Annotated in this window: 57 protein-coding genes and 2 pseudogenes (2 of these 59 running past the window's edge); 34 read left to right on the forward strand and 25 right to left on the reverse strand. The window is 73.9% G+C overall.

What is annotated here, in order from left to right:
* From fabG to metK, 7 genes are all read left to right on the forward strand, one after another.
* Positions 1 to 420: the 3' portion of a 3-oxoacyl-ACP reductase FabG gene (fabG, locus tag QC283_RS12765; protein WP_279561584.1), read on the forward strand. 363 nt of this gene lie to the left of the window's left edge; 420 of the gene's 783 nt are visible here — the last part of the coding sequence; the start codon falls outside the window, past its left edge; its stop codon occupies positions 418 to 420.
* A 25-nt stretch (positions 421 to 445) separates the two neighbouring features.
* Positions 446 to 1,402: an aromatase/cyclase gene (locus QC283_RS12770; RefSeq protein ID WP_279561585.1), complete on the forward strand. Its 957-nt coding sequence runs from the start codon at positions 446 to 448 to the stop codon at positions 1,400 to 1,402.
* Between the two features lie 123 nt (positions 1,403 to 1,525).
* The gene (locus tag QC283_RS12775) at positions 1,526 to 1,780 is read left to right on the forward strand and encodes an acyl carrier protein (protein ID WP_279561586.1); all 255 of its coding nucleotides are present in this window, start codon (positions 1,526 to 1,528) and stop codon (positions 1,778 to 1,780) included.
* Between the two features lie 151 nt (positions 1,781 to 1,931).
* Positions 1,932 to 3,704, forward strand: coding sequence for an acyl-CoA dehydrogenase (locus QC283_RS12780; protein WP_279561587.1), 1,773 nt, complete (start codon positions 1,932 to 1,934; stop codon positions 3,702 to 3,704).
* A 177-nt stretch (positions 3,705 to 3,881) separates the two neighbouring features.
* Positions 3,882 to 4,781, forward strand: a complete 900-nt coding sequence (locus QC283_RS12785) for a 4'-phosphopantetheinyl transferase superfamily protein (RefSeq protein ID WP_279561588.1) — start codon at positions 3,882 to 3,884, stop codon at positions 4,779 to 4,781.
* A gap of 230 nt (positions 4,782 to 5,011) precedes the next feature.
* Entirely contained in the window at positions 5,012 to 7,201 is a 2,190-nt protein-coding gene (locus tag QC283_RS12790) for a condensation domain-containing protein (protein WP_279561589.1), read from the forward strand.
* Positions 7,202 to 7,271: 70 nt separating this feature from the next.
* A complete protein-coding gene (gene metK, locus QC283_RS12795) occupies positions 7,272 to 8,480 on the forward strand; it encodes a methionine adenosyltransferase (protein ID WP_279561590.1) in 1,209 nt (402 codons plus the stop codon).
* 114 nt (positions 8,481 to 8,594) lie between these two features.
* On the opposite strand, the gene QC283_RS12800 is transcribed toward metK, so the two are convergent.
* On the reverse strand, positions 8,595 to 9,992 hold the full coding sequence (locus QC283_RS12800; protein ID WP_279561591.1) for an MFS transporter: 1,398 nt from the start codon (positions 9,990 to 9,992) through the stop codon (positions 8,595 to 8,597).
* 237 nt (positions 9,993 to 10,229) lie between these two features.
* Between QC283_RS12800 and abc-f the strand changes: the two genes are divergently transcribed.
* Entirely contained in the window at positions 10,230 to 11,900 is a 1,671-nt protein-coding gene (gene abc-f, locus QC283_RS12805; RefSeq protein WP_279561592.1) for a ribosomal protection-like ABC-F family protein, read from the forward strand.
* 22 nt (positions 11,901 to 11,922) lie between these two features.
* Here abc-f and QC283_RS12810 read toward each other — a convergent pair whose 3' ends face one another.
* The 10 genes from QC283_RS12810 to QC283_RS12855 form a co-directional block, all read right to left on the reverse strand.
* Positions 11,923 to 12,915: a Gfo/Idh/MocA family protein gene (locus QC283_RS12810; RefSeq protein ID WP_279561593.1), complete on the reverse strand. Its 993-nt coding sequence runs from the start codon at positions 12,913 to 12,915 to the stop codon at positions 11,923 to 11,925.
* 30 nt (positions 12,916 to 12,945) lie between these two features.
* Entirely contained in the window at positions 12,946 to 14,412 is a 1,467-nt protein-coding gene (locus QC283_RS12815) for an NDP-hexose 2,3-dehydratase family protein (protein WP_279561594.1), read from the reverse strand.
* Complete coding sequence (locus QC283_RS12820; protein WP_279561595.1) at positions 14,402 to 15,178, reverse strand: thioesterase II family protein; 777 nt, start codon at positions 15,176 to 15,178, stop codon at positions 14,402 to 14,404. Before QC283_RS12820 ends, QC283_RS12815 begins: the two co-directional genes overlap by 11 nt.
* 7 nt (positions 15,179 to 15,185) lie before the next feature.
* Positions 15,186 to 15,791 (reverse strand): dTDP-4-dehydrorhamnose 3,5-epimerase family protein, encoded by a 606-nt coding sequence (locus QC283_RS12825; protein ID WP_279561596.1) that lies wholly within the window; start codon positions 15,789 to 15,791, stop codon positions 15,186 to 15,188.
* Positions 15,778 to 16,782 carry a dTDP-glucose 4,6-dehydratase gene (gene rfbB, locus QC283_RS12830; RefSeq protein WP_279561597.1) on the reverse strand — a complete coding sequence of 335 codons (1,005 nt, stop codon included), beginning with the start codon at positions 16,780 to 16,782 and terminating at the stop codon, positions 15,778 to 15,780. The genes QC283_RS12825 and rfbB overlap by 14 nt, the downstream gene beginning before the upstream one ends.
* A gap of 46 nt (positions 16,783 to 16,828) precedes the next feature.
* Complete coding sequence (gene rfbA, locus QC283_RS12835) at positions 16,829 to 17,740, reverse strand: glucose-1-phosphate thymidylyltransferase RfbA (RefSeq protein WP_279561718.1); 912 nt, start codon at positions 17,738 to 17,740, stop codon at positions 16,829 to 16,831.
* Between the two features lie 79 nt (positions 17,741 to 17,819).
* Positions 17,820 to 18,959 carry a DegT/DnrJ/EryC1/StrS family aminotransferase gene (locus QC283_RS12840; RefSeq protein WP_279561598.1) on the reverse strand — a complete coding sequence of 380 codons (1,140 nt, stop codon included), beginning with the start codon at positions 18,957 to 18,959 and terminating at the stop codon, positions 17,820 to 17,822.
* Positions 18,956 to 19,390, reverse strand: coding sequence for a sugar 3,4-ketoisomerase (locus tag QC283_RS12845; RefSeq protein WP_279561599.1), 435 nt, complete (start codon positions 19,388 to 19,390; stop codon positions 18,956 to 18,958). The genes QC283_RS12840 and QC283_RS12845 overlap by 4 nt, the downstream gene beginning before the upstream one ends.
* Before the next feature lie 39 nt (positions 19,391 to 19,429).
* On the reverse strand, positions 19,430 to 20,692 hold the full coding sequence (locus QC283_RS12850; protein WP_279561600.1) for a cytochrome P450: 1,263 nt from the start codon (positions 20,690 to 20,692) through the stop codon (positions 19,430 to 19,432).
* 51 nt (positions 20,693 to 20,743) lie between these two features.
* Positions 20,744 to 22,318 carry a macrolide family glycosyltransferase gene (locus tag QC283_RS12855; protein WP_336620641.1) on the reverse strand — a complete coding sequence of 525 codons (1,575 nt, stop codon included), beginning with the start codon at positions 22,316 to 22,318 and terminating at the stop codon, positions 20,744 to 20,746.
* Between QC283_RS12855 and QC283_RS12860 the strand changes: the two genes are divergently transcribed.
* From QC283_RS12860 to hflX, 11 genes and pseudogenes are all read left to right on the forward strand, one after another.
* The gene (locus QC283_RS12860) at positions 22,304 to 23,524 is read left to right on the forward strand and encodes a cytochrome P450 (RefSeq protein ID WP_279561602.1); all 1,221 of its coding nucleotides are present in this window, start codon (positions 22,304 to 22,306) and stop codon (positions 23,522 to 23,524) included. The two genes, QC283_RS12855 and QC283_RS12860, sit on opposite strands and share 15 nt — an antisense overlap.
* Before the next feature lie 76 nt (positions 23,525 to 23,600).
* The gene (locus QC283_RS12865; protein ID WP_279561603.1) at positions 23,601 to 36,491 is read left to right on the forward strand and encodes a type I polyketide synthase; all 12,891 of its coding nucleotides are present in this window, start codon (positions 23,601 to 23,603) and stop codon (positions 36,489 to 36,491) included.
* Between the two features lie 53 nt (positions 36,492 to 36,544).
* A pseudogene (locus tag QC283_RS12870) lies at positions 36,545 to 42,301 on the forward strand (type I polyketide synthase); the annotation flags it as partial.
* 32 nt (positions 42,302 to 42,333) lie between these two features.
* Positions 42,334 to 53,352 (forward strand): type I polyketide synthase, encoded by an 11,019-nt coding sequence (locus tag QC283_RS12875; RefSeq protein ID WP_279561605.1) that lies wholly within the window; start codon positions 42,334 to 42,336, stop codon positions 53,350 to 53,352.
* A gap of 33 nt (positions 53,353 to 53,385) precedes the next feature.
* Positions 53,386 to 58,053, forward strand: coding sequence for a type I polyketide synthase (locus tag QC283_RS12880; protein ID WP_279561606.1), 4,668 nt, complete (start codon positions 53,386 to 53,388; stop codon positions 58,051 to 58,053).
* A 37-nt stretch (positions 58,054 to 58,090) separates the two neighbouring features.
* Positions 58,091 to 63,592 (forward strand): annotated as a pseudogene (locus QC283_RS12885) (type I polyketide synthase); the annotation flags it as partial.
* Positions 63,593 to 63,602: 10 nt separating this feature from the next.
* The gene (locus tag QC283_RS12890; RefSeq protein WP_279561608.1) at positions 63,603 to 64,985 is read left to right on the forward strand and encodes a cytochrome P450 family protein; all 1,383 of its coding nucleotides are present in this window, start codon (positions 63,603 to 63,605) and stop codon (positions 64,983 to 64,985) included.
* Positions 64,973 to 66,283 (forward strand): activator-dependent family glycosyltransferase, encoded by a 1,311-nt coding sequence (locus QC283_RS12895; RefSeq protein WP_279561609.1) that lies wholly within the window; start codon positions 64,973 to 64,975, stop codon positions 66,281 to 66,283. Before QC283_RS12890 ends, QC283_RS12895 begins: the two co-directional genes overlap by 13 nt.
* Complete coding sequence (locus QC283_RS12900) at positions 66,280 to 67,023, forward strand: class I SAM-dependent methyltransferase (protein WP_279561610.1); 744 nt, start codon at positions 66,280 to 66,282, stop codon at positions 67,021 to 67,023. The genes QC283_RS12895 and QC283_RS12900 overlap by 4 nt, the downstream gene beginning before the upstream one ends.
* Positions 67,024 to 67,472: 449 nt before the next feature.
* Positions 67,473 to 70,013, forward strand: coding sequence for a glycoside hydrolase family 3 protein (locus tag QC283_RS12905; RefSeq protein WP_279561611.1), 2,541 nt, complete (start codon positions 67,473 to 67,475; stop codon positions 70,011 to 70,013).
* Between the two features lie 122 nt (positions 70,014 to 70,135).
* Positions 70,136 to 71,497, forward strand: coding sequence for a GTPase HflX (hflX, locus tag QC283_RS12910; RefSeq protein WP_279561719.1), 1,362 nt, complete (start codon positions 70,136 to 70,138; stop codon positions 71,495 to 71,497).
* An 85-nt stretch (positions 71,498 to 71,582) separates the two neighbouring features.
* On the opposite strand, the gene rfbH is transcribed toward hflX, so the two are convergent.
* On the reverse strand, positions 71,583 to 72,881 hold the full coding sequence (rfbH, locus tag QC283_RS12915; protein WP_279561612.1) for a lipopolysaccharide biosynthesis protein RfbH: 1,299 nt from the start codon (positions 72,879 to 72,881) through the stop codon (positions 71,583 to 71,585).
* A 213-nt stretch (positions 72,882 to 73,094) separates the two neighbouring features.
* Here rfbH and QC283_RS12920 point away from each other — a divergent pair, with 213 nt between their 5' ends.
* Together QC283_RS12920 and QC283_RS12925 are read left to right on the forward strand one after the other, a co-directional pair.
* The gene (locus tag QC283_RS12920; RefSeq protein ID WP_279561613.1) at positions 73,095 to 73,277 is read left to right on the forward strand and encodes a DUF5302 domain-containing protein; all 183 of its coding nucleotides are present in this window, start codon (positions 73,095 to 73,097) and stop codon (positions 73,275 to 73,277) included.
* Between the two features lie 347 nt (positions 73,278 to 73,624).
* Positions 73,625 to 74,086, forward strand: a complete 462-nt coding sequence (locus QC283_RS12925) for a nuclear transport factor 2 family protein (RefSeq protein ID WP_279561614.1) — start codon at positions 73,625 to 73,627, stop codon at positions 74,084 to 74,086.
* Positions 74,087 to 74,239: 153 nt separating this feature from the next.
* Here QC283_RS12925 and QC283_RS12930 read toward each other — a convergent pair whose 3' ends face one another.
* The 3 genes from QC283_RS12930 to QC283_RS12940 form a co-directional block, all read right to left on the reverse strand.
* Positions 74,240 to 74,581, reverse strand: coding sequence for a hypothetical protein (locus QC283_RS12930; protein WP_279561615.1), 342 nt, complete (start codon positions 74,579 to 74,581; stop codon positions 74,240 to 74,242).
* An 18-nt stretch (positions 74,582 to 74,599) separates the two neighbouring features.
* Entirely contained in the window at positions 74,600 to 75,139 is a 540-nt protein-coding gene (locus tag QC283_RS12935; RefSeq protein WP_279561616.1) for a hypothetical protein, read from the reverse strand.
* Positions 75,140 to 75,325: 186 nt separating this feature from the next.
* Positions 75,326 to 76,678 carry a lysine N(6)-hydroxylase/L-ornithine N(5)-oxygenase family protein gene (locus tag QC283_RS12940; RefSeq protein WP_279561617.1) on the reverse strand — a complete coding sequence of 451 codons (1,353 nt, stop codon included), beginning with the start codon at positions 76,676 to 76,678 and terminating at the stop codon, positions 75,326 to 75,328.
* 298 nt (positions 76,679 to 76,976) lie between these two features.
* Here QC283_RS12940 and QC283_RS12945 point away from each other — a divergent pair, with 298 nt between their 5' ends.
* The gene (locus QC283_RS12945; protein WP_279561618.1) at positions 76,977 to 77,621 is read left to right on the forward strand and encodes an FMN-binding negative transcriptional regulator; all 645 of its coding nucleotides are present in this window, start codon (positions 76,977 to 76,979) and stop codon (positions 77,619 to 77,621) included.
* Positions 77,622 to 77,648: 27 nt separating this feature from the next.
* On the opposite strand, the gene QC283_RS12950 is transcribed toward QC283_RS12945, so the two are convergent.
* The 6 genes from QC283_RS12950 to QC283_RS12975 all read right to left on the reverse strand — a co-directional run bounded on the left by QC283_RS12950 (position 77,649) and on the right by QC283_RS12975 (position 84,075).
* Positions 77,649 to 78,359, reverse strand: coding sequence for an LmbU family transcriptional regulator (locus tag QC283_RS12950; RefSeq protein ID WP_279561619.1), 711 nt, complete (start codon positions 78,357 to 78,359; stop codon positions 77,649 to 77,651).
* A 319-nt stretch (positions 78,360 to 78,678) separates the two neighbouring features.
* On the reverse strand, positions 78,679 to 79,656 hold the full coding sequence (argB, locus tag QC283_RS12955; RefSeq protein WP_279561620.1) for an acetylglutamate kinase: 978 nt from the start codon (positions 79,654 to 79,656) through the stop codon (positions 78,679 to 78,681).
* Positions 79,653 to 80,828, reverse strand: coding sequence for a bifunctional glutamate N-acetyltransferase/amino-acid acetyltransferase ArgJ (gene argJ, locus QC283_RS12960; protein WP_279561621.1), 1,176 nt, complete (start codon positions 80,826 to 80,828; stop codon positions 79,653 to 79,655). Before argJ ends, argB begins: the two co-directional genes overlap by 4 nt.
* Positions 80,825 to 81,853, reverse strand: coding sequence for an N-acetyl-gamma-glutamyl-phosphate reductase (argC, locus tag QC283_RS12965; protein ID WP_279561622.1), 1,029 nt, complete (start codon positions 81,851 to 81,853; stop codon positions 80,825 to 80,827). The genes argJ and argC overlap by 4 nt, the downstream gene beginning before the upstream one ends.
* Positions 81,854 to 81,912: 59 nt before the next feature.
* Positions 81,913 to 83,088 (reverse strand): serine hydrolase domain-containing protein, encoded by a 1,176-nt coding sequence (locus tag QC283_RS12970; RefSeq protein ID WP_279561623.1) that lies wholly within the window; start codon positions 83,086 to 83,088, stop codon positions 81,913 to 81,915.
* A 240-nt stretch (positions 83,089 to 83,328) separates the two neighbouring features.
* Positions 83,329 to 84,075 (reverse strand): thioesterase II family protein, encoded by a 747-nt coding sequence (locus QC283_RS12975; RefSeq protein WP_279561624.1) that lies wholly within the window; start codon positions 84,073 to 84,075, stop codon positions 83,329 to 83,331.
* Positions 84,076 to 84,713: 638 nt separating this feature from the next.
* On the opposite strand from QC283_RS12975, the gene QC283_RS12980 reads away from it, so the two are divergent.
* The 11 genes from QC283_RS12980 to QC283_RS13030 all read left to right on the forward strand — a co-directional run bounded on the left by QC283_RS12980 (position 84,714) and on the right by QC283_RS13030 (position 110,921).
* Complete coding sequence (locus QC283_RS12980) at positions 84,714 to 84,953, forward strand: MbtH family protein (protein ID WP_279561625.1); 240 nt, start codon at positions 84,714 to 84,716, stop codon at positions 84,951 to 84,953.
* Positions 84,954 to 85,129: 176 nt separating this feature from the next.
* Complete coding sequence (locus QC283_RS12985; protein ID WP_279561626.1) at positions 85,130 to 85,738, forward strand: LmbU family transcriptional regulator; 609 nt, start codon at positions 85,130 to 85,132, stop codon at positions 85,736 to 85,738.
* 62 nt (positions 85,739 to 85,800) lie between these two features.
* Positions 85,801 to 87,384 carry an amino acid adenylation domain-containing protein gene (locus QC283_RS12990; RefSeq protein WP_279561627.1) on the forward strand — a complete coding sequence of 528 codons (1,584 nt, stop codon included), beginning with the start codon at positions 85,801 to 85,803 and terminating at the stop codon, positions 87,382 to 87,384.
* 7 nt (positions 87,385 to 87,391) lie between these two features.
* Positions 87,392 to 87,646, forward strand: coding sequence for an acyl carrier protein (locus QC283_RS12995; protein ID WP_279561628.1), 255 nt, complete (start codon positions 87,392 to 87,394; stop codon positions 87,644 to 87,646).
* A 40-nt stretch (positions 87,647 to 87,686) separates the two neighbouring features.
* Complete coding sequence (locus QC283_RS13000) at positions 87,687 to 88,874, forward strand: NAD(P)/FAD-dependent oxidoreductase (protein ID WP_279561629.1); 1,188 nt, start codon at positions 87,687 to 87,689, stop codon at positions 88,872 to 88,874.
* Between the two features lie 41 nt (positions 88,875 to 88,915).
* Positions 88,916 to 96,697 carry a non-ribosomal peptide synthetase gene (locus QC283_RS13005; RefSeq protein ID WP_279561630.1) on the forward strand — a complete coding sequence of 2,594 codons (7,782 nt, stop codon included), beginning with the start codon at positions 88,916 to 88,918 and terminating at the stop codon, positions 96,695 to 96,697.
* Positions 96,698 to 96,709: 12 nt separating this feature from the next.
* Positions 96,710 to 104,452 carry a non-ribosomal peptide synthetase gene (locus QC283_RS13010; protein ID WP_279561631.1) on the forward strand — a complete coding sequence of 2,581 codons (7,743 nt, stop codon included), beginning with the start codon at positions 96,710 to 96,712 and terminating at the stop codon, positions 104,450 to 104,452.
* 4 nt (positions 104,453 to 104,456) lie between these two features.
* Positions 104,457 to 108,353, forward strand: coding sequence for a non-ribosomal peptide synthetase (locus QC283_RS13015; protein WP_279561632.1), 3,897 nt, complete (start codon positions 104,457 to 104,459; stop codon positions 108,351 to 108,353).
* Positions 108,354 to 108,428: 75 nt separating this feature from the next.
* Positions 108,429 to 109,172 carry a thioesterase II family protein gene (locus QC283_RS13020; RefSeq protein ID WP_279561633.1) on the forward strand — a complete coding sequence of 248 codons (744 nt, stop codon included), beginning with the start codon at positions 108,429 to 108,431 and terminating at the stop codon, positions 109,170 to 109,172.
* 25 nt (positions 109,173 to 109,197) lie between these two features.
* Positions 109,198 to 110,163 (forward strand): ATP-binding cassette domain-containing protein, encoded by a 966-nt coding sequence (locus QC283_RS13025; protein ID WP_279561635.1) that lies wholly within the window; start codon positions 109,198 to 109,200, stop codon positions 110,161 to 110,163.
* The gene (locus QC283_RS13030; RefSeq protein ID WP_279561636.1) at positions 110,160 to 110,921 is read left to right on the forward strand and encodes an ABC transporter permease; all 762 of its coding nucleotides are present in this window, start codon (positions 110,160 to 110,162) and stop codon (positions 110,919 to 110,921) included. The genes QC283_RS13025 and QC283_RS13030 overlap by 4 nt, the downstream gene beginning before the upstream one ends.
* On the opposite strand, the gene QC283_RS13035 is transcribed toward QC283_RS13030, so the two are convergent.
* Entirely contained in the window at positions 110,905 to 111,423 is a 519-nt protein-coding gene (locus QC283_RS13035; RefSeq protein WP_279561637.1) for a hypothetical protein, read from the reverse strand. The genes QC283_RS13030 and QC283_RS13035 overlap by 17 nt on opposite strands.
* Before the next feature lie 301 nt (positions 111,424 to 111,724).
* Between QC283_RS13035 and QC283_RS13040 the strand changes: the two genes are divergently transcribed.
* A complete protein-coding gene (locus tag QC283_RS13040; RefSeq protein WP_279561639.1) occupies positions 111,725 to 112,951 on the forward strand; it encodes a cytochrome P450 in 1,227 nt (408 codons plus the stop codon).
* 18 nt (positions 112,952 to 112,969) lie between these two features.
* Here QC283_RS13040 and QC283_RS13045 read toward each other — a convergent pair whose 3' ends face one another.
* From QC283_RS13045 to QC283_RS13055, 3 genes are all read right to left on the reverse strand, one after another.
* Entirely contained in the window at positions 112,970 to 113,812 is an 843-nt protein-coding gene (locus QC283_RS13045; RefSeq protein ID WP_279561640.1) for a DUF4097 family beta strand repeat-containing protein, read from the reverse strand.
* 50 nt (positions 113,813 to 113,862) lie between these two features.
* Complete coding sequence (locus QC283_RS13050) at positions 113,863 to 114,381, reverse strand: hypothetical protein (protein WP_279561641.1); 519 nt, start codon at positions 114,379 to 114,381, stop codon at positions 113,863 to 113,865.
* Positions 114,382 to 114,521: 140 nt separating this feature from the next.
* Positions 114,522 to 115,343, reverse strand: the 3' portion of a protein-coding gene (locus QC283_RS13055) for an FAD-dependent monooxygenase (RefSeq protein ID WP_279561642.1). Its footprint extends 681 nt past the window's final position; only the last 822 of its 1,503 coding nucleotides appear in the window; the start codon falls outside the window, past its right edge — the gene reads right to left on this strand; the stop codon is at positions 114,522 to 114,524.

A 115,343-nucleotide genomic window follows, 5' to 3' on the forward strand; every position in this document is an offset into this window, starting at 1 on the left:
CGCGAGGTACTGAAGAACGGCGGCCTGGCCGACGCCGCACACGGACGGATCGTCAACATCGCGTCCACCGCCGGCAAGCAGGGTGTCCTGCTCGGCGCCCCCTACAGCGCCTCCAAGCACGGTGTGGTCGGCTTCACCAAGGCGCTGGGCCGCGAACTCGCCCCCACGGGCGTCACCGTCAACGCGGTCTGTCCGGGCTACGTCGAGACGCCGATGGCGTCCCGCGTACGGCAGGGGTACGCCGCCGCCTGGGACACCACCGAGGACGCGGTCCAGGAGCGGTTCGAGGCGAAGATCCCCCTCGGCCGCTACTCCACGCCGCAGGAGGTCGCCGCACTCGTGGCCTACCTGGCCTCCGGGCCGGCCGCGTCCATCACCGCGCAGGCGCTCAACGTCTGCGGCGGACTGGGCAATTTCTGAAACAACGTCAGGGAAGAGGTGTGTGGTGACGAGTGAGCGCGTGCACAGGACGTCGCACTCGACCGAGGTGGACGCACCGGCCGGGATCGTCTACGGACTGATCGCGGACGCCGTGCGGTGGCCGCTGTTCTTTCCACCGAACGTCCACGTGGAGCGGCTGGAGACGGACGGCACCAACGAGCGGCTGCGGATGTGGGCGACGGCCAACGGCCAGGTGCGGTCCTGGATCTCACAGCGGGTGCAGGACCCGGCGACCCGGCGGGTGGAGTTCCGCCAGTCGCACCCGCAGGCGCCGGTGGAGACGATGCACGGAACCTGGGCGATCGAGGAGCTGCCGGGCGGCACCACGCTGCTGACCCTGCTGCACGACTTCACCGTGTACGGCGACCGGGCGCGGGACGTGGACTGGGTGGAGCGGGCCGTCGAGACCAACTCCCGCGCCGAGCTGGCCAGCCTGAGGCAACTCGCCGAACGCTGGCGGCGCTTCGACACCCTGGTCCTGTCCTTCGAGGACTCGGTCCGCGTGGACGCTCCCGCCGAACCGGTCTACGACTTCCTCTACCGGGTCGGCGACTGGCCCCGGCTGATCCCCCACGTGTCCCGGCTGGAGCTCACGGAGGACGCCCCCGGCGTCCAGGTCATGGCGATGGACACGCTCACCGCGGACGGCGCCGCGCACACCACGGAGTCCGTGCGGATCTGCTTCCCGCACGCCGGCCGCATCGTCTACAAGCAGACGGCCACACCCGCGCTGATGGAGGCGCACACCGGTGAGTGGTCCGTGGTGTCCGACGGCAGCGGGACGACCGCCGTGGCGCAGCACAGCGTGGTGCTGCGCGAGGACGCCGTCGAACGCGTCCTGGGCCCGGGCGCGGACCTCGCGCAGGCCCGCCGGTACGTGCGCGAGGCACTCGGCCGCAACTCCACGAACACCCTCGAACTGGCCCGGGAACACGCCGAGTCCGCGGTGCGGTCCGGGTGAACGGCCGGTGCGCCCGGGGTCCATCGCGGCTCCGGGCGCACTCCAGCGCCGGCCTGGACAGTCGGCATCGGGAGCTCTCGACGGACCCCCGGCGGGGCCACCCCGACGACAGGACGGTGAGCGATGAGCACGGACGCCAGGGCCAGGACGGCGGCCTACCTCTCCAGGTTCTTCCCGGTCCACGACCTCGGGGACGACGACGACATCTTCGAGCTGGGCTACGTCAGTTCCCTGTTCGCGATGCAGCTGGTCGCCTTCGTGGAGCGCGAGTTCGGCGTCACGGTCGAGGACGAGGACATGGATCTGGAGCACTTCCGCACCCTCCGCGCGCTCGACGCCTTCGTCGCACGGAAGCAGTCCGCGCGCGCGGGAGTCTGACGACCCGCCCCGGGGCCGGGCCCCGTGGTGGTCCGGCCGGGCTCCGGCACCGCTCCACCGCCGCTGTGGCCGCTCACGAGGCGGCGCCGTCAACGTGGCGTCCGGGCGTGCGAGAGGGCCGTCAGGGGACAAAGGAGCTGATCACCGCGCCATGACCGGCATAGCGGAGACCGCACCCGCACCCGCACCCGGACCCGGCGGCCCGCCGGGCCGCTGGGAGGCGGACGCACGCGCGCGTGCGGCACGGCTGGAAGCCCTGCTCGGCGACCCGTACGACCCGGCCAACCCGCACGGACTGCGTGCCCTGTTCGCGGCCGACGACCGGCGCACCCCGCCACCCGAGACCGAGGCCCTGCTCGACGAGGAGGGCTGGGCCGCCGAGTTCGTGCCCGTCGCGTACGGCGGCCGGCTCACCCGGGCCGACCTGCTCGCCCGGGCCCTGCGCCCGGTCTTCCGGCGGGACGTCGCCCTGGGCTTCGGCCACGGCATCACCTCGATGTTCGCGACCGGCGCCGTCTGGGCGGCCGGCGGCGAACGCCAGCGGCACGAGCTGGCCGAACTGCTGCTGGCCGGCGGACGCGCCACGATCCTGCACCACGAGCTCGCCCACGCCAACGCCATCCTGCGGGACGAGTTCACCGCCCGCCCGGCGCCCGGCGGCGGTCACCTCCTGCACGGCCGCAAGGACGTCGTCATCAACGCCGCGCGCGCGAACGCCCACGTCGTCTACGCCCGCACCGACGCCGCACGGGGACCGCGCAGCCACTCCGTGTTCCTCCTCGACCCCGCGCAGGCCGGCCCCGGCACGACACGTCACCTGCCGCGGGTGGAGACCTCGGGCATGCGCGGAGCCCTCTTCAGCGGCCTGGAGTTCGACGGCCGTGCGGTGCCCGGCGACGCGCTCGTCGGCGGCCCGGGGGACGGCGTCGCCCTGGCCCTGCGCACCTTCCAGGTCAACCGCAGCGTGATCTGCGGCGTCGTCACCGCCGCCGCCGACACCGTCCTGCACTCCGCGGTCCGGGCCGCCACCACCGGGCGCAGCGGTCCCGTCGCCCGCCGCTGGCACAAAGCCCTCACCGGCGTCTTCGCCGACCTGCTGGCCTGCGACGCCATGGCCACCGTCGCGCTGCGCGCGCTCGGCCTGCTGCCCGGCCGGGCCCACGTCTTCGCCGCGGCCGTCAAGTACGTCGTCCCCGACCTGCTGCGGGAGAACCTGGAGGAGCTGGCCGCGGTGCTGGGCGGCCGGGGCTACGACCTCGACAGCCCGGAGTACGGAGCCCTCGGCAAGCTGGTCCGGGACCTGCCGGTCGCCGGACTCGGCCACGCCGGCACCGCCTCCTGCCAGGCCGTGATCGTCCCGCAGCTCAGGACGCTGGCGGAGTCCGCCTGGTTCGCCGAGGAGGAGCCGCCGCCCGAACTGTTCCGCTCGGGCGCCGACCTGCCCGCCCTGGACTACCGGGCGCTGGGCATCGCGGGCGGCGGCGACTTCATGGCCGCGTCCCTGGCCGGCTCGGCCGCCCGCCTCGCCGCGAGCCGCCGGGTCGGCGGCCAGATCGGCGCGCTCGCCGAACTCGCCGAGGCGTTCGTCGCCGAACTGCGCGCACTGCGGGAAACCTGCCGGACGCTGCCGCCCTACGGCAGCCGGGCGCTCGCCGACCCCGCCGTGTGCGTGCTGAGCGACCGCTACAGCCTGCTCGTCAGCGCCGCCGCGGTCCTCGGCGTCTGGGAGGGCCAGGACGGCACGGACCCGTTCCTCGCCGACGCGGCCTGGGCCGTGCTGGCGCTGTCCCGGATCGGCGCCCGGCTCGGCGTCCCGGTGCCCGACCTGCCCGACGGCTGCACGCGGCAGGTGCTCGACGAACTGATACGCCGCTACCGGTCCGGCCTCGCCTGTGACCTGGACGCCACCGTCCTGGCCCAGTGACCCCCTCCGGCACCGCCGCCGGCCCGGCGGCGGTGCCCGCGGAGACGGCACGCACCGCACTCCCGAGCGCCCGACCCATGGAAAGGGTGGACCGACGTGAACCCCCTGGCAGACGAAGTGAGCCCCCCGACACACGAAGTGGACCGCCCGACAGACACCCCCATGACAGACACCCCCATGACAGACACCCCCCTGGCACACACCCCCCTGGCACACACCGGCCCCGCCGGCACCGACCGCATCAGCGAGCCGATCCACGTCGGCGGCCCCGACGGCCCGTGGCAGGCCGTGCGCGAGGGCATGCGGCTGCGGGGCAACGCCGTGGTGTTCACCACCTGGGGCGAGTGGCTCGGCACCGCCGTCACCGATCCGGGCCTGCGTCCGCTCCTGGGCCGGGACTGGCAGCGCTACCGGCGCACCGAGGACCCGCTCATCCGCTACCGGTTCGTCACCTCGCGCCTGGTCACCAAGTTCACAGCCGCCGCCGCCCTGGGCGTACGGGCCACCGACCTCAACCTGGCGTACAAGATCGGCGGCCGGCCCTATCTGCGCGGGCTCGACCAGGTCGACATCAGTCTCACCCACACCGACGACCTGATCGCGGTGGGCGTGAGCCGCAACGGCAGGATCGGCGTGGACGCCGAACCCGCCGACCGCGCCATGTCGTTCGACCTGCTGCACAGCCATGTCTGCAGCCCCGCCGAACGCGCCGAACTGGAACTGCTGCCGCAGGCGCGGCGGTCGGCCGCCCTGCTGCGGCTGTGGACCCTGAAGGAGGCGTACACCAAGGCCATCGGGCAGGGACTGCGGCTCGGCTTCACCGAGTTCGGGTTCGGCGCCGACGGAGCGGGGCTGCTGACCCCCGGGGGCCGGCCCGCCTCCCGCGGCGAATGGGCCTTCAGCACGCACCGGGTGCTCGACCGCTACCTCCTGAGCGCCGCCTGCCACGACGCCGGCCTCGACGCCTCCCGCGACACCGCCGCCCGCACCATGCTCGACGAGGGGTTCATGGGAGCCGTCGCCGACCTGCTCGCCCCCGAACCGCCGGTCGGGGCGGCAGCCGGGACGGAGACCTGACCCGTGAGAGGGCACACGTCGGGGCGCCGGCCCCGTCCAGCGCCGTGTCAGCGCCGTGTCGGGGCCGTGTCGGAGCCCGCGCGCATACTCGTCGGGCGTTCGCACAGAGGGGAGGGAGGGGCCTTCGAGCCGCACGCCGAGGTCGTGCACACAACCGCCGTGCACACAGCCGTACGCGTGGACCCTACGCCGTACGCGCGACCCCGGAAGGTGCCCGCCCCGGACCGTCGATGACCGCCCACCACACCTCACCACCGCCGCCCGGCCGGGACACGACCATCGTGCTCGACCTCGGGCCGGCCCCCCACGACGACCCGGCACTGGAGGTGCACGGCCCGCTGGACGGGGACCGGCTGGAAGCCGCCCTCGACCAGGTCGCCGTCCACCACCCCGACGCGCCGGCCCCGCCGCACCGGATCGACCGCCACGGACCCGTGCGCCACACGCTGCGCCTCTTTGCCGGGGCACCCGGCGCCGCCTTCCCCTGGGGCCTGCTCGCCGACCTGCTCACCCATCCCGCGCCCGGCACCCGCGCCGTCCGGTCCGTGCCGCCCACCACGCTCCAGCGCGAACTGCTCGCCGACGCCGACGCCCACCCCGGCCGTCACGTGGAACGGCTGACCTGGGCCTGGCACGGCCGGCTCGACCTCGACCGGTTCCGTGCCTCCTGGCAGTCCGTCGTCGACCGGGAAAGCGTCCTGCGCGCCGCCTTCGGCGACGGGTCCGAGCCGCTGCTCCTGCTCCACGACGACGTGGACGCCGACGTCCTGTGGCTGCCGCAGGGCACGGTGGGCTGGCCCGACCTGGTCGAGCACGACCTACGGCGCGGACTCGACCCGCGCCTGCCGCCCGGCCTGCGGGTCACCGTCCTGGGCGGTGGCTCGGCCGGGCGCGGCGGCGACACGCCGTCCAGGGTGCTGCTCACCTACCACCACGCGCTGCTCGACGACTTCAGCGCCCGCCTGCTCGTGCGCGAGTTCTACCGCGCCTACCTGGCCGGCGGCCGGCTGCCCGGCGGGGAACGACGCCCCGACATCCGGGACTACGTCCGCTGGCTGCACCGCCAGGACACCGCGCCGGCCCGGGACTACTGGTCGCACGCCGCACCCCGCGCCGACGCCGTCTCCCCCGTCCCGCTCACCGCGGCCCCCGGCCCGACCACCGGGCGTACCGAGGTGCGCCTGGACGCGGCCCTCACCGAACGGCTCACCGCCTGGGCCGCGCACTGGGGCAGCACCGAGAGCGGTGTCCTGCAGACCCTGTGGGCCGTGCTGCTGTACCGGGCCAGCGGCGCCGAGGGCCCGGCACGGGTCCGCTTCGGCGTCGCCGTCTCCGGCCGCGGCATCACCCTGGAGGGCGCCGAACGCCTGCCCGCCCCGCTGCGCGCCCCGCTGCCGCTGAGCGTCGAGGTCGACCCCCGGTCCACAGTGGCGACCCTGCTCGCCGAGGTGCGCGACCGGATCCTGGACATGGCGGCCTACGAATGGGTCTCGCCCGGCCAGATCCGCGACTGGTCCGCGTCTTCGGCGTCCGTGTCTTCGGCGGCTGAGCCTTCGCCGTCCGTGTCTTCGCCGTCCGTGTCTTCGGCGGCCGGGCCTTCGGCGGCCGATTCCTCGCCGTCCGTACCTCCCGTGCCCGTACCCTCCGCGTCCGCGCCTTCCGCGTCCGCGCTGCCGGACGGCAGCCTCCTGGTCTTCGAAGGCGGTCCCCGTACCGTCGACGACCTGACGGCCGAACTCGCCGCGCAGGGCGTCCGGGTGGGGCGGCCCGAACCGCTGGGCGCCCGGACCGCCTTCCCCGTCACGCTCGTCACCCGGCGGGACGACGACGGCGGACTCGTCCTGACCGCGTCCCACGACCGCTCCCCGTACGCCGACGCCACCAAGGCGCTCACCGACAGCGCGTCGCTGCTGACCGAGGTGCCCTACCTGGCCGCCGACTCCACCACCGTCGCCGATCTGCTGCGCCTGCTGTCCACCGCCCCCGACGTTCCCGTCCCCGCCGCGGCCGGCCCGTCCCACGCACCCGTGCCCGAGGCGCCGGCGGAACTCCCGCTCGTCCCGCTGCGAGAGGCCACCGGCCCCGGCGCGGGCACCGTGTGCCTCGTCCAGACGCACGGCCTGCCCCGGGCGCGCTACGAGCGGCTGGCCGAGACCTACCGGGGCCCCGAGTCGGTCGTCCTGCTGCGCACGACCGCGAGCGGCGGGCACGCCGTACCGGGCGTGCCGCACGACACCGGCCCCCCGCTCGTCCTCGCGGCCTTCTCCGGCGGCGGCACCGCCGCCTGCGAGATCGCCCGGCGCATCGCGACGGACGGAGGACGGCCCCCGCTCGTGGTGCTCACCGGCGCCACGACCGACGACGCCGCCTTCGCCCGGACGCTCGAATCCGTCGCCGCACGGGCCGGACACCCCAGGTGACCGGCCCGTCGGCGGCGCGGCGGCGGCCGGGTCCGCCGGCCGCCCTCAGAGGCCACACCACTGGAGAGTCATGTCCCGTCGCCTGTTCACCTCGGAGTCCGTGACCGAGGGCCATCCCGACAAGATCGCCGACCAGATCAGCGATGCCGTCCTCGACGCCCTGATCCGTGAGGACCCCGGCGCCCGTGTCGCCGTGGAGACGCTCATCACCACCGGTCAGGTGCACGTCGCCGGCGAGGTCACCACCACGGCGTACGCGCCGATCGCCCAGATCGTCCGGGACACCGTCCTGGCCATCGGCTACGACTCCTCCCGCAAGGGATTCGACGGCGCCTCCTGCGGTGTGTCGGTGTCGATCGGCGCGCAGTCCCCGGACATCGCGCAGGGAGTCGACACGGCCTACGAGGCCCGGGTCGAGGGCGAGGACGACGAACTGGACCGGCAGGGCGCCGGCGACCAGGGCCTGATGTTCGGCTACGCCACCACCGAGACGCCCTCCCTGATGCCGCTGCCCATCGAGCTGGCCCACCGGCTCTCCCGCCGCCTGACCGAGGTCCGCAAGGACGGGACCGTGCCCTACCTGCGCCCGGACGGCAAGACCCAGGTCACCGTCGAGTACGAGGGCAGCCGCCCGGTACGCCTGGACACGGTCGTGGTCTCCTCACAGCACGCCTCCGACATCGACCTCGACGCGCTGCTCACCCCGGACATCCGCCGGTACGTCGTCGAGCACGTCCTCGCCGAGCTGGCCGGGGACGGCATCAAACTGGAGACCGACGACTACCGACTGCTGGTCAACCCGACCGGCCGGTTCGAGATCGGCGGCCCGATGGGTGACGCGGGCCTGACCGGCCGCAAGATCATCATCGACACCTACGGCGGCATGGCCCGCCACGGCGGTGGCGCCTTCTCCGGCAAGGACCCCTCCAAGGTGGACCGTTCGGCGGCGTACGCGATGCGCTGGGTCGCCAAGAACGTCGTCGCCGCGGGGCTGGCCGAGCGCTGTGAGGTCCAGGTGGCGTACGCCATCGGCAAGGCCGAGCCGGTCGGCCTCTTCGTCGAGACCTTCGGCACCGGGCGGGTCGGCCAGCGGCGCATCGAGGACGCCGTCACCAAGGTCTTCGACCTGCGGCCGGGCGCCATCGTCCGCGACCTCGACCTGCTGCGCCCCATCTACGCCCAGACCGCGGCGTACGGACACTTCGGCCGTGAGCTGCCCGACTTCACCTGGGAACGCACCGACCGGGTCCAGCGGCTGAGGGACGCGGCCGGCCTGTGAGGACCGGCGCCGGGAACCGCCGGACCGGACCCCTCGACCGGTCCGGCCCGGCGGTTCCCGGCCCGCTCACCGGCCCCGTACCCGGCCCGCTCACCGGCCCCGTACCCGGCCCGCTCACCGGCCCCGGCCCACCAGGCTCGCGGCCAGCAGCACCAGGCACGCGAAGGCCGCCGACGTGGCGAAGCCGCCCGGCATGCCACCGGTGTGCGAGGACACCGTGACGAGGGCCGCGAGGCCGACCGAACCACCCACGGACTGCAGCGCGTTGAGCACTCCGGCGGCGCCGCCCGCCTCGTCGCCGCGCAGCCCCGAGGTGGCCAGCACGGTCGCCGGCAGCACACTGCACGCCATTCCGGCGCCGAGCAGCAGCAGCGCCGGCAGCACGGACGTGACGTAGGCGTCGTCCGTCGACAGCGTGGCCAGCCACAGGTTCCCGGCCGCCAGCATCGAGGCACCGGCCACCCACATCCGCCGGGCACCCGTGTACCGCTCCAGACGGGCCGCCGCGACCGCCGTGACCGCCATCGTGACCGGCAGCGGCAGCAGCGCGCAGGCGGTGGCGAGCGCCGACCACCCGTGCTCCCGCTGGAAGAACTGGTTGAGGAAGAAGTACGTCCCGATCAGCGCGCCCGGCACCGCGAGCGTACCCAGGTAGGCGAGGAGCCGGTCACGGTCGGCGAACAGCCGGGGCGCCACGATCGGCTGCCGGGCCCGCCGCTCGACCACCGCGAACACGGCCAGCAGCGCGGCCCCGGCGCCCACCCACCCGGCGACCCCCGGGTCGCTCCACGGCAGTTCGGCGGCCCGGGTCAGCCCGTACACCAGCGCCGCCGCGCCCGCCGCCGACAGCAGCGCCCCGGGCAGGTCGAACCGGCCGCGGTGGCGGGGCGTCTCGCGCAGCACCAGCGGCGTCAGCAGCAGGATCGCCAGGCCCACCGGCACGTCCAGCAGGAGCACCCAGCGCCACGAACCGAGCGAGGTCAGCGCCCCGGCGAGCAGCAGCCCGCCGGCCGTGCTGACGGCGCCCACGGTGGTGCACAGGGCGATGGCCCGCTTGCGGCAGCCGCCCTCCGCGAAGGTGCTCAGCAGCAACGCGAGCCCGCTCGGCGCCGCCAGGGCCGCCCCGGCGCCCTGCACGGCCCGCACGGCCACCAGGAACTCGCCCGACGGGGCCAGTGGCCGCAGCGCCGCGGCGACGGTGAACAGGGCGACGCCCGCCATGAACACCCGGCGGCGGCCCAGCAGATCACCGGCCCGTCCGCCGAGCAGCAGCAGCCCGCCGAAGGCCAGCAGATAGGCGTTGATCACCCACGAGGCGTCGACGGCGGACAGCCCGAGTCCCTCGCGCATGCCGGGCAGCGCGATGTTCACGATCGGGTCGTCGAGCTGGATCATCGCGTTGCACGCGGCGATCACCCCGAGCGCGGCGGCCGACCGGCCCCTGATGCGCGGACGGGGCGCGGGCACCTGCCGCGCCCGCGTGACGGGCTGCTCCGAAACCTGCGCGGTCATGGCGGCCTCCTGGCGTTGTGACGACGACCGACGAACGCCGGTCACCCTGTCAACGACCCCCGGAGAACCACTCAGGAACCGCTTGAGGACGGCCGCACCCGCACCGCCCCGGCACCGCTTTCGAGCGGCTCTCCAGCGAGTCTCGAGCGATTGCGGCCACGGTCGGTACCACGCGCGCGGTCAGGCCTGGATGATGGACGACGGCACCGCCCGCCGACCGCCCCCCACCACCTGGAGATGCCTGTGCGACTGTCCTCACCCACCGCGTCCCGGGCGCATTCCCAGCTCACCCTCGAGGAGGTCACCAAGCGCTACGACGACCACGTCGTGCTGGACCGTGTCTCCCTCACCGTCAAACCCGGTGAGAAGGCCGGTGTCATCGGTGACAACGGATCGGGCAAGTCGACCCTGCTGCGGCTGCTCGCCGGAGTGGAGAGCGCCGACAACGGCGAGGTGACCGTCGCCGCTCCCGGTGGCGTGGGCCACCTGCCGCAGCGCCTCGACCTTCCCGCCGGGGCCACGGTGCGGGACGTCCTGGACCGGGCGTTCGCGGACCTCAGGGACCTGGAGCGGCGGCTGCACGCGGCTGAGACGGCACTCGCGGGTGACGACGGCCCGCGCCGGATGTCCGAACTCGGCGATCTCCAGGCCGAGTTCGAGGACCGCGGTGGATATGAGGCCGACGCCCGCGCCGACGCCGCGCTGCACGGCCTGGGCCTGCCCGGCCTGGACCGGGACCGGGCCGTGGACACCCTTTCCGGCGGTGAGCGCTCCCGGCTGGCCCTGGCCGCCACCCTCGCCGCGGCCCCCGAACTGCTGCTGCTCGACGAACCCACCAACGACCTGGACGACCAGGCCGTGGACTGGCTGGAGAAGCGGCTGCGCGAGCACCGCGGCACGGTCGTCGTCATCACCCACGACCGCGCCTTCCTGGAGGCGGTCACCACCTCGATCCTGGAGGTCGACCCCGACCGGCGCACCGTCAACCGCTACGGCGACGGCTACCAGGGCTACCTGACCGCCAAGGCCGCCGCCCGGGCACGCTGGGAGCGCGAGTACCAGGACCACCTGGCCGAGATCGAGCGGCAGGAGACCCTGGCCGCCAACGCCGGACGGATGCTCGCCACCATCGCCAAGAGGGGACCCTGGGCGTTCAGCGGTTCCGAGCACCACCGCGCCCGGTCCTCGAGCACCGCCACCTCCGGCAAGGCCCGCAACGCCAACGAGCGGCTCAAGCGGCTCCAGGACAACCCGGTGCCGCGCCCGCCGGACCCGCTGCGGTTCACCGTGTCCCTCACACCGGCCGGCGAACCCGCGGCCGACCCCACCGCACCGCTGGCGGAGGTGACCGGCCTGGAGGTCGACGGGCGGCTGCGGCTGGACCACATGGCGGTCACCCCCGGCGAACGGCTGCTCATCACCGGGCCGAACGGCGCCGGGAAGTCCACCCTGCTGCGGGTCCTCGCCGGCGATCTGGACCCCGACCGCGGCACGGTCGCCCGCGCCGGGCACACCGGCTGGCTGCGCCAGGACGAGCTGCCCAAGCAGCCCCGCCGTTCGGTCCTCGCCGAGTTCGCCGACGGCCGCCCGGGCCACCCCGACGAGTACACGGACGAACTGCTGGCCCTCGGCCTGTTCCGGCGCTCCGAACTCGAGCTGCCGGTGGGCTCCCTGTCGGTCGGCCAGCGACGCCGCATCGACCTGGCCCGGCTGGTCACCCGCCCGGTGGACCTGCTGCTCCTGGACGAGCCCACCAACCACCTCTCGCCGCTGCTGGTGGAGGAACTGGAGGCCGCGCTGGCCGACTACACCGGCACGGTCGTCGTCGTCACCCACGACCGCCGGATGCGCCGCGCCTTCACCGGCACCCACCTGGAACTGGCGGGCGGCCGGCGGGTCACCGGCTGACGGCCGCCGCGGGCGGTCCGTGTCACACCTCGACGCGGACCGCCCGCGCCCGTGTCCCGTCCAGCAGCTCGGCCTGCCGCCGGGACTCCTCGCCCAGCAGACGCAACCGGGACGACACCGCGGCACGGTCCCGCACGGCGGCCGCGAAGAACCGCAGCACCGCCTCGAAGTGGTCCTCGGCCGGCACCGTGATCTCCTCCACGTCACGGCCGGACGCGAGACGGATCACCGGCGCGTGGCCGGCGGCCGTGGTGTAGACGTGCTCCACCGAGAGCGTGCCCTCGGCGCCCTGGACCTCGTACCAGGAGCGGTAGTGATGCTCCATGCCGAAGCGCAGGTGCGCCGTCGCGCCGTCGGGGGCGGTCAGCAGGACGGCCCCCGACAGGTCGACCCCGAGGCGCCGGCTGTGCCGCAGGCTCGCCCCGGCCACCGTGAGGCCGCAGCCGAGGAGACGCAGGGCCGCGCGCAGCGGGTAGACGCCGCTGTCCAGCAGGGCACCTCCCCCCAGCAGCGGGTCGTGACGCAGGTCGCCCTCGGGGCGGGGCGGGATGGTGAAGGCCGCCGACACCGCGCGCACGGGGCCCAGGACACCGGAGGCGAGGAGTCCGGTCACCTTCCGGTGGGCGCCGTGGTGCAGGAACATGAAGTTCTCCAGCAGCACCAGTCCCCGGTCGTCGGCCAGCGCGAACAGCGCTCGCGCGTCCGCGCCCGTGGCCGCCAGCGGCTTCTCCACCAGTACGTGCTTGCCGGCCGCCAGTGCCCGCTCGGCCCATCGCGCGTGCAGCAGGGTCGGCAGCGACAGGTAGACGGCGTCGACGTCGGGCCGGGTGAGCAGATCCTCGTACGAGGCGGCGGGCGTGCCGCCGAAGCGGTCCGCGTAGCCGGCCGCGCGCCCGGTGTCCCGGGCGGCCACGGCCGTCAGCCGCAGCTCCGGGGTGCGCAGCAGCGCGGGCAGGGTCCGGCGGGCGGCGATGTCCGAGCAGCCGAGCAGGCCGAGGCGCAGGGGAGGGGGCATGACCGTCCGTGGGTGAGGGGCCGTCGGCCGTCAGTAGAGGGTGTGGGCGCAGACCACCAGGGTCCGCAGCTCGACGTTGAGGTAGTTGCCGTGCGCCAGCAACTCGGTGAGCTGGGCGAACGTCAACCAGGCGTAGTCCTCGGGAGCTTCCTCGGGAAAGCCGTCGGGGGCCTCCACCACGGCGTAGCGGTTCTCCGCGTGGTAGAAACGGCCGCCTTCCTCGGACTGCACGGTGTCGTAACGGAACCGCTCCGGGGGCGCGGTGAGCACGTCCACGAGGAACGGCGGGAAGGGCTCGGAGCCCGGCCCGGTGTGGTCGGCGGGCCGGCAGTGCACGGTCGGCGCCAGCTCCGCCACGTTCAGGTGCCCCACGTCCACCCGGGCCTGCACCAGGGCGTGCAGGGTGCCGCGGATGCGCTTGACGACGAGGGCCATCAGCCCGGGAACCTGCGGCTGGATCATCGGCTGCGTCCAGGAGCCCACCTCCCGGTTGCTGGCCGCGACGTCCGCGCCGATCACCCTGAAGCGCCGGCCGCTCTCGTGTCCGATCTCGGTGCCGGAGAACAGCCAGCCGTCCTCCGCGACCTCCCGCAGCGGCACCCGCCGCTGGTCGAGTTCGCGCAGCGCCCGCACACCGGTGAGCCAGCTGTGGATCTCCGTCATGCCGTGCACCGACGGGGCGGCGGGATCGTGGAAGGAGCGCAGCACCGCGGCGGCGGCCGGATCGCCGTCCGGGTCGCCGGCCGGGTCCGGGTGGGCGCCGGCCGTCGGCAGACACGCCAGCACGGAGCGGCTGTCCATGTTGACCACGTTGTCCAGGCGCAGCAGCCGCAGCAGCTGGCCGAGGGTCAGCCAGCGGAACCCCTCGCCGGTCTCCACGTCCTCGTCGATCTCGACGATCATGTTGCGGTTGCGTTTGGCGAGGAACCAGTCGGCCTGCTCGGACTGGAGCACGTCCACCAGCACCCGGGAGCGGCCCCGCTCCAGGAACAGGTCCAGGAAGGGGATGCGCCGGCCCTGGTGCACTCCGGTGAAGTTGCTCCGGGTGGCCTGCACCGTGGGGGAGAGCTGGAAGGAGTTGACGTTGCCGGGTTCCATCTTGGCCTGCATCAGGAAGTGCAGCACCCCGTCGATCTCCCGGGCCACGATGCCCAGCAGACCCACCTCCGGCTGCACGATGATCGGCTGGCGCCGGCCCCGCGGGGGCAGGCCGTCGGCCGTCACGTGCAGGCCCTCCACGCTGAAGAACCGGCCCGACTCGTGCCGCAGGTTGCCGTCCGGCTCCTCGAAGTGCCAGCCGCGCAGCCGGGAGAACGGCACCGGGGTCACCCGGTACTCGCCCCGGCGGGCCTGCTCGGCCAGCCACGGCCGCACCCGGTCGGCCGGCATCGGCGCGCTCTCGGGTGTCCGGGCCGACAGCAGCACCCGGCGGGCCGTCAGGGCCCGGTCCGCGGCGAGGGACACCGGCCCGGCCGGTGCCGGCAGGTCAGTGAGCATCGCCCAGTTCCTCCTCGATCAGCGAGCAGATCCCCGCCGTGTGGTCGTTGAGGAAGAAGTGGCCGCCGGGCAGGACGCGCAGGTCGAACGGCCCCCCGACCACCTCCGACCAGCGCCGGGCGTCGTCGGGTGTCACGTTCGGGTCGGCGTCGCCGGTCAGTACGGTGGTCGGCACGGACAGCGGCGGGCCCGGCCGGTAGCGGTAGGCCCCGGCCATCGCGTAGTCGTTGCGGATCGCCGGCAGCACCATGCTCAGCAGTTCCTCGTCCTGGAGCAGCACCGGGTCGGTGCCCTGCAGACGGGTCACCCGCTCGACGAGCGAACGGTCGTCCAGCAGATAGGCCGTGTCGGTGCGCGGCACCACCGGCGCCCGGCGCCCGGACAGGAACAGGTGCGCCGGCGTCCGGCCGGACTCCGCGAGCCGCCGGGCCGTCTCGAAGGCCAGGGTCGCGCCCAGGCTGTGCCCGAACAGCGCGAACGGGCCTTGCGTCCACTGCCGCACTTCCGGCAGTACCGCCTCGACCAGCTCCTCGACGGTGGCGACGAACGGCTCGCCGCGCCGGTCCTGGCGGCCCGGGTACTGCACGGCCAGCACCTCCACGCCCGCCGGGGCCAGAGCGGCCGCGAAACGCAGGTAGGCGGAGGCCGAGCCGCCCGCGTGCGGGAAGCACACCAGGCGGACGGTCGCGTCGTCGCAGGGGCGGTAGCGGCGCAGCCATCCCGTGGGGACGGCGGCCGGCCCGCGCGCGGTGGTGGGGGCAGTCACGGTGGTGTCAGCTCCTCGGACGAGGGGGAGAGGGAGGGGGAGCGGGCGGCGAGTAGTGCGGCAGCCTGCCGGAGGCGAGGACCTCGGCGAGCGAGGGGGCGGCCGCGTCCTTGGCCGAGCGCACGGGCGGCCCGGCCAGGTCCCAGGGCAGTCCCAGCTCCGCGTCCAGGGCGTCCAGGTCGACCATCGCGCCGGGCACGTACTCGGTGGACAGCAGGTAGTTGACACAGGTGCCGTCCTCCAGGGCGAGGAAGGCGTGGCCGACGCTGCCCGGCAGGTACAGGGCGACCCCGTCGTCGGCCGACATCCGGGTCACCTCGTACCGGCCGAAGGTGGGCGAGCCCACCCGCAGGTCGACCATGACATCCAGCATCGACCCGCGCACGCAGGTCACCAGCTTGCTCGCGCCGTCGGGCACGTCGTTGCAGTGCACGCCGCGCAGCACGCCCTCGCGGGACACGGAGTTGTTGACCTGGCGGACCGAGAACGGCAGTCCGGTCCGCTCGGTGAGCACGCTGTACCTGGCGGCCTCGTAGAAGTGGCCGCGCTCGTCGGACAGCCGCTCGGGCAGCACCCGGTAGGTGCCGGGGATGCCGGTCTCATCGACGCGCACGGCCACCCGCCTCCCGCGCGTCCGCCTTCAGCGGCTCCCACCAGGCGCGGTTGTCCCGGTACCACGCCACCGTGTCCGCCAGCCCCCGGTCGAGGCCCGTCCGCGGGGCGTAGCCCAGCTCGGTGGAGATCTTCGTGATGTCCACGGAGTAACGGCGGTCGTGTCCGGCGCGGTCCGTGACCGGGCGTACCGCGGAGGCGTCCCGCCCGCACAGGTCCAGCAGCCGGCCGGTCAGTTCCCGGTTGGTCAGTTCCGTGCCGCCGCCGATGTTGTAGACCTCGCCAGGCCGGCCCTTCGCGGCGACCAGCGCGATGCCGCGGCAGTGGTCGTCCACGTGCAGCCAGTCCCGGCTGTTGCCGCCGTCCCCGTACAGGGGCACGGTCAGCCCGTCGACGAGGTTGGTGGTGAACAGCGGGACGAGCTTCTCCGGGAACTGGTACGGCCCGTAGTTGTTGGAGCAGCGGGTGACGCACAGCTCCAGTCCGTGCGTGCGGTGGAAGGCCAGCGCCATCAGGTCCGAGGACGCCTTGGACGCCGCGTACGGCGAGTTGGGCGCCAGCGGGTGCTCCTCCGGCCAGGAGCCGGTCTCGATCGACCCGTACACCTCGTCCGTGGAGACGTGCACGAACCGCCCCGCGCCGGCGCGGACCGCGGCGTCCAGCAGCGTCTGCGTGCCCTGCACGTTGGTGCGCACGAAAGCGGACGCGTCCTGGATGGAGCGGTCCACGTGCGACTCGGCCGCGAAGTGCACCACCAGGTCGACGCCGCGCATCAGCCGGCCGACCAGCGGCGCGTCGCAGATGTCGCCGTGCACGAACTCCAGCCGGTCGTCGGCGCGCACCGGGTCGAGGTTGGCCCGGTTGCCGGCGTAGGTCAGCGCGTCCAGGACCACCACCCGGGTCGCCGCCAGGCCCGGATAGGCGTCGGACAGCAGTTCTCTGACGAAGTGCGAGCCGATGAAGCCCGCTCCTCCGGTCACCAGGACACGCATCGGCAAGGGCCTTTCACGAAGGGGTGGTTGGGTGGGGGCGTGCCGCTCAGGCGGCGGAGAAGCCGACGGCGTGCTCCGAGGCCCGGGCCGCGGCCCGGCGGGCGGTCTCCTGTACGTAGCGGCCGTAACCGGACTCGCCCAGCTCCCGGCCGAGCGCGTGGCACTGCTCCGGACCGATGAAACCCATCCGCAGGGCGATCTCCTCGACGCACGCGATCCGCTCGCCCTGGCGCTGCTCCAGCAGCTGCACGTACTGGCCGGCCTGGAGCAGGGAGTCGTGGGTGCCCATGTCCAGCCAGGCGAAGCCGCGCCCCAGAGCGGTCAGCCGGGCCCGGCCGGCGGCCAGGTACGCGCGGTTGACGTCCGTGATCTCCAGTTCGCCGCGCGCGGAGGGGACGAGCGACCGGGCGATGTCCACCACGTCGTTGTCGTACAGGTACAGGCCGGTGACCGCCAGGTTGGAGCGCGGCTTGACCGGCTTCTCCACCAGCGACAGCAGACGTCCCTCGGCGTCGACCTCTCCGACTCCGTAGCGCTGCGGGTCATTGACCGGGTAACCGAACAGCTCGCAGCCGTCCAGCCGGGCCGCGGCCTGGTGGATCACGGACGAGAAGCCGGGGCCGTGGAAGACGTTGTCCCCCAGGATGAGCGCGACCGGGCTGTCCCCGATGTGCTCCTGCCCGATCAGGAAGGCCTCCGCGATGCCCCGCGGCTCGTCCTGGGCGGCGTAGCTCAGCTCCAGGCCGAGCCGCGAGCCGTCGCCGAGCATCGAGCGGAACATACCGAGGTGGTCCCGGGCCGAGATGATCAGGATGTCCCGGACACCAGCCAGCATCAGCACCGACAGCGGGTAGTAGATCATCGGCTTGTCGTACACCGGGAGCAGTTGCTTGGAGATCGTGCCCGTCAGCGGGCGCAGCCGGGTGCCGCTGCCGCCGGCCAGGACGATCCCCTTCATCGGCCGCCTGCCCGGCCCGGTACCGGCCGCCTGCCACGGCGCCGGCCCGGCCGGGGTGACCGAGGTGTTCCGTACAACGTCAATCATGACTGGTCTCCGTCGCCTCGCGGACCGCCGCGATGACGGCCGTGACGTCCTGCGCGGTCAGTTGCGGCCCCATGGGCAGGCTCAGCACCTCGTCGGCCAGGCGCTCACAGCGGGGCAGCGGCCCGGTGGCCGCTCCCGCGTACGCCTCGGACCGGTGCACGGCCACCGGGTAGTGGACCAACGTCTCCACCCCGGCCGCCTCCAGAGCGGACACCAGCGAGGCCCGGCGCGCGGCACGCACCACGTACTGGTGCCACACCGGCTCGGCCCACGACCGCACCGCGGGCACGGCCAGCCCCGGCAGCCCGGCCAGACCCTCGGTGTAGCGGGCCGCGACCTCGGCCCGGCGGGCGTTCCACCGGTCCAGGTACGGCAGCTTCACCCGCAGCGCGGCGGCCTGGATCTCGTCGAGCCGCGAGTTCCTGCCGGGCACCTCGTGCCGGTACTTGACCCGCGAACCGTAGTTGCGCAGCAGCCGGACCCGCTCCGCGAGCCGCGCGTCGGACGTCACCACCGCGCCCGCGTCGCCCAGCGCCCCCAGGTTCTTGCCCGGGTAGAAACTGAACGCGGCCGCGTACCGGGCCCCGGCCCGCCGGCCCCGGTACCGCGCTCCGTGCGCCTGCGCCGCGTCCTCGAGAACCGGGATGCCCCGGGCGGCGGCCACGGCGTCGATCGCGTCGAGGTCCGCCGGATGCCCGTAGGGATGCACCGGCATGACGGCCCGCGTCCGCGGGGTGATCGCGTCCGCCAGCCGCTGCGGATCCATCAGGTACGAGTCGGCCTCCGGTTCCACCGGGACCGGCCGCGCCCCGACCGCCGACACCGCCAGCCAGGTGGCGATGTAGGTGTGCCCCGGCACGATCACCTCGTCCCCGGGACCCACCTCCAGGGCCCGCAGGGTCAGCTCCAGCGCGTCCAGGCCGCTGCCCACGCCGACACAGTGGTCGTTCTCGCAGTAGCGGGCGAACTCCTCCTCGAACGCCGACAGCTCCGGACCCAGCAGATAACGGCCCGAGCGGGCCACCCGCAGCACGGCGGCGTCGACGCGCTCCTGCACACCGTCCAGCGCGTGCAGGTCCCGCAGGTCGTGGAAGGCCACCCGCCTCGCGCGCGCCGGCGCCGCGGCGGTCACCGCGGCCTCCCCGCGGCGGCCCGGAACTCGGCGTAGTCGCGGTAGTAGTCCGCCTCGTCGTAGTGCAGCGAGGCCAGCACGAGAGCCACCGCGCCCGGCGAGAAGTCCTTCAGGTTCCGCCACACCATCGGGCCGACGTACAGGCCCCGCCCCGGGTCGTCCAGCCGGTAGTCGGCCTGGTTCGTCCCGTCGTCCACGGTGATCGTGAAACCACCGTGGACGGCGATGACCAGCTGCTCCAGCGCCCGGTGCGCGTGACCGCCGCGGGAGGAGCCCACGTCGGGGTCGTGCAGGTAGTACACCCGCCGGATCGGGAAGCCGGCCGTCCATTCGGACTCCACGACCGAAAGGCTGCCCCGTTCGTCGACGTGCTGCTCCAAGTCGATGACGGTGCAGGGCCGCAGCCCGCCCACCGTCACTTCCGTAGTCATCCCCACCGCCACGATCGAGCTCCCTGTCTGAGGGCCCGCTCAGCCGCGGGCGACGGAGACCGGCAGATGACGGGCGGTCAGCTGATCCGCCTCGTAGAACTCCGCCCGGTCGTGGTGGACGGTGAACGAGGAGAACGCGTCGAAGACCAGATTGAGGAAGACCTTCGCCTCCATACGGGCCAGGAACGCGCCCAGGCAGTGGTGGATGCCGTGACCGAACGCCATGTGCTTGTTGGCCGAGCGGTGCACGTCGAAGGTGTCCGGGTCCGGGAACTGACGCGGGTCACGGTTGGCGGACTGGCTCCACGCCACCACCATCTGGCCCGCCTTCATCGGCACACCGAGGATGTCGGTGTCCTCCTTCAGCAGCCGGAAGATGTTGTTGAACGGGCTGCGGAAACGCAGCGTCTCCTCCACGGCCGCCGGGATCAGCGACCGGTCCGCGCGCAGCTCCGCCTGCGCCCCGGGGTGCTGGTCCAGCACGATGAACAGGTTGCTCAGCAGCGTGGCACTGGAGATGTGACCGGCCGTCAGCAGCAGGGCGACGATGTTGACGATCTCCTCGTCGGTGAGCCGGCGCCCGTCGACCTCGGACTCGATCAGACCGCTCATCAGGTCGTCGGCCGGCCGCTCCCGCTTCTCGGCGATCTTCGCGTAGAGATAGGCCGCCCACTCCTTGATGGCCGGGCCCATCGTCTCGGCGAAGTCGTCCGGCAGGTTCGGGTACTCCATCCCCTCGTTGTTGAGGATGACGTCGACCCACTCCCGGAACAGGTCCTGGTCCTCGGCCGGCACCCCCAGCAGCTCCGCGATCACCGTCACCGGCAGCGGATACGCCAGGTCCGTCACCACGTCGACCTCGGTGCGCCCCTCCAGGTCGGCCAGCAGCCGACGGGTGATCTCCTCGATCCGCGGCTCCAGCGCGGCCATCCGGCGCGGGGTGAACGCCTGGCTGACCAGCTTGCGCAGCGGGCCGTGCCGGGGCGGGTCGATGCCGCCGAAGGTACCCGGGCCCATCAGCAGGGCCAGCTCCTCGGGCACCGGGAACACCGGCGAGAAGTCCGAGGAGAAGAGTTGCGGGTTGGTCGAGACGGTGTTGTAGTCCTCGTAGGAGAACACCTGCCACGCGAACCGCGTCGCGTCCCAGAACACCGGCGCCTCGCGGCGGGCGCGCGCGAACCAGTCGAGCAGCCGGGCGGCGTCGGCGTCGGCCGGCTGCGCCAGCGGGTGGGGTGTCTCGGCGTCGTCCGGGCCGGTCTCGGCGGTGACCTCGGCGGTGACCTCGGCGGTCTGTGTCGTCATGTCGCTTCCTGAGGGTCGTGAGAAGTCGGAGAGTGGCTTGTGCCGCGGCACTCAGGCCGCGGCGGCCGCAGCCGGAACGAGCAGTGCCTCGACCGCGTCGGCGGCTGCCGCGGGACCGCCGGCGGCCTCGATCTCGCCGCGCAGCCGCGCCACCGCCGCCCGCACCTCGGCACTGCCGGTCAGGGCCAGCGCCGTCTCGCGCAGCCGCTCGGGCGTGACGTCCTTGCGCAGGACCTTGGCACCCACACCCAGCTGCTCGGCGCGGGTCGCGGTCGCGTGCAGCTCCGCCATCTGCGGTACGGCGATCACCGGCACGCCCTCGGAGACGGCCTGCAGCACGGTGCTCGTACCGCCGTGGTTGATCATCAGGGAGGCGTGCGCGAGCACCGCGCCCTGCGGCGCGAAGTCGTACACCCGGATGTGCGGCGGAACGTCGCCGAGTTCACCCTCGGCCACCCCGCCCGCGTGCGTGACGACGACGTCCCAGTCGGTGTCGCGGAAGGCTTCCACGCAGGCCCGGAAGAAGGCCGGCTGCTTGTTGTACAGCGTGCCGAGGCTGATCAGCACCAGCGGCCGGCCGGTGCCGGGCGGCTCCCACTCGCCGTGGAAGGAGTTGGCGCTCGTGCACGGGCCGACGAACCTGACCTCCTCGTCGAAGGTGTCGCCCGCGTACTGGAACGCCCGCGGCAGGTACACCAGCGCCGGACCCGAGTGCACCTCGGCCGCGAAGTCCCCGATGGACTTCTCCACCCGGTGCTCGGCGAGCAGCTCGGCCACCGCCTCGAACAGGGCGCCCGTGCGCGGGTCCTCGGCCTGCTCCTCGGCCGTGTCCACCGGCGGATGCAGCGACCAGTGCTCGTTGGCCACATAGGTCGGGGTGCTGCGGATCACCGGCACACCCCACTTGGCCGCCAGGATGTGCCCGCTCCAGAACGACGACGGATCGCACACGAACACGTCGGGCCGGCCGTCCCCGTCCCCGCCCCCGAAGTGCCGTTCGAAGTCCCCCAGTGTCTGCCGGGTCAGATCCAGCATCCACGTCATCATGTTCACGAACTCCTGCTGGTCCGTGTACTCGGCCGCGTCCTGCTTCGGCACCATCGTGTCCCAGAAACGGTCCTGGTCCAGGGCGTACGGAAGGAACTCGGCACCCGTGGCGAGAACCCGCTCTCGGTAGTTCTCCGACAGGGCGTAGGTGACCCGGTGTCCGCGCGCGACGAGTTCCCTCGCCACGGACAGCGTCGGATTCACATGACCTGCCGCGGGGAGAATGAAAAAGGCGATGTGCGCCATCGGGCCAGCCCTTCGAGGCGAATCGGATACGACGTGCCGGCACACCCCCGACCAGGGGGCGAGACACCACGGCCGCCGGTACTGACCCGGCGCGGTCACCAGCCGGCCGGTGGTGCCTGACCACCGTGTACCAGCGCCCTCTAATGCTCGTCGCTGGTCGCTCGCATTCCGCTCCAGCGCCGCTCGAATTCCCGTTTTCCATGGTCGTCGGTTGGCACAATCCCTTTCCTGCCCGCGATATCCGTGCCGCGGCGCCGTCGGGTGCTGTTCCGGTGAAAGGTCCCCCCCCCCGGGTCCGTACACAGAGGAGATTCCGCCATGACCTGCCCTCATGCCGCCGCGGCTGTCGGAACCGTCCGCGCCTACCCCTTCGGCGACCACGCCGACCTGCGACTCGACCCCGCCTACGCCGAACTGCGCGCCACCTCGCCCGTGGCCCGCGTCCGCATGCCCCACGGCGGCGAGGCATGGCTGCTGACCCGGCACTCCGACGTCAAGAAGGCCTCCGCCGACCCCCGGCTGAGCATGCACGCCGCCGCCGACTGGGACGTGCCGCGCGCCGCGCCCCGCGCCCTGGACTCCGTCGGCCTCATGGGCATGCCCTCCGAGTCGCACGCCCGGCTGCGCCGCCTGGTCTCCCGCGCCTTCACCGCCCGCCGCGTCGCCGCCCTGCGCCCCCGCATCGCCGAGATCACGCACCACCTCATCGACGACCTGATCGCCGACGGCGGCCCCGCCGACCTCGTGGCCCGGCTCGCCCTGCCCCTGCCCACCGCCGTCATCTGCGAGATGCTCGGCATCCCCCGCACCGACCAGCACATATTCCGGTCCTTCACCGAAGCTCTCATGTCCGCCAGCCGCTTCACCGAGGAACAGGTCGCCCAGGCCGCCGAGGAGTACGCCGACTACCTGCGCGGCTACGTGGCCCAGCGCCGCGCCCACCCCGAGGACGACCTCCTGAGCGCCCTCGTAGAAGCCCGCGACGAGGACGGACGGCTCAGCGAGAACGAACTCCTCATGCTCACCGGCGGCATGCTCGTCGGCGGGCACGAAACCACCGCCAACCAGCTCGCCGGCCAGGTCCTGGTACTCCTCGACGACGACCGCCGCGGCTACGAGCGACTGATCGCCCGCCCCGACCTGGTCCCCGCGGCCGTCGAGGAACTCCTGCGCTACGTCCCCCTGTGGGCCAGCGTGGGCCCGAGCCGCGTCGCCACCGAGGACGTCGAGATCGGCGGCGTCACCATCCGCGCCGGCGAGGCCGTCGTCTACTCCCTCGCCTCCGCCAACCGCGACGAGACCGTCTTCGAGACCCCCGACGACGTGGCCCTCGACCGCGCCGCCAACCCCCACATCGCCTTCGGCCAGGGCCCCCACTTCTGCCTCGGCGCACCACTGGCCCGCGCCGAACTCCAGTGCGCGCTCGAGGCCCTCACCGGCCGGCTCCCCGCACTGCGCCTGGCCCGGCCCGCCGCCGAACTCGACTGGCACCGCGGAATGCTCGTCCGCGGCCTTGTCGAACTCCCCGTCACCTGGTGATTCCAGCGGCGCTCTTGCCGCATTCCCCATTCTTGCCCGTGGGCCCTCGCACCTCATCCCTGGCTATGGAGAATTCATGACCCCGAAGACCCGTGAGCAGCACACGGAGGACAACGACATAGCCGTCGTGGGCATGGCGTGCAGGCTTCCCGGAGCCGCCACCGTCGGGGAGTTCTGGCACCTGCTGCGCGACGGCCGCGACGCCGTCACCCCGCAGGCCGACGGCACCCGGCGCGGCGCCCTGCCGGCACACGGCGAGTTCGACGCCGGATTCTTCGGGATGAACCCCGCCGACGCCGCCGCCACCGACCCCCAGCACCGCCTGGTCCTCGAACTCGGCTGGGAGGCGCTGGAGCACGCCGGGATGGTCCCGGCCCGCCTCCGCGGCACCCGCGGCGGCGTGTACGTCGGCATCGCCTCCGACGACTACGCCACTCTCACCCGCGCCGCCGGCCGCACCGACGGCTACACCGCCACCGGCCGCCACCGCGCCATGGCCGCCAACCGACTTTCCCACCTGCTCGGCCTGCGCGGGCCCAGCATGGCCGTGGACACCGCCCAGTCCTCCGCACTCGTCGCCGTCCACCTCGCCTGCGAGAGCCTGCGCCGCGGCGAGAGCGACCTCTGTCTGGCCGGCGGCGTCAACCTCATCCTCGCCGAGGACAGCACCGCCGCCATGGAGATGATGGGCGCCCTCTCCCCCGACGGCCGCTGCCACACCTTCGACGCCCGCGCCAACGGCTACGTGCGTGGCGAGGGCGGTGGCGTCCTCGTCCTGAAGCCACTGCACCGCGCCCTCGCCGACGGCGACCGCGTGCACTGCGTCATCAAGGGCGGTGCCGTCAACAACGACGGCGGCGGCCCCAGCCTGACCACACCGGACCAGGCCGCCCAGGAGGCCGTACTCCGCGAGGCCTACGAGCGCGCCGGCGTCCCCGCCGGACACGTGGGCTACGTCGAACTGCACGGCACCGGCACCCGCGCCGGCGACCCCGTCGAGGCAGCCGCCCTGGGCGCCGTCCTCGGTACCGCCGCCGGCCGCCGCACCCCGCTGGCCGTCGGCTCCGCCAAGACCAACGTCGGTCACCTCGAAGGCGCCGCGGGCGTCGTCGGCCTCCTCAAGGCCGCCCTCGCCGTACGCGAGGGCGAACTGCCGCCGAGCCTCCACCACACCACGCCGAACCCGGACATCGACCTGGAAGGGCTCAACCTCACCGTCCAGACCGAACTGGAGTCCTGGACCGCCGACCCCGAAACCCCACGGCTCGCCGGCGTCTCCGCCTTCGGTATGGGCGGCACCAACGCGCACGTCGTCCTGTCCCAGGCCCCGGCGCCCGCCCCGGCCGAAGACGGAGACGCCGAGCCCGGCCACCACCTGCCGGTGGTACCGGTCGTCGTCTCCGGCCGCACCGCGGAAGCCCTGCGCGACCAGGCCGCCCAACTGAGCGCCCATGTGGAGCACACACCGGAACTCGCCCTGCGCGACGTCGCCCGGACCCTCGCCGACACACGCACTGTCTTCGCCCACCGCGCCGTGGTCCTGGCGGGCGACCGCCAGGAACTCCTGACCCGCCTGGAGCGCTCCGCCGTGCACGGCGTGGTCACGGAGCCGACTGCCTGCGGCCGGACGGTGCTGGTGTTTCCGGGTCAGGGGACGCAGTGGGCGGGGATGGGGCGTGAGCTGCTGGATGCCTCGCCGGTGTTCGGCGCTCGTCTGCGGGAGTGTGCGGCGGCGTTGGCGCCGTTCGTGGACTTCGACCCGGTTGAGGTGTTGCGTTCGGGTGCGGCGTTGGAGCGGGTGGAGGTGATCCAGCCGGTCACGTGGGCGGTGATGGTGTCCCTTGCCGAGCTGTGGCGTTCCGTGGGTGTTGTGCCGGACGCGGTGGTGGGGCATTCGCAGGGTGAGATCGCGGCGGCTGCGGTCAGTGGTGCGTTGTCGCTGGAGGACGCGGCGCGTGTGGTGGCGTTGCGTGCGCAGGTGATCGGCCGGGAGCTGGCCGGTCTGGGTGGTATGGCGTCGGTGTCGTTGCCGCGTGCGGAGGTGGAGGCTCGTCTGTCCGGCTGGGAGGGCCGGTTGGATGTGGCCGCGGTCAACGGCGTGTCCAGCACGGTCGTCGCGGGTGACGCCGACGCGGTCGTGGAGTTCGTCGCCGCCTGCCGGGCGGAGGAGGTCCGGGCCCGTCAGGTGCCGGTGGACTACGCCTCGCACTCGGCGCACGTGGAGCGCATCGAGGCCGAGCTCCTGGAGGTCCTCGGGCCGATCACTCCGCGTGCCGCTCGTGTCCCGTTCTACTCGACGGTCGACGCTGCTGTGGCGGACACCACGACCCTGGACGCGGGCTACTGGTACCGCAATCTGCGGCACACCGTCCGCTTCGAGGAGACGGTGCGGCTGCTGACCTCCAAGGGGTTCGGGACGTTCGTCGAGTCCAGCGCCCACCCGGTGCTGACGATGGGCGTGCAGGAGACCGCCGACGTCATCGCCGTGGGCTCGCTGCGGCGGGACGAAGGCGGGCTGGAGCGCTTCCTCGCCGCTGCCGCCGAACTGTTCGTCCAGGGCGTGCCGGTCGACTGGTCGGCGCTCTTCGAGGGGACCGGCGCGCGGCGCGTCGACCTGCCCACCTACCCCTTTCAGCGCACACGGCACTGGTTCGACTCCGTCCCCGAGGCCGAGCCGGCCCACGGAGTTCCGGACACCGAGGAGACGCTGCTCAGCCGCGAGCTGCGCGGTCGTTCCGAGGCCGAGCGACTGGACTACGTCGTCGAACTGGTCCGGGTGCACGCGGCGACCGTGCTCGGCCGCCCCTCCGCCGACACCGTCAGCCCTGAACTGACCTTCAAGGAGCAGGGCTTCGAATCGATCCAGGGCATCGAGCTGCGCAACCGGCTGCGAGCCGCGACCGGCCTGAGACTGCCCACGACCCTGGTCTACGACCACCCGACGCCCATGGAGGTCGCCCGCCTGATCCGGGACGTCGCCGCAGCGGGCGAGGAGACCCCGGGCGCCCTGTCGGTACCCGCATCCGCACCCGCACCCGCCCTTGCTCCCGTGCTCCGTGACGAGCGGACCGGCGCCGAACCCGATGACACCCTCGCGATCGTGGGGATGGCGTGCCGGTTCCCGGGTGGGGTTGGTTCGCCGGAGGGTCTGTGGGATTTGGTGGTGTCGGGGACGGACGCGGTGTCGGGTTTCCCGGTGGACCGTGGCTGGGATGTGGAGGGGTTGTTCGATCCGGAGCCGGGTCGGCCTGGGCGTACGTATGTGCGTGAGGGTGGGTTCCTGCATGGTGCGGGGGAGTTCGACGCGGGGTTCTTCGGTATTTCGCCGCGTGAGGCGGTGGCGATGGATCCGCAGCAGCGGTTGCTGTTGGAGACGTCGTGGGAGGCGTTGGAGCGGGCGGGTATCCCGGCGGCGGGTCTGCGCGGCTCGCGGACCGGTGTCTTCGTCGGCGCCATGACACAGGAGTACGGTCCCCGCCTCCACGAACCCGCTCAGGGCTACGACGGCTACCTCCTCACCGGAAACACCGCCAGTGTGCTGTCGGGCCGGATCTCGTACGCGCTGGGTCTGGAGGGGCCGGCGGTGACGGTGGACACGGCGTGTTCCTCGTCGCTGGTCTCCCTGCACCTGGCCGGGCAGGCCCTGCGCAACGGCGAGTGCGACCTCGCCCTCGCCGGTGGTGCCGCGGTGATGGCCGGCCCCGGGATGTTTGTGGAGTTCTCGCAGCAGCGGGGGTTGTCGGTGGACGGGCGGTGCCGTGCGTTCGCGGATGCGGCGGATGGTACGGGCTGGGGTGAGGGTGTCGGCATGCTGCTGGTGGAGCGGTTGTCGGACGCTCGTCGTCTGGGGCATCGGGTGTTGGCGGTGGTGCGGGGTTCTGCGGTCAATCAGGACGGTGCGTCCAATGGGCTGACGGCTCCGAACGGTCCGTCGCAGCAGCGGGTGATCCGGGCGGCGTTGGAGTCGGCGGGGTTGTCGGGTGCGGATGTGGATGTGGTGGAGGCGCACGGTACGGGTACGCGGCTGGGTGATCCGATCGAGGCGCAGGCTCTGCTGGCGACGTACGGGCAGGGGCGAGAGGCTGAACGCCCGTTGTGGCTGGGGTCGTTGAAGTCGAATATCGGGCATGCGCAGGCGGCTGCGGGTGTGGGTGGGGTCATCAAGATGGTGATGGCCTTGGAGCGGGGTGTGTTGCCGGGGACGTTGCATGTGGATCGTCCGTCGTCGCGGGTGGACTGGTCGGCGGGTGCGGTGGAGTTGCTGACCGAGCGGCGTGAGTGGCCGGAGGTGGGGCGTCCGCGTCGGGCGGCGGTGTCGTCGTTCGGGGTGAGTGGGACGAACGCGCACGTGATTTTGGAGCAGGCTCCCGCTGTCGAGCCGGTCGAGGAGCCGGTGGTGCGGGATCTGCCCGTGGTTCCGCTGGTGGTGACCGCCAAGACCCAGGCCGCCCTGCGTGAACAGCAGGCACGTGTCCGAGCCCGCCTGGACCAGGAGCCTTCGCCACGTCCACTGGACGTGGCCTTCAGCCTGGCCACGGAACGCTCGGTGCTGGAGCACCGCTCGGTGACCCTGGGACAGACCACCGTGCAGGGCGTGGCCCCTGAGTCACCCGGCCGCACGGTGCTGGTGTTTCCGGGGCAGGGGACGCAGTGGGCGGGGATGGGCCGTGAGCTGCTGGATGCCTCGCCGGTGTTCGCCGCTCGTATACGGGAGTGTGCGGCGGCGTTGGCGCCGTTCGTGGACTTCGACCCGGTTGAGGTGTTGCGTTCGGGTGCGGCGTTGGAGCGGGTGGAGGTGATCCAGCCGGTCACGTGGGCGGTGATGGTGTCCCTTGCCGAGCTGTGGCGTTCCGTGGGTGTTGTGCCGGACGCGGTGGTGGGGCATTCGCAGGGTGAGATCGCGGCGGCTGCGGTCAGTGGTGCGCTGTCCCTGGAGGACGCGGCGCGTGTGGTGGCGCTGCGGGCCCAGGTGATCGGCCGCGAGCTGGCCGGTCTGGGCGGTATGGCGTCGGTGTCGCTGCCGCGCACAGAGGTGGAAGCGCGCCTGGTCGGCTGGGAAGGCCGCCTCGATGTCGCTGCGGTCAATGGTGTGTCCAGCACGGTCGTCGCGGGTGACGCCGACGCGGTCGTGGAGTTCGTCGCCGCCTGCCGGGCGGAGGAGGTCCGGGCCCGTCAGGTCCCGGTGGACTACGCCTCGCACTCCGCGCATGTGGAGCGCATCGAGGCCGAACTCCTCGACGTACTCTCCCCGATCACCCCGCGTGCGTCCAAGGTCCCCTTCTACTCGACGGTCGACGCCGCTGTGGCGGACACCACGACCCTGGACGCGGGCTACTGGTACCGCAATCTGCGGCACACCGTCCGCTTCGAGGAGACCGTGCGGCTCCTGACCTCCAAGGGGTTCGGGACGTTCGTCGAATCCAGCGCCCACCCGGTGCTGACCATGGGCGTGCAGGAGACCGCCGACGTGACCGCCGTCGGTTCGCTGCGGCGGGACGAGGGCACGCTGGCCCGTTTCCTGACCTCGGCCGCCGAGCTGTTCGTGCACGGGACGTCCGTCGACTGGGCCGCTCTCTTCGAGGGGACCGGCGCCCGGCGCGTCGACCTGCCCACCTACCCCTTCCAGCACCAGCACTACTGGCTCGAGCCCGTCGCCCCCGCTGCTGCCCCCGACACTGCCACGGACACCGATGCCTGGCGTTACCGGGTGACGTGGCAGGGGCTGGGTGGTGAAGCGGCCGGTTCGCTCACCGGGCGTTGGCTGGTGGTGGTGCCCGAGGGTGTGCAGGGCGCTGTGGCCGGCGAGGCCGAGGCGGTGCTGGCCGGTGCCGGTGCGGAGGTCGAGCGGTTGGTGGTGGATCCGTCGGCCGTCGGGCGGGAGGAGCTGTCCGCGCGGTTGGCGGCCCACGGAGACCTCACCGGCATCCTGTCCCTGCTCTCCCTCGCCCGCACTCCCGCCGCCGTCTCCGGCACCGTGGCCCTCGTCCAGGCTGCCGCCGACGCGGAGACCGAGGCGCGGCTGTGGGCGTTGACCAACGCGGCCGTGGCCGTCGCGCCCGGCGAGGTCCCGGAGGACAGCGGGGCGCAGATCTGGGCGCTCGCCCGAGTCGCCGCCCTCGAACTCCCCGCTCTGTGGGGCGGGGTGATCGACCTGCCCGCAGAGCCGGACGTACGCGCCTGGCAGCGGGTCGTCGCCGCGCTGACCGGCCGGAACGGCGAGGACCAGGTCGCCGTACGGGCCTCCGGAACGTACGGCCGCCGGATCACCCGCGCCGGCACCACACCCGCCCGCCGGGCCTACACCCCGCGCGGCACCGTTCTGGTCACCGGCGGCACCGGGGCCCTCGGGGCGCAGGTCGCCCGCTGGGCCGCCCGGAACGGCGCCGGGCACCTGGTGCTGACCAGCAGGCGCGGCCCGGACGCCCCCGGCGCCGGGGAACTCGCCGCCGAACTGCGCGCGCTGGGCGCCGAGGTGACCGTCGCCGCCTGTGACGTGGCCGACCGGGACGCGCTCGCCGCACTGCTGGCCGAGCATCCGCCCACCGCCGTCTTCCACACCGCAGGCGTGCTCGCCGACGGCGTGATCGGCACCGTCTCGGCCGAGGATCTGCGCGACATCCGTGCCCCCAAGGCCGACGCCGCCCGCCACCTGCACGAGCTGACCTCCGCACGCGGTCTGGACCTCGACGCCTTCGTACTGTTCTCCTCCGTCACCGGAACCTGGGGCAACGGCGGACAGGCCGCCTACGCCACCGCCAACGCCTCCCTCGACGTGCTCGCCGAGCAGCGCCACGCGCAGGGGCTGCCCGCCACGTCCGTCGCGTGGGGTCTGTGGGGCGGCGGCGGCATGGCCGAAGGCGCCGGCGAGGAGAGCCTGAACCGCCGTGGCATCCGGCCCATGGACCCGGAGAAGGGCATCGAGGCCCTGCACCGCGCCCTGGACCACGGTGACGTCTGCGTCACCGTCGTCGATGTCGACTGGGACGACTTCGCGCCCCGCACCTGCGCCCTGCGGCCCGGCCCCGGCTTCGACACCGTGCCCGAGGCACGCCGTGCCCTGGAGGCCCGGGGAGACGCCACGACCCGGTCCGCCGCCGGACCCGCCGACGGACTGGCAGGACGGCTGGCCGCTCTTCCCGATGCCGAGCGCATGCGCGTGCTGGTGGAGCTGGTACGTGCCGAGGCGGCCACCGTGCTCAGGCACCCCGGCACCGACGCCGTCCGGCCCGACCGTTCCTTCAAGGACGCCGGATTCGACTCGCTGACCGCTCTGGAACTGCGTAACCGTCTCAACGCCGCCACCGGGCTCACACTGCCCGCGACCGTCGTCTTCGACCGGCCCAGCCCCGCCGTGCTCGCCGAACACCTCCTCGGCAGGCTGCTCGGGGACGCCCCGTCGGCCGCGCCGGTTCCGGTGGGCCCCGCGTCCTCTCCGGCCGCCGACGACACCGACCCGGTCGTCATCGTCTCCATGGCCTGCCGCTACCCGGGCGAGGCCGCCACGCCCGAAGCGTTGTGGGACCTGGTCATGGCCGGACGCGACGTCATAGGTCCCGCCCCCACCGACCGTGGCTGGAACCTGGACGAGATCTTCGTCCCGGACCCCGAGAACCTGCCGCGCGGCCACACCTACGTCCGCGAGGGCGGCTTCCTCCACGAGGCCGCCGAGTTCGACGCCGAGTTCTTCGGCATCTCACCCCGCGAGGCCCTGGTGATGGACCCTCAGCAGCGCCTGCTGCTGGAGACCTCCTGGGAGGCCCTGGAACGCGCCGGTATCGACCCGCGCTCCCTGCGCGGCAGCCGTACGGGCGTGTTCGCGGGCCTCACCCACCAGGAGTACGCCTCCCGGCTGCACGAGGCCGACGAGGAGCACGAGGGCTACCTGCTCACCGGCAAGTCCGCCAGTGTGGTCTCCGGACGCATCTCCTACGTCCTCGGTCTGGAAGGCCCGTCGGTCTCCCTCGACACGGCCTGTTCCTCCTCCCTGGTAGCTCTGCACCAGGCGGTGCAGGCACTGCGTGCGGGGGAGTGCGACCTCGCTCTCGCGGGCGGTGTCACCGTCATGGCCGCACCCGGTCTGTTCGTGGAGTTCTCCCGCCAGCGCGGGCTCTCGGCCGACGGCCGCAGCAGGGCGTTCGCCGACGCGGCGGACGGCACGAGCTGGGGCGAGGGTGCCGGCATCCTTCTCGTCGAGCGGATGTCCGACGCCGTGCGCAACGGACATCCCGTCCTCGCCGTCGTCCGCGGCTCCGCCGTCAACCAGGACGGCGCCAGCAACGGCCTGACCGCACCCAACGGCCCCTCCCAGGAACGCGTCATCGTCCAGGCCCTCACCAACGCGGGGCTCGGCTTCGCCGACGTGGACGTGGTGGAGGCGCACGGTACGGGTACGCGGCTGGGGGACCCGATCGAGGCGCAGGCCCTGCTGGCGACGTACGGGCAGCAGCGGGAGGCCGAACACCCGCTGTGGCTCGGTTCGTTGAAGTCGAACATCGGGCACCCCCAGGCGGCTGCGGGTGTGGGTGGGGTCATCAAGATGGTGATGGCCCTGGAGCGGGGCGTCCTGCCGAAGACGTTGCATGTGGACCGGCCGTCGTCGCGCGTGGACTGGTCCGCCGGAGCGGTCGAGTTGCTGACCGACACCCGGCCGTGGCCCGGCGTCGACCGTCCCCGTCGGGCGGGTGTGTCCGCCTTCGGAGTGAGCGGGACGAACGCGCACGTGATCCTGGAGCAGGCCCCCGCCGTCGAGCCGGTCGAAAAACCGGTCGTGCGGGAACTGCCCGTCGTTCCGCTGGTCGTCACGGGGCGTTCGGCCGAGGCCCTGCGTGAGCAGGCCGAGCGGCTCGATGCCCGGCTGGAGCGCGCCGGAGTCGACACCCGCCTGTCGGACATCGGTTACACGCTGGCCTCGGGGCGGTCGGTGTTCGAGCACCGGCAGGTCCGGGTCGGTGAGGTCACGGTGGAGGGTGTGGCGTCGGAGTCGTCCGGCCGGACGGTGCTGGTGTTCCCGGGGCAGGGGACGCAGTGGGCGGGGATGGGGCGTGAGCTGCTGGACACGTCGCCGGTGTTCGCCACTCGTCTGCGGGAGTGCGCTGCGGCCTTGGCGCCGTTCATCGACTTCGATCCCATCGAGGTGTTGCGTTCGGGTGCGGCGTTGGAGCGGGTGGAGGTGATCCAGCCGGTCACGTGGGCGGTGATGGTGTCCCTCGCCGAGCTGTGGCGTTCCGTGGGTGTTGTGCCGGACGCGGTGGTGGGGCATTCGCAGGGTGAGATCGCGGCGGCTGCCGTCAGTGGTGCGCTGTCCCTGGAGGATGCGGCGCGTGTGGTGGCGCTGCGGGCCCAGGTGATCGGCCGCGAGCTGGCCGGTCTGGGCGGTATGGCGTCGGTGTCGCTGCCGCGCACGGAGGTGGAAGCGCGCCTGTCCGGTTGGGAAGGCCGCCTCGATGTGGCTGCGGTCAATGGTGTGTCCAGTACGGTCGTCGCGGGTGACGCCGACGCGGTCGTGGAGTTCGTGGAGGCTTGCCGGGCGGAGGAGGTCCGGGCCCGTCAGGTCCCGGTGGACTACGCCTCGCACTCGGCGCATGTGGAGCGTATCGAGGCCGCACTCCTCGACGTACTCTCCCCGATCACCCCGCGTGCGTCCAAGGTCCCCTTCTACTCGACGGTCGACGCGGTCCTGGCGGACACCACGACCCTGGGCGCGGGCTACTGGTACCGCAATCTGCGGCACACCGTCCGCTTCGAGGAGACGGTGCGGCTCCTGACCTCCAAGGGGTTCGGGACGTTCGTGGAATCCAGTGCCCACCCGGTGCTGACGATGGGCGTGCAGGAGACGGCCGACGTGACCGCCGTCGGTTCGCTGCGGCGGGACGAGGGCACGCTGGCCCGTTTCCTGACCTCGGCCGCCGAGCTGTTCGTGCACGGCACGTCCGTCGACTGGGCGGCGCTCTTCGAGGGGACCGGCGCGCGGCGCGTCGACCTGCCCACCTATCCCTTCCAGCACCAGCACTACTGGGCCCCGACCTCGCCCGCCGGCACGGGGGACGCCGCGGCTGCCAGGTTCGGCATGCACTGGGAGACGCACCCGCTGCTCGGGGGTGCGCTGCCGCTCGCCGAGAGCGGTGAGGTGGTTCTCGCCGGGCGCGTCTCCCTCGCCGACCACCCGTGGATCACGGATCACGCCGTTCTCGGACGGAGCCTCCTGCCCGGCACGGCGTTCGTCGAACTCGCCCTGCGTGCCGCCGCCGCGACCGGCTGCGCCGGTGTGGAGGAACTGGGGCTGGAGGCACCGCTCACCCTCACCGAGGGAACCGCGGTGCAGGTCCAGGTGAGGGTGGAGGCAGCCGACGAGACCGGCCGGCGGCGTATGACCATCCACTCCCGCACCGAGGCCGCCGACGGCTCCGAGACCTCCTGGACCCGGCACGCCGGCGGTCTGCTCGGCGCGGACGCGCCCACGGCCCCGGCGGCCGACTGGGCGGGCGCCGCCTGGCCGCCGGCCGGCTGCGAGCGGGTGACCGCGGAGGACGTGTACGCGCGGTTCACGGAGCTGGGTTACGAGTACGGAGAGGTGTTCTCCGGCATCGAGGCGCTGTGGCGCCGGGAGGGCGAGGTCTTCGCGGAGATCCGGCTGCCCGGCCGCGTCCGGGCCGACGCCGCCCGCTACGGCGTACACCCCGCTCTGCTCGACGCGGCGCTCCAGCCCTGGCTCGCGGGCGGGCTGCTCGACGTGCCGGACGGCGCGCTGCTGCTGCCCTTCGCCTGGCAGGGAGTCACCCTGCACGCTTCGGGCGCCGAAGTCCTGCGGGTGCGGATCTCCCGGACGGGCGACGGCGAGGTGTCCCTGACCGCCGTCGACCTCGCCGGTGCGCCGGTGCTGGACCTGGCGGCACTGGTCATGCGCCCGGTGGAACGGGGCAGGCTGGAGGCGCTGCTCGGTGCCGCGGGTGACCGGCTTCCGCTGTACCGGGTCGGCTGGCGCGGCACCGCCCGGTCGGCGCGGCCGGTGCGACGGCTCGCCCTGATCGGTTCCGGCACCCTCGGAGTGAAGGCCCGCTCGGAAGGTGCCGAGGTGGAGGCGCACGCCGACCTGGCCGCCCTGCGGGCCGCCGTGGCCTCCGGCGCGTCCCCGCAGCCCGACGCCGTCGTCGCCGCCTTCCCGGCCGGGCCGGCCACCCCCGAGCAGGTGCGCGAGTGCACCGCGCGAGGACTCGCTCTGCTCCAGGAGTGGCTGAGCGGAGACGGAGACGGAGACGGGGACACGGTCACGGAGCGGGCCCGGCTGGTCGTGCTGACCGAGTGCGCGGTGGCCACCGCGGCCGCCGAGGAACTGCCGGGGCTGGCGGGCGCCGGGCTGTGGGGGCTCGTACGCTCCGCGCAGACCGAGCACCCCGGCCGGTTCGTGCTCGCCGACACCGACGGTACGGACGCCTCGGCAGCCGCACTGGCCGCAGCGATCGGCACGGACGAGGAGCAACTGGCACTGCGCGAGGGAGAGATACGTGTCCCCGCGCTCGTCCGTCACGAAGAGGCCCCGGCCACTGCCACCGTCCCGGCCACCACCCCGGCCACCACTCCGGCCGCCGTCCCGGCCCTCGACCCCGAGGGCACCGTCCTGGTCACCGGGGCGACCGGCACCCTCGGTGCGCTGCTCGCCCGGCACCTGGTCACCGCGCACGGCGCCCGCCGACTGCTGCTCGTCAGCCGCAGCGGGCCCGACGCCGCCGGAGCCCGGGAACTGGAGCGTGACCTGACGGACCTCGGAGCGCACGTCCGGATCGCCGCCTGCGACACCGGGGACCGCACCGCGCTGCGGGCCCTGCTCGCGGACGTCGACCCCGGGCACCCGCTGACCGCCGTCATCCACGCGGCCGGTGTGCTCGACGACGGACCCGTCACCGCGCTCGACGCCGAGCGGCTGGACACCGTGCTGCGGCCCAAGGCCGACGCGGCCCTGCACCTGCACGAACTGACCGCGGACCTGCCGCTGTCGGCGTTCGTGCTGTTCTCGGGCGCCGCCGGCCTCCTCGGCCGCCCCGGACAGGCCAACTACGCCGCGGCGAACACCTTCCTGGACGCCCTGGCCGCCCACCGCCGTGCCACCGGCCTGCCCGCGACCGCCCTGGCCTGGGGGCTGTGGGGAGAGGCCAGCGGCATGACCGGGCACCTCTCCGGCACCGACCTGCGCCGCATGCGCCGCTCCGGCATCGCCCCCATGAGCAACGCCCAGGGGCTGGCGTTCTTCGACCGGGCGCTGGGCCTGCCCGGCGACCAGTCCCTGCTCGTACCGCTGCGGCTGGACACCCACGCGCTGCGCGCACCCGGAGCCGAAGTGCCCGCCCTGCTGCGCGGCCTCGTCCCGGCCCCGGCCGCCGCCTCCCGGACCCGGGCGGCCGACACGGCGGCGCGGCCCGCCGGGGCCGGAGAGGACCTCGCCCAGCGCCTCGCCCCTCTCGACGAGACGGCCCGGCAACGGGAGCTGCTCACCCTCGTCCGCTCCGAGGTCGCCGCCGTCCTCGGCCTCGGCGGGCCCGACGCGGTCGACCCCGGCCGGGCCTTCCGGGACATCGGCTTCGACTCCCTCACCGCGGTCGAACTGCGCAACCGCCTCAACACGGCGACCGGACTGAGGCTGGCCGCCGCCGTGGTCTTCGACCAGCCCACGGCCCAGGCGATCGCGGCACACATCGGCGCGGAACTGGCAGCCGTCACCGGCGGCGTCCGGGAGGCGGGAGAGGCCGCCCTCGCCGGACTGGAGAGCCTGGAAGCGGCCGTCACCGTGCTCGCGGCGGACGACATCCGCCGCGAGACCCTGCATCGCCGCCTGGCCGCGCTCGTGACCGCGCTCGGCCCCGTCGGCGGCGGCCCGGCGGGCGGCGCCGGACCGGACCCGCTCGTGGCCGCCCCGGAGGACCTGGCAGGCGTCGACGACGAGGAACTTTTCGCCTTCATCGAGGAGCAGCTGTGACGACGGCAGGCACCGACAGCACCGACAACACGGCCAAGGTCCGCGACTACCTCAAGCGGGTCACCGCCGAACTCGTCGCCACCCGCGCCCGGCTGAAGACCGTCGAGGAGGCGGCGGAAGCCGCCCACGAGCCCATCGCGATCGTCTCCATGAGCTGCAGGCTGCCCGGCGGCGCCGACACCCCCGACGCCCTGTGGCGGCTCCTGGAATCCGGCACCGACGCGGTGTCGGGCCTGCCCGAGGACCGCGGCTGGGACCTGGCGGCCCTCTACGACGCCGACCCCGACGCCCACGGCACCAGCTACGCCCGGGAAGGCGGCTTCCTGCACGACTGCGCCGACTTCGACCCGGAGTTCTTCGGCATCTCGCCCCGCGAGGCCCTCGCCATGGACCCCCAGCAGCGACTGCTCCTGGAGACCTCCTGGGAGGCGTTCGAACGCGCCGGACTCACCCGCGACGCCGTCCACGGCAGTCGCACGGGGGTCTACGCGGGCGTCATGTACGACGACTACGGAGCCCGTGTCCCGCACACCCCCGGTGGGCGGCTGCCCGAGGGCCTGGAGGGCTACCTCGTCAACGGCAGCGCGGGCAGCGTCGCGTCCGGCCGGGTGTCGTACACCTTCGGGCTGCGCGGCCCGGCCGTCACCGTCGACACCGCCTGCTCCTCCTCGCTGGTCGCGGTGCACCTCGCCGCGCAGGCGCTGCGCGCCGGGGAGTGCGACCTGGCGCTCGCGGGCGGAGTGACCGTGCTGGCCACTCCGACGATGTTCATCGACTTCTCCCGGCAGCGCGGGCTGGCCGCCGACGGCCGGTGCAAGGCGTTCTCCGACTCCGCCGACGGCACCGCGTTCGCCGAGGGCGCCGGTCTGCTGCTGCTCCAGCGGCTGAGCGACGCACGCCGTGAGGGCCGCACCGTCCTCGCCGTCATCCGCGGCTCGGCCGTGGGACAGGACGGCGCCGGAAACGGCCTGACCGCCCCCAACGGGCCCGCGCAGCAGGCCGTCATCCGGGCCGCGCTGCGCGACGCCCGGCTCACCGCCGACCAGGTCGACGCCGTGGAGGCCCACGGCACCGGCACCAGCCTGGGCGACCCCGTCGAGGCGGAGGCCCTGCTCGCCACGTACGGGCAGGCCCACACCGCCGACCGGCCGCTGTGGCTCGGCTCGCTGAAGTCCAACATCGGGCACGCCCAGGCGGCGGCCGGAGTCGCCGGCGTCGTCAAGACGGTACTGGCCCTGCGGCACGGGCTCCTGCCCCGGACCCTGCACGCCGACGTGCCCTCCGCCCGTATCGACTGGTCGGCGGGCGCGGTGCGCCTGCTGCACGAGAACACCGCGTGGCCGGACCGGCCCGGCGAACCGCGCCGAGCCGCCGTCTCCGCCTTCGGCGCGAGCGGCACCAACGCCCACCTGATCCTCGAACAGCCCCCGACCCCCACGACCTCGACCGACCCCGCCCCCACCACGTCGGGTTCCACCACGTCGGGGTCCGCCGCGTCGGGTTCCACCACGTCGGGGTCCGCCGCGTCGGGGACCATCGGCTGGACGGTGTCCGCCCGGTCCGTGCCCGCGCTGCGGGAGCAGGCACGTCGGCTGCTGGCCCACCTCGGTGCCGGCGGCGCCGACGGTGCCGGCACCGACCCCGGGCTGCTGGCCGGCGTACTGGCCCACCGGCGCACCGCGTTCCCGGAGCGGGCCGTCGTGCTCGGCGACGATATCGCCGAGCTGACCGACGGGCTCGCCGCCCTCGCGGCCGGCCGTGACGTACCCGGCCTGGTCACCGGGCACGCCGGCGCCGGGCGGCGCACCGCGTTCCTCTTCACCGGACAGGGCAGCCAGCGCCCCGGCACGGGCCGGGAACTCCACGCCGCCCACCCCGAGTTCGCCCGCGCCCTGGACGAGATCGACGCGGCCTTCGCACCCCACCTGGAACGTCCCCTGCGCGACGTGATGTTCGCCGAACCCGGTTCGGCCGACGCCGCACTGCTGGACCGCACCGAGTACACCCAGCCCGCCCTGTTCGCCCTCGGAGCCGCCCTGTACGCCCTGGTCACCTCGCGGGGCCTGAGCGCGGACGCCGTCACCGGCCACTCCGTCGGCGAGATCACCGCCGCACACGTCGCCGGTGTCCTCTCGCTCGAGGACGCCGCCCGGCTGGTCGCCGCCCGCGGCCGTCTCATGGGCGAACTGCCCGAGGGCGGCGCGATGGCCGCCCTCCAGGCCACCCCCGAGGAGGTGCTTCCGCTGCTGGCCGGCCGCGAACACGAACTCGACCTCGCCGCCGTCAACGGACCCACCGCCGTCGTCGTCGCCGGGGACGCCGGCGCCGTCGGGGAACTCACCGAGCACTTCGCCGGTCGCGGCCGGTCCGTCAAGCACCTGAAGGTCTCGCACGCCTTCCACTCCCCGCACATGGACGCCATGCTGCCCCGGTTCGAGACCGTGGTCCGCGGCCTCGAACTCAACCCGCCCGCCCTCCCCGTCGTGTCGAACCTGACCGGGGCCCTCGCGGACGAGGCCACCCTGTGCGACCCGGACCACTGGGTCCGCCACGCCCGCAGGCCCGTGCGCTTCCTCGACGGCCTGCGCACCCTGCGCGCCACCGGCACCGACACCTTCGTGGAACTCGGCCCCGACGCCGTGCTCACCGCCATGACCCGTACCATCCTCGACACCGACGGCACCAACGACACCGGCGGCACCCCGGCCGGCACGGACGTGCTCACCGTGCCCGTGCTGCGCCGCGGCCATCCCGAGAGGGCCGTCCTCGACCGGGCGATCGCCACCGTCCACGCACACGGCCTGCCCGTGCCACCGGCCCCCGAGCCGGAGCCCGGCCCCGCCGGCGAACTCACCGCGGCGCTGCCCACGTACCCCTTCGAACGCACCCGGTACTGGCTGGACGCCCCCGCCTCCACCGCCCCCCTGGCCACCGCCGGACTCGACGACGCCGGGCACCCGCTGCTCGCCGCCGCCGTCGAACTCCCCGACGGCCAGGGCGGCGTGTGGACGGCCACCCTGTCCGCCCGCACCCACCCGTGGCTGGCCGAACACACCCTCGCGGGCCGGGCCGTCGTCCCCGGCACCGCCCTGCTCGAACTCGCCCTCGTCGCCGCCGGCGAGGGCCACCGGATCGCGGAACTCACCTTCGGCCGGCCCCTCGTCCTGCCCGACGACACGGCCGTACGGCTGCGGGTGCGCCTCGGCGCCGAGGAAGCCGACGGCTCCCGCCCGGTGACCGTGCACTCGGCACCCCTCACCCCCGGCGCCGACTGGACCGCGCACGCCACCGGACGCACCGAACCCGCCGCACCGCCCGAGGTCGAGCCGTTCACCGCCCTGGCCGGGGCCTGGCCCCCGCCCGGTGCCGAACCCGTGCCGCTCGACGAGGAGCACGCCCGTTTCGCCGCCGCCGGCATCGGCTACGGCCCCGCCTTCCAGGGGCTGACGGCCGCCTGGAGGCTCGGGGACACGGTGTACGCCGACGCCGTCCTGCCCGCCGCACAGGCCGCGGACGCGTCCCGCTACGGGCTGCATCCCGCCCTGCTGGACGCCGCCCTGCACGCCGTGACCGCCACCCGGCCGGACGCCCACGGTCTCGTACCGTTCGCCTGGACCGGAACCGACCTGCACGCCCACGGCGCCGACGCGCTGCGCGTACGCATCACCCCGGACGGTCCCGACGCGGTCACCGTCACCGCCGCGGACCCCACCGGACGGCCCGTCCTGACCGCCCGCCGCCTGGCCCTGCGGGAGATGGCCGCCGACCGAGTCATCGCCGAGGCCGACACCGCGCCGGCCCCGCTGCTGCGGCCCACCTGGACCCCCCTGCCCGCCCTGCCCACCGGACACCAGTCACCGGACGACCCGGGCACCTGGTACCTGCTCGGCGAACACGACCCCGGCCTCGCCGAGGCCCTCACCGCCGCCGGCGTCACCGTACGCACGGCCGGCGACCCGCACGGCATACCGGCCGACGGAGCCGCCCCGCCCGAGGTCCTGGCCGCCCTGCCCGCGACCGGCGACCCGCACCGCACCGCGCACCTCGCCCTGGCCCTCGCCCACCGGTGGCTGGCCGCCGAACACCTCGCCCCGGCCCGCCTCACCGTCCTCACCCGCGGCGCCACCGACGCCGCCGGACCGGTCACCGACCCCGCGGCCGCGGCGGCCTGGGGTCTGCTGCGCACCGCCCAGACCGAACACCCCGGCCGTTTCGCCCTGGTGGACACCGACGCGGCCGAGGTCTCCCACCGGGCCCTGCCCGCCGCCCTCGCCGCCGCCGGACCCGACCCCCAACTGGCCGTACGCGCCGGAACCGCGTACACCCCGGCCACCACCCGCGCCCACACCACCACGACCGGCACCACCACGACCGGCACCACCACGACCCACACCACCACGACCCACACCACCACGACCGGCCCCCGCCTCGACCCCGAGGGCACCGTCCTCGTCACCGGCGGCACCAGCGGCCTCGGTGCCGCCGTCGCCCGGCACCTGGTCACCGCCCACGACGTGCGCCGGCTGCTGCTCGTCAGCCGGCGCGGCACCGGGACACCCGGCGCCCGCGAACTCGTCGCCGACCTCACCGCGTCGGGCGCCGAGGTCACCGTGGCGGCCGGCGACGCCGCCGACCGCGAACGGCTCGCCGCCCTCCTCGCGCAGGTGCCCGCCGCCCACCCGCTCACCGCCGTGGTGCACACGGCGGGCGTGCTGGACGACGGAGTACTGGCCGCCCAGACCCCGGACCGGATCGACACGGTCCTGCGGCCCAAGAGCGACGCCGCGCTGGCCCTGCACGACCTCACCCGGGACCTGGACCTCGACGCCTTCGTGCTCTTCTCCTCCGCCGCCGGGCTCCTCGGCAGCGCCGGACAGGCCGGCTACGCCGCCGCCAACGCCCACCTGGACGCCTTCGCCTCCTGGCGACGCGCCCAGGGCCTGCCCGCCCTCTCACTGGCCTGGGGTCCCTGGGAGGGCGACGGCATGGCCGCCGCCCTCGACGGCGCCGACGCCGTCCGGCTGCGCCGGACCGGGCTCGTGCCGCTCACGCGGCAGGAGGGCCTCGCCCTGTTCGACGCCGCCCTGGGTGCCGAGGCACCCGTCCTGCTGCCCCTGCGCGTCGACCCGGCCCGCGCCGGCACCGATCTACCCACCGTGCTGCGCGGCCCCGCCGCCGTCGCCCCGCGCCGCGCCGTCGCCCGCACGGCCGCCGGCTCCGATCCCGGACCGGCGGGCCCCACCCTCGCCGACCGCGTCGCCGGCCTGCCCCGAACCGAACGCGCCGCCCTCGTCCTGGACCTGGTCCGGGCCGAAGTCGCCGCCGTCCTCGGCCACACCGGCACGGACGGCATCCCGGCCGGCCGCAGTTTCAAGGACGCCGGCTTCGACTCCCTGACCGCCGTCGAACTGCGCAACCGGCTCACCGCCGAGACCGGTCTGCGCCTGACCCCGACCCTCGTCTTCGACCACCCGACACCCCAGGCGCTGGCCGAGCACATCGACAGTGAGCTGCCCGGCGCCGACACCGCGGTCCTCGCCCTGATCGGACAGCTGACACAGGCCGTGGACCAAGCCGACACCCTCGACGACCGCGCCCGGCAGACGCTCACCGAGCGGCTCCGGCAGCTGCTCACCCGGCTCGGCGAAAGCGGCGGCGACACCGCCCCCGCCGGCCCCGGAGCGGACACCGACGCCACCGCAGCAACCGGCAACCCCGACGACACCACCGGCAACGTCACCGAACTACTCCAATCCGCCTCCGACGACGAACTGTTCGAGCTGCTCGACAGCGGTTTCCGCGCCGTCTGACGCCTCGGCAACCACACCTTCAGGGGAGAGCTGTGTCCGCCAACGACACTCACAAGGACGCCGCCGGCAACGAGGTCCGGCTCCGCGACTATCTGCGCCGCGCCATGGCCGAACTGCACGAGACCCGGGAGAAGCTCCGTCAGGCCGAGGAACGCGGCACCGAACCCCTCGCGATCGTGGGGATGGCGTGCCGGTTCCCGGGTGGGGTGGGTTCGCCGGAGGGTCTGTGGGATCTGGTGGTGTCGGGGACGGACGCGGTGTCGGGTTTCCCGGTGGACCGTGGCTGGGATGTGGAGGGGTTGTTCGATCCGGAGCCGGGTCGGCCTGGGCGTACGTATGTGCGTGAGGGTGGGTTCCTGCATGGTGCGGGGGAGTTCGACGCGGGGTTCTTCGGTATTTCGCCGCGTGAGGCGGTGGCGATGGATCCGCAGCAGCGGTTGCTGTTGGAGACGTCGTGGGAGGCGTTGGAGCGTGCGGGTATCCCGGCGGCGGGTCTGCGCGGCTCGCGGACCGGCGTCTTCGTCGGCGCCATGTACCACGACTACGGCACCGACCGCACCGCCGCCACGGACGACTCGGGCGGCTTCGGCGGCACCGGCACCTCGGGCAGCGTCGTCTCCGGCCGGATCTCGTACGCGCTGGGTCTGGAGGGGCCGGCGGTGACGGTGGACACGGCGTGTTCCTCGTCGCTGGTCTCCCTGCACCTGGCCGGGCAGGCCCTGCGCAACGGCGAGTGCGACCTGGCCCTGGCGGGCGGCGTCACCGTCATGTCCACCCCCAGCACCTTCGTGGAGTTCTCGCAGCAGCGGGGGTTGTCGGTGGACGGGCGGTGCCGTGCGTTCGCGGATGCGGCGGATGGTACGGGCTGGGGTGAGGGTGTCGGCATGCTGCTGGTGGAGCGGTTGTCGGACGCTCGTCGTCTGGGGCATCGGGTGTTGGCGGTGGTGCGGGGTTCTGCGGTCAATCAGGACGGTGCGTCCAATGGGCTGACGGCTCCGAACGGTCCGTCGCAGCAGCGGGTGATCCGGGCGGCGTTGGAGTCGGCGGGGTTGTCGGGTGCGGATGTGGATGTGGTGGAGGCGCACGGTACGGGTACGCGGCTGGGTGATCCGATCGAGGCGCAGGCTCTGCTGGCGACGTATGGGCAGGGGCGTGATGTCGAGCGTCCGTTGTGGCTGGGGTCGTTGAAGTCGAATATCGGGCATGCGCAGGCGGCTGCGGGTGTGGGTGGGGTCATCAAGATGGTGATGGCCTTGGAGCGGGGTGTGTTGCCGGGGACGTTGCATGTGGATCGTCCGTCGTCGCGGGTGGACTGGTCGGCGGGTGCGGTGGAGTTGCTGACCGAGCGGCGTGAGTGGCCGGAGGTGGGGCGTCCGCGTCGGGCGGCGGTGTCGTCGTTCGGGGTGAGTGGGACGAACGCGCACGTGATTTTGGAGCAGGCTCCCGCTGTCGAGTCGGTCGAGGAGCCGGTGACGCGGGACCTGCCCGTGGTTCCGCTGGTGGTGACCGCCAAGACCCAGGCCGCCCTGCGTGAACAGCAGGCACGTGTCCGAGCCCGCCTGGACCAGGAGCCTTCGCCACGTCCACTGGACGTGGCCTTCAGCCTGGCCACGGAACGCTCGGTGCTGGAGCACCGCTCGGTGGCCCTGGGACAGACCACCGTGCAGGGCGTGGCCCCTGAGTCACCCGGCCGCACGGTGCTGGTGTTCCCGGGGCAGGGGACGCAGTGGGCGGGGATGGGCCGTGAGCTGCTGGATGCCTCGCCGGTGTTCGCCGCCCGTATACGGGAGTGCGCTGCGGCCTTGGCGCCGTTCATCGACTTCGACCCCATCGAGGTGCTGCGTTCGGGTGCGGCGTTGGAGCGGGTGGAGGTGATCCAGCCGGTCACGTGGGCGGTGATGGTGTCCCTCGCCGAGCTGTGGCGTTCCCTGGGCGTCGAGCCCGATGCGGTGGTGGGGCATTCGCAGGGTGAGATCGCGGCGGCTGCCGTCAGTGGTGCGCTGTCCCTGGAGGACGCGGCGCGTGTGGTGGCGCTGCGGGCCCAGGTGATCGGCCGTGAGCTCGCCGGTCTCGGGGGCATGGCGTCGGTGTCGCTGCCGCGCACGGAGGTCGAGACCCGCCTGGTCGGCTGGGAAGGCCGCCTCGATGTGGCCGCGGTCAACGGCCCCTCCAGCACGGTCGTCGCGGGTGACGCCGACGCGGTCGTGGAGTTCGTCGCCGCCTGCCGGGCGGAGGAGATCCGGGCCCGTCAGGTCCCGGTGGACTACGCCTCGCACTCGGCGCATGTGGAGCGCATCGAGGCCGAACTCCTCGACGTGCTCGCCCCGATCACCCCGCGTGCGTCCAAGGTTCCCTTCTACTCGACGGTCGACGCCGCTGTGGCGGACACGACGACCCTGGACGCGGGCTATTGGTACCGCAATCTGCGGCACACCGTCCGCTTCGAGGAGACGGTGCGGCTCCTGACCTCCAAGGGGTTCGGGACGTTCGTGGAGTCCAGTGCCCACCCGGTGCTGACGATGGGCGTGCAGGAGACGGCCGACGTGACCGCCGTCGGTTCGCTGCGGCGGGACGAGGGCACGCTGGCCCGTTTCCTGACCTCGGCCGCCGAGCTGTTCGTGCACGGGACGTCCGTCGACTGGGCCGCTCTCTTCGAGGGGACCGGCGCCCGGCGCGTCGACCTGCCCACCTATCCCTTCCAGCACCAGCACTACTGGCTCGAAACCGGCGCGGCGCAGACCGACTCGCTCACCTACCGCGTCCAGTGGAAGGCCCTCGACGCCGACGAGACGCCCGCCCGGCTGTCCGGGCGGTGGCTGCTGGTCCTGCCCGAGGGACCGGCCGGATCCGAGGCCGCCGAAGTCGCCCGGCAGCAGCTGGCCGCCCGGGGAGCCGTCGTGGAGCCGTTCGCCGTCAGTCCGGCCGACGCCGACCGGTCCCTGCTGCGCGCCCGGCTCGCCGAGGCCGCCGACCGTCCCGGCGCCGAGCCGCTGACCGGCATCCTGTCCCTGCTCGCCCTGGCCGAGGGCGAGCACCCCGACCACACGGCTGTTCCGCTCGGACTCGCCGCCACCCTCACCCTCGCCCAGGCCGCCGCCGACGCGGGCACCGGGGCCCGGCTCTGGGCCGTCACCGAAGGCGCCGTGACGGTGACCGCCACCGAGGTGCCGTCCGCCGCCCAGGCGCAGATCTGGGGACTGGGCCGCGTCGCCGCCCTCGAACTTCCCACCCTGTGGGGAGGACTGGCGGACCTGCCCGCCGGGGGGCGGGCCGACGCCCGGCCCTGGCAGCAACTGGCCAACCTGCTGGCCGCACCCGGTAACGACGACCAGGTGGCCGTCCGCGGCTCCGGTGTCTTCGGCCGCCGCCTCGTCCAGGCCCAGCTCGGCCCGGCCGCCGGCGCGCGGCACACGCGAGGCACCGCGCTCGTCGTCGGCGACATCGCGGGCGTCGCGGCACCGCTGGCCCGCCGCCTGCTCGCGTCCGGCACCGAACACGTCGTACTCGCCGGACTCACCGGTGCCGTCGCGGACGAACTCGCCGACCTCGCGGGCCGTACGACCGTCACGCCCTGCGACCTGACCGACGACCACGCGCTCGGTGAACTCCTCACCCGGCACGCCCCGTCCGCCGTCTACGTCGCACCGCCCGTCGCGCCACCGACCACGCTCACCGAGACCACCATGGAGGGCTTCGCCGCCGCCGTCCTGGCCAAGACGGACCTGCCCACCCGCGTGGACGCGCTCCTCGCCGGCACCGACCTCGACGCCTTCGTCGTGTTCTCCTCCGTCGCGGGCGTCTGGGGCGGAGCCGGCCAGGGCGGCTACGCGGCCGGTACCGCGTACCTGGACGCGTTCGCCCAGACCCGTCGCGGCGTGGGCCTGGCCGCCACCTCGGTGGCCTGGACCCCCTGGCGGAACACCTCCGGCGTCTCCGCCGGGCACCTCGCGCGCACCGGTCTGAGCCTCCTCGCCCCCGAGCGCGCCCTGGACGCCCTCGACGCCGTCCTCGGCCGCGACGAGACCGGCATCGCGGTCGCCGACGTCGACTGGAGCCGGTTCGAACCCGCCTACACCGCCGCCCGGCCCTGCGCGCTCCTCGACGAGCTGCCCGAGGTACGGCGGGCACGCCGGGAGGAGCCGGCCGTATCCGACCGCGAGGAACAGACCAGCGGGCTCGCGGCCGCCCTGCGCGGCAAGTCCGAACAGGAGCAGGAGCGGGAACTGCTGCGACTGGTGCGTACCCACGTCGCCGCCGCCCTCGGACACTCCGACGCCGACGGCATCGCACCCGACCGGGCCTTCCGAGCGCTGGGCTTCAACTCCGTCACCGCCGTCGAACTGCGCAACCGGCTGCGCGAGGCGACGGGCCTGCCCCTGGCCGCCTCCCTGGTCTTCGACCACCCCAGCCCCGCCGCGGTCGCCCGCCACCTGAGGGAACTGGTCACCGGCGAGGGCACCGACCAGTCCGCCGACGCGCCGTTCGCGGTCGCGCCCGCCGACGGCGACGGCGAACCCATCGCCATCGTCGGCATGGCCTGCCGCTTCCCCGGTGGCGTCAGCACCCCCGGCGAGCTGTGGCGGCTGGTGCTCGACGGCGGCGACGCCGTCACACCCTTCCCCACCAACCGTGGCTGGGACCTCGACGGCCTCTACGACCCCGACCCGGAGGCCAAGGGCCGCACCTACGTCCGCGAAGGCGGCTTCCTGCCCGAAGCGCCCGACTTCGACCCGGAGTTCTTCGGCATCTCGCCCCGCGAGGCCCTCGCCATGGACCCCCAGCAGCGGCTGATGCTGGAGACCGCCTGGGAGGCGTTCGAACGCGCCGGGCTCGACCCCGCCCAGGTGCGCGGCAGCCGCACCGGAGTGTTCATCGGCACCAACGGCCAGCACTACATGCCGTTGCTCCAGAACGGCGACGAGGACTTCGACGGCTATCTCGGCACCGGCAACTCCGCCAGCGTCATGTCCGGCCGCCTCTCCTACGTCTTCGCACTGGAGGGTCCGGCCGTCACCGTGGACACCGCCTGCTCGGCGTCCCTGGTCGCCCTGCACCTGGCCGTGCAGTCGCTGCGCCGCGGCGAGTGCGGCATGGCCCTCGTCGGCGGCGCCACCGTCATGTCCACCCCGGAGATGCTGGTCGAGTTCTCCCGCCAGCGCGTCATGTCCCCCACCGGCCGCTCCCGGGCGTTCGCCGCCGGAGCCGACGGTGTCGCGCTCGGTGAAGGCGCCGGCACACTGCTCGTGGAGAGGCTCTCGGACGCCGAGCGCAACGGGCACCCCGTCCTCGCCGTCATCCGCGGCTCCGCCGTCAACCAGGACGGTGCCAGCAACGGCCTGACCGCCCCCAGCGGGCCCTCCCAGGTCCGGGTCATCCGCCAGGCCCTCGCCGACGCGGGCCTGCGACCGCGGGACGTCGACGCCGTCGAGGCCCACGGCACCGGCACCGAACTCGGCGACCCCATCGAGGCGCAGGCCCTGCTCGCCACCTACGGCGCCGAACGCCCCGGCGACGAGCCGCTGTGGCTCGGCTCCGTGAAGTCCAACCTCGGCCACACCCAGGCCGCCGCCGGAGTCGCCGGCGTCATCAAGATGGTGCAGGCGCTGCGCGGCGGCGTACTGCCGCGCACCCTGCACGTCGACGAGCCCAGCCCCCGCGTCGACTGGTCCGCGGGCGCCGTCTCCCTGCTCACCGACGACGTGGCCTGGCCCGAGCGGGCCACCCCGCGCCGCGCCGCCGTCTCCGCCTTCGGCATCAGCGGCACCAACGCCCACGTCATCCTCGAAGAGGCCCCCCGGCCCGAGCCGCAGCCCGATGCCGAGGCCCCCGGCCAGGACGGGACCGACTGGTGGTCGGAGGTCACCGTCCCGCTGCTGTTCTCCGCGCGCAACGAGTCCGCGCTGCGCGCCCAGGCGGCCCGGCTGCGCGCCGAACTGATCGAACACCCCGACACCCACCCCGCCGACGCGGGCTACACCCTGATGACCGCCCGCTCCCGCTTCGAACACCGGGCCGCCGTCATCGGCGAGAGCCGCGAGGAACTCCTCGACGCCCTCAACTGCCTGGCCCAGGACCGCCCGCACCCCGTCGTGCTGCGCGGCACCGCCGGGCCCGGCGACCGGATCGTCTTCGTCTTCCCCGGCCAGGGCTCCCAGTGGGCGTCGATGGCCGAGGGGCTGCTGGAACGCTCCGCCGCGTTCCGCGCGAGCGTGCGCGAGTGCGACGAGGCGCTGCGCGCCCACCTCGACTGGTCCGTGCTGGACGTCCTGCGGCAGGTCCCCGGCGCCCCCTCCACGGCCCGCGTCGACGTGGTCCAGCCGGTGCTGTTCACGATGATGGTGTCGCTGGCCGCCACCTGGCGCTCCCTGGGCGTGCACCCCTCCGCGGTCGTCGGCCACTCCCAGGGCGAGATCGCCGCCGCGTACGTCGCCGGCGGCATCTCCCTCGACGACGCCGCCCGCATCGTGTCCCTGCGCAGCCAGGCCTGGCTGACCCTGGCCGGCCAGGGCGGCATGATCGCCGCGTCCCTGTCCGCAGAGGACCTGCGGGCCCGTCTCGCACGGTTCGGCGACCGGCTCTCCGTGGCCGCCGTCAACAGCCCGAACACCGCCGCCGTCGCCGGTGAACCCGGCGCGCTGCGCGAACTCCTCGACGAACTCGCCGCCGACGGCGTCCACGCCCGCCCCATCCCCGGCGTCGACACCGCCGGGCACTCCGCACAGGTCGACGCGCTCAAGGACCACCTCATGGAGGTACTGGCCCCCGTCGCGCCCCGCACCGGCGACATCCCGTTCTACTCCACCGTCACCGGCGGCCTGCTGGACACCGCCGAACTGGACTGCGGGTACTGGTACCGCAACATGCGCGACCCGGTGGAGTTCGAGGCCGCCACCCGCGCCCTCGTCGCCGACGGCCACGAGGTGTTCCTGGAGCCCAGCCCGCACCCCATGCTGGCCGCGTCCCTCCAGGAGACCGTCGCGGACCGCGGTGCCCGCGCGGCCGTCCTCGGCACCCTGCGCCGCGACAAGGGCGGCGCCCGCTGGTTCGCCGCGGCCCTCGGCACCGCCCATGTCAGTGGCGTCGAGATCGACGCCGACGCCCTCTTCGGCACCGGCTCACGCCGCGTCGAGCTGCCCACGTACCCCTTCCAGCGCGAGCGGTACTGGTACAGCGCGCCGGCCCGGCGCGGCGACCTGTCCGCCGTCGGCCTGCGGGAAGCGGCACACCCCCTGCTCGGCACCGGCGTGGAACTGCCCGAGTCGGGGTCCGTCGTCTACACGGCCCGGCTGGGCGCCGACACCCAGCCCTGGCTGGCCGACCACGCCCTGCTGGGCACCGCCCTGCTGCCCGGCGCCGCCCTGGTGGACCTCGCCGGCTGGGCCGGACGGCAGTCGGGCTGCGACCGGACCGACGAACTGATCCTCCAGGCCCCCGTCGCGCTGCCCGACACCGGCGCCCTCGAACTGCGGCTGCTCGTCGCCGCCGCGGGCGAGGACGGACGGCGCACCCTGACCGTCCACTCCCGCGAGGCCGGCGCCGCGCCCGGCACCCCCTGGACCCGGCACGCCGAAGCCGTCGTCGCACCCGCGCCCGGCACCGAACCGCGGGCCGTCGCCCCCGCCCCGTGGCCGCCGGCCGCCGCCACACCCGTACCGCACGGCGAACCCGCCTCCTTCTACGAGGACTTCGCCGCCCGCGGCTACGACTACGGGCCCGCCTTCCGCGGCTTCCGCGCCGGCTGGACGCAGGGCGACACCGTGCACGCCGAAGTCCACCTGCCCGAGCAGGCCACCGGCACCGGCTACGGAATCCACCCCGCCCTGCTCGACGCGGCCCTCCAGGCGATGAGCCTCGGCCGGTTCTTCCCCGAGGACGGGCAGACCCGCATGCCGTTCGCGGTGCGCGGAGTGACCCTGCACACCGAGGGCGCCGCCCGGCTGCGCGTCACCGTCCGCCCGGCCGGCGCGGAAGCCGTCGCCCTGAGCGCCACCGACGACACCGGACGGCCCGTCCTCGACATCGACGAACTGCTGGTGCGTACCGTCTCCGACGAACAACTGGCCGCCGCGTCGGCCGGCCGGACCGGACACCACGGCTCCCTGTACGAGGTCGACTGGCCGACGCTGCCGGTCCCGGCCGCGCTGCCCGTGCGCCGCCTGGCGGTCGTGGGCGAGGACCACGCCAAGGTGCTCGCCGCGATGGAGACCGCCGGCACCGACGGCGACTGGTACCCCGACCTGGCCGCGCTGCTCGCCGCCACGGAGACCGGCCCCGCCCCCGACACCGTCGTCATCTCCTTCCCGCAGCACCCCTGCCCCGACGCGCCGGCCGCGCACACCACCGCCCACCGGGCCCTCGACCTGGCCCAGGGCTGGCTGACGGCCGGCGACCGGCTGGCCGGCACCACCCTCGCCCTGATCACCAGGGGAGCGGTGGCCACCGGCGCCGACGAACAGGTCGTCGACCCGGTCGGAGCCACCGTGTGGGGACTGATCCGGTCCGCCCAGTCCGAGGAACCCGGCCGCTTCGTACTCCTCGACGTCGACCGCCCCGACACCCTCAAGGGCACCACCCTGGCCGCCGCCCTCGCCTGCGGCGAGTCCCAGACCGCCGTCCGCGGCGGCGCCGTCCGCGTTCCGCGGCTCGCCCGCGCCGGCGACGCCGGCACCCGCGGCGACCTGCTCCTGCCCCCCGCCGACAGCACCGCCTGGCGGCTGGCCACCACCGGCACCGGCACCCTGGACGGACTGCGCCTCACCGACGCGCCCGACACCCTGGCCGCCCTCGAACCCGGACAGGTGCGCATCGCCGTCCGCGCCGCCGGCGTCAACTTCCGCGACACCCTCATCGCGCTCGGCATGTACCCGGGCGAGGCCGTCATGGGCGCCGAGGGCGCGGGCATCGTCACCGAGACCGGCCCCGGCGTGAGTCACCTCGCCCCGGGAGACCGCGTCCTCGGCATGTGGACCGGCGGCTTCGGCCCCTTCGCCGTCGCCGACGCCCGCATGGTCGCCCCCGTCCCCGACGGCTGGACCTACGCCGAGGCCGCGTCCGTGCCGGCCGTGTTCCTCACCGCCCACTACGCCCTCACCCGCCTGGCCGCGGCCCGGCCCGGCCAGTCCCTGCTGGTCCACGCCGCCGCCGGCGGTGTCGGCATGGCCGCCCTGCAACTCGCCCGCCACCTCGGCCTGACGGTGTACGCCACCGCGAGCACCGGCAAGTGGGACACCCTGCGCCGACTCGGCCTCGCCGACCGCGCCATCGCCAACTCCCGCACCACCGAGTTCGCCGACACGTTCCTCACCGCGACCGACGGCAGGGGCGTGGACATCGTCCTCAACTCCCTCGCCGGCGAGTTCGTCGACGCCTCCCTGCGGCTGCTGCCGCACGGCGGGCACTTCCTCGAACTCGGCAAGGCCGACGTGCGCGACCCGGAGCACCTCGCCAAGACCCACCCGGGCACCGCGTACCAGGCGTTCGACCTCGTGCAGGCCGGCCCCGACACCGTGGGCGAGATGCTGCGCGAACTGCTCGACCTGTTCGCCCAGGGCGTCCTGAGCCCGCTGCCGCTGACCACCTACGAGATCCGCGGCGCCCGCGAGGCCTTCCGCACCCTCAGCCAGGCCCGGCACACCGGCAAGCTGGTCCTCACCATGCCGCCGTCCTTCGGGCCGTACGGCACCGTCCTGGTCACCGGCGGCACCGGCACCCTCGGCAGCGCGGTGGCCCGCCACCTCGTCACCGAGCACGGCGTGCGCCACCTCGTGCTCGCCGGCCGCCAGGGCCCCGACGCCGACGGCGCCCCCGAACTCGCCGCCGAACTGACCCGGCTGGGCGCCGAGATCACCGTACGGGCCTGCGACGCGGGCGACCGGGAGCAGCTCGCGGCGCTCCTCGCTCAGATCCCCGCCGACCGGCCGCTGACCGGCGTCGTACACACCGCCGGAGTGCTCGCCGACGGCACCGTGCCCGCGCTCACCCACGACGACCTCGACACCGTCCTGCGCCCCAAGGTCGACGCCGTGCTCAACCTGCACGACCTCACCCGCGACCTGGACCTCACCGGATTCGTCATGTACTCGTCCTCCTCGGCCCTGTTCGGCAGCCCGGGCCAGGGCGGCTACGCGGCGGCCAACGCCTTCCTCGACGCCTTCGCCGGATACCGGCGCTCCCTGGGACTGCCCGCCGTGTCCCTCGCCTGGGGCCTGTGGGCCGGCGACAGCCGGATGGCCGGCCACCTCGACCAGAGCGGCATGCACCGCAGGCTCGCCCGGGGCGGAGTCCTGCCCCTCACCGACGCCGAGGGCCTGACCCTGTTCGACGCGGCGCAGGCCGCCGACAGCCCGCTCCAGGTGCCCATCCGGCTCAACCACGCGGCCGTACGCGCCGCCGGACCCGTCCCCGCCTTCCTCAGCACACTCGTCCAGGGCGGCACCACCGAGACCGCGCGGCACACCCCCCAGGAGGCCCCCGCCCAGGCCGACACGCTGACCGACCGGCTGGCCGGACTGTCCGCCCAGGAGCAGGAGGAGCTCCTCCTGGACACCGTCCGCGCTCACGCCGCCGCCGTCCTCGGGCACGGCGGACCCGACGGCATCGCCGCCGACCGGGCCTTCAAGGAGACCGGCTTCGACTCCCTCACCGCCGTCGAGATGCGCAACCGGGTGGCCGCCGCCACCGGACTGCGCCTGCCGGCCACCCTCGTCTTCGACCACCCGACGCCCCTCGCGCTCGCCGCGCACCTGCGTGCCGAACTGGCCCCCGAGGACACCGGAACCCCCCTGCCCGCCGACGCCGGCGGCAGGTCCGTCATGACGGAACTCGACCGGCTGGAGGCCCTCTTCGGTGCCCTCGTCGGGCAGGCCGCCGACGGCACCGCTCCGGACGCCACCACGCACCAGGAGATCGCGGGCCGCCTCACCGCCCTCACCGGACTGTGGCAGGGCATCGGCGGCACGCAGGGCACGCACACGGCGGACGAGACGACGGCCGACTCCCTCCAGGACGCCGACGACGACGAGATCTTCGCATTCATCGACGAGCGGTACTGAGCCGCGACCACGTGACGGGGTGACCAGACAGACATGGCGAACGAAGACAAGCTCCGCGACTACCTGAAGCGGGCCACCACCGAACTGCACCGCACCAGCGAACGCCTCCGGGAACTCGAGGCCCGGGCCCACGAGCCCGTCGCGATCGTCGGCATGGCCTGCCGCCTCCCCGGCGGCGCCACCTCACCGGAGGCCCTGTGGGAGCTGGTGTCCACCGGCACCGACGCGGTCTCCCCGCTGCCCGGCGACCGCGGCTGGGACACCACGGGCCTGTACGACCCGGACCCGGACGCGGCCGGCCGCACCTACTGCCGCGAAGGCGGGTTCCTGCCGGACGCGGGCGCCTTCGACCCGGCGTTCTTCGGCATCTCGCCCCGCGAGGCCCTCGCCATGGACCCCCAGCAGCGACTGCTCCTGGAGACCTCGTGGGAGGCCCTGGAACGTGCCGGCGTCGACCCGCGCTCCCTGCGCGGCTCCCGCACCGGCGTGTTCGTCGGAGCCTGGGACGGCGGCTACACCTCCGCCGTCCACGAGCCCTCGGCCGAACTGGAGGGCGACCTGCTCACCGGAGGCGTCGTCAGCTTCACCTCCGGCCGCATCTCCTACACCCTGGGCCTGGAGGGCCCGTCCGTGACCGTGGACACGGCCTGCTCCTCCTCCCTGGTCGCCCTGCACCAGGCCGTCCGCGCGCTGCGCGCCGGGGAGTGCGACCTCGCGCTCACCGGCGGTGTCACCGTCATGTCCACCCCCGCCGTGTTCGTCCAGTTCTCCCGGCAGCGCGGCCTGGCGGCCGACGGCCGGTGCAAGGCGTTCGCCGACGCGGCCGACGGCTTCGGCCCGGGGGAGGGCGTCGGCATGCTGCTCGTGGAGCGGCTGTCCGACGCGGTGCGCCGGGGCCACCGCGTCCTGGCGGTCCTGCGGGGCTCCGCCGTCAACCAGGACGGTGCCAGCAACGGCCTGACCGCTCCCAGCGGCGCCGCCCAGCAGCGGGTGATCCGCCAGGCCCTCACCGACGCCGGGCTCACCGCCGCCGACGTGGACGCGGTGGAGGCGCACGGCACGGGCACCCGGCTCGGCGACCCGATCGAGGCACACGCCCTCATGGACACCTACGGCCGCGCCCGCACCGGCGAACGCCCGCTGTGGCTGGGCTCGCTGAAGTCCAACATCGGCCACACCCAGGCCGCCGCGGGCGTCGCGGGCATCATCAAGACGGTGATGGCGCTGCGCGCCGGCGTCCTGCCGAAGACCCTGCACGTCGACGCGCCGTCCACGGAGATCAACTGGTCCGAAGGCGGCGTGGAGCTGCTGACGGAGACCCGTGACTGGCCCGCGGCGGACCGTCCGCGCCGGGCGGGGGTGTCGTCGTTCGGGGTGAGCGGGACGAACGCGCACGTGATCCTGGAACAGGCCCCCGCCGTCGAGCCCGTCGAGCCCGTCGACGGGCCGGAGGTGCGGGGGCCGCTGCCCGTGGTGCCGCTGGTGGTGAGTGCCAGGTCGCGGGCCGCCCTGAAGGAACAGTCCGAACGCGTGGGGCGCCTGCTGGAGCCCGCCGGCGAACCGCGCCCGCTCGACGTGGCCTTCAGCCTGGCCACCGGACGCGCGGCACTGGAGCACCGCTCGGTGACGCTGGATCAGGTCGTCGTGGAGGGGGTGGCGACGCAGTCGCCCGGCCGGACGGTGCTGGTGTTCCCGGGGCAGGGGACGCAGTGGGCGGGGATGGGGGCCCGGCTGCTCGAAGAGTCCTCGGTGTTCGCGACTCGCATGGGGGAGTGCGCGGCGGCGTTGGCGCCGTTCGTGGACTTCGATCCCATCGAGGTGCTGCGCTCCGGTGCGGCGTTGGAGCGGGTGGAGGTGATCCAGCCCGTCACCTGGGCGGTCATGGTGTCCCTCGCCGAGCTGTGGCGTTCTCTGGGTGTCGAGCCCGACGCCGTGGTGGGGCATTCGCAGGGTGAGATCGCGGCGGCTGCGGTCAGTGGTGCGCTGTCCCTGGAGGACGCGGCGCGTGTGGTCGCGTTGCGGGCCCAGGTGATCGGCCGCGAGCTCGCCGGTCTCGGGGGTATGGCGTCGGTGTCGCTGCCGCGCACGGAGGTCGAGACCCGCCTGTCCGGTTGGGAAGGCCGCCTCGATGTCGCTGCGGTCAATGGTGTGTCCAGTACGGTCGTCGCGGGTGACGCCGACGCGGTCGTGGAGTTCGTCGCCGCCTGCCGGGCGGAGAAGGTGCGGGCCCGTCAGGTGCCGGTGGACTACGCCTCGCACTCGGCGCATGTGGAGCGCATCGAGGCCGAACTCCTCGACGTCCTCTCCCCGATCACCCCGCGTGCGTCCAAGGTCCCCTTCTACTCGACGGTCGACGCGGTCCTGGCGGACACCACGACCCTGGACGCGGGCTACTGGTACCGCAATCTGCGGCACACCGTCCGCTTCGAGGAGACGGTGCGGCTGCTGACCTCCAAGGGTTTCGGGACGTTCGTCGAATCCAGTGCCCACCCGGTGCTGACGATGGGCGTGCAGGAGACCGCCGACGTGACCGCCGTCGGTTCGCTGCGGCGGGACGAGGGCACGCTGGCCCGTTTCCTGACCTCGGCCGCCGAGCTGTTCGTGCACGGCACGTCCGTCGACTGGGCCGCTCTCTTCGAGGGGACCGGTGCCCGGCGCGTCGACCTGCCCACCTACCCCTTCCAGCACCAGCACTACTGGCTCGAAACCGGCACCCGCTCCCACGCCGTCGAACCCACCGGCACCGACGCCTGGCGTTACCGGGTGACATGGCAAGGGCTGGGCGGTGACGCGGCCGGTTCGCTCGGTGGGCGTTGGCTGGTGGTGGCGCCGCAGGGCGTCGCGAGCCGTCTGGTCGGTGAGGCCGAGGCGGTGCTGAGCGGCGCCGGCGCGGAGGTGACGCGGCTGGTGGTCGATCCGGTGGCCGACGGGCGGGACGAGCTGGCCGCGCGGCTGGCGGCCCACGGAGACCTCACCGGCATCCTGTCCGTCCTCGGCATCGACGAGCGGACGCACCCGCGCGACCCCGGACTGCCGCTCGCCGTGGTCGGGACGACCACGCTCGCCCAGGCCGCCGCCGACTGCGGCACCGGAGCCCGGCTGTGGGCCCTCACCCAGAGCGCCGTCGCCGTCTCGCCCACCGAACAGCCGACCTCCGCGGGCGCCCAGGTCTGGGGGCTCGGTCGGGGCGTGGCGCTGGAGCACCCCCGGCTGTGGGGCGGCCTGGTGGACCTGCCCGCCGCTCCCGACCCGCGCGCCTGGCAGCGCGTCGTCGCCGCGCTGACCGGCCGTGACGACGAGGACCAGATCGCCGTACGGGCCTCCGGGACGTACGGCCGCCGACTCGTCCCGGACGGCACCGCGCCCGCCCGCCGCGAGTACACCCCGCGCGGCACGGTACTGGTCACCGGCGGCACCGGCGCCCTCGGCGGCCACGTGGCCCGCTGGCTGGCCGGCGCCGGCGCCGAACACCTGATCCTCACCGGCCGGCGCGGCCCGGACGCCCCCGGAGCCGGGGAACTCGCCGCCGAACTGCGCACGCTGGGCGCCGAGGTGACCGTCGCCGCCTGCGACGTGGCCGACCGGGACGCGCTCGCCGCACTGCTGGCCGAGCACCCGCCCACCGCCGTCTTCCACACCGCCGGCGTCCCGCACTCGGAGGCGTTCCTCGACACCGGACTCGACTCGCTGGCCGACGTGTACGCGGGGAAGGTGACGGGCGCGCTGCATCTGGACGAGCTGACCCGGTCGCTGGAGCTGGACGCGTTCGTGCTGTACGCGTCGGGGGCCGGTGTGTGGGGCAGCGGAGGACAGAGCGCCTACGGGGCGGCGAACGCCGCGCTGGACGCGCTCGCCGAGCGGCGTCACGCCGAAGGACTGTCCGCCACGTCCGTCGCCTGGGGACTGTGGGGCGGCGGCGGCATGGGCGACGGCGCCGGCGAGGAGTTCCTCGGCAGCCGCGGCCTGCGCACCATGGACCCGGCGGCCGCCGTCCGGGCACTGGGCGACGCCCTGGACCGCGACGACGTCTGCGTCGCACTCGCCGACCTGGACTGGCCCCTGTTCGCACGGGCGTACTGCGCCCTGCGGCCGAGCCCTCTCATCGGCGCCCTGCCCGGCGTGCGCGAGGCGCTGGGACGGGAGGACGACGCCGACCGGGAGCAGGCCGGCCTCGACTGGGCCGCGCGGCTGGCCGACGTGGACCCCGCCGAACGGTACGAGATGGTGCTGGCGCAGGTCTGCGGCGGCGTCGCGGCCGTACTCGGCCACACCGGGCCCGAGGAGGTGGACCCCGACCAGGCGTTCAGCGCCCTCGGGTTCAGCTCGCTGACCGCGAGCGAGTTCGCCGCGCGGCTCGGCCGGGCCGCCGGACGCAAACTGCCCCCGACCCTGGTCTTCGACCACCCGACGGCGTCCGCCCTCGCCGAGTACCTCGTCGGACTGCTCGCGCCGGACGAGGAGCCGGCGTACGGGGAGCCGGCGTACGGGACGGACCCGGAGGAGGCCGGCATCCGGGCCGCGCTCGCCACGGTCCCGCTGCCGGTACTGCGCGAGGCGGGACTGCTCGACACGCTGCTCGCACTGGCGTCGCCCGAGCGTTTCTCAGGCGTCACCCGATTCACTGAGCCGGACGGCGGTGCCGACATCGACGCGCTGGACGACGAGGCACTCATCGAACTGGCGCTGCGCGACGCCGCCTGAGCCGCCGCACGCCCGCCGAGAGAGGTGACCCTCACCGATGGCCATGTCCTCCGAGAAGCTGATGGAGGCGCTGCGGACCTCACTGAAGGAGACGGAGCGGCTCCGCCGGCGCAACCGGGAACTGACCGAGGCAGCGCACGAGCCGGTCGCCGTGGTCGGCATGGCCTGCCGGTACCCGGGAGGTGTGGACTCACCGGAGGCCCTGTGGCGGCTGGTCGACTCCGGGACGGACGCCGTCGGACCGTTCCCGCAGGACCGCGGCTGGGACCTGGCCGCCCTGTACGACCCCGACCCCGAGTCGGAGGGCACCACGTACTGCGCCGAAGGCGGATTCCTCACCGGCGCGGCCGACTTCGACGCCGCGTTCTTCGGCATCTCGCCGCGCGAGGCGGTCGTCATGGACCCCCAGCAGCGGCAGCTCCTGGAGACCACCTGGGAGGCACTGGAACGCACCGGCCTGGACCCGCGCACCCTGCGCGGCTCCGGCACCGGCGTGTACGTGGGCGCCGCGCACGGCGAGTACGCCACCGACCCCGGCCGGGTCCCGGCCGGCTCGGAGGGCTACCTGCTCACCGGCAGCGCGGACGCCGTACTGTCCGGGCGCATCAGCTACGTCCTCGGGCTCGAGGGCCCGGCGATGACCGTCGAGACCGCCTGCTCGTCCTCCCTCGTCGCCGTCCACCTGGCCGTCGCCGCCCTCCGGCGCGGCGAGTGCGGTCTGGCGCTGGCGGGCGGGGTGGCGGTCATGCCGGACGCGGCGGCCTTCGTGGAGTTCTCCCGGCAGAAGGGCCTGGCCGCCGACGGCCGGTGCAAGGCCTTCTCGGCGGACGCGGACGGCACCGGGTGGGCCGAGGGCGTCGGCGTCCTCGTGCTGGAGAGGCTCTCCGACGCGGTACGCGCCGGACGCACCGTCCACGCCGTCATCCGGGGCACCGCCGTCAACCAGGACGGCGCCAGCAACGGGCTGACCGCCCCCAACGGCCCCTCCCAGCAGCGGGTGATCCGCCGGGCGCTGGCCGACGCCGGCCTGGAACCGCACGACGTCGACGCCGTCGAGGCGCACGGCACGGGCACCCGGCTCGGCGACCCCATCGAAGCCCAGGCGCTGCTGGACGTCTACGGGCCCGGCCGGCCGGGCGAACGCCCGCTGTGGCTCGGCTCGCTCAAGTCCAACCTCGGCCACGCACAGGCGGCGGCCGGCGTCGGAGGCATCATCAAGACGGTCGAGGCACTGCGCCACGGCCTGCTGCCGAAGACCCTGCACGCCGGCACGCCCACCCCGCACGTGGACTGGTCCGCCGGCCGCGTGCGCCTCCTGACCGAGCCCGTGCCCTGGCCGGCCACCGCGGACCGGCCACGCCGCGCCGGTGTCTCCGCCTTCGGCGTCGGCGGCACCAACGCCCACGTCGTCCTGGAGGAACCGCCCGCCGCGCCGTCGGCCCCGCGCATACCCACGGGCACCACCGCCACCCCGCCTCCTTCCGGGCCCGGCCTCGTCCCCTGGTTCGTGTCCGGACGGTCCGCCAAGGCCCTGCGGGCGCAGGCGGCCGGACTGCGCGAGCACCTCGCCGCCGCACCCGGCACCGACCCGCGCGACCTCGGACACGCCCTCGCCGCCACCCGGTCCGCCTTCGAGCACCGTGCCGTGATCCTCGGCGACACCGCCGACCGGCTGACCGCGGGCCTGGACGCGCTCGCCGCGGGCGAGGAGCACCCCGCCCTCGTCCGGGGCGTGTTCCGACGCGACGCGAAGACCGCGTTCCTCTTCACCGGGCAGGGCAGCCAGCGGCTGCGCATGGGCCGCCGACTGCACGCCGCGCACCCCGTGTTCGCCGAGGCCTTCGACGCCGTCGCCGCCCTCCTCGACCCCCATCTGGACCGGCCGCTGACCGCCCTCCTCGACGACGAGGACGCCCTGCACCGCACCCAGAACACCCAGGCCGCCCTCTTCGCCCTGGAGACCGCCCTCTTCCGCCTCCTGGAGGACTGGGGGATGCGGCCCGACGTCGTCCTCGGCCACTCCGTGGGCGGCATCGCCGCCGCCCACGCGGCGGGCGTCCTGGACCTCGAAGACGCCTGCGCCCTGGTCGCCGCCCGGGGCCGGCTGATGCAGGACCTCCCCCCGGGCGGCGCGATGCTCTCCGTACGCGCGCCCGAGGACGAGGTCCGCGCCCTGCTCGGCTCCGACCCCCTCGTGGACGTGGCCGCCGTCAACGGGCCCCGCTCCGTGGTCGTCTCCGGCGCCACCGCCTCCGTCGAACGGATCGGCGCCGCGCTGCGCGCCCTCGGCCACCGGACCAGGCCGCTGACCGTCAGCCACGCCTTCCACTCCCCGCTGATGGACCCGGTACTGGAGGAGTTCCGTGCGCTGGCGGACCGGCTGGCCTACCGGGCACCCCGCATCCCCGTCGTCTCCGACGTCACCGGCCGCCGCGCCACCGGCGACGACCTGCGCACCGGCGCCTACTGGGCCCGGCACGTGCGCGGCACGGTCCGCTTCGCCGACGCCGTCCGCACCGCCCGGGACCTCGGCGCCGCCACCTTCGTGGAACTGGGCCCGGACGCCGTGCTGTGCGGCGCCGCCGAGGAGACCCTCGCCGACGGCGCGGATCCCGGCACCACGGTGCCCCTGCTGCGCCGGGACCGTGACGAGACCACCACGCTGCTGCGGGGCGTCGCCACCGCCCACACCCGCGGCGCCCCACTCGACCGGGCCCGCCTCTTCCCGGGCCACCCCGCCCCCGCCGTTCCGCTGCCGGTGTACGCCTGGCAGCACCGCCGGTACTGGATCGAACCCACGCCACGGACCACGGACCGGGCCACCGGGCCCCGCCGCTACCGGGTCACCTGGCGGCCCGTGCCGGCCGGCCGGACCGGGCCGGACGGGACCTGGCTGCTGGTCGAGCCCCGGGCCGGGTCCGCCGCCGGGGACGCGGCGTCGCGGGCCCTGACCGCGCGCGGTGCCACCGTTCACCGCCTCGCCGCCGACCCCGCCACCGCGGACCGGCACTCGCTCGCCGCCGCCGTACGCGACGCCCACACCGGCCTGGCGGCCGGCTCCCCGCGCGGAGTGCTGTCCCTGCTGGGCCTGGACGAACCGGCGCCGGCACCCGCGACGCCCGATACGGCCTCGGCGATGTCCGCCGCGGCCCCGGCGGCGTCCGGTGCGGCCCTGGGGGCGTCCGGTGCGGCCTCGGCGACCGAACCGGTGCCCGCCGTCGTACGGGCCACTCTGTCCCTCGCCCAGGCCCTGGCGGACAGTGCCGTACCCGCCCGCCTGTGGTGCGTCACCCGGGGCGCCGTGGCCGTCGCGCCCGGCGAGCTGCCCGGTGTCGCGGGCGCCGCCCTGTGGGGCCTCGGCCGCACCGCCGCCCTCGAACTGCCCGCCCTGTGGGGCGGCCTGGCCGATCTTCCCCCGGTGCCCGGCGCCACCGACTGGGACCGGCTCGCCACCGTCCTGGCCGGCGACGAGGACCAGGTCGCCGTACGCGCCGACGGCGTCCACGGCCGCCGGCTCACCCCCGCGCCACAGCCCGGCGCGGCCCCGTACCGGGCACGCGGCACCGTACTGATCACCGGCGGCACCGGAGCGCTCGGCGGCCGGCTGGCCCGCCGCCTCGCCCGCGAGGGGGCCGGCCACCTGGTACTGGTGGGCCGCCGCGGCCGTAGCACCCCCGGAGCCGACGCCCTCGAGGCCGAACTCCTCGCGCTGGGCGCCAAGGTGACCTTCGCCGCCTGCGACGTCGCCGACCGGGACGCGCTCGCCGAGGTGCTCGCCGCCGTCCCCGCCGACACCCCGCTGAGCGCCGTGTTCCACGCGGCGGGCGTCCCGCAGCTCGCCCCGCTCACCGAGACCGGACCGGACCTCGTCCGCGACGTGTACGCGGGGAAGGTGACGGGTGCGCTGCATCTGGACGAGCTGACCCGGTCGTCGGAACTGGACGCGTTCGTGCTGTACGCGTCGGGGGCGGGCGTGTGGGGCAGCGCGGGGCAGAGCGCCTACGGGGCGGCGAACGCCGCGCTGGACGCGCTCGCCGAGCGGCGTCGCGCCGAAGGACTGTCCGCCACGTCCGTCGCCTGGGGACTGTGGGGCGGCGGCGGCATGGGCGACCTCGGCGACGGCGCGGGCACCGCCCACCTGCGGCGCCGCGGAGTCCGTCCCATGGACCCCGACGACGCGCTCACCGAGCTGTTCCGCGCCGTCGGCGCGGGCGAGGCGACCGTCACCGTCACGGACACCGACTGGTCCCGGTTCGCCGCCGGATTCACCGGCTTCCGCTCCAGCCCCCTCATCGGGGAGCTGACCGGCGGCCCCGGCCCGGACACGTCGAACGGCGACGACCCGGACCGTGACGACCCGGACCGGGCGGCTCCGGAGACCGCCCCTCGCGACCTGGGCCGCGAACTGGCCGCACTCGACCCGGACGCCCGCACCGCCGCCGTGCGCACCCTGGTGTGCGCCGAGGCCGCCGCCGTGCTCGGCCTCGACGGCGCCGACGACGTCGCCACCGACACACCGTTCACCCACAGCGGCTTCGACTCCCTCGCCGTCACCCGCCTCAGGCGCCGGCTGGCCGGCGCCACCGGCACCGACCTGCCGCCGGAGACCTTCCTGGAGCACGACACCCCCGACGCGCTCACCGCCCATCTGCTGGACCTGCTCGGGCGCGAGAAGCCGGACGCCCCGCACGCCACCGGTACCGGCACCGACGGCACCCTGGTCGCCCTGTACCGCGCGGCCCTCGACGAGGGCCGGGTGGGCGATGCCGTGGACGCCCTGTCGGCCGTGGCCGCGCTGCGCCCGGTGTTCACCACCGCCAGTCGGCGGCCGACGCGCCCCGTCCGGCTCGCGAAAGGCCATGAGGACGGCCCGCTGCTGATCGCGCTGGCCGGCACGGCCGCCGTCTCCGGTCCGGCCGAGTTCGCCGCCCTGGCCGCCGCGCTGGACGGCCGGCGCACCGTACTGGCCCTGCCGCAACCGGGGTTCCGGGCCGGTGAGCCGCTGCCGGACTCCTTGACGGCACTGTGCGCCGCGCACGCCGACGCTCTCGCCGAGCACACCGGGGGCCGGCCCTACGTCCTGATCGGCCACTCCGCCGGCGCCAACCTGGCCCACGCCCTCACCGGACACCTCGAGAGCGAGGGCCGCGCCGGGCCGGCCGGGCTGGTCCTCGCCGACATCTACACGCCCGCCGACCCCGGGGCGATGGGCGTCTGGCGGGACGTCATGCTGCGCTGGGCCACCGACCGCGCGGTCGTGCCGCTCGACGACACCCGGCTCACGGCCATGGGCGCCTATCACCGGCTGCTCCAGGACTGGAGGCCGCGACCCACCCGCGCCCCCGTGCTGCACCTCCGGGCCGGCCTGCCGATGGCCCCCTGGACCGACCCGGACCGGGACTGGCGCTCGGTGTGGCACGACGCCCACACCACCGCCGACGTCCCCGGCAACCACTTCACGATGATGACCGAGCACGCCCCGGACACCGCCCGCGCGATCGACGCCTGGACCGGAGCGCTGCCCGGCGGCGACAGATGAGGAGCCGCACATGACCGCCGAGCCACTGTCCGCCGAGCCGCTGTCCGCGGAGCGGATCTCCACCGAGCCGCTGTCCGCCGGATCGGCGCCCACCGAACCGCCGCTCGCCGAGCCGGCCCCCGCCGAACCGTCCCTCGCCGAGCCGGCCCCCGCCGAACCGTCCCTCGCCGAGCCGCCGTCCCCGCGATCACCGTCCACCGAGCGGGACGGCGCCGCCCTGGCCGAGGCACACGTCGCGCGCCGTAACCAGCTCACCCGCGCCGCCCAGTGGTTCGCGGGCATCGAGGACGACCCGTACGGACTGCTCCTGCGCGCCGGACCGGACGACCCGGCCCGCCACGAGGAACGCGTCCGCGAGCGGGGCCCGCTGTACCACAGCGCGCCGCTGGACACCTGGGTCACCGCCCACCGCGCCGTCGCCGAACAGGTCCTCACCGACCCGGCCTTCGACGGCACCGGCCCCGACGGCACCCCGGTCGGGCAGGAGGAGCTGCCCTGCCGCAGTGACCTGCTCGCCCTCGACCGCGCAACGGCGGCCCGCCTCGCCCCGCTGACCGCGTTCGGCGGCCCGCTGCTGTGGGCGCAGGAGGCGAACTGCGTCGCGCAGCGCACCGCCACCTACGCCCGGCGGCTCCTGGAGAGCTGCGGCGAGCGCTTCGACCTCGCCGAGGACTTCGCCCGCCGGCTGCCCGGCCCCGTCCTCGCCGAGCAGCTCAGCCTGCCCGACGCCGCACACGAGGAGTTCGCCCGCGTCCTGCCCGACTGCCGGCACGCCCTCGACGGCCTGGTCTGCCCCCAGCCGTACGCCACCGCCCGCGCGACGCGCGCCGCCGAGGCCGCCCTCGCCGAACTGCTCGCCCGGCACCTGTCCGACGCCGGCGAGGAGGCGGTCCGGGCCGCCGGCGTCCTGGCCGTGAGCGCCGCCGAGACCACCGCCGTGCTCATCGTCGAGGCCGTACGGCGCCTGCGCGCCCTGCCCGGCGCGTGGGAGCGCCTCGCCGCCGACCCGGCGCTCGCCGAGGAGGCCGTCCGGGAGACCCTGCGGACGGCCCCGCCGGTCCGTCTGGAGACCCGGGTCACCCGCAGGGAAACCACTCTCGCCGGGACCGTCCTGCCCGCCGGCGGCCGGGTCGTCGTCCTCCTCGCCGCCGCCGGCCGCGACCCCGCCGCACCGGCCGGCGCCGCCCCCCTCGGCCTCGCCCCGGACCTGCACTTCGCCCTGTCCGCGCCCCTGATCACGGCGATGGCCACCGCCGCGCTGCGCACCCTGGCCGAGACCCTGCCGCGCCTGCGGGAGGCCGGCGAGCCGGTGACCCGGCCGCGTTCGCCCGTCCTGCTCGCCCCCGCCCGTTTCCCGGTCGCCAAGAGGGAGTCGACGCCATGCGCGTCCTGATCACGTGCTTCGCGCACAACACCCACTACCACCCCCTGGTGCCCCTGGCCTGGGCACTGCGCGCGGCCGGCCACGAGGTCCGGGTGGCCAGCCAGCCCGCCCTCACCGAGGTCGTCAACGGCTCCGGCCTGACCGCCCAGCCCGTCGGCGACCTGGACTCCATCACCGAGCTGATGACGCGGATAGCCGGTGACCCCACCCCGTACCAGCGGGGACTGGACTTCGCCGAGACCCGCCACCTGCCGTTCGGCTGGGAGCACGCCCTCGGCCAGCAGACCATGATGACCGCGATGTCGTTCGCGCCGCTCAACGGCGACACCACCATCGACGACCTGGTGGACGTGGCCCGCTCCTGGCGCCCCGACCTGATCATCTGGGAGCCCTTCACCTACGCCGGGGCCATCGCCGCGCACGTGACGGGCACCCCGCACGCCCGGGTGCTGTGGGGCCCGGACGTCATCCTCAACTCCCGTGCGCAGTTCCTGGACCTGATGACACGCCAGCCGGCCGAGCGGCGCGAGGACCCGATGGCGGAGTGGCTGACCTGGACGCTGGAGCGCCACGGCATCACCCCCGACGCCGAGGCCGTCGAGAGGATCGTGACCGCCGACTGGACCATCGACCCGGCCCCCGCGAGCCTGCGCCTGCCGGCCGTCGGCGACGTCCTGCCCATGCGCTACGTCCCCTACAACGGCCCCTCCGTCGTCCCGGACTGGCTGCGGACACCGCCCTCCCGCCCCCGGGTCTGCCTCACCCTCGGAGTCTCCGCCCGGGAGACCTTCGGCCGCGACGCCGTCCCCTTCGAGAACCTGCTGCACGCCCTCGGGGACGTCGACGCCGAGATCGTCGCGACCCTCGACGCCGCCCAGCTCGCCGACCGCGACGCGCTGCCCGGCAACATCCGCGTGGTCGACTTCGTCCCCCTGGACGCCCTGCTGCCCAGCTGCTCGGCGATCGTCCACCACGGCGGCGCCGGCACCCACTCCACCGCCACCCTGCACGGCGTACCGCAGATCATCGTCGGCGCCCTGTGGGACGCCCCGCTCAAGGCCCTGCTGCACGCCGAGGCCGGCGCGGGCATCGACCTGCCGCCGGACAAGCTGGACACCGACACGCTGCGTGCCGCGATCGTCCGGGCCGTAGAGGACCCGGCGCTGGCCGCCGGAGCGCGCCGGCTGCGCGCGCAGGCCCTCGCCGACCCCACTCCGGCCGCGGTCGTGACCCGGCTGGAACAGCTCACGGCCGCCCGCCCGGGCCGCCCCCGCTCCACATCCCGACGCCGAGGAGAGCCCCAGTGACCACCACCGACGCCCGTCCCACGGACGGCTACACGGGCGCCATCGCCCGGGTCTACGACCTGGTGCACCAGGGCAAGGGCAAGGACTACGCCGGGGAGGCCGCCGACCTGGCCGAACTGGTCACCGCCCGGGTCCCCGGCGCCCGCAGCCTCCTGGACGTGGCCTGCGGGACCGGCCTGCACCTGTCCCATCTCGCCGACCGCTTCGAGCGCGTCGAAGGGCTGGAGCTGTCCCCGGACATGCTGGCCGCCGCCCGGCACCGCAACCCCGGCACCACCGTCCACCACGGCGACATGCGCGACTTCGCCCTGGACACCACGTACTCGGCCGTCACCTGCATGTTCAGCTCGATCGGCCACATGAGCGACCAGAGCGAACTGGACGCCGCCCTGGCCACCTTCGCCGCCCACACCGCACCCGGCGGCGTCGTCGTGGTCGAACCCTGGTGGTTCCCCGACACGTTCACCCCCGGCTACGTCGGCGCCGCCGTGGTGGAGGCCGAGGGGAAGACGATCTCCCGGGTCTCCCACTCCAGACTGGAGGACGACGCCACCCGCATCGACGTGCACTACCTCGTCGCCGAACCCGGAGAGGACATAGAGCACCTGTCGGAGAGCCACCGCATCACCCTCTTCCCGCGCTCCGCCTACGAACTCGCCTTCGAACGCGCCGGACTCGACACCGAGTTCCTTCCCGGCGGCCCCTCCGGCCGCGGCCTGTTCGTCGGCGTCCGCACCTGACGGCACGCCCAGCGCGGACCTGACGGCACGCCCAGCGCGGACCCGGCGAGACGCACCGCGGACCCAGCGCGGACCCAGCGCGGACCCAGCGCGGACCCAGCGCGGACCCAGCGCGGACCCGCCGGAGATCCACCGGAGAACCGCTCGAAGTCCGCTGGAGAGCCGCTGCCGTGCCGGCGTCCCGGAGCGGACGCCGTGCGGTGCCGCCCCGCGGGCCCACGCCCCGGGCGGCGCACGGCATCCGCTGCTCCGGCCACCCTCCCGCCCCCGGCCCCCGCACCCTCGCGGCGGACGCACCGGCCCTCCCGGACGACTTGGGTCAATTGCCCGCTCGGAAAAGGACGGTTACGTTCCTCGCGGGAAGAGCGGGCCGAGTCGGGGAGGGCGACATGTCACCTCATCAGACACAACCGGCCCACCCGGGCCGACCGACAACCTACGGAGACCTCATGCTCTTCCGCCGCGGGTCAAAGGAGTCCAGACCCGGCCTCCGCCCCCGCCCCCGTACCGGCGGCCACGGCCGGCTCGCCCCGGCCCGGCCGGCCCGGCTGCTGGCCGTCGCGGTCGCGCTCGGGTGCGCCGGTGGCCTGCTCAGCCCGGCGACGGCGGCCCCCGCCCCCTCCACCGCGCAGGAGGGGAGCGCCCATGTCCGGTCCCTGGTCGACCGGATGACCCTGGACGAGAAGCTGTCGTTCGTGCACTGGACCGCCGGGCCCGAGGACGGGCCGCTCGCCCGCGGAGTGGGTTACCTGCCCGGCGTCCCCCGCCTCGGCATACCCTCGCTCCAGGTCTCCGACGGCCCGACGGGGATACGCCTCAACGGCACCCGCGCCACCACGCTGCCCACCCCGACCGCGCTCGCCGCCACCTTCGACGACGGCCTCGCGCGGGAGTACGGCGAGGTACTGGGCCACGAGGGCCGCGCCCTCGGCCAGGACGTGGTGCTCGCTCCCATGGTCAACATCATCCGGGTGCCGCACGGCGGGCGGAACTTCGAGACGTTCAGCGAGGATCCGCTGGTCACCTCCCGCACCGCCGCCGCAGAGATCGAGGGCATCCAGAGCCAGGGCCTGATGGCCACGGTCAAGCACTTCGCCGGCAACAACCAGGAGACCGACCGCTTCACCGTCGACGCGGCCATCGACGAGCAGACCCTCCACGAGGTCGAACTCCCCGCCTTCCAGGCCGCCGTCGACGCCGGCGCCGCGGCCGTCATGTGCTCCTACAACAAGGTCAACGGCGCCCACTCCTGCGGCAACGACCACCTTCTGCGGTCGGTGCTGCGCGACCAGTGGGACTTCAAGGGCTGGGTCATGTCCGACTGGCTGGCCACCCACGCCACCACCGACCTCACCAAGGGACTCGACCAGGAACTCGGCCTGGAGATGGGCAAGCCCACCGACCCCGTCCCCGACTCCAAGTACTTCGGAGCCGCCCTGAAGGCCGCCGTCCAGGACGGCACCGTCCCCGAGACCGCCCTCGACACCGCGGTCACCCGCATCGTCGGCCGGATGGAACGCTTCGGGCTGCTCGCCACCACCGCCCCGGCCCGCCCCGTGCGCGACACCGCCGCCGGACGCGCCACCGCCCGCGAGATCGCCGAGAACGGCGCCGTCCTGCTGCGCAACACCACCACCGGCGACCGCCCCGCCCTGCCGCTGACCGGCACGGCCGGCACCGACCTCGCCGTCATCGGCGACAGCGCCAAGCGCCCCAAGGTCTCCGGCCTGGGCAGCGCCCACGTCGTCCCGGACGCCGCCGCGGCACCCGTCGACGTGCTGCGCGAGCGCGCGGGCGCGAACGCGACCGTCACCTACGAGCCGGGCATCGACCGGCTGGGCGGCCCCCTGTCCGCCGACAGCCTCAGCCCCGCCTTCACCAACGGCAAGCAGCTCGACGCGGGCGGCGACCGCCAGTTCTACCAGGGCACCCTGACCGTGCCCGCCGACGGCGACTACCGCATCGGCATGCGCGTCGACGGCGGCATGGCGACCCTCCAGATCGACGGCCAGGCCCCGGTCTACGCCGCCGACTCCTTCAGCGACACCACGAGCGTCCCGATGAAGCTCACCCGCGGCACCCACCAGGTCACCATGAGCGGCTGGGCATGGCCGGACCGCCCGCTGGAGGTGGACCTGACCTGGGTCACGCCCCAGCAGGCCGCCGCCGACTTCGACCGCGCCGTGGCCGCGGCGGCCGCCGCCGAGACCGCCGTCGTCTTCGCCCAGGACGAGGGCTCCGAGGGCTACGACCGGCCCTCGCTGTCCCTGCCCGACGGCCAGGACCGGCTGATCGCGGCGGTCGCCGAGGCCAACCCGAACACCGTCGTGGTCCTCAACACCGGCTCCTCGGTGCTCATGCCGTGGCTCGACGACACCGCCGCCGTGCTCCAGATGTGGTACCCCGGCCAGGAAGGCGCCCAGGCCACCGCCGCCCTGCTGTACGGCGACGCCAACCCCGGCGGGAAGCTCACCCAGACCTTCCCCGCCGCCGAGGACGCGCACCCCATGGCCGGACACCCCGAGCGCTTCCCCGGCGTCAACGGCGAGCAGGAGTACAGCGAAGGCGTGCACGTGGGCCACCGCTGGTACGACCAGCAGGGCGTACAGCCGCTCTTCGCGTTCGGCCACGGCCTGTCGTACACCTCGTTCGCCTACAGGAACCTGGCCGTCGAGCGCACCGCCACCGGCGCCGCGGTGCGGGTCACCGTGCGCAACACCGGTGACCGCACCGGCAAGGAGGTCGTCCAGGTCTACCTCGGCGCGAGCGCGGAGACCGACGTACCGCAGCCGGTCAGGAAGCTCGCCGGGTACACCAAGGTGACCCTCGCGCCGGGACAGGAGAAACGCGTCACCGTCCCGGTCGGCGCCCGCGCCCTCCAGTACTGGGACACCGCCCGCGACGCCTGGCAGCCGGCCCCCGGCGCCCGCGCGGTCCAGGTCGGCTCCTCCTCGGCCGACATACGACTCACCGGACGCCTCGCACCCTGAGCCCGCCACCGGACCCGCGGGCCACCAGCCCCACCCGACCCCCCACCGCTCCCGAACCGCGGGAAACCGAAAGGAACACGTTGACGAACCACACGAGCGAAACGCCCCAGGCCCGCACCTTCATCGGCCCCGCCGACGCCATCGACGCCACCGAGGAGACCGGCCTGCGGCACGTGGCCGGCCTGTCCACCGAACTCAGGGACGTCGTCGAGGTCGAGCAGCGAAAGGTCCGCCTGGAACGCGTGGTGCTGGCCGGTGTCTGGACCTCCGGCACGATCGCCGAGGCCGAGAGCTCCCTGGCGGAGCTGGCCGCCCTCGCCGAGACCGCCGGATCCCTCGTCCTCGACGGCGTCGTCCAGCGCCGGGACAAGCCGGACCCGGCCACCTACATCGGCTCCGGCAAGGCGGCCGAACTGCGCGACCTCGTCGAGCAGACCGGCGCCGACACCGTCGTCTGCGACGGTGAGCTGAGCCCGGCCCAGCTGGTACGGCTGGAGGAGGTCGTGAAGGTCAAGGTGGTCGACCGCACCGCCCTGATCCTCGACATCTTCGCCCAGCGCGCCACCTCCCGCGAGGGCAAGGCCCAGGTCGCCCTCGCGCAGATGCAGTACATGCTGCCCAGGCTGCGCGGCTGGGGCGCCTCGCTGTCCCGGCAGATGGGCGGCGGCGGGGGCGGGGGCATGGCCACCCGCGGCCCCGGCGAGACCAAGATCGAGACGGACCGGCGGCGGCTGCGCGACAAGATGGCCAAGATGCGCCGCGACATCGAGGACATGAAGACCTCCCGGGACCTCAAGCGGCAGGAGCGGCGCCGCAACAAGGTTCCCTCCGTGGCCCTCGCCGGTTACACCAACGCCGGTAAGTCCTCCCTGCTCAACCGGCTCACCGGAGCCGACGCCCATGTGCAGAACGCCCTGTTCGCCACCCTCGACCCCACCGTGCGCCGCACCGAGACGCCCGCCGGGCGTGCCTACACCCTGGCCGACACCGTCGGCTTCGTACGGCACCTGCCGCACCAGCTGGTCGACGCCTTCCGCTCCACCCTGGAGGAGGTCGCCGAGGCGGACCTCATCCTGCACGTCGTGGACGGTTCGCACCCCGACCCCGAGGCCCAGATCGAGGCGGTCCGCGCCGTCGTCGGCGAGGTGGGCGGCGACGGCGTGCCGGAGGTAGTCGTGATCAACAAGGCGGACGCCGCCGACCCGCGGACCCTGGAGCGCCTGCTGGCCGCCGAGCCCGGCGCGATCGCCGTCTCGGCGCGTTCAGGGGACGGCATCGACGCGCTGCGCGCCCGGATCGAGGAGGACCTCCCGCACCCCGGCACCGAGATCGAGGTCCTGCTCCCGTACACGGCCGGCCACCTGGTCGCCCGCATCCACTCCACCGGTGAGGTCCTCACCGAGACCCACGAGGAGGACGGCACCCGCATCAAGGCCAACGTGGAGGCCCGACTCGCCGCCGAACTGGCCGAGTACGCCGTCTGACCGGCGGCCGGCGAACACCGGCGCCCCCTCCCGTCCGAGACCGGGAGGGGGCGCCGGTGTACCGGGAGCGCGCGACCGCACGCCGTCAGTGGCGGGCGGTGAACTCCCGTACGGAGTCGATCACGTAGTCCAGCATCTCCTCCGTCAGCCCGGGGTACACCCCGACCCAGAACGTCTGGTCCGTGATCAGGTCGCTGTTGACCAGCGGCTCGGCGATCCGGTGCGGCCGGTCGGCGTAGGCGGGGTGGCGGGTGAGGTTGCCCGCGAAGAAGCGCCGGGTGTGGATCCTGCGGGACTCCAGGAAGTCGACCAGCGCGGCCCGGCTGTAGGAGGCGTCCGGCGAGACGGTGATCAGGAAGCCGAACCAGCTCGGGTCGCTGTCCGGGGTGGCCTCCGGCAGCAGCAGGCCCGGCAGCCCCTCCAGGCCCTCCCGCAGCTGCCGCCAGTTGCGGCGGCGGGCGGCGCCGAACTCGTCGATCCGGCTCAACTGGCTGAGCCCCAGGGCCGCCTGGAGGTCGGTCGCCTTCAGGTTGTAGCCCACGTGGGAGAAGATGTACTTGTGGTCGTAGCCGTGCGGCAGCTTCCCCATCTGCTGGTCGAAGCGCTTCATGCACCGGTTGTCCTCGCCCGGCTCGCACCAGCAGTCGCGGCCCCAGTCCCGGAAGGACTCCACGATCCGGGCCAGGGCCAGGTTGCTGGTCAGCACACAGCCGCCTTCGCCCATCGCGATGTGGTGCGCCGGATAGAAGCTCGTCGTGGACAGGTCCCCGAAGGAGCCGGTGCGCCTGCCCCGGTAGGTGGAGTCCACCCCGTCGCAGTTGTCCTCGACGAAGAACAGGCCCCGATCCTCGGCCAGTTGGGCGACCTCCGCCACCTGGAAGGGATTGCCGAGCGAGTGCGCGATCATGATCGCCTTCGTCCGAGGGCCGATGGCGGCGGCGATCCGCTCCGGCGTGGTGTTGTACGTGCCCAGCTCGACGTCCACGAAGACCGGGACCAGCCCGTTGTGCAGGATGGGACTGACCGTGGTGGGAAAGCCGGCGGCCACCGTCACGACCTCGTCGCCGGGCCGAAGCCGCTCCTCCTCCAGCTGCGGCGAGGTCAGTGAGCTGAGCGCCAGCAGGTTCGCGGACGACCCGGAGTTCGTCAGATGCGCCTTGCGGGTGCCGATGAACCGGGCGAAGTCGCGCTCGAAGCGACGCGAGGACGTCCCGGCGGCGATCCGCAGATCCAGCGCGGCCGACACCAGCGCCAGCCGGTCCTCGGCGCTGAGCACCGCGCCGGAGACCTGTACGGGGCTGACGCCGGGCACGAACGGCCCCGGGGCCTGTTCCCGGTGGTACTCACGGACGAGCTCCTCGATCCGGTCCTTGGTCTCGCCCATGGCCGTTCCTTCCCAGATGGCACCGACTGACGGAATTCCGAGGGTAGAACCGGCACGGCATGAGATCGCCTGAGTACTGGTCGAATCTCGACCGGTCCCGGACGGGTCTTCGTCGGTCTGGCGGAATTCCGTCGCCGGGCTCCGGACGCCCCTCCCGCCTCACCGCCGGGACTGCCACAGTGAATCAGCTCGACAACTCGCATGGAGGTACGCATGACCGAACAGCCGGAGCAGAACGCCGCCGAGACCGATGCCAGGCGTAAGTTCCGCCAGGCCCTCGAGCGGAAGGCCAACAACGCCCGCTCCCAGCGCGCACACCTGGAAAGCCGTCTGAAGATCAAGGGCAGCGGAGCCGCCAACAACAGCGCCCGGCGATTCCGTCGCAAGTCCGGCTGAGCTTTCCCGACGCGGCCAAAAGGGCCGCGGCACCTCCCCTCGCCGGAGGTGCCGCGGCCCTTTTTCACGCCCTACGCCGTCGCGTTCCTCGTACATGACTGGAGTCGCGCCGGAGAACGACTCGAGTATTCGCTCCCCGAGGCATGGGATTCGGCCGAGTCGCCGCAGTCCCCGGGGCCTTTTCCGGCGCGGCGGACGGTTTCCGGCGCGCCCGCGGCCCTGTGGCGGATCTCGACCGGTTCTCGAGCCGTCGTCCATAGGGTTTCGTGCGGAAACGACCGCGGCCCGACGGAAAGGACGATCGGCGCCCCACTTCGGGGACCCGGACGGAAACGGAGGCCGAGACCATGACCGCCGACTTGGCGGGCACCGCCGCACGCCCGTCCACCAGCGTGGAGTTCGCCGCCCTGTACGCGCAGGCGCAGCGCTTCTACGCGCACCAGATGCGGATCCTGGACGCGCACGACACCGAACTCTGGGCGCGCACCTTCACCGAGGACGCCGTCCTGGAACTGCCGTCCCTGCCCGAACCGGTGCGGGCCCGCGCCGGACTCGCCCACTACGTGCGCGCCGGCGCCGCACGGCAGCGACGGGCCGGCCACCGCCTCGACCACTGGGTCGGCATGCTCGACGTCCGTCCCCAGGTGGACGGGTCGCTGCGCACCCGCTGCTCCGCCCTGGTGTACGCGACGCCGGGCGACGGCGGCCCCAGGGTCCTGTACGTGTGCGTCATGGAGGACGTCCTCGTGCGCGCCCACGGCACCTGGCGCGCCGCGCACCGCCGGGTGACCCGCGACGACCTGGCCTGAGCGGCCCCCGGCCCCGTCGCGCCGGGCGGACCGAGGGGGACGTCAGGACCGCGTCAGAGCTTTGTGGCGCGCCCGTGCATGCTGGGGGACCACCGGTACGCACGGCAGACCCGTCGGCGCACCGCACCGCGCACCGCGGGCACCTCACATCTCTCAAGCCTCAAGCACCGCACGCACCTCACGACGCCAGGGAAGCACCTGTACCGAGAGCAGCCAGCCGCCGAGGAGGCAGCCATGCCGGACCCCGACCCGGTACCGCGTCCGCGCCAGGACGAGATCGCCTCCCGGGCCTGGGCCGAGGCACTGGCCCTGGCCGGTGACGCGGGCCGCCCGCACCGCGCCCCGGGTGAACTCGTGGCCGCCGCGCTCGAGGCGCACCGCGGACTGTCGCGGGAGTTCGGACGGAACGTGCCGGTCACCGCCCTCGGACCGGGCGGCGGTGTGCGGGGGCTCGCCGCCTTCCTCGCGGTCTACGCCGCCCAGCGGGAGCGGCACGGCGACCGCGCCCCGGACTCAGAGCAGGCCGGAGAACGCGGCGAGGACGTCGTCGAGTTCACGGCTGTGCACGGTGAGCGACTCGGCCGTGACCGCCGCCGCGTCGAGCACCGCGAGCACGGACCGCAGGGTGTCGACGCCGGCGTCACCGGCCATCTGGAGGGTCAGCGTCGCGGGGTCGCTCCACGCGTCGCCCAGGCCCGGGCCTGATCCGGCGCCGAAGGCGGCGCCGGCCCGGTCGAGCGTGAGCGCGTCGGCGAACCGCAGACGGATGAGACCGTCGGCCGGGCCGTCGTGCGGGGTCGGCCGGGCCCCGGCTCGGCCGTCGGGCCCGGCGGCGCGGTCCTCCCCGTGCCGCGCGTCGGCTTCGGCCAGTGCGCGCAGCAGGACGAGGCGGGCCCGCGGCGAGAGGGAGCCGACGAGACGGCGGGCGAGCCCGCGTGCCTCGTCCCCGTCCCTCCGTACCGCGACGGTCAGCTCGCGGCCCAGGGCCGCCGGTGACGGAGGACCGCAGCGGCGTCCGTCCACCGCGGGTTGAGCCCAGGGTTCAAGTGTCACGGGCACTGCCCTCACCTTCGCTCGAATGTCGGTTTCCGAAGTGCCGCCGGGACGGGCCGTGCGGCCCACCGCCCGGCCGGGGCGGGCCCGGTGCCGCGCCCCGGCGCCCGTGTCGGGCGCCGTCCCTCGGCTGTTGTCGTGGATCGCCGCCCACGGCCGGCCCGTGTCCCCGCGGGTGCCGCCGCCTCAGGCGGCCGGCGGCGCCGCCTCCACCGGACGGTCGCGTTCCAGTTCCCGCTCGGTGCGCCGCAGCATGATCGAGTCGGCGATCTCACCGCTGCGCACCGCGATGTTCGACAGCAGGGACGACGACAGTCCGTGGCTGTGCTCGGTGCCGCCCTGGAGATAGACCCCGCAGGTCAGGTCCGAGGCCGGGACGAGGCGGTAGTCGCGCTCCAGCCGGTGCCGGCCCGCCGCGTCGCGCTGGAAGTGCCGGTCGAAGTCACCGAGCAGACGGGCCGGGTCCATGCCGTCGTAGCCGGTGGCGAAGACCAGCGCGTCGACGGAGAGTTCCTCCGTCCGGTCGTCGAGCAGTGAGCGCAGGACGACCTGCGTCGCGCTCCCGGCGCGCCGGACCTCGGCGACCCGGGTGAGGTTGCTGAAGTGCAGCCGCTTGACGCCGCTCACCTCTTCGGCGTACGCGCGCTGGTACAGGTCCCGGATGACGTCGGCGTCGACCACCGAGTAGTTGGTGTTGCGGTGGTAGCGCCAGAAGGCGTCCCGTCCCCGGTCGGTGCCGAAGTAGTAGTCGTCGACCGCGGTGGGGTCGAAGACCTGGTTGGCGAAGGGGGTGTCGTCGGCGACGGAGTAGCCGTACGACGGGACGATCGCGCGGACCTGGGCGTGCGGCAGCGAGTCGTGGAGGAACCGGGTGATCTCGGCCGCGCTCTGGCCGGCGCCCACCACCGCCACACTCTTGAGGTCGTCCGGGGACTGCGCGTTGAACCTGCCCAGGAACTGGGAGCTGTGCCACACCCGTTCGTCGGCCGTCACGCCCTCCGGCAGGCGCGGCACCAGGCCCGTGGAGATGGCCACGTTGCGCGCGGTGACCACGCTGGTGGTGCCGTCGGCGCCGCGCACCTCGACCTCCAGGAGGTCGGGCGAGAGATCCCCCGACCCGGCGGCGGGCCGGATCGAGGTGACCTCGGCGCCGTAGGTGACCCGGTCGGCGAGGCCGGCGGCGGCCCACTCCAGGTACTGGTGGAACTCCTTCCGGGTCGGGAAGAAGTCCTGGTTGTTCACGAACTGCACCAGCCGGTTGGAGGCGTGCAGATACGAGATGAAGGTGAACCGGGACATCGGATTCCTGAAGGTCGCCAGGTCCTTCATGAACGAGATCTGCATGGTCGTCGACGGCAGCACCATGTTCCGGTGCCAGCCGAACGACGGCTGCCGCTCGAAGAAGTGGGCCTTGACCGGATGCTGCGGAGCGCTCGCTCCGTGCTCGTCCAAGGCGATCGCGAGCGACAGGTTGGACGGGCCGAACCCGATACCGACCACGTCGTAGATCTCCTGGTTGCGCCTGCCAGTTATGCCCATCGAAATTCTCCCGTTCGCGTCTGGAAAACTCGGCCGGTAGCCCGAGAGACCGTCTGCAGTCTTGCCTCGGGGAACGCTCGAAGGCAACTCGAATGGCACATGAGGGCCGCTGGAGAGCGACTTGAGTATCTCTGGACCCTGAAAGCGTTGTCCTGTCGACGGGACGGAGTTACGTTCGGCGCCAATTCCCGAATCTCCGCATGGCACTGCCGATGACGTGGATGTCCGGAGCAATGCGATCCGGCATGCCCGAAACCGGAGTCATGCGTCGAGTCAACTGCCGAAGAGGTGAAACCGCATGTTCGTGCCCAGCTTTTACCGCGAACCGAGCGATTCGTGGATGGTGGACCTGATCCGTGGTAATCCGCTGGCCCTCGCGGTGGCCAACGGACATCCCGACGAAGGGCCGTTCGCCACGCATCTGCCGGTCATCTTCGACCCCGACACCCCACTCGACCCCGGTGGGGAGCTGCCGGGCGCCACGCTGCTCGGGCACATGAACCGGGCCAATCCGCACTGGACCTCGCTGGAGACGGGCGGCGTCCTGCTCCTGACGTTCACCGGTCCGCACTCGTACGTGTCGCCCACGGTGTACGGGGTGACGCCGGCCGCACCGACGTGGAACTTCACCGCGGTGCACGTCCGGGGTGTGGTGGAGAAGATCGACTCGATGGAGGAGACGCTCGGCGTGGTGCGGTCCACCGTGCGCGCCTTCGAGGGGGAGTTCGGCGACGGCTGGGACATGACCGAGTCGCTCGACTACTTCCGCAAGATCGCGCCCGGCGTGGGGGCCTTCCGGCTCACGGTGACCGGGGCCGAGGGCATGTTCAAGCTCAGCCAGGAGCAGCCGGGTGAGGTGCGCGAGCGGGTGAGGGACTCGTTCGGGCAGAGCGGGTGCCTGCACAAGCGCGGGACCGCCACTTTGATGAGCCGGCTGCCGTGACCGGCCCGAGGCACCGGTGCCGGGCGGTCAGGCGCGGACGGCCACCGGCCGGGCGCGCCCGGCGCGGTCCTCGGGCGGCGCGTCGTCCCCGGGGACGTCCGCGGCCGGCGCGGCCAGGCTGCCGACGTCCTCGGGGCCGGAGATCTCCGTGCCCTCCTCCGGCCCGCCGAGCTCCTCCAGCGCGGTCGCGGCCGCGCTGTCCAGTGTGGCCGTGACCCACTGCTCGAAGTCGACGCCCAGTTGCTCCGCGGCCTTGTGCCACCACTGGAGGCGGCCGCCGGGCACCTCCAGACGCCGGCTCGGTTCGGTGGGGGCGGGTGGCTGCCGTTCGTCGCGACGCGCGGCGCGGATGGCGCCGCGCAACTGCTTGGTGGTCCACTGCCGCCGCTCGGCCCGGTCGAGCCAGAGCTCCTGCTCCTCGGTCGGCATGGAGGCCAGTTCGGCGTGGTGCTGGAAGCTCAGGGCGGGCCGGCGCCGGGCGAGGCCGAAACGCCGCGAGACCCACGCGTAGTTGCGCAGGGTCTGGTAGGAGAGGCCGACGGCGCGTATCCCGCGCTGGTACCGGTCGGTGTAGTGGTCCTTGCCGTACACGAGCCAGTCGCCGAGCCACCAGGAGGACGAGTCGAGGACGTCGGCGAGCTGGCGCCCGGCCCGCTCCCACTCGTCGTAGGCCATCCCGGTCGGCATCTGCAGGCCCACCTTGGTCGTCAGCACCTGGCCCCGGCGCGGCGTGGCCACCCCCGAGGCATGCGGCTGGCGGGGCGGGGTCTGCGGGAGAGCGGTTGCCGGGCCGCCATGCGACCCCGCGGACTGTCCGGCCTGACGCGCCATCATGCCTCCATGGGGAAGGGTGCACACAACTGGCGAGAAATCTCGCAGAGCTGGCTGGATCGGCGTCGGAGTGGCGCTCGAACGGCTGTACGGTACAGCTATCCGTGGGACGGCACCGGCCGCCGGGAGGCACCGTCGGTGACCTCCCGGCGGCCGGTCACGGCGCTCAAGCCCGGCCCCTCGGGGCCGGTCATGTCGTCCCTGCCGCGGCGGCCCTCGCCGCCGCTCACGCCGTCGCCCCCTCACGACCGGACGCGTCGTCCGGCACGACCACCGTGCCGGCGCCCTGGTCGGTGAAGATCGGCAGCAGGATGGCGTGCTCGACCCGGCCGTCGACGACGCGGGCCGTGCGCACCCCGTTGTTCACGGCGTGCAGGCAGCCCTCCATCTTGGGCACCATCCCGGAGGCCAGCGAGGGCAGCAGCGCGGCCAGTTCGCGGGCGGTCAGGCGCGGGATCACCTCGTCGCTGTGCGGCCAGTTCGCGTACAGACCCTCGACGTCGGTCAGGATCAGCAGCGTCCGGGCGCCGAGCGCGGCGGCGAGGGCCGCCGCGGCGGTGTCGGCGTTGACGTTGAACACCCCGCCCCCGGCGGCGTCCTTGTCGTCCTCGGACCGGGCGATGGAGGAGATCACGGGAATGCGCCCGTCGTCGATGAGGGCCCGCACGGCCCCGGTGTCGACGCGGACGACCTCGCCGACGCGGCCGATGTCGACGGGCCTAGCGCCGTCCCTCGCGTAGCGCTTGACGGCGGTCATCAGACGGGCGTCCTCACCCGTCATGCCCACCGCGTGCGGGCCGTGCTCGTTGAGCAGCCCGACCAGCTCGCGCTGCACCTGCCCGGCCAGGACCATCCGCACGACGTCCATCGTCTCGTCGGTGGTCACCCGCAGCCCGCCCTCGAACCGGGACTCCAGGCCCAGGCGCCGCAGCTGCGCGCTGATCTGCGGGCCGCCGCCGTGCACCACGACCGGGTTGAGACCCGCGTGCCGCAGGAAGAGGACGTCCTTGGCGAAGGCCGCCTTCAGACCGTCGTCGACCATGGCGTTGCCGCCGAACTTGATGACGACGGTCTCGCCCCGGTGGCGCGCCATCCAGGGCAGGGCCTCGACGAGGGCATGGGCCTTGGGCAGGGCCGCGGACCCGCCGAAGCGGTCGGGGCCGGACGGCCGGGGACCGGGCCGGGGGGAGGGAGTCGCGCTCATGATGAGTACTCGCTGTTCTCGTGGACGTAGTCGGCGGTGAGGTCGTTGGTCCAGATGACGGCGGATTCCGCGCCCTCGGCGAGATCCACGGTGATCCCGACCTCACGGCCGGTCATGTCCACCAGCGAGCGGTCCTCGCCCACCGATCCGTTCTCGCAGACCCACACGCCGTTGACGGCGACGCGCAGCCGGTCCGGTTCGAAGGCGGCGGAGGTGGTGCCGATGGCGGACAGGACGCGGCCCCAGTTGGGGTCCTCACCGTGCACGGCGCACTTGAGCAGGTTGTTGCGGGCGACGGAGCGGCCGACCTCGACGGCGTCGTCCTCGCTCGCGGCGCCCACGACCTCGACGCGTATCTCCTTGCCGGCGCCCTCGGCGTCCCGGACCAGCTGCCGTCCCAGGTCCTCGCAGACGGTGCGTACGGCCTCGGCGAACGCCTCGTACTTTGGGGTGAGGCCCGAGGCGCCGGAGGCGAGCAGCAGCACGGTGTCGTTGGTGGACATGCAGCCGTCGGAGTCGATCCGGTCGAAGGTGACCCGGGTGGCGGCGCGCAGGGCGCGGTCGAGCGCCTCGGCCCCGACGTCGGCGTCGGTGGTGAGGACGACGAGCATGGTGGCCAGGCCCGGGGCGAGCATGCCGGCGCCCTTGGCCATGCCGCCGACGGTCCAGCCCGCCCCGGAGCCCGTCCGGGGGGAGTCCCGGGTGACGACGGCCGTCTTGGGCACCGTGTCGGTGGTCATGACGGCGATCGCCGCGTCCTGGCCGCCGGATGCGGACAGCCGGGTGACGGCGTCGTCGACGCCGGCCAGGACCCGGTCCATGGGCAGTGGCACGCCGATGAGCCCGGTGGAACAGACCGCCACGTCCGACGCGGCCAGGCCGAGCCGCCCCGCGGCCCGCTCGGCGGTGTCGCACGCGTCCTGGAGACCCCGGGGCCCGGTGCAGGCGTTGGCACCACCGGAGTTGAGCACGACCGCGCGGATCACGCCGTCCGCGAGAGCCCGCCGGGACCACCGCACCGGCGCCGCCCGCACCCGGTTGGAGGTGAAGACGCCCGCCGCCGCGCGGCGCGGCCCGTCGTTGACGACGAGAGCCAGGTCCCGGCCGCCGTTGTGCTTGATGCCCGCGGCGACGCCCGCCGCCGTGAACCCTCGTGCCGCGGTGACGCTCACGGTGCGACTCCGATCGTGGTCAGCCCCAGCCCTTCGGGGAGGCCGAGGACGATGTTCATGCTCTGCACGGCCCCGCCCGCGGTGCCCTTGGTGAGGTTGTCGATGGCGCTGATCGCGATGATCCGGCCGACCGCCGGGTCGAGGGCCACCTGGACCTGCGCGGTGTTCGATCCGTACACGGCCGCGGTGCTGGGCCACCGGCCCTCGGGCAGCAGCCGTACGAACGGCTCGTCGCCCAGCGCCTTCTCGTAGGCGGCGCGTACGTCGTCCACGCCGACGCCGGGCCGCGCCGGGGCGGAGCAGGTGGCGAGGATGCCGCGGGGCATGGGTGCCAGGGTCGGGGTGAAGGAGACGGCCACCGGGCGGCCCGCGACGGCGCTGAGGTGCTGCGTCATCTCCGGCGTGTGCCGGTGGCCGCCGCCCACGCCGTACGGCCGCATGGAGCCCATGACCTCGCTGCCGAGCAGGTCCGCCCGCGGTGCCTTTCCGGCGCCCGACGTGCCGGACGCCGCGACGACCACCGCCTCGGGCTCCGCCAGCCCCGCCGCGTACGCGGGGAAGAGGGCCAGCAGGACCGCGGTCGGGTAGCAGCCCGGCACAGCGACGCGCCGGGCACCCGCCAACGTGGCTCGCGCGCCCGGCAGTTCGGGCAGCCCGTAGGGCCAGGTGCCCGCGTGCGGGGTGCCGTAGAACGTCTCCCACCCGGCGGCGTCCGCCAGGCGGAAGTCCGCGCCGCAGTCGACGACGAGGGTGTCGTCGCCGAGGTGCTCCGCGACCGCCGCCGACCGGCCGTGCGGCAGGGCCAGGAAGACCACGTCGTGCCCGGCGAGGGCGTCGGCGGTGGTGGGAAGCACCTCCCGTCCGGCCAGCGGGGCCAGGTGCGGCTGCACCGCGCCGAGCCGCCGGCCCGCGCTGGACCGGCCGGTCAGCGCACCGATCTCCACGCCGGGATGGGCCACAAGCAGGCGCAGAAGCTCGCCTCCCGCATAGCCGCCGGCTCCGGCGACGGCTGCTCGCACGGTCATAAACCCTCCTGGGGGACAGGCATGTCGTTCTCACACGTCGTGGGGGCGGCTTCCCGGCGTCAGCCGGACGTCGTGCCGCAGAACTCGGCGTTCAGGGTGGGCAGAAGCTGGGAGACCTCCCAGTCGCCGTTGTAGTTGAACGCGAACTGGTGGCGGCCGTCCTCGGTGGTGGCGACGAACGTGAGCGACCCGACCGTGCCGCCGTCGTGGTACCAGATGGTCTCGCCGCAGCCCAGGTCGAGCCGCTCGATGCCGAGCCCGTAGGACGAGATCGGCAGATCGGGATTGACGACGGTGGTCTTCAGCTCCTCGAGCCGGCGCGGCGGCAGCAGCTTGCCACGCATCAGGGCCCGGTAGAAGCGGTTGAGGTCGCCCGTACTGGAGATGATGTCGCCGTCGCCCCAGACCTGGGAGCCGTGGAACGCGGTGACGTCGTCGATCCGGTCCGGCCGGGTGTCGAAGAAGAGCTTGGAGTAACCGCGGCCGCTCGGCCGGGGCGGCACGGTGTTCGGACCCGGGTGGGACGTCGCCTTCAGCCTCAGCGGCTCGACGATACGGGTGCGCACCTCCTCCTCGTACGAGGTGCCGGCCTTCTCGACGATCAGCGCGGCCAGGAGGTCGTTGGTGTGGGAGAAGGCGTGCCGGGCGCCGGGCCGGAACAGCGGCGGGTGGGAGAAGGCCACCTCCAGGCGCTGCCCGGGGGACAGGACGTCGTAGCGGTGCTTCAGGAAGCCGTCGCCCAGGACGTACTTCTGGTAGTAGGCCGGCTCGGCGAGGTAGTCGAACAGGCCGCTGGTGTGGTTGAGGAGCTGCCGCACGGTGATCGTGCGGCCGTCGTTGCCGTTGCCCGTGACCACGCCGGGCAGATGGTGCTCGACGGTGTCGTCGAGGGAGAGTCTTCGCTCCGCCGCCATCTGCAGCAGGACCGTCGCCACGAAGGTGTTGGTGATGCTGCCGACGCGGAACCGGTCGCGAGCGCCGCGCGCCGCGCCCGTTCGCAGGTCGCCCACGCCCACCGCCGTCCGCCATACCCCGTCGGCGTCGCGCGCCTCGGCGGCGACACCGGGGACACCGGCGCCGACGGCCGCCTCGAGCGCGAGCCGGGTCGCCTCGTGGCCCGCCGCCCGGGGGGCCGTGTCCCGCGCCGCGCCGGCGGGCCCCGTCAGGGCCGTGGCCGTGAGCAGGACGGCCGCCAGGGCGACCAGGCCGGTCCTCGGTCTCATCCGTATCGTCATTTTCCCGCTCCCCGTTGGTGTGCGTGCCGCGCGGTCGGTCGACGCCGTCTCGTGCGCTCCGTTCGCGGCACCGTAGGCCGCCCGTGTCGGGGGAGGCTGGACGTCCGCTCGGGCACACGGAGGGACGACGGGCGCCGCTTCGCGGCAGGTGGTCGTGGCCTTGCCGGCTCCGCGTGACGCGGCGGTGCGGACGGGCGCGTACCTCTCGTGGGGCGGCCCGTCGCGGCACCGGCCGGCGGGTCAGGACAGCCGTACCGCGTCCGCCGCGGCGAGGGCCGCGGACGCGTCCCGTTCGATCCGCCGCAGCAGCGGCCCGGGATCGTCCTGGAAGTGGAAGTGACCGCCGTCGAACGTCCGCAGGCCCAGGAAGCGCTCGGTGTGCTCCGCCCAGCCGGTCATCCGCGACGGCAGGGCACAGCGGTCCTCGCGACCCGCGAAGGCCGACAGCGCCACGGGCAGCGGAGCGGCGCCGGGCACCGGCCGCCAGGTGTCCACCAGACGCAGGTCGTCGCGGATGACCGGATCGAACAGGGCCCACAGCTCGGGGTCGGCGAAGATCGCGTCGGGTGTGCCGCCGAGCAGTCCCAGGCGTGTGCGCAACTCGGCGTCGGACGGCTCGCGGTACGTCTCGACCGGCGGTGCCGGGTCCGGCGCGGTACGCGCGGACACACCGAGCCACACCGGCGGCGGCAGGCCCCGGTCGACGATCCGCCGGGTCATCTCGTACGCCACCAGAGCACCCATGCTGTGCCCGAACAGGGCGTAGGGGCGGTCCAGGTCGGGCTCGATGCCGCGCAGCAGGTGGTCGGCGAGACGCCCGGCGTCCGGGATCCGCGGCTGGTCGAGCAGGAGGCCGTGACCCGGGGCGTCGAGCAGCCGTACGTCCCAGGTGTCCGGGAGCGCGGCCGGCCAGGTGCGGTACAGCAGGTGCGAACCCCCCGCGTGGTGCATGACGAAGAGGCGCAGGGCGGGTCGGATGCTGTCCATCGCTCTCCCTCGGGTGGGGCCACGCGTCCTCGCGCCATGGGGCGGGGCGTGGCCGGTGGGCACGTGCCCAGGGCGGCTCCTGCCGCGCGTGGGCTGTTCTCGAACGTCCTCTGGCGGCGCGGCACCTGGGCGGTGGTCGCCCCGTCCAACGGTTGTCGAGCGGACGCCGAACGCGCCGTGCGACGGTGGGCGGGCCGGCGACCGGCAGGACGGGACGCCGCACCCCTGCGACGGCGCCGCGCCTTTGCCCGCCGGGCCGAAGGCCTCACGCCACCGATCGGACCGCAGCGGACGGCGCGCGGGCCCCTCGGCCGCGGGCCGGGCCCGCGGGTGCGGGCAACGGGCGGCATGCTGGCACAGGCGCCGGGCGAAGTACAGGCGATCCGGGCGGGCGCGGGCCCGGTCGGGGCGGGCGGTCCGCCGGCGGGCCCGCCGCCCTTGAAGCGCCGCCGGCCGAGTCCCTACGGTGACGGGGCAACGCCGGGGACGCCCCCGATGCCAGATGTCCCGTCGACCGGACAGCCGAGTGTCCCGTCGACCGGACACGCCGACCGGCGACCCCGGCCAGATCCGAACGACGCCCCCTGGCCCGGTGCCGTCCCGCACCGGCCCGGCGACATCCCACCCCCAGTCACACGATGACGGTTAAGGACGGTGCCCAGGTGAGCACGAACCCCTTCGACGACGAGAGCGGCCGCTTCCTCGTCGTGGTCAACGACGAGGAGCAGCACTCCCTGTGGCCGGCGTTCGCCGAGGTGCCCGCCGGCTGGCGGGTGGTCTTCGGCGAGGCGGCCAGGTCCGAGTGCCTGGAGTACGTCGAGCAGAACTGGACCGACCTGCGCCCCAGGAGCCTGCGGGAGGCCATGGCGGCGGACTGAGCGCCGCGGCGCGGGCCCGGACGTTCCAGGCAAGCACTCTGAGTGGGGAGATGAAGGTTGTGAGGGGCGCTGTGAAAACCCCGAGCGCGGGGCCTGCGCCGGGTGGCGGTGAGCCCGCGCAGCGCGATGTGGTCCTGCCCTTCGTGGGGTCCCGGACCACGGTGCGGAAGTCGGGAATGATCTTCCCGGAGAACCTGCCGGAGCGGTCCTGGGAGCGCATCGGCAGCAATCTGCGCGAGCTGGTGAACTCCTCTGCGTGGTGGCTCGCCGACTGGCTGATCTACGGGGAGACCACCTACGGCTGGCGGCGGTACAAGGAGGCGATCGAGCGGACCGGGCTCGACTACCAGACCCTGCGCAACTACGCGTGGGTCGCCCGGCGGTTCGAGCACCACCGCAGGCGCGACAGCCTCAGCTTCGCGCACCACGCCGAGGTGACCCGCCTGTCGCCGCCCGAGCAGGACTACTGGCTGCGCAAGGCCGAACAGCAGAAGTGGTCGCGCAACGAGCTGCGCCGGGCGGTCCGCGCCGGCCTGGCCGTGCAGAGCGGGACCGCCGAGCCCCCCGCGGGCGGCGACGGCGGACAGCCGGAGGTGCCCCGGCTCGCCGAGCCGGCGGCCGACAAGCGCCGGCAGAAGGCCACCACGCTCACCATCGAGCTGTCCGCGGACCAGCTGGACCACTGCGCGAAGGCGGCTGCCGCGCACGGCCTGCCCGTCGACAAGTGGGTGGCCCGGATGCTCGAGACCGCCGTCCTCCCCGCCGCCGAGCGGCGCACCGCCTGACGGCGCCCCGACCGGCGCCCCGGCGGCCCATACCCCGGACACCTCCCACATCGGAGCCGTTGATGATCCTTCAGGGAAAGCGGGTGGCCCTGCCCTCCGTGCCCGTCGTCCACAAGCAGTTCGAGTCGCATGTGGCGGCCACCCCCGACGCGGTCGCCGTCGTCCACGCCGGCCGGCGAACGACGTACGCGGAGCTGGACGCGAAGGCGAACCGCTTCGCGCGGTTCCTCGTCGCCCGCGGGCACGGCCGGGGCGCGAAGGTCGGCGTCTGTCTCGACTACTCGGCCGACATGCTCGTCGCCATCCTCGGCACGCTGAAGGCGGGCGCCGCCTACGTGCCGTTCGACCCGGCCTACCCGGCGGCCCGGCTGCGGCTGCTGCTCGGCCAGGTGCCCGGCCTCGCCCTGATCGTGGCCTCCCCGGCGACGGCCGCAATGGTCGAGTCGGCGGGTGTGGAGACCGTCGACCTCGAACAGCTCGCCGACCACCTGGCGGGCCTGGCGGCCACCGCGCCCGACACCGACGTCACCGGGGACGACGTGTGCTACGCCGTCTTCACGTCCGGGTCGACCGGGACACCGAAGCTGACCGCGGTGCGGCACGAGGGCTGGTTCAACCTGATGAACTGGCTGAGGCTGGAGTACGGCCTGCACAGCGGGTCGAACAACCTGGTCGTCAGCGCCTTCGGCTTCGACCTCTCCCAGCGCGCCCTGATGACACCGCTGTTCTGCGGCGCCACCCAGTACCTCATGGCCAGCCGCAACTTCGACGCCATGATGGCCTACCGCGTCCTGACCGAGCACGACATCCGCGTGGTGCACTGCGCCTCCAGCACCCTGTACGTGCTGGTGGACTGGGAGACCGCACGCGGCGGCGACGCCCTCACCCGGCTCGACCACATCCTCTTCGGCGGCGAGGCGCTCAAGGCCGAGCGGCTCACCGACTGGGCGCGGCGCGAGGGCAACACCTGCACCCTCCTGCACCAGTACGGCGTCGCCGAGTGCACGGACGTCGCGACCTCCTACGACCTCGCCGGCCACCGCCCCGGCGGACAGGACGTCCCGCCGGTCGGCAGGCCGGCCTACAACACCGACATCCACCTCCTCGACGAGGACCTGCGCCACGTGGCCCCGGGCGAGCGGGGCGAGATCTGCATCGCCGGCGCCGGCGTCGGCGCGGGCTACCTCAACGCCGGCCCCGAGAACCGGAAGTTCACCACGGTCGACGCCGGCGGCGAGCGGGTCCGGATCTACCGCACGGGCGACCGCGGCTACGTGACCGAGGCCGGCGACCTCGTCGTCCTCGGCCGCATCGACGCCCAGGTGAAGGTGCGCGGCATGCGCATCGACCCCACCGACATCGAGCGCGCCCTCGCCCGCCTGGACGGCGTCCGGGAGGCCGCGGTGGTCGTCGCGCACACCGACGCCGGCGAGGCCGAGCTGACCGCGTTCCTCGTCCCGGCCGGGGACGACCTGGCCGAGGACGACGTGCGCGCCCGTCTGCTGCGGGACCTGCCGCGGAACATGGTCCCCGCCCGGTTCCTGAACATCCCGCGGCTCCCCCTCAGCCCGCACGGCAAGGTCGACCGCGCCGCGCTGGCCGACGCCCGCGCCGGGCAGTACGCCGGCAGCGCAACGGCGGCCTGAGACAGCGATGACAACCGAGAGGACCGCGATGACCGCCGACCGCGTGCGCGCCATCTGGTGCCGGGAGTTCCGGCGCGACGACATCCGTGCCGACGACGACTTCTTCGCCCTGGGCGGCCAGTCCCTGGTCATGGTGCGCATCCAGGGCGCCTACATCGAGGAGCTGGGCGTCGAGGTCCCGATGGACCAGATGTTCCTCAACCCGACGGTGGCGTCCATCTCCGCGTACATCGAATCCCAGGCTGCGACGACCGCCCCGTAGCCCCGCTGTGTCGAAGAACTACTGGTGAGAGAGGCGCGCCATGTACGACGTGATTGTCATAGGTGCCCGTTGTGCGGGATCGCCGACGGCCATGCTGTTCGCGCGGCAGGGCTACCGCGTCCTGCTCCTGGAGAAAGCGAACTTCCCGCAGGACACGCTCTCCTCGCACTACCTGCACATGCAGGGCGTGGCGCTGCTCAACCGGTGGGGGCTGCTGGACCGGATCCGCGACTCGGGCGCCCAGCCGATCACCCACCAGGTCTACCAGGGCCCCGACGTCCGCATCGAGGGCTTCTCCCTGCCGATCGACGGGCTGACGACCACGTACGCGCCACGGCGGTACGTGCTCGACCCGATCCTCGCCGAGGGTGCCGTGGCGTCCGGCGTGGAGTTCCGCGAGGGCTGCGCGGTCAAGGACCTGCTGTTCGAGAACGACCGGGTCGTCGGGGTGCGGTACTCCACACCCGGCGGCGCCGAGACGACCGACCGGGCCCGCCTGGTCGTCGGCGCGGACGGCATGCGCTCGCTGGTGGCCCGCAAGGCGGGCGCGCAGAACGTCATGGAGCACCCGCGCATGACCACCACCTACTACAGCTACTGGTCCGGTGTCCCCGCCGACTTCGAGCTGTACGAGCGGCCGGGCCGCTGGATCGGCGTCCTGCCCACCAACGACGACCTCACGCTGCTCATGGCGTACTTCCCGCAGGCGGACTACAACCAGGTCCGCAAGAACGTGGAGCCCGCCTACCTCGACGCGTTCCGCACCACCGCCCCCGAACTGTACGAACGGATGCGGTCGGGCAGGCGCGAGGAACAGCTGTACGGCACGGGCCACCAGGAGAACTACTTCCGCAAGGCCTACGGGCCCGGCTGGGTGCTGGTCGGCGACGCGGTGAACCACAAGGACTCCATCACCGCCCGCGGCATCACCGAGGCCTTCGTCCAGGCCCAGTCCCTCACCGACCTCGTCGGGGACCGGCTGCACGACGACGCCGCGCTGGGCAGGGCGCTCAGGCGCTACGAGAACGAGCTGAGCAACGAGGCCCTCAACCACTACCAGGGCGCGCTGAACGTGGCCGAACTGAAGCCCGAGGGACGCACCGAGATGCTCCGCAAGCTGGTCGGCCACCAGGAACACATCGACCGGTACTTCTCGACGCTGTCGGGAGCGTGCTCCATCGACGACTTCTACAACGACGAACTCCTGACCCTCCTCGACCAGGGCTGAGCCGCGGCCCCGCCCCCTGGTTCGCCGATATTGGAGACACAATGATCCCGTTGTCGTTCGCGCAGCGCCGGCTGTGGTTCGTGGACCGGTTCGAAGGCCCCTCGCCGACCTACAACGGCGCGTTCGCCCTGCGGCTGACCGGCGAACTGGACGTGGACGCGCTCACGGCGGCGCTCCGCGACGTCGTCGACCGGCACGAGGTCCTCCGCACGGTGATCGTCGAGGGCGACGACGGCGTACCGCACCAGCGCGTGCTGGCGACCGGGGAGAAGCCGTTCGCCCTGCCCGTCGTCGAGGCCACCGGGGAGCGGCGGGCGGCGGTGATCGAGGAGACGGCCACCCAGACGTTCGACCTGGCCGCCGACGCGCCGATCCGCGCCCGGCTGGTGCGCGGCGGACCCCACGACCACACCCTCGTCGTCGTCGCCCACCACATCGCGGTGGACGGCGAGTCCTTCGGGCCGCTGTTCCGCGACCTCACCACCGCCTACGCGGCCCGCGCCCAGGGCGCCGCCCCGGCGTGGGAGCCGCTGCCGGTGCAGTACGCGGACTACACGCTGTGGCAGCTCGACCTGCTGGGCGACGAGTCGGACCCTCAGAGCCTGGCGGCCCGGCAACTGGAGTACTGGCGCGAGACACTGGCCGACCTGCCGCAGCCGCTGCCCCTGCCGACCGACCGCCCGCGTCCGCGAGTGATGAGCCCCGACGGCGACCGGATCCCCTTCTCCCTCGACCCCGGCCTCCTGGAGTCCGTGGAGAAACTGGCCGCGGAGCTGGACACCACGGTGTCGATGGTCATGCACTCCGCGCTCGCGGTGCTCCTGCGGCACCTCGGCTGCGGCGACGACGTGCCCATCGGCGCGCCGATCACGGACCGCACCGACGAGGACCTGCGCGACCTCGTCGGGTTCTTCGTCAACACCTGGGTGCTGCGCGTGGACCTGGCCGGCGACCCCACCTTCCGCGAGCTGCTCCAGCGGGTGCGGGAGCGGTCCCTGGCCGCCTACGACAACCAGGACATGCCCTTCGAACGGCTGGTGGAGCTGCTCAACCCGCACCGCTCCACCGCCTACAACCCGTTCTTCCAGGTCATGCTCTCCTGGCAGCCGCCCGTGCCGCCGCTCCGACTGCCCGGCCTCGGCGTGCGGGTCGAGCGGCTGGAGACCGGCACCGCCAAGTTCGACCTCTTCTTCGACCTGCTGCCCAGCTCCTCCGGCGGAGCCGACTGCCGCCTGGAGTACGCCACCAGCCTGTTCGACCGGGAGACGGCCACGAGCATCGCCGAGCGGTTCGTCCGCGTCCTGGGCCGGCTCGTGGCCGACCCGGAGCGCGCCGTCACCACCGTCGACGTCCTCGACGCGACCGAGCGGGACCGCTGGCTCACCCGGGCCGCCGGCACCCCGGCCGAGCTGCCCGGGCTGACGGTCCCCGCGATGTTCGAGCGGCAGGCGGCCGCCACGCCCGACGCCCCGGCGCTCGTGTGCGAGGGCCGGACCCTGACCTACCGGGAGCTGGAGGACCGGGCGAACCAGGTCGCCTGGGAACTGATCGGGCGCGGAGCGGGCCCCGAGGACCTGGTGCTGCTCGCGCTGCCGCGCACCGAGGACCTCGTCGCCGGCCTGCTCGGCATCCTCAAGTCCGGCGCCGGATACGTCCCGATGGACCCGCGGTACCTCGGCGGGCGGGCGCGGACCGTGCTGTCCGAGGCCCGCCCCCGGTTCGCGGTCACCGACACGGCGACCTGGCAGGAGCTGCCGCCCGGCGACATCACGCCGGTCAACGTCGACGACCGGGCCGACTGGGACGGGCCCGCCGGGGCGCCGGACGACACCGCCCGGACCTCGCCGCTCGGCCCGGACAACCTGGCCTACGTGATGTACACCTCCGGCTCCACCGGCAAGCCGAAGGGCGCGGCGATCACCCACCGCAACGTCGTCAACGGCGTACGGGAACTGGTCCGCGTCCTCGACACCCCGCCCGGGTGGCGGATGCCCGCCGGTACCTCCGTCAACTTCGACGTCTCCGTCTTCGAGCTGCTGACCACCCTGACCACCGGCGGCACGGCCGAGATCCTGCCGAACGCGCTGGCCCTCGGCGAACGGGACGGCTTCGACGGCCACATCCTCAGCGGCGTCCCCTCCGTACTCGGCGAACTGGTCGGCCACCTCGACGAGGCGGCCGACGTGCGCACCGTCGTCTTCGCGGGCGACGTCCTTCCGGCCCGGCTGGTCCGGCAGGTGCGCGAAGCCCTGCCCGGCGCGCGGATCGTCAACTCCTATGGGCAGAGCGAGAGTTTCTACGCCACCGCCTTCTCCCTCGCCCCGGGCGAGGAGTGGCCCGACGGCGACGTCGCGCCCATCGGCACCCCCCTGGGCAACATGCGCGCCTACGTCCTCGGCCCGGGCCTCGCCCCCGTACCCCAGGGGGTGGTCGGCGAGCTGTACGTGGCCGGGGCCTGCCTGGGCCGCGGCTACCACGGCCGTCCGGGCCTGACCGCCGAACGCTACCTGCCCAGTCCCTTCGGCCCCGCCGGCGAGCGGATGTACCGCACCGGCGACCTGGCCCGCTGGAACGCGCGGGGCGAACTGGAGTGCGTCGGCCGCGGCGACGGCCAGGTGAAGGTGCGCGGCTTCCGCATCGAGACCGCCGAGGTCGAGGCGGTCATCACCGGGCACCCCGGCATCAGCGAGGCCGTGGTGATCGGCCGCGAGCTGCCCTCGGGCGGCAAGCAGCTCGTCGCCTACGTGGTGCACACCGGCGAGGGCGCCGTCGGCGACGACGGCGTCGGCGGCATCGGCGACGTCGACGTGCAGTCCGGGGCCTCCGCCGCCGAACTGCGCAAGTTCGTCGCGGCACGGCTGCCCGACTACATGGTGCCCTCGGCCTTCGTCGCCCTCGGCGGGCTGCCGCTGGGACCGACCGGCAAGCTGGACCGCTCGGCGCTGCCCGAGCCGGAGTTCCTCGGCGAGACCTACCGGGAGCCCCGCACCGAGGCCGAGAAGGTCATCACCGCCGCGTACGCGGACGTCCTCGGCGTGGACCGGGTCGGCGCCGACGACGACTTCTTCGCGGTCGGCGGGGACAGCCTGCGCTCCATCCAGGTGGTGGCCAGGGCCCGCGCCAAGGGCGTGGAACTGACCACCCGGGAGATCTTCGAGTGCCGCACGGCGGCCCGGCTGGCCGAGGTGGCCGCCGACCGCCGCGACCGGGCGCCCGTACTCACCGAACTCGACGGCGGAGGCGTCGGCCCGATGCCGCTGCAACCGGTGGCGCGGCAGGTGTTCGAGCACGGCGGCGGCACCGACCGGTTCGCCATGTCGATGGTCCTGGAACTCCCCGAGGGCATCGACGCCGACGGCCTCGCCGCGACCCTGGACGCCGTGCTCGACCGGCACGACCTGCTGCGCGCCCGCCTGGTGCGCGGCGACGCACCCTCCGTCGTCGTACGGGAGACCGGCACCGTCCGCGCGGCGGACCTGATCCGCCGGGTCGGCTGCGACGGCCGCTGGGACGAGCCGGCCGCGCTCGAGGCGGCCCGGGCGGAACTGCACGACGCGGTCGGGCGCCTGGACCCGGAGGCCGGCACCATGGCGGACTTCGTCTGGTTCGCCGCCGGCTCCGGCCGGGGCCGCCTGCTGGTGGTGCTGCACCACCTGGTCGTGGACGGCGTCTCCTGGCGCATCCTGATGTCGGACCTCGCCGAAGCCTGGCAGCGGGTCCGCTCGGGCGAGGCACCCGAACTGCCGGCGGTCGGCACGTCCGCCCGGCGCTGGGCGTCGGCGCTGGAGGACGAGGCGTACTCCCCTGAGCGGGAGGCGGAACTGGCCCACTGGCAGAACGTGCTGGAGGAGTCCGACCCGCCGCTGGGCACCCGGCCGTTCGACCCGGCGGTGGACGTGTGGTCCACGGTCGACACCGTGCGGGTGGAGCTGCCCGCCGACGTCACCGAGGCGGTGCTGAGCACGCTCCCCACCGCGTTCCGGGGCACCGGCACCGACGTGCTCCTCGCCGCCCTCGCCCTGGCGATGAAGCGGTGGCGCGGCGCGGACGCCTCGACCCTGGTCCGCCTGGAGGGACACGGCCGCGAGGAGGACGTCGTCCCCGGGGCCGACCTCTCCCGCACCGTCGGCTGGTTCACCAGCATGTACCCGGCCCGCGTCGACGTGCGGGACATGGACCTGGCCGACGTGCTGGCGGGCGGCGCCGCCGCCGGGCAGGCCGTCAAGCTGGTCAAGGAACAACTGCGCGCCGTCCCCGGCAAGGGCGTCGGCTACGGGCTGCTGCGCTGGCTCAACGAGGAGACCGGCGAGCAGCTCGCCGACTGCCCCACGCCGCAGATCGGGTTCAACTACCTGGGCCGCATCTCCGACTCCGACGTGCCCGAGCACCTGCGCGCCGAGGGATGGGGACCGGCGTCCTGGTCCGCGGAGCTGATCGCCCTGCCGGACCCGGACCTGCCGGCGCTGTCCGCGCTGGAGGTCAACTCGGTCGCCACCGACACCCCCGAGGGCACCCGGCTCCAGACGGCCTTCATGTTCCCCACCGGCGTCCTGACCCGGGAGCGGACCACGGAACTGGCCGAGCTGTGGGTCGAGGTGCTGCGGGGCATGGCCGCGTTCGCCGCACGCCCCGGCATCGGCGGGCTCACCCCCGCGGACGCCCCGCTCGTCACGGTGCGGCAGCACGAGATCGAGACGTGGGAGGAGCGGTACGGCCGGCTGACCGAGGTGTGGCCGCAGGCCCCCGGACAGTCCGGCATCCAGTTCCAGGCCGCCCTCGCCGAGGGCTCCTTCGACGTCTACCACATGCAGTTCGCGCTGCACCTGTCCGGGAACGTCGACCCCGCGCGCATGCGCGCGGCCGGTCAGGCGCTGCTGGAGCGGTACCCGAACCTGCGCTCCGCCTTCCTCACCACCGACGAGGGCGACCCGGTGCAGGTCGTGCCGGAACACGTCGACATCCCCTGGCGGCACCTGGACCTGACCGGCCTGAGCGAGGCCGAGCAGGACGCGGCGCTCGACCGGGCGCTGGCCGACGACCGGGCCGACCAGCTGGACCCCGCCCGGCCGCCGCTGATCCGCCTGGCGCTGCTCACCTGCGGGCTGCGACGGGCCAAACTCATCGTCACCGCGCACCACACCCTGTTCGACGGCTGGTCGTCGCCGATGGTGATCACGGACCTGATCAGGCTGTACTCCGGAACCCGGGAGCTGACGCCGGTCCGCAACTACGGCGACTACCTGGCCTGGCTGTCCACACAGGACCAGACGGTCTCCGAGGCGCGGTGGAAGGCCGAGCTGGACGGATTCGACCAGCCGACCCTCGTCGCCCCGAACGCGGCCCTCAAGGGGACGGCGTCCGCCCTCGGACGGGTCGAGGTACCGCTGCCGATCGACAAGGGACGCGAACTCGCCCGCCGCGCGGCGGAACTGGGCGTCACCCTGAACACCCTCCTCCAGGGCGCCTGGGCGATCCTGCTGTCGCAGCTCACCGGGCAGCGCGACGTGGTCTTCGGCGCCGCCGTCAACGGCCGCCCGGCCGACCTGGCCGGCTCCGACGAGATGGTCGGCCTGTTCATCAACACCCTGCCGACCCGGGTGGTCTGCGGCCCCGCCCACACCATGGGCGAGGTCATCACCGACCTCCAGGACCGGCAGACCGCCCTGCTCGACCACCACCACTACGGGCTGGCCGACATCCAGCGCGGCGTCGGGCTGCCCGCCCTGTTCGACACGCTGATCGTGTTCGAGAACTACCCGATCGACCGCGAAGGCATGGTGGAGGCCAACACCTCGGCGGGCTTCACCATCGACGGCATCCGCCCGTTCGCGGGCTCGCACTACCCGCTCACCCTCAACTCCTCCGACCCCTACCTGCGGCTCTCCCTCGACTACCAGAACAACCTCTACGACCGCGCCGCGGCCGAGGAGATCGCCGTCCGGCTCGTGCGGGTCCTCGACCAGCTCCTGGCCGACCCGGCCACGCGCCTCGGCGACATCGACGTACTCGGTGACCGGGAGCGCGACTGGCTGCTGCACGAGGTCAACGACACCGCCGAACCGACCCTGGAGGCCGGTCTGGTGCAGGCCGTGCGCCGGCAGGTCGAGGCCACCCCCGAGGCCCTCGCCGTCATCGCCGAGGACACCTCGCTCACCTACGCCGAACTGGACGAACGCGCCAACCGTCTCGCGCACTGGCTGATCGAACACGGCGTACGGCCCGAGTCGCCGGTGGCCGTGCGGCTGCCGCGGTCCGCGGGGCTCGTGGTCGCGCTGCTGGCGGTGCTGAAGACCGGCGCCACCTACGTCCCGATCGACCCGGACCACCCGCGATCCCGGATCGACCACATCCTTCAGGACGCCCGCCCCACCCTCGTCCTCGACGCCGACACGCTCGCCGGCGCCGACTGCTCGCGCCACCCGGCGTCGGCGCCCGAGCCGGCCGTCCGCCCGGACAACGCCGCGTACGTCATCTACACCTCGGGTTCCACGGGCAAGCCCAAGGGAGTGTCGGTCACCCACCGGGGACTGGCCAACTTCCTGGCGACCATGCGGCGGCGATTCCCGCTGGCCCCCTCGGACCGGCTGCTCGCCGTGACGACGGTCTCCTTCGACATCGCGGGACTGGAGCTCTACCTGCCGCTGATCTCCGGGGCGGCGGTGGTACTGGTGGGCAAGGAGACCGTCTCCCGGCCCTCGGCCGTGCGCGAGGTGATGCGTCGTCACCAGGTGACCGCCGTACAGGCGACACCGGCCTTCTGGCAGATCCTGCTCATGGAGGAACCCGACGGCGCCGCGGGCCTGCGGGTCCTGGTCGGCGGGGAGGCACTGCCGCCGCACCTCGCCGAGGCACTGGCCGGACAGGCCGCCGAGGTCGCCAACGTCTACGGTCCGACCGAGACGACGATCTGGTCGACGAGCGCGCCGGTCACGCCCGGCGCCGGCGCCCCCTCCATCGGGACACCGATCGGCAACACCCGGGTGTACGTGCTCGACGCGCGGCTGCGGCCCGTCCCGCGCGGGGTGCGGGGCGAGCTGTACATCGCCGGCGACGGCCTGGCCCGCGGGTACCAGGGCCGGCCGGACCTCACCGCGGGACGGTTCACGGCCTGCCCCTTCGGCGACCCCGGCACGCGGATGTACCGCACCGGCGACCTGGTGCGCTGGCGCGAGGACGGCCGGCTGGAGTACGTCGGGCGCACCGACTTCCAGGTCAAGATCCGGGGCTTCCGGATCGAACTGGGCGAGATCGAGCACGTCCTGGCGGAGCACCCCGCCGTGGCACGGGCCGTCGCCCTGGTACGGGAGGACCGCCCCGGCGACCCGCGGCTGGTCGCCTACGTGGTGCCGGCCGGCAAGACGGACCCCGCCGGGCTGGACCTCGCGCCCCTGGCGGAACTGCTGCGCCGGAGCCTGCCGGATTACATGGTCCCGTCGGCGATCGTGCCGCTCGCCGACTTCCCCACGAACCCGAGCGGCAAGCTCGACCGCGGCGCGTTCCCCGCACCCGACCAGGGCAGGGCCCAGGCCGGACGGGCGCCGCGCACCCCCACCGAGGAAGCCCTGTGCCGGCTCTTCGCCGACCTGCTCGGCAGGGAGGAGATCGGCATCGACGACGACTTCTTCGGCAACGGCGGCCACTCCCTGCTGGCCACCCGGCTCAGCGGACGCGTCCGCAACCAGTTCGGCGTCGACTCCAAGGTCACGATGGTGTTCCGCAATCCGACCGTCGCTCAACTGGCGGAACGTATCGAGGAACTGACCGCGGACGACTCCCGGCCGCGCAAGAAGAACCGCCCCCAGCTGCGCCAGATGACCGTGTAGGAGTTTGCGCCGATGATTCCGCTGTCGTTCGCCCAACGCCGGCTGTGGTTCCTCCACCGTCTGGAAGGCCCGTCCGCGACCTACAACATCCCCTTCGCGCTGCGTCTGGAGGGGCCGCTGGACACGGCGGCCCTGGCCGCGGCCGTGACGGACGTCGTGACCCGGCACGAGTCACTGCGCACCCTGGTCGCCGAGAACCCGGACGGCACACCGGAGCAGCGCGTCCTGCCCCCGCGGGAGGCACCCGTCCCGTTCCGCGTGGTCGACGTGGCGGCGGACGCGCTGGACGCCGCGCTGGGCGAGGTCCTGCGCGAGGGGTTCGACCTGGAGACGGAGCTGCCGCTGCGCACCACCGTCTTCCGGCTCACCCCCGAGGAGCACGTCGTCGCGTTCGTGTTCCACCACATCGCGGTGGACGGCGCCTCCATGGCGCCGTTCCTCCAGGGGCTGGTGTCGGCGTACACGGCCCGCCACCGGGGCGAGGCCCCGCGGTGGGAGCCGCTGCCCGTGCAGTACAAGGACTACACGCTGTGGCAGCGGGAGGTGCTGGGCGACGAGGCGGACCCGGAGTCGGTCGCCGCGGCGCAGATCGACTACTGGCGCCGGGAGCTGGAAGGGGTGCCGCAGCCGGTTCAGCTCCCCCTCGACCGGCCCCGCCCGACGATGTCCGACCACCGCGGCGGACACGTCTCCTTCGAGCTGGAACCCGAACTGCTCACCGGACTCGGCGAACTGGCCGCCGAGCGCGGCGCCACGCCGCCGATGGCCGCCCAGGCCGTGCTGGCGGTGCTTCTGCACAAGCTCGGCGGCGGCACCGACCTGACGATCGGCAGCCCCATCGAGGGGCGCGCCGACGAGCAGCTCGACGACCTGATCGGGTTCTTCGTCAACACCTGGGTGCTGCGCGCCGACCTGTCGGGCGACCCGTCGTTCGGCGAACTGCTGGAGCGGGTGCGCGACAAGGCCCTGGCCGCGTACGACAACCAGGACGTGCCCTTCGAGCGTCTGGTGGAGCTGCTGGGCCCGGAACGCGCCACCTCCTACCAGCCGCTGTTCCAGACGATGCTGGCCTGGCAGTTCGTGTGGCCGCCCATCGAGATGCCGGGGCTGAGGGCGACGCCCGTCGCGGCGGACACCGGGACCGCCAAGTTCGACCTCTTCCTCAACGTCGTCCCGCACGCGGACGGGGGCGCCTACGGGCGGCTGGAGTACGCGACGGAACTCTTCGACCACACCACGGCCCGGGCGATCGTCGACCGCTTCGTGCGCGTCCTGCGACAGGTGGTCGCCGACCCCCAAGCGCCGCTGGGCGCGGTGGACGTCCTCACCGACGCCGAACGGGACCTGCTGACACGGGTGAACGACACGGCGGCACCGGTGACCGGATCCACGGTGGTGGAGCTGGTCGCCGCCCAGACCGCCCGCACCCCCGACGCGACGGCGGTGGTGTCCGCGGGCACCTCGCTGACGTACCGGGAACTGGACGCCCGCGCCGGCCGGCTCGCCGCGGTGCTGCGGGAGCACGGCGTCGGGCCGGGCGTCCTGGTCGCCGTGGCCCTGCCCCGCTCCGCCGACCTGGTGGTCGGGATGCTCGCCGTGCTCAAGGCGGGCGGCGCCCACCTGCCGGTCGACCCCGGCTACCCGTCCTCACGGATCGGCCTGCTGCTCGACACCGCCCGTCCGGCGCTGGTGCTGACCGGCCACGAGGCGGCGGCCACCGTCGCCGGCCACCGGGCCCCGGTGCTCCGCCTGGAGGACCTGACCCTGGACGGCCCCGCGCCCCAGGCCCCCGACACGCGCGTCTCGGCGGACGACCTCGCCTACGTGATGTTCACCTCCGGCTCGACCGGCACCCCCAAGGGCGTCGCCGTCACCCACGGCGCCGTGGTCAACGGCGTACAGGACCTGCGTCGCACCGTGGGCGTCGAGGCGGGGTCCCGGATGCTCGCGGCCACGTCCGTGAACTTCGACGTCTCCGTGTTCGAGATCTTCACCGCCCTCACCACCGGCGCCACCGTGGAGGTCGTCCGCGACGTGCTCGAACTCGCCGAACGCGGCGCGTGGTCGGGCACCACGATCAGCGCCGTGCCCACCGTCTTCTCGGCGCTGCTCGACCAACTCGCCGCCGCGGACCCGGACGGCGGCGGACTCGACGTCGAGACCGTCGTCTTCGCCGGCGAGGCCCTCACCGCCGACCTGGTGCGCAAGGTGCGCGACGCCCTGCCCGGCGTCCGCGTCGTCAACGCCTACGGACAGACCGAGAGCTTCTACGCCACCACGCACACCCTCCCCGGCCAGCCGGAGGGGACCGGCGCGGTCCCCGTCGGGCGCCCCCTGGCCAACATGCGCGCCCACGTCCTCGGCCCCGACCTCGCCCCGGTGCCGCCCGGCGTCATCGGCGAGCTGTACGTCGCCGGCCGGCTCGCCCGCGGCTACCACCGCGACGGCCGGGCCACCGCCGAGCGGTTCGTGCCCTGCCCGTTCGGCGAGCCCGGCGCGCGCATGTACCGCACCGGAGACCTGGCGCGGTGGGACGGCGAGGGCCGCCTCGTCTACGCGGGACGCGCCGACACCCAGGTGAAGGTCAACGGCATCCGCGTCGAGCCCACCGAGATCGAGACGGTCCTCACCCGGCACCCCGCGGTCGGCCAGGCCGTGGTCACCGTGCGCGAGGACCCCGCCGGCAACGCCCGGCTCGTCGGCTACGTGGCACCGGCCCGCACCGCGGACGGCGGCGCGGACACCGGCCCCGTCCCGGCCGCCGAGCTGCGCCGGTTCGCCGCCGCGCGGCTGCCCGACTACATGGTGCCCGCCCTGCTCGTGACGCTGGACCGGCTGCCGCTGACCGCCAGCGGCAAACTGGACCGGGCCGCGCTGCCCGAGCCGGAGTTCACCGGCACCGAGTACCGGGAGCCGCGCACCGCCACGGAACGGATCCTCACCGAGGTGTACGCGGACGTGCTCGGTGCCGAACGCGTCGGCATCGACGACGACTTCTTCACCAGCGGCGGCGACAGCATCCGCTCCATCCAGGTCGTCGCGCGGGCCAAGACGCGCGGCGTCGTGGTCAGCACGCGGGAGGTCTTCGAGCACCGCACGGTCGTCCGGCTCGCGGAACTCGTCGAGAGCCGCGCGGAACAGGAACCGGTGACCCTGGCCGAGCTGCCCGGCGGCGGCACCGGCCGCTCCCCGCTGCCGCCGACCGCGGCCCACGTCCTCGAACTCGGCGGCGGCCTCGGCCGGTTCTGCATGTCCGCGCTGCTGACCCTGCCCGAGGACATCGACCGCGCGGGGCTGGCCGCCACGCTGCAAGCCGTACTGGACCGCCACGACGTCCTGAGATCCCGGCTCGACCGCGCCGAACCGGGCCTGCTCATGGCCCCGGCCGGCAGTGTGGACGCCGGCGCCCTGCTGCGCGAGATCCCCTACGACGACGCCGACGTGCGGGCCGAGCTGGACGCGGCGGCGGACCGGCTCGACCCGGACGCGGGCGTCATGGCGCAGTTCGTGCGGTTCACCTCCGCCACGGACGCGGACCGGCTGCTGATCGTGCTGCACCACCTGGTCGTCGACGGGGTGTCGTGGCGGATCCTGCTGCCGGACCTGGTCTCCGCCTGGCAGCGGGTCCGCGACGGGCTCCCGCCGCAACGCGCCGGGGCGGGCACCTCACTGCGCCGCTGGACGCACGCCCTGGCCGACGAGGCGGCCGCCCCCGCGCGGGTGGCGGAGCTGCCCGTGTGGCAGGAGATCCTGCGCGGCGAGGAGCCCCCGCTCGGCTCACGGGAGACGGACCCCGCCCGCGATGTCGCCGCCACCGTGGAAACGGTCCGCGTCCAGGTGCCGGCGGACGTCACACGGACACTGCTCGACACGCTGCCGTCGGTGTTCCGCGGCGGCGCCGACGACGGGCTGCTGGCCGCCCTGGCACTGGCGCTGGTGCGCTGGCGCCGGACGCGCGGCGTGCCCGGCTCGGCCGCGCTCGTCCGGCTGGAGGGACACGGCCGGGAGGAGCACGTGGTGCCCGGCGCCGACCTGTCCGGCACGGTCGGCTGGTTCACCGCGATGTTCCCGGTGCGCCTGGACCTGGCCGGCGTCGACGTGGCGGACGCCTTCGCCGGCGGTCCGGCGGCCGGGCGGGCGGTCAAGGCCGTCAAGGAACAACTGCGCGCGGTACCGGACAACGGAATCGGCTACGGCCTGCTGCGCCACCTCAACCCCGCCACCGCCGCCGCCCTCACCGGGCAGCGCGGGCCCCAGATCGGGTTCAACTACCTCGGCAAGTCCTCCGCGGCGGACCTCCCCGGGGAACTGCGCGGCCAGGGCTGGACACCGGACACCACCCACCGCGACCTGATCGCCGCGCCGGACGCCGACATGCCGGTGCTCTCCGCGCTGGAGATCAACGCGGTCGCCACCGCCACCCCCGCCGGCGACGAGCTGACCGCCTACTTCGGCTTCCCGACCGGCGTGCTCTCCCGCGACGAGGTCACCGAGCTGGCCGGGCTGTGGGTGGAGGCGCTGACCGCCCTGGCCCGGCACGCCGAGGCCCCCGACGCAGGCGGACTGACCCCGAGCGACGCGCCCCTGGTCGACGTGAGCCAGGAGGAGATCGACACCTGGGAGGCCCGCTTCGGCCGGCTGACCGAGGTGTGGCCGGTGACGCCGGCGCAGTCCGGGATGCTGTTCCACACCATGCTGGCCGGGCCGTCCTTCGACGCCTACCACATGCAGATGGTCTTCCACCTCTCCGGCGAGATCGACCCCGAGCGGATGCGCCGCGCCGGACAGGCACTGCTGGACCGGCACGCCAACCTCCGCGCCGCCTACGTCGAGCAGGCGGACGGCGACGTGGTGCAGGTGGTCCCGCGGGCGGTGACCCTGCCCTGGCGCCACCTCGACCTGACCGGGGCCGGCGGGACGCGGGGGAGCGGGACGTTCGAGAGGTTCCTCGCCGAGGACCGGGCCGCGCACTTCGACCGGGACGCCCCGCCGCTGTTCCGGCTGGCCCTCGCCGTCCTCGGGCCCGACCGCACCGAACTGGTGATGACCGCCCACCACGTCCTGTTCGACGGCTGGTCCACCCCCCTGCTGATGCGGGACCTGCTGCTGCTCTACGCCTTCGACGGCGACCGGGCCGCCCTGCCGGCCGTGCGCGGCTACGGCGACTTCCTGACCTGGCGCGCACGGCAGGACCGCCAGGAGTCGGCCCGGGCCTGGGCGGCCGAACTCGAAGGGCTCCAGGAGCCCACCCTGCTCGTCCCCGGCGCCGAGAGCGCGGGCGACGACGGCCTCGGCCGGGTTGACGTCGCGCTGCCGCCCGAGGTGGCCCGCGATGCCGGCCGCGCCGCCGCCGAGCTGGGCGTCACCGTCAACAGCCTGGTGCAGGGCGCGTGGGCGCTGCTGCTCGGCCAGCTCACCGGCCGCCAGGACGTGGTGTTCGGCGCGACCGTCTCCGGGCGCCCGCCCGCGGTGACGGACGTGGAGTCGATGGTCGGACTGTTCATCAACACCCTTCCCGTCCGTGTCCGGTACGAGCCCGGGGACACCCTCGCCGACATCCTCACCCGCCTCCAGAACCGCCAGGCCGGCCTGCTGGAGCACCACCACCACGCGCTCACGGAGATCCAGCGGGCCACCGGGCTGCAGTCCCTCTTCGACACACTGGTCGTCTTCGAGTCCTACCCCGTCGACCAGGAGAGCCTCGGCGCCGCCCTCGACGCCACCGCCGGGATCACCCTCACCGGCATGACCGCGGACACCGGCACCAACTACCCGCTGACCCTGATGGCGCTGGTCGAACCCCACCTCCAGCTCTCCCTCCAGTACGCCGAGAAGGTCCTGGACCGCGAGACGGTCCAGACGTACGCGGCCCGCCTCGTCCGGGTCATGCGGCAGCTCACCGCCACCCCCGGGCTGCCGGCCGCGCGACTGGAGACCCTGGACGCGGCCGAACGCCACCGGCTGCTGGCCGGCCTCAACGACACGGCCGCCCCGACCCCGGACACCACGATCGGCGGGCTCGTCGAGGCGCAGACGGCGCGCACCCCGGACGAGACCGCCGTGGTCGCCGAGGGCGTGACGCTCACCTACCGCGAGCTCGACACCCGGGCCGGCCGCCTCGCGGCCGAACTGACCCGCCGGGGCGTGGGCCCGGAGTCGGTGGTCGCGGTGTCCCTGCCGCGCTCGGCGGACCTGGTGGTCGCCCTGCTCGCGGTGCTGAAGTCGGGCGGCGCGTACCTGCCGGCCGACCCCCGCTACCCCGGCCACCGCCTGCGCGCCGTCCTCCAGGACGCGCGGCCGTGCCTGCTCCTGACGGACTCCGCCACGGCCGGGACACTGCCGGAGCACGACGTCCCGGACCTCCGCCTCGACACGCTCGACCTCACCGAAGGCCCCGCCGGTCCGGTACCGCCCGCGCACGCGCAGCGGCTGGCGTACGTGATGTACACCTCCGGTTCCACCGGCACCCCCAAGGGCGTCGCCATCACCCACGCCAACGTGGTCAACGGAGTGCTGCGGCTCGCCTCCCGCGTGGGGCTCGGGCCGGGCAAGCGGATGCTGGCCGGCGCGTCCGTCAACTTCGACGTCTCCGCGTTCGAGATCTTCACCACGCTCGCCACCGGCGGCGTCGTCGAACTGGTCCGGGACGTCCTGGTGCTGGGCGAGCGGAAGAGCTGGAGCGGCGCCGTCATCTCCACCGTGCCGTCCGCCTTCGCCGAACTCGTCGACCGGATCGCGGACCGCACCAGTGTGGAGACGGTCGTCTTCGCCGGCGAGGCCCTGCCCGTCCCGCTCGCCGAGAAGGTGCGCGCAGCCTTCCCCGGGGTGCGGATCGTCAACGCCTACGGGCAGAGCGAGTCCTTCTACGCCACCACCTGCGACGTCGCCGGCGGCACACCGGACGCGTCGGGCAACGCGCCCGTCGGCACCCCGCTCGGCAACATGCGCGCCTACGTCCTCGGCCCCGGCCTCGCCCCCCTCCCGCAGGGCACGGTCGGTGAGCTGTACGTCGGCGGCAGCGTGGGCCGCGGCTACCACGGCCGCGCCGCACTGACCGTCGAGCGGTTCGTCGCCGACCCGTACGGCCCGCCCGGCTCGCGCATGTACCGCACCGGCGACCTGGCCCGCTGGAACGCCGACGGCCTGCTGGAGTACGTGGGCCGCGCCGACACACAGGTCAAGGTGCGCGGCTTCCGCGTCGAACCCTGCGAGGTGGAGGCCGCGTTCACCGCGCACCCCGACGTCGCCCGGGCCGCCGTCGTCGCCCGGGGCACCGGCGCCGGCAAGCGGCTCGTCGCCTACGTGGTGCCCTCGGGCCGGACGACGACCGCGCAGGAGCTGCGCGGTTTCGCCGCCGAGCGGCTGCCGGAGTTCATGGTGCCGTCCGCCCTCGTCCTGCTGGACCGGCTGCCGCTGATGCCCAACGGCAAGCTGGACCGGGCCGCGCTGCCCGAGCCGGAGTTCACCGGCGCCCCCTACCGCGAGCCCCGCACCCCCCGTGAGAAGGCCCTGGCCGAACTGTTCGCCGAGGTGCTCGACGTGGACCGGGTCGGCCTCGACGACGGCTTCTTCGCGCTCGGCGGGCACTCCCTGCTCGCCACCCGGCTGATCAGCCGCGCCCGCGCCGAGCTGGGCATCGAGATCCCCATCCGCCAGGTCTTCGACCAGCCGACGGTCGCCGCGCTCGCCGCGTGGTCGCAGGCATCGGCCGCTCCCCGTCGCCCCAGCATGCGCCAGATGTTCAATAAGGAGTGAGGCAATGATTCCGCTGTCATTCGCACAACGCCGCATGTGGCTGCTGCACAAACTGGAGCGGGGCGCGGCGACCTACAACATATCGGCGGCGTTCCGGCTGACCGGCACCCTGGACCAGGACGCCCTGGTCGCGGCGATCCACGACGTGGTCGAGCGGCACGAGATCCTGCGCACCACGTACGGGACCGACGACGCCGGCGAGCCGTACGCGCGGATCCGGCCGGTGGCCGAGGCGGCGCCGCGGGTGCCGGTGGCCGACGTGACGCCCGAGGAACTGCCCGCCAAGGTCGACGAGGCCGTCGCGCACCGCTTCGACCTGGCGGCCGACCTGCCCTTGCGGGCCACCCTGCTGCGCTGCTCGCCCGAGGAGCACGTCCTGGTCCTGGTCATCCACCACATCGCCTCCGACGGCAGCTCCAGCGCGCCGCTGATGCGGGACCTGGTCGACGCCTACACCGCCCGCCGGGGCGGCCGGGCACCGGCGTGGGAGCCGCTGCCGCTCCAGTACAAGGACTACGCGCTGTGGCAGCGCGAGGTGCTCGGCGACGTGGCCGACCCCGGCAGTCTCGCCGCGGCGCAGATCGAGTACTGGCGGGGGGAACTGGCCGGCGTGCCGCAGCCGCTGAACCTGCCGCTGGACCGCCCGCGGCCCGCGGAGGCCGGAACCCACGGCGACACGGTCGGCATCGAGGCGCCCCCCGAGGTGGCGGCCGGGCTCCAGAAGCTCGCCGACGAGCGCGGGATGAGCCTGTCGATGGTCGTGCAGTCCGCGCTGGCGGTGCTGCTGAGCAAGCTCGGCGGCGGCGAGGACGTGACGATCGGCTCCCCGATCGCCGGGCGCACCGACGAGGCGCTGGCCGACATGATCGGCTGCTTCGTCAACACCCAGGTGCTGCGCGCCGACCTCTCCGGCAACCCGAGGTTCACCGACCTGCTGGCCCAGGTGCGGAACAAGGCGCTGAGCGCCTACGAGCACCAGGACGTGCCGTTCGACGTGGTGGTCGAGTCGATCAACCCGGACCGCTCCGCGGCGTACCAGCCGCTGTTCCAGGTGATCTTCTCCTGGCAGAGCTACGAGAAACCGGACCTCGCCCTGCCCGGCCTGGAGATGAGGTTCGAGCAGGCCATCCCGTCGACCGCCATGGTCGACCTCACCTTCTTCCTCGCCGTGGACGCTGCGGGCGCGCTGCGGGGCGACCTGCAGTACGCGACCGACCTGTTCGACCGCGGCACGGCCGAGGAGATCTCCGCCCGCCTGGTGCGGGTCCTGGAGCGGTTCGCCGCCGACCCGGACCTGCGCGTCGGGGACGTCGACGTGCTGAGCGCGCGGGAGCGCGAGCGGCTGCTGGTGGAGGTGAACACCGCCGGTGAGAGAGTCGACGAGGTCACCCTGGTGGAGCTGTTCGAGCGGCAGGCGGCGCGGCGGGCCGACGAGGTCGCCGTGGTGTACGACGGCACCACCCTCACCTACGGGGAGCTGAACGCCCGCGCCAACCGGCTCGCCCGGCACCTGATCGCCCGCGGGGTGGGCCCCGAGTCCCTGGTCGGGGTCTGCCTGGAGCGCTCGGCGGAACTGGTCGTCGCGCTGCTGGCGGTACTCAAGGCGGGCGGCGCCTACCTGCCGATCGACCCCGACTCCCCGGCCGACCGCGTCGCCCACATCGTCGAGGACGCGGCACCGGTCCTGCTGGTCACCACCGGCACCACCGACGCCGTGCCGGACCTCGCGCACGACCTCCCCCTGGTCCACCTCGACCGGGCCGGGGCCTTCGACGGGGAATCCGCCGCCGACCTCACCGACGCCGAGCGCCGCACGGTCCTGCGCCCCGCGCACCCCGCGTACGTCATCTACACCTCCGGGTCGACGGGCCGCCCCAAGGGCGTGCTGGTCCCGCACCGCAACGTGGTCGGACTCTTCACCGCCACCCGGGACTTCGGCTTCGGCGCGGACGACGTGTGGACCCTCTTCCACTCCTACGCCTTCGACTTCTCGGTGTGGGAGCTGTGGGGCCCGCTGCTGCACGGCGGACGCCTCGTCGTGGTCCCCTTCGACGTCTCGCGCTCCCCGGCCGACTTCCTCCGGCTCCTCGCCCGCGAGCGGGTCACCGTCCTCAACCAGACGCCCTCGGCCTTCTACCAGCTGGCCCAGGCCGACGCCGACGCCGACGCCCTGGGCCAGGACCTGGCCCTGCGGTACGTCGTGTTCGGCGGCGAGGCCCTGGACCTGAACCGCCTCACCGACTGGTACGCGCGCCACGCCGGTGACGCGCCGGTGCTGGTGAACATGTACGGCATCACCGAGACCACCGTCCACGTCACCCGCGTCGACCTGGACGAGCACTCCGCGGCCCGCTACCGGGGCGGCGTGATCGGCCCGGCCGTCCCGGGGCTGCGCGCCTACGTCCTGGACGCGCACCTGAGGCCGGTGCCCGCCGGCGTGACGGGCGAGCTGTACGTGGCGGGCTACGGCCTGGCCCGCGGCTACCACGGCCGCCCCGGCCTGACCGCGCAACGCTTCGTGGCCTGCCCGTTCGGCGAGCCGGGCGAGCGGATGTACCGCAGCGGCGACCTGGTCCGCTGGGGCCGCGACGGCCGGCTGGAGTACGTGGGCCGCGCCGACTCCCAGGTGAAGATCCGCGGTTTCCGCATCGAGCTGGGCGAGATCGAGCACGCGCTGGCCGGGCACCCGGACGTGGCGCGGGCGGTGGTCCTGGTCCGGGAGAACCAGGAGGGCGACAAGCGCCTCGTGGGCTACGCCGTACCCGCACCCGGCGTATCCCCCACCGGGGAGGAGCTGTCGGAGCACCTGCGCGGACGCCTGCCGGACTACATGGTGCCGTCCGCGGTGATCCCGCTGGCACAGATCCCGCTGACCTCCAACGGCAAGCTCGACAAGCGGGCCCTGCCCGCGGAGGACGCGACGGCGACCGCGGCCGGCCGGGAGCCGCGCAACGCCTACGAGCGCGCGCTGTGCGAGCTGTTCGCCGAACTGCTCGGCCTGGAGAAGGTCGGCATCGACGACGGCTTTTTCGCCCTGGGCGGCCACTCGCTGCTGGCCACCCGGCTCAGCGTCCGCGTCCGCGACCGGTTCGACATCGACATCCCCATCCGGACGATCATCCGGTACCCCACGGTGGCCGAACTGGCCGCGCTGATGCTCGCCGGCGGTGTCCCCGACGACGACGCCGACTCCTTCGCGGTCGTCCTGCCCCTGAACAACGACCCCGGCACGGGCAAGAACCCGGTGTGGTTCCTCCACGGGGGCGGCGGTCTGGGCTGGGCGTACTACAGCTTCGTGCTGCACCTGCCGGACCGGCCCGCCTACGCGCTGCAGTCCCGCGGCTCCGACGGCGTGGAGCCGCTGGCCGGCTCCGTGCCGGAGATGATCGAGGACTACGTCGGCCAGATCCTCAAGGTCCAGCCGGAGGGTCCGTTCAACCTCATCGGCTGGTCCTACGGCGGCTCCGTCGTACAGGCCGTCGCGGACGCCCTGGAACGGCGCGGCCACGAGGTCGCCCTGGTCGCCGTCCTGGACGCGCAGCCGGGCGGGCACGGCTTCGAGGAGGTGCACGCCGGAAAGGACTCGTCGGACTTCCGGGCGGAACTGGAGGACGACTTCGGCCAGTACATCCGCACCGGCAACCGGCAGCGGTTCCTGGACACCATGTCGAAGGTCCTGGCGAACAACACGGCCCTGATGATGGACTTCGAGTCCCCGGTCTACCGCGGCGACGTGGTGTATTTCAACGCCACGCTCGAGGACACGTCGTACGCGCACCTGTGGCGGCCGTACGTCCAGGGCTCCCTGGAGGTGCACGACGTGCGCGTCACGCACCACGAGATGCACATGCCCGGGCCCGTGGCGGAGATGTTCGAGGTCCTCCACCGGAAGCTGGCGTAGCGAACGCACGCCCGAGCCGGTTTCAACGAACAGTCGAATGGATGATGGGGGTTGGTCGTGGTGACGGATCCAGGCGTGTCCGCCGGGCACGAGGAGGGGACCACGCTGTTGTGCGTGCCGTTCGCGGGGGCGGGCCCCTCGTTCTTCCACCCGTGGCGGGAGCTGGCCGACGGCCGGTGGCGGGTGACCTCGGTCGAACTTCCGGGCCGGGAGCGGCGGTTCCTCCAGCCGCCGTACCGCAACGTCGTCGAGGCGGCCCGCAGCGAGATCGACGACATCGTCGCGGACCTCGGTGAGGGGACGCGGACCGTGCTGTTCGGGCACAGCCTGGGCGCGGTGCTCGCCTACGAGCTGGTGCACCTGCTGAGCGCGCGCGGCGTGCCCGTGGAGCGGCTGGTCGTCAGTGGCTCGCCGGGCCCGTGGACGCGGCGCGAGCGGCGGGCGGCGGGGCTCGAGGGCGACGAGTTCCTCGCCCGCGTCGAGGAGTTCGCCGGGTTCCGGCACGAGGCGCTCGACCATCCGGAGATGCGGGAACTGATCCTCCCCACCCTCCAGGCCGACTGCGAGATGCACGAGGCCTACGTGCCCAGCACCGACGAACCGGTGTCGGTGCCGATCACCTCGCTGCGGGGCGACCACGACGGTCTCGTCACCGCTCAGGAGGCCCGGCAGTGGCGGACGGCGACCACGGGCGGCTTCGACTACGCCGAGTTCCCCGGCGACCACATGTACCTGGTCGACCTCGGCCCGCGGGTGCTGGACGTGATCGAGGCACGGTGCGCGCGCGAGCGCCGTGTCAGCGCCGCGACAGGCCCGTGACAGGTCCCGGGAGGAAGGTGGGCCCATGAGAAGTTCAGCGATCGCGGTCTCGGGGCTGCGCAAGGCACATGGTGACAAGGTCGTGCTCGACGGCGTCGACTTCCATGTCGCCGAGGGGTCGGTCTTCTCCCTGCTCGGCCCGAACGGGGCGGGTAAGACGACTACCGTCAACGTCCTGACGACACTGATGAAGGCCGACGCCGGCACGGTGCGCGTCGCCGGGCACGACGTGGTGACCGAGACCCGGCAGGTGCGCGCGGCCATCGGCGTGACCGGCCAGTTCGCCGCGGTCGACGAGCTGCTGTCGGGCCGGGAGAACCTGCGGCTGATGGTGGACCTGAAGCGCGTGCGCTCGGGCGACCAGGTCGTCACGCGGCTGCTGCGGCGGTTCGACCTGGAGGAGTCGGCGGACAAGCTGGCGGGGACCTACTCCGGCGGAATGCGCCGCAAGCTGGACCTGGCGATGACGCTCGTCGGCGATCCGCGGATCATCTTCCTGGACGAGCCGACGACGGGTCTGGACCCGCGCAGCCGGCGCACCATGTGGAGCATCGTCCGCGAGCTGGTGGCCGACGGCACCACCGTCTTCCTCACCACCCAGTACCTGGAGGAGGCCGACCAGCTCGCCGACCAGATCGCCGTGCTCGACAAGGGCCGGCTGGTCGCCCGGGGCACCCCCGAGGACCTCAAGCGCCAGATCCCCGGCACCCACGTCCGGCTCCGGTTCGCCGACGCCCACGAACTCGACACGGCGGCACGGCTGTTCACCGGCGCCACGCGGGACGACGAGGAGCTGACCCTGCGGGTGCCCAGCGACGGCGAGTCGAGGTCGCTGCGGCTCCTGCTCGACCGGCTCGACGAACACACGCTCAACGCACAGGGCTTCTCCGTGCACACACCGGACCTCGACGACGTCTTCCTCGCCCTGACCGACACCACCGGCGCCGCGGTCGCCGACGAGCACACGAGCAAGGAGGCGATCGCGCGATGAGCACCGTCTCGACGGCACTGACCGATTCGTCGATCATGCTGCGCCGCAATCTGAAGCACACGATGCGCAACCCGGTCACGGTGTTCAACGGGGTCCTGCTCCCGATCGTGATCATGCTCATGTTCGTCAAGGTGTTCGGTGGCGCGTTCAGCGTCGGTGACGACTACATCGACTACGCGACCCCGGGCCTGCTCGTGATGGCCATCAGCTACGGGCTGGGGGCCACCGCGACGGCCGTGAACGACGACATGACCAAGGGCGTCATCAACCGGTTCAAGGTCATGGACGTCTCCCGCGGATCCGTCCTGACCGGGCACGTCGTCGTCACCACCGTGCGCTGCGTGGTGGCCTGCGCGGCCATCGTCGCGGTGGCCTTCGCGATGGGCTTCGACCCGGACGCGAGCGGCCTGGAGTGGCTGGGCGCGATCGGTCTGATCCTGCTGCTCAGCTTCGCGGCGGGCTGGCTCACCGTCGCCGTGGGGCTGGCCGCCAAGACCGCGGAGTCGGCGGGCATGGCCACCGTGCCGCTGATCATGCTGCCGTTCCTCAGCAGCGCGTTCGTGCCCGCGGACACCATGGGGGCGGGCGTACGGCAGTTCGCGGAGTACCAGCCCTTCACCCCGGTCATCGAGGCGCTGCGCGGGCTGCTGACCGGCAACCCGTCCAGCGGCGACACGTTCGCGGCCCTCGCCTGGTGCGCCGGGTTCGCCGTCCTCGGGTACGTGTGGGCGGTCTCCACGTTCAAGAAGCGAGCGTGACGCGGGCCGGCTCGCCCGGCATCCTCTTCAGCGCCGCCCCGGTGAGGCATGTGCCGCCGGGGCGGCGCCGCGCTGTCCGCCCGCCCCGTGCGAAGACCACGAGCCGCAGCACCAGGAACCGGCCCACACCGGCGAACGCCGAGGCGGACAGGTAGACGGCCTGCTCCAGCACCGCGCCGGGCGCCGCCACCAGCAGGTGCAGGACGAGCGTCGCCGCGCACGTCACCGCGTACGCGACCGCGGCCGACCCGGCCGACTGCGTGTGCTGGCGCCGGGTCGCGCGCCCGCCGGCGCCGAAGGTGAAGCGGGCGTGCAACTCGGTGGCGAGGAGCGTGGACGCCACGGTGATCACGGCGTTGGCCAGCGCCCAGGGGAGCCGGGTGGCGAGGGCCGCCACGGCGAAGCTGGAGGCGAGTCCCACTCCGCCACCGCAGAGCACGAAGCGCGCGAAGGCCGCGCAGGCGCCGGGTGCCGTCCCCGGCCGACGTGGTGCTGTCTCCATGGTCCGGCCCCCTTTCTGGCTCACTCGCAACATCGTGGTGCCATCGTGGCACACCGATGGCGCCACGTCGAGGCGTTTTTGCGGTGACGGTCGCTGCGCAGGGAGCGCGCGGCGAATTCCGGTCATGTTGGAGTCCGGGCACCGTGATCCTCCGGCCTGGCGCTTCAAGGGGTGTGGCCGTTCACTTGGCCCCGGCTCGGCGGGCGACGGGGCCAGAATGGCTCGGTGTGGCGCTACGCGTGTGCCATGGTGGAGTCACCGGTGTTGGCCGGTGCCCAGCCGTGCTGCGAAAGGAAACCCGATGAGCCAGACGGTTCCCGTCCCGAACGGCCTGCCCACGGAGCGGGACGCGGGCCCCTTCGACCCGCCCCGCGCGATCACCCGGCTGGCCACGGCCCGCCCGGTCAGCCCCCTGCTCTTCCCCGACGGACACGAGGGCTGGCTGGTCACCGGCTACGAGGAAGTGCGCCGGCTCATGGCCGACACCCGCTTCAGCTCCCGGCAGGACCTCGGGGTGCTGCACGTGCCCTACGACGTCCCCGGCATGCCCGTCCCCACCGAACCCTCCCCGCAGATCCCGGGCGTCTTCATCGCCATGGACCCGCCGGACCACACCCGGCTGCGGCGCAGGCTCACCGGTGCCTTCACCGTCAAGCGGATGAAGGAGCTGGAGGAGAACATCACCGACGTCGCCGAACGGCAGCTGGACGCCATGGCACGGCTGACCCCGCCGGTCGACCTGGTCGAGGAGTTCGCGCTGCCGGTGCCCTCACTGGTCATCTGCGAACTGCTCGGCGTCCCCTACGAGGACCGGGCGACCTTCCAGAGCAACACCGCCAAGTTCCTCGTCAGGGACCAGGCGTTCGACGAGAAGATGGCCGCGTACGGCGCCATGACCGCGTACCTCGCCGAACTGGTCACCCGCAAGCGCGCCGAACCCGGCGAGGACATCCTGTCCGACCTGGCCCGCCAGGAGGACCTCACCGTCGAGGAACTGACCGGCTGCGCCTTCCTGCTGCTGCTCGCCGGCCACGAGACCACCGTCAACCAGCTCTCGCTCGGCACCTTCGCGCTCCTGGAGCACCCCGAGCAGCTGGCCGCCCTGCGGGCCGACCCGGAGCTGATCCCCGACGCCGTCGAGGAACTCATGCGCTACCTGTCCGTCGCCGACATCTTCTACCGGTACGCCACCGAGGACATCGAGCTGGGCGGCGAGACCATCGGCGAGGGGTCGACCGTCGTCGTCTCCCTGCTGGCCGCCAACCGCGACCCCCGGCGCTTCGAGAACCCCGACACCCTCGACATCCGCCGCGGGGCACGCGGACACCTGGCCTTCGGCCATGGCGTCCACCAGTGCCTCGGCCAGCAACTGGGCCGCATCGAGATGCGCGCCGGATTCGGCGGACTGCTGCGCCGCTTCCCGACCCTGCGGCTCGCCGTCCCCGCCGACGAGGTGCCGCTGAGGACCGACATGAACATCTACGGCGTCCACGAACTGCCGGTCACCTGGACGAAGACGGCCCCCTGAGCCGCCGGCCGGGAGGGGTCAGGGCTTGGCGCGGCGGACGTCGATGTTGCCGTGGCGGGTGCGGGCCCGGATCGTGACCGTGTCCTCGAAGCCGCCCGGAGCGTCGGAGGCGGTGAGGGTGTTGCGCACCTGACCGGACCCGGAGTGGGCGTCGAGCCAGGCGGCCGTGCCGTGCCGGACGCCCACCTCGATGGCGCCGGTGGAGGTCTCCAACTGGACGGTGCCCCGGGCCACCTCGCCCAGCCGTACGGCACCGTGCGCGGTGGTCGCGGTGACCGAGTCCTCGGCGCGGGCGATGTCGATGTCGCCGTGGGCGCCGCTGACCCGCAGCTCGCCGGTGGCCGCGCCGACGGTCGTGGTGCCGTGCGAGTTCTTCAGGACGGCGGGACCGTCCAGGAGACCGGCGCGGACACTGCCCGAGCTGGTGGTGATCCCGGCGGCGCCCGCCACGCGGTCCACGGTGACCGAGCCGTGGGAGGCGGTGACCGTCAGCGGACCGGTCGCGTCGAGGCGGACGTCTCCGGAGGAGGTCTTCACCCGGACCTCGCCGAGCCGCCCCTCGCCGAACACCTGTGTCCAGGCACCGGTCAGGTCGACGCGCGAACCCGTCGGCAGATCGACGGACACATCGACGGTGCCGGTGCGGCCGAACAGGCCCGACTTGGGGGTGCGCACGGTCAGGACGCCGCCCACGCACGCGACCTCGGTCTGGCCGGCCGCCCGGACGTCCAGATCCTTGGCCGGGTCGCGGGGCCGTACCTCGACGACGGTGTCGGCGCGGTCGCCGGCGGTGAACTGGATGGACCCGGCCTCCACGCGCGCGATGACCGAGATCGCCTCGGGAGTGTCGAAGGAGGACATGGCGGCCCCGTCTGGTGAGGTGGGTGACGTGGTACGGGAAGCGGGCGCGGTCAGCGTACCCAGCCCGTGAGGCTCTGTCCGGCGCCGCGGGCCTTCTCCGCCGTACGCGGCGGGGCGCCGCCGTCGACCGCGGCCGCCACGGCGCGCACCAGCCACGCGTTGACCGACAGGCCCTCACCGGACGCGGCCTCCTCGGCGCGGACCTTGAGGTGGGCCGGCAGGCGCAGGTTGACGCGGACGGTGCCGCCCTCGTCGCCCGCGGGCGGGGCGGGGGGCCGCGGCGGTTCGGCGGGCGTGGCGGGCTGCCCGGCACCATCGCCTTCGGCGAGCGGCAGGGTCACCACGAAGTCGGGGTCGAGCCCCCGCAGCCGTACGTCGACCGAGCCCGGGGCGAGTTCACGGGTGATCTCGTCCATCGCGGCGGAGAGCACGCTGAGCATCGTCAGCCGGGCCGCCGACTCCAGGGGAGCGGACAGCCGGTCGGCCAGCTCGCGGGCTTCGCCCCCGCCGGCCTCGGCGGCCACCGCGAGGGTGCGGCGGAGGGTGTCGACGTACGGCGTGAGGTCCATGACGTCATGGTGGTATTACCGTGGCGCCATACGCAAGCCTGGTGAGCTGCGACGAAGCGGGGCCCCGGCGCCCGGGGGGAACGGCGGGGCGCCGGGGTGGTGCGCGGTGGCGCCGTCGTGGCGCGGTGGCCGATGGCCGCTCACCCCCGCAGGGCCGGACCGAACCAGGTGGTGAGGGCCGTCCGGAGCGCGGAGAGGTCGAGGGGACCGCCGGCGGCGGCCGCCCACGCGACATGGCCGTCGGGCCGGATGAGCAGCGCGGCGGGAGCGGGGACGTCGCCGATGGCCGGGACCGTCCAGAGGTCGTCCGCGCTGCGTGCCTCGACCAGGTCGACGCGGTCGGCCCAGCCCTTGACCTCCGCCGCCACCTCGGCACTGCCGCCCAGGTCGAGCAGGACGGGCCGGGCGGCGTGCAGCAACTCGTGGACGAACGCGGGACCGTCGGACGTGTCGAGGTCGGCGTCGGGGACCCGGCGGCCCTCGAGCGGGTGGTCGCCGTCGACCGGGTAGCGGATGTCCAGCGCGTTCAGCATGTGGCGCAGGTGCCGGTTGACGTCGTCGAACACCATGAGCGAGCCGAACACCTCGCGCAGCGCGTCCGTCTGGGCGCCGGGGCGGACCAGCGCCGACTGGGCGCGGGTGTTCTGCAGCACGCGCTCACCGACGGGGTGGCGCTCGGTGTGGTAGCTGTCCAGGAGACTCTCCGGCGCCTGGCCGCGCACCACCGCGGCGAGCTTCCAGCCGAGGTTCACCGCGTCCTGCACACCCATGTTCAGGCCCTGGCCCCCGGCCGGGAAGTGGATGTGCGCGGCGTCGCCCGCGAGCAGCACCCGGCCCGTCCGGTACTGGGCCGCCTGCCGGGCGGCGTCGGTGAACCGGGAGGTCCACCGGGGGGCGCGCATGCCGAAGTCGGTGCCCGCGATCCTGATCAGCGACTCCCTGAGCTGCTCGAACGTCACCGG

This window comes from Streptomyces sp. DH41 (genome assembly GCF_029813785.1).
In the GTDB taxonomy this organism is placed as follows: domain Bacteria; phylum Actinomycetota; class Actinomycetes; order Streptomycetales; family Streptomycetaceae; genus Streptomyces.

Coding starts and splice junctions, on each gene's coding strand:
- QC283_RS12775 (WP_279561586.1), top strand. CDS start 1,526: ATGAGCACGGACGCCAGGGCCAGGACGGCGGCCTACCTCTCCAGGTTC.
- QC283_RS12780 (WP_279561587.1), top strand. CDS start 1,932: ATGACCGGCATAGCGGAGACCGCACCCGCACCCGCACCCGGACCCGGC.
- QC283_RS12785 (WP_279561588.1), top strand. CDS start 3,882: ATGACAGACACCCCCCTGGCACACACCCCCCTGGCACACACCGGCCCC.
- QC283_RS12790 (WP_279561589.1), top strand. CDS start 5,012: ATGACCGCCCACCACACCTCACCACCGCCGCCCGGCCGGGACACGACC.
- metK (WP_279561590.1), top strand. CDS start 7,272: ATGTCCCGTCGCCTGTTCACCTCGGAGTCCGTGACCGAGGGCCATCCC.
- QC283_RS12800 (WP_279561591.1), bottom strand. CDS start 9,992: ATGACCGCGCAGGTTTCGGAGCAGCCCGTCACGCGGGCGCGGCAGGTG.
- abc-f (WP_279561592.1), top strand. CDS start 10,230: ATGCCTGTGCGACTGTCCTCACCCACCGCGTCCCGGGCGCATTCCCAG.
- QC283_RS12810 (WP_279561593.1), bottom strand. CDS start 12,915: ATGCCCCCTCCCCTGCGCCTCGGCCTGCTCGGCTGCTCGGACATCGCC.
- QC283_RS12815 (WP_279561594.1), bottom strand. CDS start 14,412: ATGCTCACTGACCTGCCGGCACCGGCCGGGCCGGTGTCCCTCGCCGCG.
- rfbB (WP_279561597.1), bottom strand. CDS start 16,782: ATGCGTGTCCTGGTGACCGGAGGAGCGGGCTTCATCGGCTCGCACTTC.
- rfbA (WP_279561718.1), bottom strand. CDS start 17,740: ATGAAGGGGATCGTCCTGGCCGGCGGCAGCGGCACCCGGCTGCGCCCG.
- QC283_RS12845 (WP_279561599.1), bottom strand. CDS start 19,390: ATGACTACGGAAGTGACGGTGGGCGGGCTGCGGCCCTGCACCGTCATC.
- QC283_RS12850 (WP_279561600.1), bottom strand. CDS start 20,692: ATGACGACACAGACCGCCGAGGTCACCGCCGAGGTCACCGCCGAGACC.
- QC283_RS12860 (WP_279561602.1), top strand. CDS start 22,304: ATGACCTGCCCTCATGCCGCCGCGGCTGTCGGAACCGTCCGCGCCTAC.
- QC283_RS12855 (WP_336620641.1), bottom strand. CDS start 22,318: ATGAGGGCAGGTCATGGCGGAATCTCCTCTGTGTACGGACCCGGGGGG.
- QC283_RS12865 (WP_279561603.1), top strand. CDS start 23,601: ATGACCCCGAAGACCCGTGAGCAGCACACGGAGGACAACGACATAGCC.
- QC283_RS12880 (WP_279561606.1), top strand. CDS start 53,386: ATGGCGAACGAAGACAAGCTCCGCGACTACCTGAAGCGGGCCACCACC.
- QC283_RS12890 (WP_279561608.1), top strand. CDS start 63,603: ATGACCGCCGAGCCACTGTCCGCCGAGCCGCTGTCCGCGGAGCGGATC.
- QC283_RS12895 (WP_279561609.1), top strand. CDS start 64,973: ATGCGCGTCCTGATCACGTGCTTCGCGCACAACACCCACTACCACCCC.
- QC283_RS12905 (WP_279561611.1), top strand. CDS start 67,473: ATGCTCTTCCGCCGCGGGTCAAAGGAGTCCAGACCCGGCCTCCGCCCC.
- rfbH (WP_279561612.1), bottom strand. CDS start 72,881: ATGGGCGAGACCAAGGACCGGATCGAGGAGCTCGTCCGTGAGTACCAC.
- QC283_RS12920 (WP_279561613.1), top strand. CDS start 73,095: ATGACCGAACAGCCGGAGCAGAACGCCGCCGAGACCGATGCCAGGCGT.
- QC283_RS12925 (WP_279561614.1), top strand. CDS start 73,625: ATGACCGCCGACTTGGCGGGCACCGCCGCACGCCCGTCCACCAGCGTG.
- QC283_RS12940 (WP_279561617.1), bottom strand. CDS start 76,678: ATGGGCATAACTGGCAGGCGCAACCAGGAGATCTACGACGTGGTCGGT.
- QC283_RS12945 (WP_279561618.1), top strand. CDS start 76,977: ATGTTCGTGCCCAGCTTTTACCGCGAACCGAGCGATTCGTGGATGGTG.
- argB (WP_279561620.1), bottom strand. CDS start 79,656: ATGAGCGCGACTCCCTCCCCCCGGCCCGGTCCCCGGCCGTCCGGCCCC.
- argC (WP_279561622.1), bottom strand. CDS start 81,853: ATGACCGTGCGAGCAGCCGTCGCCGGAGCCGGCGGCTATGCGGGAGGC.
- QC283_RS12970 (WP_279561623.1), bottom strand. CDS start 83,088: ATGACGATACGGATGAGACCGAGGACCGGCCTGGTCGCCCTGGCGGCC.
- QC283_RS12975 (WP_279561624.1), bottom strand. CDS start 84,075: ATGGACAGCATCCGACCCGCCCTGCGCCTCTTCGTCATGCACCACGCG.
- QC283_RS12980 (WP_279561625.1), top strand. CDS start 84,714: ATGACGGTTAAGGACGGTGCCCAGGTGAGCACGAACCCCTTCGACGAC.
- QC283_RS12985 (WP_279561626.1), top strand. CDS start 85,130: ATGATCTTCCCGGAGAACCTGCCGGAGCGGTCCTGGGAGCGCATCGGC.
- QC283_RS12990 (WP_279561627.1), top strand. CDS start 85,801: ATGATCCTTCAGGGAAAGCGGGTGGCCCTGCCCTCCGTGCCCGTCGTC.
- QC283_RS12995 (WP_279561628.1), top strand. CDS start 87,392: ATGACAACCGAGAGGACCGCGATGACCGCCGACCGCGTGCGCGCCATC.
- QC283_RS13000 (WP_279561629.1), top strand. CDS start 87,687: ATGTACGACGTGATTGTCATAGGTGCCCGTTGTGCGGGATCGCCGACG.
- QC283_RS13005 (WP_279561630.1), top strand. CDS start 88,916: ATGATCCCGTTGTCGTTCGCGCAGCGCCGGCTGTGGTTCGTGGACCGG.
- QC283_RS13010 (WP_279561631.1), top strand. CDS start 96,710: ATGATTCCGCTGTCGTTCGCCCAACGCCGGCTGTGGTTCCTCCACCGT.
- QC283_RS13015 (WP_279561632.1), top strand. CDS start 104,457: ATGATTCCGCTGTCATTCGCACAACGCCGCATGTGGCTGCTGCACAAA.
- QC283_RS13025 (WP_279561635.1), top strand. CDS start 109,198: ATGAGAAGTTCAGCGATCGCGGTCTCGGGGCTGCGCAAGGCACATGGT.
- QC283_RS13030 (WP_279561636.1), top strand. CDS start 110,160: ATGAGCACCGTCTCGACGGCACTGACCGATTCGTCGATCATGCTGCGC.
- QC283_RS13035 (WP_279561637.1), bottom strand. CDS start 111,423: ATGGAGACAGCACCACGTCGGCCGGGGACGGCACCCGGCGCCTGCGCG.
- QC283_RS13040 (WP_279561639.1), top strand. CDS start 111,725: ATGAGCCAGACGGTTCCCGTCCCGAACGGCCTGCCCACGGAGCGGGAC.
- QC283_RS13045 (WP_279561640.1), bottom strand. CDS start 113,812: ATGTCCTCCTTCGACACTCCCGAGGCGATCTCGGTCATCGCGCGCGTG.
- QC283_RS13050 (WP_279561641.1), bottom strand. CDS start 114,381: ATGGACCTCACGCCGTACGTCGACACCCTCCGCCGCACCCTCGCGGTG.